A 114,970-nucleotide genomic window follows, 5' to 3' on the forward strand; every position below is an offset into this window, starting at 1 on the left:
GCCCCAGCCCCAGCCCCAGCCCCAGCCTGAGCCGCAGCCGCCCGTCGGCGACTACACCTTTCCGCCGGCGCAGCCCGCACCGGCCCCGGCCCCCGCGCCCGTACCGCAGCAGCACCAGCAGCCGCAGCAACACCAGCAGCCGCAGTACGACCCCGGTACCGGCGGCGCCCAGTGGTCCGCCGGGCCCCAGCCGGGCCCGCAGCCGCACGATCCCCGCTACCAGCCCGGCCCGGCCGGCGGCGGGGCACCCCTCGGCTACACCGCCGCCGTCGAACTGTCCTCCGACCGGCTCCTGCGCGGCAAGCAGAAGCCCAAGCCCCAGCGCTCCGGGTTCCGTTTCGGCGGCAAGGCCGCCGAGGCCGAGCGCCTGCGCAAGCTCGAGCTCATCCGCACCCCGGTCATGTCCTGCTACCGCATCGCCGTCATCAGCCTCAAGGGCGGCGTCGGCAAGACCACGACCACCACCGCCCTCGGCGCGACCCTCGCCACCGAGCGCCAGGACAAGATCCTGGCCATCGACGCGAACCCCGACGCCGGCACCCTCGGCCGCCGTGTCCGCCGCGAGACCGGGGCCACCATCCGGGACCTGGTCCAGGCGATCCCGTACCTGAACTCGTACATGGACATCCGGCGGTTCACCTCCCAGGCCCCCTCCGGCCTGGAGATCATCGCCAACGACGTCGACCCGGCCGTCTCGACGACGTTCAACGACGAGGACTACCGCCGGGTCATCGACACGCTGGGCCGCCAGTACCCGATCATCCTCACCGACTCGGGCACCGGCCTCCTCTACTCCGCCATGCGCGGCGTCCTGGACCTGGCCGATCAGCTGATCATCATCTCGACCCCGTCGGTGGACGGCGCCAGCAGCGCGAGCACGACGCTCGACTGGCTCTCCGCGCACGGGTACGCCGACCTGGTCTCCCGCTCGCTCACCGTCATCTCGGGGGTCCGCGAGACCAGCAAGATGATCAAGATCGAGGACATCGTGCAGCACTTCGAGACCCGCTGCCGCGGCGTCGTCGTCGTGCCGTTCGACGAGCACCTCGCGGCCGGTGCCGAGGTCGACCTCGACCTGATGCGGCCGAAGACCCGGGAGGCGTACTTCAACCTCTCCGCGCTCGTGGCCGAGGACTTCGTCCGTGCCGCCCAGCAAGCCCCCCAGGGCCACTGGGGAGCTCCTCAGCAGGCCCAGCAGCCTCAACCGCAACAGCCCCAGCCGCACCAGTCACCGCACCAGTCACCGCAGCAGCCGCAGCCGCAGCCGCAGCCGCAGGGCCAGCCGCAGGGCCAGCCGTACGGCCAGCCCCAAGGCCCGTCCCCGTACCAGCAGCCGCCGCCGCAGCCGTACGCCCAGCCGTACCCGCAGCCCGGCCAGCCCTGGCAGCCCCAGCAGCAGCCGCCTCAGCAGCCCCAGCACCCGCAGCAGCCCCCGCGCGACCCGCGCCTCGGCTGACGCCGGCGACGGCAGCAGGAAGGGCCCGTACCTCCCCGGGGAGGTACGGGCCCTTCTCGTGCGCGCCGGGGCAGCCGCCCGCGGCTCAGTGCTCCGCGTCGTACGCCTCGGTGAGCGTCCGCGCCCGCTTCACGTCGTCGGCGATGGCCTCGAGCAGGCCGTCCAGCGACTCGAACTTCGCCATGCCGCGCACGTACGCGAGGAAGTCCACGGTCACGTGCAGGCCGTAGAGGTCCAGGCCGATCCGGTCGATCGCGTACGCCTCCACGGTCCGCTCGGTGGCGTCGAACTGCAGGTTCGTGCCGACCGAGATCGCCGCCGGCATCCGCTCGCCGTTGGCCGTGAGCCAGCCCGCGTACACGCCGTCCGCCGGGATGGCGGTGTGCGGGGCGGTCTCGACGTTGGCCGTCGGGTAGCCGAGCTCGCGCCCGCGCTGGGCGCCGCGTACGACGACGCCCTCGACCCGGTGCGGCCGTCCGAGGATCTCGGCCGCACCCGCCATGTCTCCCTCAGCGACCAGCTTTCGAGCCAAGGTCGAGGAGAACGGCACGCCGCCGCCCGCCGCGCCGCGCTCGACGAGGTCCACGACGTCGACCTCGTAGTCGTACGTGCCGCCCAGCTCGCGGAGGAAGTCGACGTTTCCGGCGGCCCGGTGGCCGAAGCGGAAGTTCGGGCCCTCGATGACGGCCCGCGCGTGCAGCTTGTCGACGAGCACCTTGACGATGAAGTCGGCCGGGGAGAGCTGCGAGAACTCCGCTGTGAACGGCAGGATCAGCAGCGCGTCCACTCCCAGCCCGGCCATCAGTTCGGCACGGCGGTCGTACGGGGCCAGGATCGGCGGATGGCTGCCGGGGCGCACGACTTCGCTGGGGTGCGGATCGAAGGTGACGACGACGGACGGGACGCCGAGCGCGCGGGCCTTGGCCACGGCCCGCCCGATGATCAGCTGATGGCCCCGGTGCACACCGTCGTACGAGCCGATGGTGACGACGCTGCGTCCCCAGTCCTGGGGGATGTCCTCCAAGCCACGCCAGCGCTGCACTGTGACCGCTCCTCGCCCGAACCGTGTAGGCCCTGTCCTGGTTGCCGATTGCAGGTCTAAGACTGCCATGCCCGTGCCCGGGGCCCCGCATCGGCATCTGGCTGGGGGCGCTCTGTGTCATCTCGGCAGGGCGGGGCCCCGGCTCGCGGATGTAACGGTGGGGGCGGCTGCGGCCAAGTAAGGGGTAGAGGGGCCGGTACGGGTCCCGGACACCAGGGAGGGGGCCCGGTGGGCAGCACCGAGCAGGAGACCGTGCCGACGGGAATCGGACCGCCGGATCTGAGCACACCCGAAGGATTCGGGGCGTTCTACCAGGAGCACATAGAGGCGGTTCTGGGGTTCGTCACGCGCCGCGTCGCCGACCCGCATCTGGCGGCGGACCTGACGGCCGACATCTTCCTGGCGGCGTTGAAGGCCGCGCCGGGCTACCGGCCCGACCGAGGCGTCCCGGTCGCCTGGCTGTACGGCATCGCGCGGCATGTCCTGGCGGGTCATGCCCGCGGCCGTGCCCGCGAGCGCGGCGCACTGGAGCGGCTCAGCGGCCGTCGGCTGCTCGACGACGAGGACGTCGCCGCGCTGGAGGAGCGGATCGACGCCCAGCGGGCGTTCCGGGCGATGGCGGAGAGACATGCCGCCCTCTCCGAGCCGCTTCGAGCCGTCCTCGACCTCGTCGTCGTGGACGGGCTCAGCCCGGCCGAGGCCGCGCAGGCCCTCGGCGTCACCCAGGCCACCGTCCGGGTCCGCCTGCACCGCGCCCGGCGCCTTCTGCGGAACGCGTCCACACCTTCCGAACACGCCGTCCCTGTACACCTGTTGGAGGCAGCACGATGAACAGCAGGCCCACCCGGTTCGAGGAGCGTCTCAAGGAGGAGCTCCTGGCGATCGCCGCCGACCGGAGCAGGATCGAGGGGCAGACCGACTTCACCGTCCGCTCCCCCGCCCGCCGGTTCAGGATGCCGCTCGCCCTCGGTGTGGCAGCAGCGGCGGCCGCCGGCCTTCTGGTCGCCCTGCCGGTCGTCGGCGACGACGGGGGCAGCGCTCCCGCGTACGCCCTGACGAAGAGCAGCGACGGCACCATCACGGTCAAGCTGTTCAATCCCGGGGGACTGCCCGGCCTGGAGCGCGAGCTCCGCGCGCTGGGGGTCAGCTTCACGAGGATCCCCGTGAAGCCGGCGAACGAGTGCTCCGAATGGCCGCCCGGCGGTTTCGACGAGGCGAACGGGCTCCTCACGAGCGAGGGCGACGGACCTCGGTTGAAGATCAGCTCAACGACGCTCCCGGCGGGACACACCCTCGTCTTCACGATGCACGAGAAGGGCCCCTGGCGAGGTTCCTTCGGCTCACTGCGCACCTCGCTGGTGCCGTCCTGCATCCCCGACATCTTCAGCTGGGGCACCGACGAGCCCCTGGTGAACCCCACGCGAACCTACGCGCCCCCTGGCGGCCCCGGCGCGCCCGAGAGCCTGCCGAGCGAGGCGCTCGTCAAGCTGCGGGAGGCAGCGAAAGGACAGTCGGGGGCACAAGGCCGGCCTCGTGCCCCCGACTAACGGGCGCCGACAGGAGCCTGCGCGACGGAAAGCGCCCCCTTGTGCTCCCCCAGTCACCCCGCGCGCCTGCTCGGACGGGTGAATTCGGGGGCCCGGCTGGATAGACACCTATCCGAGGGGGGTCGTGGAGCGGTGAGCAGCAGGCGATGTGCGCTCACCGCTCCACGTCAAAGCGGATCAGACGAAGACGGCCAGCGACTTCGCCTTGCCGCCCTTGCTCTCCACGAGGCCGAGCAGCTGGCCCTCCGGCCCGTAGACCGCCACCGTCTTCCCGGCGGGGTAGGCGTCCGGCATCTCGATCCGCACGCCGTTGGTGAGCAGCGAGGCCCGCCGGGCGTCCAGGTCCCAGCGCGGGAAGGCGGCGGCCGCCGCCTCGCCGATCGGCATGACGGTCAGCTCCTCCTGGAGCTGGTCCAGGGTCCTCGCCCGGTCGATCTTGTACGGGCCCACCCGGGTGCGCCGCAGCGCGGTGAGGTGCCCGCCGACGCCGAGGTCGGCGCCCAGGTCACGGGCCAGGGCGCGGATGTACGTACCGCTGGAGCAGACCACGGAAACGACGAGGTCGACGACCTTGGTGCCGTCCTCGGCCTCTGCGTCCCGCATGTCGTACACCTGGAACGAGGAGATGGTCACCGGCCGGGCCGGGATCTCGAAGTCCTCGCCGTCCCGCGCGCGCTTGTAGGAGCGCACGCCCTTGATCTTGATGGCGCTGACCTTCGACGGGATCTGCATGATCTCGCCGGACAGCTTGGCGATGCCCTTGTCCACGGCCTCGCGGGTCACCGCGGAGGCGTCCGTCGAGGAGGTGATCTCACCCTCCGCGTCGTCCGTCAGGGTGTTCTGGCCGAGGCGGATCGTCCCGAGGTATTCCTTCTCGGTGAGCGCAAGGTGGCCGAGGAGCTTGGTGGCCTTCTCCACGCCCAGGACGAGGACGCCCGTCGCCATCGGGTCAAGCGTGCCGGCATGGCCGACGCGGCGGGTCCTGGCGATCCCGCGCATCTTGGCGACCACGTCGTGCGAAGTGAAGCCGGACGGCTTGTCGACGATGACAAGGCCGTCCGGAGTCTTCCCTGCGTTGCTGCTCATTCCGCGGCTGCGTCCTCGTCGTCGTCCTCGCCCGGCTTCTTGTACGGGTCGGCGTCGCCGGCGTACTGGGCGCCGGACGAGACCTCGCGTACCTGGGCGTCGGAGGAGCGTGCCTTGTCGAGGAGGTCCTCGATGGTCTTGGCGTTCTCCGGGAGGGCGTCCGCCACGAAGGTCAGGGTGGGCGTGAACTTGGTGCCCGCCGCCCGGCCGACCGCGGAGCGCAGCACGCCCTTGGCGCTCTCCAGGCCCGCTGCCGCGCTGGCCCGGTCCTCGTCGTCGCCGTAGACCGTGTAGAAGACCGTGGCCTCCCGCAGATCGCCGGTGACCCGGGTGTCCGTGATGGTCACGTGCGTACCGAGGCGGGGGTCCTTGACACCGCGCAGCAGCTTCTCGGCCACCACCTCCCGGATGAGGTCCGCCAGCTTCTTCGCCCGCGCATTGTCGGCCACTGGTCCGTCTCCTTCTTTGTCTTGCAATCAGTCTTCATCACCGTGCAGCCGCCGTCTCACCGACAGCAGCTCCACTTCCGGACGTGCCGCGACCAGCCGCTCACAGCGGTCCAGTACATCCGAGAGGAACCCCGCGTCCCCACTGACCAGCGCGACCCCGAGTCGGGCCCTGCGGTGCAGATCCTGGTCCCCCACCTCGGCCGCGCTGACCGAGAACTTGCGTTGGAGCTCGGCCACGATGGGCCGGACGACGGAGCGTTTTTCCTTCAGCGAGTGGACGTCGCCGAGGAGCAGATCGAAGGACAGAGTCCCCACGTACATTCAGTTCCGGATATCCCGCCGGTGCGGGTTCGGTGGCCTGCCGGCCGTCGCGCGGCAGGCTCACCAGAACCGTACACGCAACGGCCGGGGCCGATCGACGGATATTCCGCCGACCGGCCCCGGTGTTACGACACGGTACGAACCGCCTCGCGCTTACGCGCGGGGCTTCTCGCGCATCTCGTACGTCGCGATGACGTCGTCGATCTTGATGTCGTTGAAGGAACCGAGGTTGATACCACCCTCGAAGCCCTCGCGGATCTCGGTGACGTCGTCCTTGAAGCGGCGCAGACCGGAGATGGTGAGGTTCTCGGCGATGACCTTGCCATCGCGCAGGAGCCGCGCCTTGGTGTTGCGCTTGACCTCGCCGGAGCGGATGAGAACACCCGCGATGTTGCCCAGCTTGGACGAGCGGAAGATCTCGCGGACCTCCGCCGTACCGAGCTCGACCTCTTCGTACTCCGGCTTGAGCAGACCCTTGAGGGCCGCCTCGATCTCCTCGATGGCCTGGTAGATCACCGAGTAGTAGCGGACGTCGACACCCTCGCGGTCCGCCATCTGCGCGGCACGGCCGGCCGCACGGACGTTGTAACCGATGACGATGGCGTCGGAGCCCATCGCCAGCGCGATGTCGGACTCGGTGACCGCACCCACACCGCGGTGCAGGACGCGGATGTCGACCTCTTCGCCGACGTCGAGCTGGAGCAGCGAGGACTCGAGGGCCTCGACCGCACCGGACGCGTCGCCCTTGATGATGAGGTTGAGTTCCTGGACCAGACCGGCCTTGAGGACCGAGTCGAGGTCTTCCAGGGACACCCGGCGGACGCGCTTGGCGAAGTTGGCGTTGCGCTCACGCGCAGCACGCTTCTCGGCGATCTGACGGGCGGTGCGGTCCTCGTCGACGACGAGGAAGTTGTCGCCGGCGCCGGGGACGTTGGTGAGACCCAGGACCAGGACGGGGGTCGACGGACCCGCTTCCTCGACGTTGTTGCCCTTGTCGTCGAGCATGGCGCGCACTCGGCCGTAGGCGTCGCCCACGACCATCGTGTCGCCGACGCGGAGGGTACCGCGCTGGACGAGGACGGTGGCGACGGCACCGCGGCCGCGGTCGAGGTGGGACTCGATCGCAATACCCTGAGCGTCCTGCTCCGGGTTGGCGCGCAGGTCGAGCGAGGCGTCGGCGGTGAGGACGACGGCCTCGAGCAGGGAGTCGATGTGCAGACCCTGCTTGGCGGAGATGTCGACGAACATCGTGTCGCCGCCGTACTCCTCGGCGACCAGACCGAACTCGGTGAGCTGACCGCGCACCTTGACCGGGTCGGCACCCTCGACGTCGATCTTGTTGACCGCGACGACGATCGGGACGCCGGCGGCCTTGGCGTGGTTCAGCGCCTCGATCGTCTGCGGCATGACGCCGTCGTTGGCCGCGACCACGAGGATCGCGATGTCGGTCGACTTGGCACCACGGGCACGCATGGCGGTGAACGCCTCGTGACCGGGGGTGTCGATGAAGGTGATCTTGCGGTCTTCACCGTTGACGTTGGTACCCACCTGGTAGGCACCGATGTGCTGGGTGATGCCGCCGGCCTCGCCCGCAACGACGTTCGTCTTGCGGATGGCGTCGAGCAGTCGGGTCTTACCGTGGTCGACGTGACCCATGACGGTGACGACCGGCGGACGCGGCATGAGGTATTCCTCGCCGCCCTCGTCCTCGCCGAACTCGATGTCGAAGGTCTCGAGGAGCTCGCGGTCCTCCTCCTCCGGGCTGACGATCTGAACCTGGTAGTTCATCTCGCCCGCGAGGAGCTGGAGGGTCTCGTCGGAGACGGACTGCGTGGCAGTGACCATCTCGCCGAGGTTCATCATGACCGCGACCAGCGACGCCGGGTTGGCGTTGATCTTCTCCGCGAAGTCGGTGAGGGACGCACCGCGCGACAGGCGAACGGTCTCGCCGTTGCCGCGGGGCAGCATCACGCCGCCGACGGACGGGGCCTGCATGGCCTCGTACTCCTGGCGCCTCTGACGCTTCGACTTGCGACCGCGACGGGCGGGCCCGCCGGGACGGCCGAAGGCACCCTGCGTGCCACCACGGGCACCGGGACCGCCGGGACGGCCACCGAAGCCGGGACGACCGCCGCCACCGGCGCCGGCCGGGCCGCCGCCGAAGCCGCCGCCACCCGGACGCGGGCCACCGAAGCCGCCGCCGCCCGCGGGACGCGAGCCCGGACCGGCCGGACGGCCGGCGAAGCCGCCGCCACCGGGACGACCGGCGCCACCGGGACGCGGGCCACCGGCACCGGGACCACGGCCACCGGGGCCGCCACCGGGACGGGGACCGGGACCACCGGCAGCGGGACGCTGCGGCATCATGCCCGGGTTCGGACGGTTACCACCGGGAGCACCACCGGGACGCGGGGCGCCGCCCTGCGGACGGGGCATGCCGCCCGGGGTCGGACGGCCTGCACCGGGACCCTGCGGACGCGGAGCGCCACCGGGACCGCCCTGCGGGCGGGGAGCACCCTGGCCGCCACCGGCGCCGGGGGCACCGGGACGGGGAGCGCCGGCCGGACGGGGCGCCTGCGGGCGCGCCATGCCGGTGGAGCCACCAGAAGTGAACGGGTTGTTGCCCGGACGGGGACCGGCCGGACGGGCGCCCTGCGGACGCGGGGCCTGGCCACCGGGACCGGCGGGACGCTGTCCCTGGCCGCCGGGGGCGGAGCCGGCCGGACGCGGGGCGCCGGGACGGGCACCGGCCTGGCCACCCTGGGCCGCGGGACGCTGCTGCGCCGGACGCGGGCCGGGGGTCGCACCGGGACCGGCGGGACGCTCGGTGCGCGCCGGGGCGGCCGGGGCCGCCGGAGGCGCGGAGAACTCGGTCGCCACGGGAGCCGCCGGAGCGGGCTTCGGGGCGGCCGGAGCCTTGGGGCCGGGACGCGGGCCGGAAGCGGCCGGAGTCACCGGGGCGGACGCGCTGGGAGCCGGAGCCTCGGCAGCGGCCGGCTTGGGGGCCGGGGCGCCGGGCTTGGGGGCAGCGGGACGTGCAACAGCACCCGGGGTGGGAACCCCGGGCTTGGCGGGCGCAGCCTTGCGGGGCGCACCCGGCTTCGCAGCGGACTTGCCGGCGCTGCCGCCGGGCCCCTGCAGTGCGTCAGTCAACTTGCGTACAACCGGCGCCTCGATCGTCGAGGACGCCGAACGGACGAACTCACCGAGTTCCTGGAGCTTGGCCATGACGACCTTGCTCTCAACTCCGAACTCCTTGGCGAGTTCGTATACCCGGACCTTAGCCACTTCGCTCCTTTTAGGTCCGGGTTACGCCGGACCGTCGCTACTTCATGGGCGTACTCATCGCGTACTCATCGAGTGCTCATCGCAATCTCGACCTACTTCCAACTCGCGAGGTACCTGACCGCACGGGGTATCCGTGCCGTACTACTTCTTACGGTGTCGCCTCGGCCATGACGGCCACGGCTTTGCTCAGTCCGGTCGTGTCGAGTGCTCCCGGGGACCGAAGGGCCCGGGGGAACGCTCTGCGACGGACCGCCTTGTCCAGACAGACCACGGCAGGGTGCACATAGGCGCCCCGGCCGGGCAGCGTACCGCTTGGATCAGGGACGCATTCGTCCCCGACCGCCACGATGCGCAGCAGATCGCTCTTGGCCGCTCGCTCCCGGCACCCCACACAGGTGCGTTCGGGGCATGCGCGGGCTTGCGTCCGGCCAGACACGCCTAAGTCTACCTCCCCGCACCGACCTCACCCCTTCGGGCGAAAAATCGAACGGATGTTGTCGAGATCTGCTGTCTTGATCCTGTCTACCCGCCGGACAGCTCCGGCGGGTACCGGATTTATTCCCCGTCCCGGGCCCGGTCGGCGTCCGGGGACACCTCGGTGTCGGGGCGGATGTCGATGCGCCAGCCGGTGAGCCGCGCGGCGAGGCGGGCGTTCTGGCCCTCCTTGCCGATGGCCAGCGACAGCTGGTAGTCGGGCACGGTCACCCGGGCGGAGCGCGAGTCCCAGTCGACGACCTCGACCTTGCTCACCCGGGCGGGTGACAGCGCGTTCGCGACCATCTCCGCCGGGTCGTCCGACCAGTCGACGATGTCGATCTTCTCGCCGTGCAGTTCGGCCATGACATTGCGCACACGGGCGCCCATCGGGCCGATGCAGGCGCCCTTCGGGTTGAGGCCCGAGCGGGTGGACCGTACGGCGATCTTGGTGCGGTGGCCGGCCTCACGGGCGATCGCCGAGATCTCGACGCTGCCGTCCGCGATCTCCGGGACCTCCAGCGCGAAGAGCTTCTTCACCAGGTTGGGGTGGGTGCGCGACAGGGTCACGGACGGACCGCGGACACCCTTCGCCACCCGTACGACGTACGCCTTGATCCGCAGACCGTGCGTGTACTCCTCGCCGGGGACCTGCTCCTGCACCGGCAGGATGGCCTCGAGCTTGCCGATGTCCACGAGGACGTTCTTGGGGTCCTTGCCCTGCTGGACGACACCGGTGATGACGTCGCCCTCACGGCCGGCGAACTCGCCGAAGGTCAGGTCGTCCTCGGCGTCGCGCAGACGCTGCAGAATCACCTGCTTGGCGGTCGTCGCGGCGATCCGGCCGAAGTCCGACGGGGTGTCGTCGAACTCCTTGGCCTCCTGCCCCTCCTCCAGGTCCCGCGGGTCCTCCGTCGCCCATACGACGACGTGGCCGTTGGTCCGGTCCAGCTCCACGCGCGCGCGCCGGAAGCTGCCCTCGGTGCGGTGGTACGCGATGAGGAGGGCCGACTCGATCGCCTCGACGAGCAGGTCGAAGGAGATCTCCTTCTCCCGGACCAGACCCCGCAGGGCACTCATGTCGATGTCCACGGCTACGCCTCCTCTTCCTTCTTGTCCTTGCGGTTGAACTCGATCTCGACCCGCGCCTTGGCGATGTCGGTGAAAGCAATACGACGGGCGGTCGCCTTGCGGCCCTTCACGCCCGGAACCTCGAGGTCCATTCCCTCGTCGTCCACGTCGAGGATGCGGGCGATCAGTTCCTCGCCCTCCACCTGCTGGAACTTCACGAGGCGGCCGATCGCCCGTACGTAGTGACGGTGCTCGGTCAGCGGGCGGTCGGCGCCCGGCGAGCTCACTTCGAGGACGTACTCGTCCTCACCCATCACATCGGATTCGTCGAGCTTGTCGGAGACCTCGCGGCTCAGCTCGGCACACGCGTCCAGTTCCACGCCCTCGTCGGAGTCCACGATGATGCGCAGCATCCGGCGCTTGCCGGCCTTGGACATCTCGATGTCCTCGAGGTCCAGGCCCTTGGCGGCGACGAGCGGCTCCAGCAATCCGCGCAGCCTGTCGCTCTGGGTGGTGCTCATCCGGGTGACTCCTCGGCCGCGTGTGCTGTTGTGGTTTACGTCGCGTGTCAGGTCAAAGGGTATCCGGTCGCGGAGGGTGTTGCCGTCCTCCGTGGGGACAGGGCCCCGGGTACGGTGATCACACCCTGCCCCGTCACCACCTTCGAGGACGTCGCCGTGCCCTGGACTTCGCCTTTGCGGCTCTCCCGCAGGAGCCTGCTCGCCGGCGCCGCCGGTGTGGCCGGCACCGCGCTGCTCACCGGGTGTTCCGACGGAGACGGCTCGTCGGACACCGCCGCCGGGGTTTCACTCGAACGGCGGATGCGCGAGACGGCCGTTCGGGACAGCGCGCGGCTGCTGGAACGTTACGACGCCACCGCGGCCGCCCATCCGGCCCTGGCCGCGCGCCTCGCACCGCTGCGGGCGTCGGTCGCCGCGCACACCGGGGCACTGGACTCCGCGGGCTCCGCGAGCGGCAAGCCCTCGGGCGCCGCCTCGCCCTCCGGCTCTGCCGGCTCGTCCGCGCCGGCCGGCGCCCCCGTGCCGAGCCGCGAGCCCGTGCCGCCGAAGCCCGAGGAGGCCCTGACCGCCCTCGCGGACGCCGAGCGGAGCCTCGCCGAGGCCCGGACCATCGCCCTGGCCGGGGCGCCCGGGGAACTGGCCCGGCTGCTGGCCTCGGTGGCCGCGTGCGGCGCCGTACACGCCTACCTGCTGACCTCGCCCCAGGGAGACAAGCCGTGAAGACCGACCCCTCCCCCGCGAGCCGCGCCCTCGAGGCCGCGCAGTCGGCGCTCGCCGCCGAGCACGCGGCCGCGTACGGCTACGGGGTCATCGGCGCACGCGCCTCCTCCGCGCGCTCCGCCGAGGCCCGCGAGGCGCACGGCGGCCACCTGTCCCGGAGGGACGCACTCGCCCGGACGGTGCGCGAGATGGGCGGTTCGCCGCGGCCCGCGGAGGCGGCCTACACCCTGCCCTTCGAGGTGCGCACCCCGGCCGATGCCGAGCGGCTGGCCGCCGAGATCGAGGACCGCGTGGCGGGTGCGTACTCCGATCTGGTGCGGGCCGCGGACGGCCGGCTGCGCCGCGAGGCGGCCGACGCGCTGAGCGCCGCGGCCGTGCGCGCGGCACGCTGGCGTGGTGTCGGCGTAGCCTTCCCTGGGCTCACGGAACGTGGAGAACGAGCCCGGACCAGCTGAAAGGGATCACGCACGCATGGCTTTCGAACCGCCGCAGCGGCTTGTACGGGCGCTCGGCGAGACGCCGGATCCGGCGCAGAACGCGGACTGGCTGGGGCAGTTGCCCCAGCTCGCCGAGGAGGCGCTGGCCCGGCGTGGGGTGCGGGCCCAGCGGGTGCAGGCTCCGGGCGGCCGGAGCAGTCTGGTCGTCCTCGTCCACTACGCCGACGGGACTCCCGCCGCGGTGAAGCTGGCTCCCCCGTCCGCGCGGCCCGACCGGGAACTGGCCGCGCTGGCGCACTGGGGCGGGTTCGGCGCCGTACGGGTCCTCGACACCCGGCACCACGCGGAGGACGGGGCGCTGCTGCTGGAGCGGCTCCACCCCGAGGTGTCGCTACGGTCGCTGCCGGAGGCGAAGGCCCTGCTGGAGGCGAGCGGGACGCTGCGCAGGCTGTGGGTGGCCCCACCGGTTGGGCACCCGTTCGAGACGGTGGCCGAGCGCACCGCGCAGCAGGCGGAGGTGCTGCGCAAGACCCCTCCGGAGACCGAGGCGCTGGCGTCCGCCGCGCTCGCGGTCCGCGAGGAGCTGACGGCGTTGCCCGGCGAAGAGCTGCTGCTGCACGGGAACTTCCGGCAGGGCAAGGTATTGGCGGGCGAGCGGGCGCCGTGGCTGGCGGTCGGCCCGGACCCGCTGGTCGGGGACCGTGCGTACGACCTGGCCCGGCTGGTCCGGGACCGGCTGGAGGACCAGGTCGCGTCGTCGGCGGGGGCGTCGGGCGCCCGGCGCCGGGTGAACAAGCTGGCCGACTCCCTGGAGGTGGACCGGGACCGGCTGCGCGGCTGGACTCTGTTCCGCGCGGTGGAGTCCGGGAACCGGGCGCTGGCCGCGGGACGGCGCCGGGACGCGGAGCTGCTGCTGGAGTTCGCGGCCTGGTTGTAGGGCATACCGTAGATACGGGTAGGTGCCCCGCAGGAGGCCGTCATGGTCCAGGAACTGCTGACAGCGGGAATCGCAGCGGCCGTGGGAGTCGCGGCGTACGCGGGCGTGGCCGCGCGGGTGGTGCGGCAGTACGAGCGGGGCCTGGTCTTCCGCTTCGGCCGCCTGAGGGAGGGCGTCCGCGGGCCGGGCTTCACCATGATCCTTCCGTTCGTGGACCGCCTTCACAAGGTGAACATGCAGATCGTGACGCTGCCGGTGCCCGCGCAGGAGGGCATCACACGGGACAACGTCACCGTGCGGGTGGACGCGGTCGTCTACTTCAAGGTCGTGGACCCGGCGAACGCGATCGTCGAGGTGGAGGACTACCGCTTCGCGGTCTTGCAGATGGCGCAGACCTCGCTGCGTTCGATCATCGGCAAGTCGGACCTGGACGATCTGCTGTCCAACCGCGAGAAGCTGAACCAGGGCCTGGAGCTGATGATCGACAGCCCGGCGGTGGGGTGGGGCGTGCAGATCGACCGGGTCGAGATCAAGGACGTCTCGCTGCCGGAGACGATGAAGCGGTCGATGGCACGGCAGGCGGAGGCGGACCGCGAGCGGCGGGCGCGGGTCATCAACGCGGATGCGGAGCTTCAGGCTTCGAAGAAGCTGGCCGAGGCGGCGGCGGTGATGTCGGAGCAGCCGGCGGCGCTTCAGCTGCGGCTGCTGCAGACGGTGGTGGCGGTGGCTGCGGAGAAGAACTCCACGCTGGTCCTCCCGTTCCCGGTGGAACTCCTCCGCTTCCTGGAGCGCGCGGCCCCGCCGGCCCCCGGCGCCGCACCCCCCGGCCCGGCACTCACCACCGCGCCGCCCCCCGCCCCCGAGCTGAACGGCGACGCGGGCCCCGGACCGGCGCTGGACGCCGCGCGGGACACCGGCCCTGCGCTGAACGGCTCGCCGGACACCGGCCCCGCCTTGAACGGCTCTCCGGACCCCGGCCCGTCACTGACCGCCTCCGCGGGTCCCGGCTCCACGGTGGACGGCTCGCGCGGCCGAGTCCCGGGCGCCGTCACCCGGGACTCCGGCGCACCCGGCACGGACGAAGCGCAGGCCGGCTGACTGTCGGCGCAGCCCTCGGCGGGTGGCCGTCAGGCCGTCAGGCCGTCAGGCCGTCAGGCCGTCAGGCCGTCAGGCCGTCAGGCCGTCAGGCCGTCAGGCCGTCAGGCCGTCAGCTGTCGCGCGGTGCTGGAGTTCGACCACCTCGTCCGCCGAGCGGCGGCCCGCGACCAGGATCCACGGGACCCCGATCAGCTCCGCGTCCGTGAGCTTCACGCCCGGTGACAGGCCCGGCCGGTCGTCCAGCAGGACCCGCAGCCCGGACCCCGCCAAGGCCTCGGCCGCCCGCTCCGCCAGCGCCAGCGGAACCGCCTTGCCCGCCGCCACCACGTGGACGTCCGCCGGGGCCACCGCAGCCGGCCAGGCCAGCCCCCGCTCGTCGGCGGTCTGTTCGGCGAGCGCGGCCACCGCCCGCGAGACGCCGATCCCGTACGAGCCCATCGTGACCCGCACCGGCTTGCCCTCCCGGCCCAGCACGTCCAGCCCGAACGCGTCCGCGTACTTGCGGCCCAGCTGGAAGATGTGCCCGATCTCGATCGCGCGGTCCAGCCGGAGCCCGCTACCGCAGCGCGGGCAGGGGTCGCCGGGCTCGACGACGACCACGTCGAGGTACTGGTCCACCTCGAAGTCGCGCCCGCAGACCACGTTCCGGGCGTGCGTGTGCTCGCGGTTGGCCCCCGTCACCCACGAAGTGCCGGGCGCGACACGGGGGTCGGCCAGGTAGCGGACCTTGCCCAGGCCCTGCGGGCCCACGTAGCCGCGTACCAGGTCGGGGCGGTCGACGAAGTCCTCGGCCGTCACCAACTCCACCACCGCCGGGGCCAGATGCTCACCCAGCTTGCCGAGGTCGACCTCCCGGTCACCGGGAACGCCCACGGCGACGATCTCGCCGTCGACCTTCACCAGGAGGTTCTTCAGCGTCGCCGACGCCGGCACGCCCAGGTGCGCCGCGAGCGTCTCGATCGTCGGGGTGTCGGGGGTGTCCACCTCCTCGAGCGCGGGGTGCTCGGCGTCCACCGGGGTCAGCGCGAAGGTCACCGCCTCCGTGTTCGCCGCGTAGTCGCACGACGGGCAGTCCACGAACGTGTCCTCGCCCGCCGGCGCGGGCGCCAGGAACTCCTCCGACGCCGAGCCGCCCATCGCTCCCGACACCGCCGACACGATGCGGTGGTCCAGGCCGAGGCGCTCGAAGATCCGCTGGTACGCGGCCCGGTGCAGGGCGTAGGACTCCGCGAGGCCCTCGTCGCTCACGTCGAAGGAGTACGAGTCCTTCATCTGGAACTCGCGCCCGCGCAGCACGCCGGACCGCGGCCGGGCCTCGTCGCGGTACTTGGTCTGGATCTGGTAGAGCATGACCGGCAGGTCCTTGTAGGACGTGCACTGGTCCTTCACCACGAGGGTGAAGATCTCCTCGTGGGTGGGGCCGAGCAGGTAGTCCGCGCCCTTGCGGTCCTTGAGCCGGAAGAGCAGGTCCCCGTACTCCGACCAGCGCCCGCTGACCTCGTACGGCTCCTTCGGCAGCAGCGCCGGGAGCAGCACCTCCTGGGCCCCGATGGCGTCCATCTCCTCGCGGACGATGCGCGAGACGTTGTCGAGGACCTTCTTGCCGAGCGGCAGCCAGGTCCACACGCCCGCGGAGCTGCGGCGGACGTATCCGGCGCGGACGAGGAGCCGGTGGCTGAGGGTCTCCGCGTCGGCCGGGTCCTCGCGGAGGGTCTTGGCCATGAGGCGGGACATGCGCTGCACGTGTTGCGATGACATGACGGGAGGCTACCCGGGGCACCCGGCCCCCCGGAAACCCGTTTCAGGGGCGGCGCAGCGGCAGCGGGGCCCCCATCACGGCGTACGGGAGGCTAGCGCTCGGGAAGTGCACCTGTCGGGCCAGGTCCGTGTAGCCGAGGGCCCGGTAGAGCCCCCGGGCCGGGCTCTCGGTGTCGATGGCGGAGAGGATGGACCGGGGCTCCTCGGCGGCGTCGGTGAGCCGGGTGATGAGGGTGCGGCCGACGCCGTGGCCCTGGAAGCCGGGGTGGACGTGCAGCTCGGTGATGACGAAGGCACCGTCGAGCCAGCCGTCGTGCCCCTCGGCCCGCAGGTACGGCTCTACGACCGAGGACCACCAGTAGGCCCGGTCGTTCGGCATCCCGTACACGAACCCGGCGAGGGCGCCGTCCTCGGTGAACGCGCCGAGGGCGCGGGCTCCGCGGCAGGTCATGTGGCGCTGCACGATGTAGCGCCGGATGCCGACCTCCTCCTCGCTGAGCCCGAAGGCCACGGCCTGCACGCGCAGCGCCTCGTCCACGCGGTCGGCGAGGTCGAGGGGACCGATGCGGAGTCCGGCGGGCCGGTCGGGGTCGTCGCCCCCGGGGGTAGGCAGCATGCGGCCGACCTTACTGGGCACTCCCCGCCCTCGTCCGTACGGCCCCCAACCCCTGCCCACAAACCGGCCCCGGCGGCGTGTGAGGCGCAAGGCGGCGCGGAGCCCACCCTCGGCCCCGCGGGGCCGACCCGCCCACCCGCCCACCGGCCCGCGGGCCGAGCCGCGCGAGCGGCGCGTTCAGAAGAGCACGCTCATGAACGTGCCCACCTCGCGGAAGCCGACGCGCCGGTAGGCGGCACGTGCCGCGGTGTTGAAGTCGTTGACGTACAGGCTGACCACGGGCGCGACATCGCGCAGCGCGAACTCGACGACGGCCGCCATCCCGGTCTCGGAATGCCCTCGGCCGCGGAACTCGGGGTCCACCCACACGCCCTGGATCTGGCAGGCCCTGGCGGTCGCGGCGCCGATCTCCGCCTTGAAGACGACCTTGCCGTCCTCGATGCGGGCGAAGGATCGGCCGGTGCCGACCAGCTCGGCGACCCGGGCCTGGTAGAGCAGCCCGCCGTCGCCCGCCAGCGGCGAGACGCCGACCTCCTCGGTGAACATGGCCACGCAGGCGGGCATGATCAGGTCCATCTCTTCCTTGCGGATGCGCCGCACCAGCGGGTCGGGACGCACGTCCGCGGACGCCTGCTCGGTGACCATGAGCGGCTGATGGGAGCGGATGTCGCGGGCGGGTCCCCAGCTGGGCTCCAGGAGCCGCCACAGCAGCCGGGTGGCCTCGGCGGGGCCGACGATGGAGGAGCAGCGGCGGCCGGTGCGGCGGGCCCGGTCGGCGAAGGCGCGGACGGCGTCGGAGTCGGCGCAGACGGGGACGAGGTTGGCGCCCGCGTAGCAGAGGGAGCGCAGCTCCCCGTCGGCGTAGTAGCCCCACATCTCGCCGCCCAGGCGCCAGGGGTCGAGGCCGGCGACCTGGACCCGGGAGGTGACGAAGGCGTTCTCGACCGGCTCGCGTCCGAGGACTTCGAGGGCGGCGTCGAGATCACTGGGCTCAAGGACCCGGGTGGTGGTCTGGGTCAACACTGGGGCCTCACCATACAAGTCTGCTGATCTCCGCACTGTACCCGCCGCCACCGGAGGATGCCCGGTCCCACGGGTCACGAAAGAGCCCCGGCCCCGCCCGCGAGCTGCGGGAACGGGGCCGGGGCCGGTGCGTGCGGGGCGCCGCCGGGGCGCCCGGGATGCTCAGACGCCGATGGCGACGGTGGGCTCGCCGGACATCACGCCGTCCTTCTCCATCTGCTCGGCGATCTTCATCGCCTCTTCGATGAGGGTCTCCACGATCTTCGACTCGGGGACGGTCTTGATGACCTCGCCCTTCACGAAGATCTGGCCCTTGCCGTTGCCGGAGGCGACACCGAGGTCGGCCTCGCGGGCCTCGCCCGGGCCGTTGACGACGCAGCCCATGACGGCGACGCGCAGCGGGACCTCCATACCGGTGAGGCCCGCCGTGACCTCCTCGGCCAGCTTGTAGACGTCCACCTGGGCGCGGCCGCAGGACGGGCAGGAGACGATCTCCAGGCGGCGCGGCTTGAGGTTCAGCGACTCCAGGATCTGGATGCCGACCTTGACCTCCTCGACCGGCGGGGCCGAGAGGGAGACGCGGATGGTGTCGCCGATGCCCTCGGAGAGCAGCGCACCGAAGGCGACGGCGGACTTGATGGTGCCCTGGAAGGCGGGGCCGGCCTCGGTGACGCCGAGGTGCAGCGGGTACGTGCACTGGGCGGCGAGCTGGCGGTAGGCGTTGACCATGACGACCGGGTCGTTGTGCTTGACCGAGATCTTGATGTCGCTGAAGCCGTGCTCCTCGAAGAGGGAGGCCTCCCAGAGCGCGGACTCGACCAGCGCCTCGGGGGTGGCCTTGCCGTACTTCTTGAGCAGCCGGGCGTCGAGGGAACCGGCGTTGACGCCGATGCGGATCGGAGTGCGCGCGTCGTTGGCGGCCTTCGCGATCTCCTTGACCTTGTCGTCGAACTGCTTGATGTTGCCCGGGTTCACGCGGACGGCGGCGCAGCCGGCGTCGATCGCGGCGAAGACGTACTTGGGCTGGAAGTGGATGTCGGCGATGACCGGGATCTGCGACTTCTTCGCGATGACGGCGAGGGCGTCGGCGTCGTCCTGGGTCGGGCAGGCCACGCGGACGATCTCGCAGCCGGAGGCGGTCAGCTCGGCGATCTGCTGGAGCGTGGCGCCGATGTCGGAGGTACGGGTGGTGGTCATCGACTGCACCGAAACGGGTGCGTCGCCACCGACGGCCACCGAACCGACCTGGATCTTGCGGCTGACCCTGCGGTCGGCAAGCTTCGTCGGCACGGCCGGCATTCCGAGAGAGATGGCAGTCATCTGCTGTGCAACCCCAAGGTGTGGATCAAGGTCCCGAGATCGGCGGGCTCCAGGCTTCGAGATTACGCCAACCACGGGGCGGCCCCTGCATCCGAGGGCCCGGAACACCCGAACGTAGGGAGCCGGGCACGAAGCGTGCCCGGCTCTCCGTACGGCTGACGCACATGCGGACGTACTAGGTGATCTTGATCGGGTTCACTACGTCGGCCACGAGCACGAGCAGCGTGAAGCAGACGAACACGCCGGCCACCACGTACGCGGCGGGCATCAGCTTCGCCACGTCGAACGGGCCGGGGTCGGGGCGCCGGAAGACCCGGGCCACGGTCCGCCGGACCGACTCCCACAGGGCGCCCGCGATGTGCCCGCCGTCGAGCGGGAGCAGGGGGAGCATGTTGAACAGGAACAGCGAGAGGTTGAAGAACCCGACGAGCTGGAGGAAGAACACCAGCCGCTGCTCGGCCGGGATGTCCAGGGTGGCGATCTCGCCGCTGATCCGGGCCGCGCCGACGATGCCCATCGGGGAGTCGGGCTCGCGCTCGGCTCCGCTGAACGCCGCGTCCCACAGGGCCGGGATCTTGGCGGGCAGCTTGAGCAGCCCCTGGACGCTGTTGTCGACGACCTCGCCCATGTGGTCCACGGACTGGCCGAAGGACAGCGGGGCGATCTCGCTCTTCGGGCTGAAGCCGAGCCAGCCGGCCGTCACGTACTCGCCCTTGACGTACCCGCCGTGGCCGTCCGTCTTGGCGACCTTGTTCTCGATGAGACTGACCGGGAGGGACTGCTGCTTCCCGTCCCGGACGACCGTGACGGTGGCGGGGCCGACGGTGTCGCGGATCTTCTTCTGCAGGGCGGCCCAGTCGGCCACCTTGTGGCCGTTGAACGCCACGATCCGGTCCCCGGCGAGCAGGCCGGCGGCCTTGGCAGGGGCGACCGGGTCGCCGGCCTTGCAGATCTCGCGCTTCTCGCTCTGCTGGATGACGCACGGCGAGACGCTCGCGACCTGCGTGGTCGTCTGGTTGATCCCGAAGCTCATCCAGACGCCGAAGAAGATCGCCAGCGCCAGCACCAGGTTCATGAACGGGCCCGCGAACATCACGATCACGCGCTTCCACGGCCTGCGCGTGTAGAACAGCCGCGTCTCGTCGCCGGGCCGGAGCTCCTCGTACGCCGCCGACCGCGCGTCCTCGATCATCGAGCGGAACGGCGAGGTCGACCGGGCGGTCACCTTGCCGTCCTCGCCGGGCGGGAACATCCCGATCATGCGGATGTAGCCGCCCATCGGGATGGCCTTGATCCCGTACTCGGTCTCGCCCTTGTGGCGCGACCAGATGGTCGGGCCGAAGCCGACCATGTACTGCGGCACGCGGATGCCGAAGAGCTTGGCCGTCGAGAGGTGGCCGAGCTCGTGCCAGGCGATGGAGACGAGCAGCCCGAATACGAAGATGAGTATTCCGAGCACCGTCATGAGTGCTGTCATGCGCGCGCCTCCACGGCGGCCCGGGCCGCCATCTCCTGTGCCCGGGCCCTGGCCCAGGTCTCCGCTTCGAGGACGTCTGCGACGGTGAGAGAAGTTCCCGCGTCCGGCGTCCCGTGCTCATCGACCACGGCAGAGACCGTATCCATGATTGCTGTGAACGGCAGCCGACCGGCCAGGAACGCCTCGACGCACTCCTCGTTCGCCGCATTGAACACCGCGGGGGCGGTGGAGCCCAGGGTGCCCACGTGCCGGGCCAGTCCCACCGACGGGAAGGCCTCGGTGTCCAGCGGGAAGAACTCCCAGGTCGACGCCTTGGTCCAGTCGAAGGCGGGAGCCGCGTCCGGGACGCGCCCGGGCCAGCCGAGGCCGATCGCGATCGGGCCGCGCATGTCCGGCGGGGTGGCCTGGGCGAGCGTGGAGCCGTCGGAGAACTCCACCATCGAGTGGACGTACGACTGCGGATGGACCACGACCTCGATGCGGTCGAAGGGGATGTCGTAGAGCAGGTGCGCCTCGATGACCTCCAGCCCCTTGTTGACCAGGGTCGCCGAGTTGATGGTGATCACCGGGCCCATGGCCCAGGTGGGGTGCGCGAGGGCGTCCTTGACGGTGACGCCCGCCAGCTCGGCGCGGGTGCGGCCACGGAAGGGCCCGCCGGAGGCGGTGACCACGAGCTTGCGGACATCGGCCCGGGTGCCGGCGGCGAGGGCCTGGAACAGAGCCGCGTGCTCGGAGTCGACCGGGATGATCTGGCCGGGCTTCGCGAGGGCCTTGACCAGCGGGCCGCCGACGATCAGCGACTCCTTGTTGGCCAGGGCCAGGGTGCGGCCCGCCCGCAGCGCGGCGAGGGTCGGCGCGAGACCGATGGAACCGGTGATGCCGTTGAGGACGGTGTGGCACTCGGAGGCGGCGAGCTCGGTTGCCGCGTCGGGCCCGGCCAGGATCTCGGGCAGCGGCTCCGAGGCGCCGTACTGGGCGTCCAGCGCCTCCTTCAGGGCCGGTACGGCGTCCTCGCGGGCGACGGCCACGGTGTTCACCCGCAGCTGCCGGGCCTGCTCGGCCAGCAGCCCGACGCGCCCGCCGGCGGCGGACAGCGCGGTCACCCGGAACCGGTCGGGATTGCGCAGGGCGAGGTCGATGGCCTGGGTCCCGATGGACCCGGTGGACCCGAGGATGACGATGTCCCGCCGGCCGGCCGCGGGGTCGAAGAGGAGGTGCGGATCGGCGAGGGGGGCTGGGCGGTCGCTCATGCCCCCATTGTTGCCGCAACTCAGGAGCGGTTGGACACGGAGTCCCCGTGAACGGCGCCGGAGAGCAGTTCGGGCAGCGTCCCGGCGAAGTCCGGTAGCGCGCGGGCGGCCCGCCACCAGGCGTCGGCGTCGCCGCCGAGGGCGGCTTCGAACAGCCGGTCCGCCTCGGCGCGGGCGGCGAGCACCGCCGGGTGGTGGTCGTGGCGGTCGGGGTGGTCCATCTCGCCCAGCCAGTGGCCCTCGTCCAGGGCCCACGCGGCGGGGGCCTTGTGCCGGATCACGTCGGCGCCGGCCAGGATCCCGTCGTCGAGGCAGGCGCGGACCCACCGGATGTCCTCGCGCAGATCGCCCATGGCGTTGGGCACCCCGAGGCTCGCGAGGGCCAGCTCGCGGTTCACGCTGTCGTCCGGCTCCCACGCGGTTCCCGGCGCGAGGGCGTCCACCGCCTCGGCGAGCCCGGGTATCGCGGCCTCCGGCTGCGGCGGCGGTGCGGCCCCGGCGGCGACCGCGGCCGCCAGCTCGGGGAGGGTCCCCGCGAACCCGGGGGCGTTCCGCTGCAGCTCGGCCCACAGCCGGGGGTCGTCGCCGAGCGCCGGGCGCAGCACCCGCAGCAGGGCGGAGCGCATCCCGGCCCACTCGGCCAGGTTCCAGCCGAGGCCTCCGGCGGCGTGGGCCTGCCCGAGGAGCAGCGCCCGGTGGGCCGGGGCGACGGCCGCCGCGAGCTCGTCGAAGGTCAGGGTGCCGGTCCGGACGGCGCGGACCGCCGGCCGGTGCCATCCCGGGCCGTACGAGGCCTGGGCGCGGGTGTCGAGCAGCGCGAGCCGGACCCGCCGGTCCAGATCGGCGACCAGCAGCAGGGCCTCCACGGAGCCGGGCGGCAGCGGGGCGCGGGCGTGCTCGCGCAGCAGGGTCGCGGGGTCGAGCTCGTACGGGAGGGCCAGCACGTCGAGCGGGATCCGCGGGCGGCGGCTGCCGTGCCGGCGCAGCAGCCCGATGAGCTCGGGGCCGGTCAGCGGCGGCCTGCCGGGCTCCCCGTCGGTCGCCGGCGGCCCGATCGGGCGGCCGAGCTCGGCGCCGAGGGTGGCGAGCAGCTCCGGCGAGGGGCCGGGGCGGGCCGCGTACCGCGCGGGGCCGGGCAGGCCGGGCAGGGGGCGGCCGTGCACCTGGGGGCTGCGGGCGATGGTGCGGCGGTCCTCGTCGGTGCCCTCGCGCAGCAGCAGGGTGACGGCGGAGGCCGGCAGATACTCGTCCCGGCACAGGAACCGGCGGGTGGGCGCGTCGAGCCGCCCGAGGAGGTCGGAGGCGACGGCGTCCGGTGCGTGGCGCAGCAGGAGCGCCACGCACCAGGCGAGCCGTCGGCTCTCCCTGTCCACGTTCACATGCATCCGCTTCCCCGGGTTCCCTGTCGCCAGTGTCGTACGCCTGACAGGCACCCGGCGATGATCGCAGGTCAGCGGATGGGGCGGTGGACGTTCTTCTGAGTCGACGGACCGGGGGTGGCGTCGGCGATCCAGGGGCCGTCGCCGGAGGGGTCGAGCACGCCCTCCTCGAGCCAGGTGTAGGTGCCGGAGAGCACCCCGGCGACGACCTTGCGGTCCAGGTCGTCGGTGTTGGACCAGAGCCGGCCGAAGAGCTCCTCGACGCGGATCCGGGACTGCCGGCAGAAGACGTCGGCCAGCTGGTAGGCCTCGCGGCCGTGTTCCCCGGAGGCGCGCAGGTGCTCGGCGCGCACGCAGGCCGCGCTCATCGCGAAGAGTTCGGCGCCGATGTCGACGATCCGGCCGAGGAAGCCCTGCTTGGTCTCCATGCGGCCCTGCCAGCGGGACATCGCGTAGAACGTGGACCGGGCGAGTTTGCGGGCGCTGCGCTCGACGTAGCGCAGGTGGACGGAGAGGTCGGGGTGGCCGCCCGGGTGGAAGGCGCGGTACGCGCCGGGGACGTGGCCGGGGCCGGTGGCGAGCTTGGGCAGCCAGCGGGCGTAGAACCCGGCGGCGCGGGCTCCGGCCCTGGCCTTGTCGCCGAGCGCCTTCTCGGGGTCGATGAGGTCGCCGGCGACCGAGAGGTGGGCGTCGACGGCCTCACGCGCGATCAGCAGGTGCATGATCTCGGTGGAGCCCTCGAAGATCCGGTTGATGCGCAGGTCGCGCAGCATCTGCTCGGCGGGGACGGCGCGCTCGCCGCGGGCGGCCAGCGACTCGGCGGTCTCGAAGCCGCGTCCGCCGCGGATCTGGACGAGCTCGTCGGCCATCAGGCAGGCCATCTCGCTGCCGTAGAGCTTGGCGAGGGCGGCCTCGATGCGGATGTCGTTGCGGTCCTCGTCGGCCATCTGGGAGGCGAGGTCGACGACGGCTTCGAGGGCGAAGGTGGTGGCGGCGATGAAGGAGATCTTGGCGCCCACGGCCTCGTGCTTGGCGACCGGGCGGCCCCACTGCTCGCGGACGGCGGACCATTCGCGGGCGATCTTCAGGCACCACTTCCCGGCGCCGACGCACATGGCGGGCAGGGACAGCCGGCCGGTGTTCAGGGTGGTCAGCGCGATCTTCAGCCCGGCGCCCTCGGCGCCGATGCGCTGCGAGGCGGGCACCCGGACCCGGTGGAAGCGGGTGACGCCGTTCTCCAGGCCGCGCAGGCCCATGAAGGCGTTGCGGTGCTCGACGGTGATCCCCGGGGAATCGGCCTCGACGACGAACGCGGTGATGCCACCGCGGTGGTTCTCCGACTTCGGGACGCGGGCCATCACCACCAGCAGGTCCGCGACGACCCCGTTGGTGGTCCAGAGCTTCACCCCGTCGAGGACGTAGGCGTCCTCGCCCTCGGGGACGGCGGTGGTGGCCAGGCGCGCCGGGTCGGAGCCGACGTCCGGCTCGGTGAGCAGGAAGGCGCTGATGGCGGTGGTCGCGCAGCGCGGCAGGAAGGTTTCCTTCTGCTCCTGCGTGCCGAACATCTTCAGCGGCTGCGGGACGCCGATCGACTGGTGCGCGGAGAGCAGGGCTCCGATGGCAGGGCTGACCGACCCGACGAGGGCCAGCGCCTTGTTGTAGTACACCTGGGTGAGGCCCAGGCCGCCGTATTTGGGATCGATCTTCATGCCGAGGGCGCCGAGCTCCTTGAGCCCGCGCACGGTCTCGTCGGGGATCTTGGCTTCGCGCTCGATGCGCGCACCGTCGATCTCGGTCTCGCAGAACGCCCGCAGCCGGGCCAGGAAGGCCTCGCCGCGCCGGACGTCTTCGTCCGCCGGCATCGGGTGCGGGTGGATCAGGTCGAGCCGGAAATGCCCCAGGAAGAGTTCCTTGGCGAAGCTGGGCTTGCGCCAGTCCTGCTCCCGGGCCGCTTCCGCGACCTGCCGTGCCTCGCGCTCGGTCACCTTGGGCTGTGCGGGCTGTGTTGCGGACATGAGGGGACTCACCTCGCCGCCGGAGTCGGTGGTACCGGCCTACTGGCCGGTGCTACCTGTGAGTCGTACCCGGTCCGGCCCTCCGGGAAAAGCCGGGACGGTCCGAGTGAGGGAAATCCAGCCCGCCCGGGCGGCTACCGCCTCGCGAGTGATCCGAACGGCGCGCGCCGCCCGAGCCGAGGCGAGTGAGCCGAAGGGGCGCGCCGGCGAAGCAGGGCGAGCGCCCGGGGAAACCGCGACGAAAGGAGCGGTTTCGAGGACGCACGCCCTCCTGGAGCCGGCAAGAGCGCCCCGGAGGCAAACCGAGCCCAAAGAACGAAGGGGACGGCCGGAGCCCCCGCACAGTGGGCTCCGGCCGTCGGCTTTCGGGCCGTAGCGAGAATCAGATGTCGAGGCCGGTCAGGACCAGGACCCGCTCGTACGTGTAGTCGTCCATCGCGTAGCGGACGCCCTCGCGGCCGACACCCGACTGCTTGACGCCGCCGTACGGCATCTGGTCGGCGCGGTAGGACGGCGCGTCGCCGACGATCACACCGCCGACCTCGAGCTCGCGGTGGGCGCGGAACGCGGTCTGGATGTTCCGGGTGAAGACGCCGGTCTGCAGGCCGAACTTCGAGTCGTTGACGGCGGCGAAGGCCTCGTCGGTGTTCTCGACCTTCGTCAGCGTCAGCACCGGCCCGAAGACCTCCTCGACGGCGAGGGTGGTGTCGGCGGGCAGGTCGGCGATGACGGTCGGCTCGTACGAGGCGCCCTCGCGCTTGCCACCGGTGAGGAGCTTGGCTCCGGCGGAGATCGCCTCGTCGACCCAGGACTCGACCCGCTTGGCGGCGTCCTCGGAGACGAGGGGGCCGACGTCGGTCGCGGAGTCGGACGGGTCGCCGGTGACCTGGGCCTGGACCTTCGCGACGACCTTCTCGACGAGGCGGTCGTAGACGGCGGCGTCGGCGATCACGCGCTGCACGGAGATGCAGGACTGGCCGGCCTGGTAGTTCGAGAAGGTCGCGATACGGGTCGCGGCCCAGTCGAGGTCGGCCTCGGAGGACCAGTCGTCCAGGACCACGGCGGCGGCGTTGCCGCCGAGCTCCAGGGTGCAGTGCTTGTGGGGCACCGACTGCTGGATGGCGTAGCCGACCTTGTCGGAGCCGGTGAAGGAGATGACGGGCAGGCGCTCGTCCTTCACCAGGGCCGGCATCTTGTCGTTGGCGACCGGCAGGACCGACCAGGAACCGGCCGGGAGGTCGGTCTCGGCGAGCAGCTCGCCCAGGATCAGGCCGGAGAGCGGGGTGGCCGGGGCCGGCTTCAGGATGATCGGTGCGCCGACGGCGATGGCCGGGGCCACCTTGTGGGCGCACAGGTTCAGCGGGAAGTTGAACGGCGCGATGCCGAGGACCGGGCCCTTGACGAAGCGGCGGGTCAGGGCGAGACGGCCGACGCCACCGGCGTCGGTGTCGAGGCGCTGGGCCTCTCCGCCGTTGAAGCGGCGGGCCTCTTCGGCGGCGAAACGGAACACGGACACCGCACGGCCGACCTCACCGCGGGCCCACTTGATGGGCTTGCCGTTCTCGGCGGAGATCAGCTGGGCGATCTCCTCGGTGCGCTCGACGAGCCGCTTGGACACGTGGTCCAGGGCGGCGGCACGGACATGGGCGGGAGTCGCGGAGAACTCGGCCGTCACGGCGTACGCCGCGGCCACGGCCTCTTCGACCTGGGCGTCGGTGGGCACGCTGACCGTGCCGACGAGCCGGTTGTCCCACGGGGAGTGGACGTCGAAGCTGTCCTCGCCGGTGGCCTGGCGGCCGGCGAGCCAGAAGGCGTGGGTGGAAGTCATGCGAATCCCGGCCCTTCGAGTGTGTGCGGGGTCCTTGTCCCCTCCACCGTAGGACTCCGTCCGGGTTTCGGCGTTTAGCCTGGGTGGAGTGTGCGGAGCCTTGCCCGCGCCGCTTTGTCAGTGTCGGCGCACCGGTGATGCTGCACGGGGCCTTCTCCCCGCCCCGCCCTTCCACCGTTCACCGCTCCGCCCGGACCCGGTCCTCAAGCGCCGGACGGCCTGGAAAATCCAGCCCCGCCGGCGTTTGGAGCGCGGGGTCCGCGGCGGAGCCCCAGTCCGGGAAGGGGCGGGGCGGGGCGGAAACCTCCGCGCAGCGGCAGCCCGCAGCGGCAGCCCGCGGCTACGCCGTAGGCGAGGTGGCCTTGAGGGCGAGCCACAGCTCCATGCGGACGTCCGGGTCGTCCAGGGAGCGGCCCAGGATCTCCTCGACCCGCCGCATCCGGTACCGCAGCGTGTGCCGGTGCACGCCCAGGTCAGCGGCAGCCGCATCCCACTGCCCGTGCCGCGAAAGCCACGCCTGCAGTGAAGCCACCAGATCCCCCCGCCCCTTCTCGTCGTGCTCGCGCAGCGCCCGCAGGGTGCCGTCGGCGAACGCCCGTACCGCCTCGTCCGCCAGCAGCGGGAGCACCGACCCCGCCGCCAGGTCCTCGTGTTCCACCATCGGCCGCCCGCGCCGCCGGGCCACGGCCAGCGCCTGGTCGGCCTGCTTGAACGCCGCCGCCACCCCCGCAGGCACCGCGGCGGCGGACAGGCCGACCACCAGCTCGTCCGGCTCCGGACCCGTAGCCTCCCGTCCGCGCCGCGACTCCAGGGCCTCCGCGTGCTCCGCGCATGCCTGCACCGCCGAGCCCCCGTCGGCCGCCAGCACCACCAGCCTTCCCGGCTCCGGCACCACCAGCAGTGCCTCACCCGCACGGGCCGCCGCCGACTCGACGGCATCGGCCAGCAGCGCCAGGCCCTCCGGCTGCGCCGTCCCGGGCAGCGCCGGCTCCGCCACGATCAGCCGGAACGGCGCCTCCAGCAACGCCCCGTACAAGTCCCCGGCCACCGCCCGGGCGTGCTCGGCCTCCCCGTCCAGCAGCATCCGCAGCACCGCCGCCCCCAGCCGGGACTCCGCGTCGTGCAGCGATCTCGAGCGCTCGGTGGTCAGGGTCAGCAGCGCCACCGCCGAGTGCACGGCGTACCGCTCGGCCGTGCCCAGCGGGGCCCCGGTGCCGACGGCGAGCGCGCCGCGGGCCCGCCGGCCCGTCCCCAGCGACTGGAGCTCGACCCGGTCCTCCGAGCCGCCCACCACCGCGCTCGCCGGCGCCGGCCGCTCCCGCAGCCGCTCCACGTCGGGGGTCAGCCGGGCGGCCCGGCGCGCGGCCCATTCCGGGGCGGCCGCGACCACCGCGCCCGAGGTGTCGTACAGGGCGGCCCAGCCGTGCACGTGCGCCGCCAGCTTCGCCAGCAGCTCCGCGGGGCCGTCGGCGGACAGCGCGGCCCGGGTCAGCTCCCGCTGGGCCTCGAAGCCGGCGGTCACGGCGCGGTACTGGTCCGCGGCGAGGGCCGCGGAGACGGCCTTGCTGATCGCGAGGAAAGGGGTCCTGCGCGGCACCTCCAGCAGCGGCAGGTCCTCGGCGCGGGCGGCCTCGACCAAGGCCTCCGGGACCGCCTCGTAGTTCACGCCGACGGCGAAGCCGATGCCGACGACCCCGGCCGCGGCGAGGCGGCGTACGTACCGGCGCATCTCCTGCGGATCCTCCGCGTCCAGCTTCATCGCGGTGATCAGGAGCAGTTCCCCGCCCTCCATATAGGGGACGGGGTCGGCGAGCTCGCTGACGTGGGCCCAGCGGACGGGGGTGTCCAGGCGGCTCTGCCCCGCCCGGACGCTCAGCTTGAGCGCCGAGTGCTGGACGAGCGAGGCGAGGGTGAGCGGCATCGGGTACCAGGGGCCTTAGAGGGAGGAGGGGCGCGGCGCGGAATTTCGCCTTGTCGTATGAACGACTCCCCTCGATTCTGCCACCTCGTACGGGTCGGCTCAGCCCGTCGCGGCCAGCCGGACCAGCAGCGGAGCCGCCCGCTCGCCGCGGACCGAGGTCAGCGAGAGCACCGCGTGCCCGGGCGGTACGGCGTGCGCCAGCTCGGAGGCCGACCACCGCTCCCGCTCCACCTGGCGCACGGTCACCGCGTCCGTGGTCACGGCCTTGCCGGTGACCAGCTTGCGGAAGGCGTGGATGGCCCGGGTCAGCGGCTGGTCGGCGAAGACGGTCCGGTGGGTGACGTCGCGCGTCTCCACCCACTCGGTGCCCCAGGCCTCGGCGAAGCGCTTGCCGTCCCAGGTGGTGACCCCGGAGAAGGCCATCCGGCAGCCGACCGCCCCGAGCAGCGGGGTGCGCAGCGCCTCCGGTACGTCGTCCAGCGTGCGCAGCGTCAGCAGTACGCCCGCGTTCGCCGAGCGCAGCCGCTGCAGGCCCCGCACGGTCTGCGGGGTCAGGGTGTGGGAGGCGTCGTCGAAGGCGAGGAACGCGAACAGGGACCGGTCGGCGCGGGCCTCGGCGGAGGCGGTGAACTGCGCGAGCAGCAGCCGGGCCAGGATCCGGGAGGCGTCGGCGTGCCCGCGCTCGGGCAGGTCGATGCGGACGCGGAGCGGGTGTTCCAGGGCGCGCAGCGAGAAGGGCCGCCCTTGGCCGGTGGTGTCGAAGAAGCCGGCGAAGGCGGGCCGGTCGAGGAGGGCTACCCGGTCCGCGAGGGCGGGGCCCGGGTCGCCCTGAGCCGCGTACTGCCGTTCGCGTGCGTCGAGTTCGCGGAGCATCACCTGCTGTCCGGCGGCTTCGAGGACGGTGCGCAGTCCGCCGAGGGCCTCGGGCACCCGGTCGAGCAGTTCGCGCAGTTCGGGCACGGCGGGGAAGCGGCCGTACGCCGCCCGGAACGGGCCGAGCAGCTGGGCGAGGACCGTCGCGGCCCGGCGTACCTCCAGGCCGGGGACGTCGCCGACGAAGGCCTCGGCGAGCAGGGTGGCCGCCTCGTCGGCGTCGGTGGTGCCGCCGTACAGGTCGAGGTCGTAGACGGAGTCAGGGTCGCCGACGCGGACCACGACGTCGTACGCGGTGTCCGGCCCGAGCTGGGCGCCGGCCGAGGCGACGGCGATGACGGCGGCCTGTCCGGCCAGCGCCTGGAGGGCGAGCGATTCGACGACGGGCCGCACCAGCTGCCGGGTCTTGCCCGCGCCGGACGGGCCGACGGCGAGCAGCGAGGTGCCGAGCACGGCGGGGTCGAGGGCCAGGCGCGTGCCGCGCCGGCCGTACGGGTTGCGCTCGCTGTCGTCGACCGTGCCGAGCAGCACCTGCCGGGCCAGCAGGTCGTGCCGCGCGGCCCGGACGGGCAGGTCCCGGGCCCCTGACGGGTGGACGCAGGCGCCCGCGCCCTTGTCGCGCACGGCGTCGGCGAAGGCGGCGGCCCGCGCGGGCTCGGCCCGTACGGACTCCCAGGCGCGCCGGATCCGCGCGTAGTCGACGTCGTTCATCCGCCCGGCCCCGACCTCGGCCCCGAGCCGGTCGGCGGTCTCCCCCAACCCGGCCCCCCGCACCTGCGGCCACCCCACGGGATCGTCGGGACCGCCCTCCTCGGGCCGGGCCGGGACGGCCGCCTGAACCGCCTGCACGGCACAGCTGCGGAGCATGCGGCGGGCCAGTTCGGGCCAGCGGCCGAGCCGCCCGAAGCCGACGGCCAGGATGGCGATGACAAGGCCGTACCAGATGTACGAGGCCACCACGGAGGGCAGCTTCCCGGCCCAGGAGTCGGGCGTGAACATGTAGAGCGGCCAGAGCCAGAAGCCGCCCAGGTAGCCGTTCCAGAGCAGGGACCACAGCAGCAGCCCGGCGAGCAGGGCGATCAGCGCACCGCTGATCAGCTGCCGGGTCGGGGTCCGCTCGGGCTCCTCGGCGGCGCGCGGCACGTGTCCGTACGTCCACACGCCGGGCCCGTCGGAACTGCGCGGGGTGCGCAGCCAGTCGGCGAGGGACGGGGCGGAATCGGCGGGGGCGTGGGCGGGCTTCGGGGGGAGTGGGGGCGGCGGGCCGGCGGGGCGCGGGACGTGCCCGGCGCGCGGCGGCCGCTTCTCGTCCGTGCCGTACGTGCCGTCGGTGTCCATGAAACCCCTGCCCCCTGCCCGTGCCTGCGCTGCGTCGCTCAATGTAGTTGCCCGGAGGCGGCCGTGGGCCCCGTACGAGACCCCTGTCTCCGCAGCGTCCACAAGACAGGCGGCGGGTCCTTCCTATGGCCGCCACGGACAAGGACACGCGGGCACCACTCCCGAACGGAGCATGCCGTACCCCCTCCCCCGGGCCTAGCCTGCGGACAAAGACACAAGTGCGTCCGAAAACACCCCCCAGGAGCCCTCCATGACCGCTGTCCCGCAGGAGCGCAAGATCGTCACCGCGATCCCCGGCCCCAAGTCGCAGGAGCTGCAGGCCCGCCGTCTCGAGACGGTCGCCGGCGGCGTGGGCTCCGTGCTCCCCGTCTTCACGGCCCGCGCCGGCGGCGGCATCATCGAGGACGTCGACGGCAACCGCCTGATCGACTTCGGTTCCGGCATCGCCGTGACCTCCGTCGGCGCCTCCGCCGAGGCCGTCGTGCGCCGCGCCTCCGCCCAGCTCGCAGACTTCACCCACACCTGCTTCATGGTCACGCCGTACGAGGGCTACGTCGAGGTCTGCGAGGCGCTGGCCGAGCTGACCCCGGGTGACCACGCGAAGAAGTCGGCGCTGTTCAACTCCGGCGCCGAGGCCGTCGAGAACGCCGTCAAGATCGCCCGTGCGTACACCAAGCGCCAGGCCGTCGTCGTCTTCGACCACGGCTACCACGGCCGCACCAACCTCACGATGGCGCTGACGGCGAAGAACATGCCGTACAAGAACGGCTTCGGCCCGTTCGCCCCCGAGGTCTACCGCGTCCCGGTCGCCTACGGCTACCGCTGGCCCACCGGCGCCGAGAACTGCGGCCCCGAGGCCGCCGCCCAGGCGATCGACCAGATCACCAAGCAGATCGGCGCCGACAACGTCGCCGCGATCATCATCGAGCCGGTCCTCGGCGAGGGCGGCTTCATCGAGCCGGCCAAGGGCTTCCTGCCGGCGATCGTGAAGTTCGCCAACGAGAACGGCATCGTCTTCGTCGCCGACGAGATCCAGTCCGGCTTCTGCCGCACCGGCCAGTGGTTCGCGTGCGAGGACGAGGGCATCGTCCCGGACCTGATCACCACCGCCAAGGGCATCGCGGGCGGTCTGCCCCTCGCCGCCGTGACCGGCCGCGCCGAGATCATGGACGCCGCGCACGCGGGCGGCCTGGGCGGCACGTACGGCGGCAACCCGGTGGCCTGCGCCGGTGCGCTGGGCTCCATCGAGACCATGAAGGAGCTCGACCTCAACGCCGCGGCGAAGAAGATCGAGTCCGTCATGAAGACCCGCCTGACGGCCATGCAGGAGAAGTACGACATCATCGGCGACATCCGCGGCCGCGGCGCCATGATCGCGATCGAGCTGGTCAAGGACCCGGTGTCCAAGACCCCGTTCCCGGAGGCGGCCGGCGCGCTCGCCAAGGCCTGCCACGCCGAGGGCCTGCTCGTCCTCACCTGTGGCACCTACGGCAACGTGCTCCGTTTCCTCCCCCCGATCGTCATCGGCGAGGACCTGCTGAACGAGGGCCTGGACCTCATCGAGGCGGCGTTCGCGGCCATCGGCACGGACGTCTGAGCGACCTTCCGAACACGGGAGCCCGCCGGTACCCCCGGTAACGGGCGGACGCTGTGAAGAAGATGTGGGGGGCCGATGGCAGGAGCGCGATCCTGCTGTCGGTCCCCTTTCCGCTGCCGTACGGTTTCTGCAGATGAGTGAGACACCCCGCTCCCGGGAAACCGGGGGCGACACCAGTACCGGGCTTCCCCAGCGCCGCACTGGGCCTGCGTTCGCGCACACTCCTCACCGATCGGACGGCCGTTCGCCCCAAACCCCCCGGGGCGCTCGGCAACCCGATCCGGGCGGCCGTCCCGGAACCATCCCCCCTGTTCCGGGACGGCCGGCCATCCTCCTCCTTCTCTCCCTGCTGGGGCTCGCCCTGACGACCTGGCAGGTCCTGGTCTCGGGTCCGCTGCTCACGCCGGACGAGAGCCTCAGCCGCGCCCTGGTCCGTACGGTCCCCGACTCCGTCACCGAGCGCCTCTCCGACCTCGGCAACGTCCCGGTCGCCGTGCCGGTCCTGCTGCTGGCGATGGCGTACTCCGTCCGGCGCTCCCGCGCCTGGGTCCCGGCGCTGACCGCAGGGCTGGCGATGGCCCTGGTCCCGGCCGTGATCGTGCCGCTGAAGGAGTGGACCGCCCGCCCGGGGCCCCTGGAGCCCTGGGCCGCCGGCTACTACCCCTCGGGCCACACGGCCACCTCCGCCGTCGCGTACGTCGGCGCGGCCCTGCTGATCGGCCCGTATGCGCGCCGCGCGTGGCCGATGGCCGCCTCGCTCGTCCTGACCGCCGCCACGGCCACCGGCCTGATCCTGCGCGGCTGGCACTGGCCCCTGGACGTACTGGCCAGCTGCTTCCTGTGCGCGCCCCTGCTGCTGGCCGTGGCCCACACCGTACGCCGCGCTGTCAGACCCTCCGCCGGCGAGGGGGGCGCGACCACTCATGGGAAGTAGGCGTCGAAGTTCTTCGAGAACTCCCAGCCGCCGAAGCGGTCCCAGTTGATCGACCAGGTCATCAGGCCGCGCAGGGCGGGCCAGGTGCCGTGCGTCCGGTAGGTCCCGCAGTCGGTCTTCTTCGTCAGGCAGTCCAGCGCCTTGTTCACCTCGGCGGGCGAGGTGTGGCCGTTGCCCGCGTTGGTCGTGGCCGGGAGGCCGATCGCCACCTGGTCCGGCCGCAGCGGCGGGAAGACGCGCGCGGTGTCGCCCGCCACCGGGAAGCCGGTGAGCAGCATGTCGGTCATGGCGATGTGGAAGTCCGCGCCGCCCATGGAGTGGTACTGGTTGTCGAGGCCCATGATCGAGCCCGAGTTGTAGTCCTGGACGTGGAGCAGGGTGAGGTCGTCGCGCAGGGCGTGGATGACCGGGAGGTAGGCGCCGGCGCGCGGGTCCTGGCCGCCCCAGGGGCCGGAGCCGTAGTACTGGTGGCCGAGCTGGACGAAGAAGGTCTCCGGGGCCATGGTCAGGACGAAGTCCGGGCCGTACTTGGCCTTCAGCGTCTTGACGGCGGAGATCAGGTTGACGATCACCGGGGTGGTCGGGGCGCGGAAGTCGGTGTCGCCCGTCGCGAGCGAGAGCGAGTGGCCCTCGAAGTCGATGTCGAGCCCGTTGAGCCCGTACTCGTCGATGATCTTGCTGACGGAGGACACGAAGGTGTCGCGGGCGGCCGTGGTGGCGAGCTGGACCTGGCCGTTCTGGCCGCCGATCGAGATCAGGACCTTCTTGCCCGCGGCCTGCTTGGCCTTGATGGCGGCCTTGAACTCGGCGGGGGACTCCACGCCCGGGCATTCGTTCACCGGGCAGAGCGAGAAGCGGATGTCCCCCGAGGTCACCGACGTCGGCTCGCCGAAGGCGAGGTTGATGACGTCCCAGGAGGCGGGGACGTCGGCCATCCTGACGTAGCCGGAGCCGTTGGCGAAGCTCGCGTGCAGGTACCCGACCAGGGCGTGGGCCGGCAGGCCCGGGTCGCCCGGGTTGCCGCCGCCGCTCGTCGTGGAGGCGGAGACGGGGGCGCTCCTCGCGGACTCGCCGGCCGCGTTCACCGCGCTGACCTGGAAGGTGTACGAGGTGGACGTGGCAAGTCCGGTGACGGTCGCCGAGGTCCCGGTGACGCTCACGGGCGCGGCGCCGTCCCGGTGGAGCTTGTACGAGGTGGCGCCGGATGCGGCCGACCAGGAAAGGTTCAGGCTGCTCGGGGTGGCGCCGGAAGCGGTCAGGCCGGTGGGGGCGGCCGGGGGCTGGGGCTGGCCGGGTCCGGAGCCGCCCGGGTAGGGGCCGACGAGCGTGACGTCGTCCGTGAGGTGGGCGGGCTGGCCGTACCAGCCGTGCGTGTAGATCGTCACCGAGGTGGTGGCCGCGCCCGTACGGAACGTCGTGCTCAGCTGCTTCCAGGCGCCCGGGGTCTGCGTCCAGGCGGACACGTCGGTGGTACCGGTCCCTGCCGCGCCGAGGTAGACGTACGCGCCCTGCACCCAGGCGCCGAGCGTGTACGTCGAGTCCGGCTTGACGGCGACGGTCTGGGAGCAGCGGGCGTTGTCCTGGCCGGCCGGGGTGGCCCTGAGGGCGGAACTGCCGCCGTGGACGGGGGCGTTGACGACGGCGCCGCTGCCGGCCGAACAGCTCCAGCCGTCGAGTCCGGCTTCGAAGCCGCCGTTGCGGGCGAGGTCGGCGTCGGCCGCGGCGGCGGGCCGGCCCGCGGCGAGGAACCCGGCCACCGCGAGGGCGGCCGCGGTGAAGAGGGACACAGGTCTGCGCACAACTGCCTCCGGAACATGGGGGGATGGAGCCAGGCCGCCGGTGAAACGGCAGCGGCGCCCAACATGGTCCAGACCAATGCACTTGTCAAGGTTTCCGGCCCTCCTCCCCCACCGCCCGCGCCGCGGCCTCGTGCATCGCGAGTTCCAGCAGCACCGGATCGGTGAGCGTCCCGCGGCCGTCCGGGACCACCAGCCAGCGCACCCCGCCCGTATGCCGGCCGGGGTAGGGGACCACGATCCAGGTCCCGCGCCCGGCTCCCCGTACGCCGGTGCCGATCCAGCGGGACGCCGTACCCGGGGGCACGAAGAAGCCCAGCCGCGAGTCGGCGGGATCGGCGAGCACCGGGCCGGGCCGGTGGAGGAACTGCGTCAGGACGTCGAGGGCGGCCTGCCCCAGCTCCCCGGGCAGGATCAGCACGTCCCAGTGCCGGCCGGCGGGCAGCAGGGCGACCCCGAGGGGGTTGCGCTCCCACTCCCACCGGCAGGTGTCGGGGTCCGGCGCCACCGACACGAGCCATTCCACCGCGGTCCTGATCTCCGAGCCCTGCATCGCCCGGCCTCCGTTCCCTGGGGTGAGGTGTCCTCACCGGGAGAGAGCGGGGCCGGGCCCTGCGATGACGCGGGTTTCAGCCCTCCGTCGGGGTGAAGCGGCTCACGGCATGAACCGCGCGCGCCGGGGGCGTACGGGGAGTCGTGCGGTCGTGGGCTCCGGTCAGCTGTCGAAGCCCAGGCCGAGCCTGTCCAGCGCCTTCAGCCACAGGTTGCGGCGCCCGCCGCGGGCGTCCGCCCGGGCCAGGGACCACTTGGTGAGGGTGATCCCGGTCCAGGCGAAGGGTTCCGGGGGGAACGGCATGGGCCGGGACTTCACCATCTCCAGCTCGGTCCGCTCGGTGCGGGCCCCGTCGAGCAGGTCCAGCATCACGTCGGCGCCGAAGCGGGTGGCACCGACCCCGAGCCCGGTGTAGCCGGCCGCGTAGGCGACCCTGCCGCCGTGCGCCGTACCGAAGAAGGCGGAGAAGCGCGAGCAGGTGTCGATGGCCCCGCCCCAGGCGTGGCTGAACTTGATGCCCTCCAGCTGCGGGAACGCGCTGAAGAAGTGCTGCGCGAGCTTCAGGTACGTCTCGGGGCGGTGGTCGTACTCGGAGTCGAGCTTGCCGCGGTAGGGGTAGATGGCGTCGTAGCCGCCCCACAGGATGCGGTTCTCCGGGGTGATGCGGAAGTAGTGGAACTGGTTGGCGCTGTCGCCCAGGCCCTGGCGGTTCCGCCAGCCGATGGCCCCCAGCTGTTCGGCGGTCAACGGCTCGGTCATGAGCGCGTAGTCGTAGACCGGGACCGTGAACGGGCGGATCCGCTTGACCAGCGACGGGAAGATGTTCGTGCCGAGCGCCACCCGCCGGGCGAAGATCCGCCCGTACGGGGTGCGTACGGCCATCCCGGCGCCCGAGGAGGCCAGGGACAGCCCGCGGGTGTTCTCGTAGATCCGCACGCCCATCGACAGGCAGGCCTCCTTCAGGCCCCAGGCGAGCTTGGCGGGGTTGAGCATGGCGACGCCGTCGGTGTCCCACAGGCCCGCGAGGAACGTCGGCGAGTCGACCTCGGCGCGCAGCTCCTCGCGGTCCAGCCAGCGCGAGCCGCCCCCGAGGCCCAGCTTCTCGGCCTCCTCGTACAGCTCGCGCAGCTCCTCGACCTGGTGGGGCTCGGTGGCCACGTCGATCTCGCCGGTGCGCTCGAAGTCGCAGTCGATGCCGTAGCGGGCGATGGCCGCCTCGATCTCATCGAGGTTGCGCGCGCCCAGCTCCTCCAGCCTGGCGAGCTCGCCCGGCCATCGGGCCATGCCGTTGGCGAGGCCGTGCGTGAGGGAGGCGGCGCAGAAGCCTCCGTTGCGTCCGGAGGCGGCCCAGCCCGCCTCCTTGGACTCGATCAGGACGACGTCCCGGGCGGGGTCGCGCTCCTTGGCGATCAGCGCGGTCCACAGTCCGCTGTACCCGGCGCCGATGACGAGCAGGTCGCAGGCCTCGTCCGAGGTCAGCGCCGGCTGTGCGGCGGGCTTGCCGGGGTCGTCCAGCCAGTACGAGACCGGCAGTGCTTCGGAAAGGGATTGAGCAACACTTCGCATGGCGACTGGGGCCATGGCTTCCAACTCCCTACAGAGCTACTTGGGTTGTGCGTTCTTGCGGCGGTTCCCGACCATCTGGCCGGCGAGCACCACCAGCACCGCGATGACGAACATCGCCGTACCGATGACGTTGATCTGGACAGGCGTACCGCGCTGGGCCGAACCCCACACGAACATGGGGAAGGTGACGGTGTTGCCCGAGTTGAAGTTGGTGATGATGAAGTCGTCGAACGAGAGCGCGAACGAGAGCAGCGCGCCCGCGGCGATACCGGGTGCCGCGATCGGCAGGGTGACCCGTACGAAGGTCTGTACCGGGCCCGCGTAGAGGTCGCGGGCGGCCTCCTCCAGCCGCGGGTCCATCGACAGGACGCGTGCCTTGACGGCGGCGACGACGAAGCTGAGGCAGAACATGACGTGGGCGATCAGGATCGTCCAGAAGCCCAGCTGGATGCCCATGTTGAGGAAGAGGGCGAGCAGCGAGGCCGCCATCACGATCTCGGGCATGGCCATCGGCAGGAAGATCAGCGAGTTGACCGCGCCGCGCGCCCGGAAGCGGTAGCGGACGAGCGCGAAGGCGATGGCCGTGCCGAGGACGGTGGCGCCGATGGTGGCCCACACGGCGATCTGGAGCGACAGGGACAGGGAGCCGCACAGGTCGGCGACCCCGCAGGGGTCCTTCCAGGCGTCGAGCGAGAACTCCTGCCAGGCGTAGTTGAACCGCCCGGTGGGGTTGTTGAAGGAGAAGACCGTCACGACGACGTTCGGCAGGATCAGGTAGGTGAGCGTGCCGAGTCCGAAGATGACGACGAGATTGCGCCGGAGCCAACGCATCAGACCAGGTCCTCCGTCCCCGCTCGGCGGATGTAGATGGTGACCATGATCAGCACGATGGCCATGAGGATGAAGGACAGCGCGGCGGCCGTCGGGTAGTCGAGGATGCGCAGGTACTGCGACTGGATGACGTTGCCGATCATCCGGGTGTCCGTGGAGCCGAGCAGTTCGGCGTTCACGTAGTCGCCGCTCGCCGGGATGAAGGTGAGCAGGGTCCCGGAGACCACGCCCGGCATGGAGAGCGGGAAGGTCACCTTCCGGAAGGTGGTGGAGGGGCGGGCGTACAGGTCCCCGGCCGCCTCGTGGAGGCGGGTGTCGATGCGCTCCAGGGAGGTGTAGAGCGGCAGGATCATGAACGGGAGGAAGTTGTACGTCAGGCCGCAGACGACCGCGAGCGGCGTGGCGAGCACCCGCTCCCCCTCGGTCATCCCGAGCCAGCTGGTCACGTCCAGGACGTGCAGGGTGTTGAGGACCTCCACCACCGGGCCGCCGTCGGCCAGGATCGTCTTCCAGGCCAGTGTGCGGATCAGGAAGCTGGTGAAGAAGGGGGCGATGACCAGTACCAGCAAAAGGTTTCTCCAGCGGCCCGCCTTGAAGGCGATCAGGTAGGCCAGCGGGTACCCGAGCAGCAGGCACAGCACGGTCGCGGTGCCGGCGTACAGCAGGGAGCGCAGGAACTGCGGGTAGTACTCGGTGAGGGCGTCCCAGTACGTCTGGAAGTGCCAGGTGACCTGGAAGCCCTCCTCGAGGGAGCCGGTCTGCACCGAGGTGGAGGCCTGGTAGATCATCGGAAGGACGAAGAAGACCAGCAGCCACAGGATGCCGGGGAGCAGCAGCCAGTACGGGACCAGCCGCTTGCGCAGGGACGGCTTGTGTACCGGGGGTTCGGCCGCGACGGCGACCTCCGGCAGTGTGGCCGGGGCGGTCATGCGCCCTCCTCGACCGTCTCGATGCCCGCGTCGATGTCCTGGGCCGCGTCGAGGCCGAAGGTGTGCTCGGCGTTCCAGTGAAGGACGACGTCGGCGCCGGCGACCAGGCGGGCATCGCGTTCGATGTTCTGGACGTACACCTCCAGCTCCGGGCAGACGGGGCTGTCGATGACGAACTGGGTGGAGACGCCGATGAAGGACGAGGCGGCTATCGTGCCGCGGACCTTGTTGCGGCCGGCCGCAACGGTGTCCTCCTCGTCCGCGTGGACCAGGGAGATCTTCTCGGGACGCACCCCCACCAGCAGCTTTCCGCCGGCCTTGGGGGTCGTCGAACACCGGGCAGCGGGCAGCCGCAGCCTGGAGCCGGCCGAGCTGACCAAGACATCGGCGCCGCCGGCCTCCAGGACCTCGGCCTCGATGAGGTTCGAGGTGCCCAGGAAGTTGGCGACGAAGGTGGTCTTCGGGTTCTCGTACAGCTCGGCGGGGGCGCCCAGCTGCTCGACGCGGCCGCCGTTCATCACGGCGACCGTGTCGGCCATGGTCATGGCCTCCTCCTGGTCGTGCGTGACGTGCACGAAGGTGATGCCGACCTCGGTCTGGATCCTTTTCAGCTCCAGCTGCATCTGGCGGCGCAGCTTGAGGTCGAGGGCGCCGAGGGGCTCGTCGAGGAGCAGCACCTGCGGGTGGTTGATCAGCGCGCGGGCCACGGCCACGCGCTGCTGCTGGCCGCCGGAGAGCTGGTGCGGCTTGCGCTGGGCGAACTGGCCCAGCTCGACCAGCTCGAGCATGTCCTCGACCTGCTTCTTGACGGACTTGATGCCGCGGCGGCGCAGGCCGAAGGCCACGTTCTCGTAGATGTTCAGGTGCGGGAACAGCGCATAGCTCTGGAACACCGTGTTGACGGGGCGCTTGTACGGCGGCAGCTGGGTGACCTCCCGGTCCCCGAGGTGGACCGTACCGGTGGAGGGCTCCTCCAGGCCGGCGATCATGCGCAGGGTGGTGGTCTTCCCGCAGCCCGAGGCGCCGAGCAGGGCGAAGAAGGAGCCCTGGGGGATGGTGAGATCCAGCGGGTGCACGGCGGTGAACGAGCCGTAGTGCTTGCTGATCCCGGCGAGGCGGACGTCGCCGCCCGCGGTCTTGTCAGTCATGGGTCGCGGCCTTCGGTGGTGGTGTCGTCGGAAGGGTGCGGGGCGCGGGTGCCGGCACGGGAGGGGGTTCGTCAGGCTCCGATGAGCTTGGCGAACTTCTCTTCGTACGCGGTCTCTTCCTCACTGGTGAGGGAGCGGAAGGCGTGGGCCTTGGCCGCCATCGCCTTGTCCGGAATGATCAAGGGGTTGTCCGCGAGCTCGGGGTCGATCTTCGCAAGGTCTTCCCTGACGCCTTCGACCGGGCAGACGTAGCTGATGAACGCGGCCAGTTGGGCGGCGATCGGCGGCTCGTAGTAGAAGTCGATGAGCTTCTCGGCGTTGGCCTTGTGCCGGGCGTGGGCGGGGACCAGCAGGTTGTCGCTGGAGGTGATGTAACCGGGCGCCGGGATCGCGTACTTGATGTCCGGGTTGCCCGCCTGGAGCTGGATGATGTCGCCGGCCCAGGCCAGGCAGGCGGCGAGGTCGCCCTTGTCGAGGTCCGACGTGTAGTCGTTGCCCGTGAAGCGGCGGATCTGCTGGGTGTCCACACCCTTCTGGAGCCGGCCGATGGCCGTGTCGAAGTCGGCGGTGGTGAAGTTCGCCGGGTCCTTGCCCTGGTCGAGCAGGGTCATGCCGACGCTGTCGCGCATCTCGGTGAGGAAGCCGACGCGGCCCTTGAGGGAGGGGTCGTCGAGCAGCTGGGTGACGGAGTCGACCTTCTTGCCGCCGGTCGCCTTCGCGTTGTAGGCGATGACGGTGTCGATGCCGGTCCAGGGGTAGCTGTACGAGCGGCCCGGGTCCCAGTCGGGAGTGCGGAACTGCGGGATCAGGTTGGCGTAAGCGTGCGGGAGGTGGGAGGGGTCCAGCTTCTGCGCCCAGCCGAGCCGGATGATGCGGGCGGCGAGCCAGTCGGTGACGACGATCAGGTCGCGGCCGGTGTCCTGGCCGGCCGCCAGCTGCGGGCGGACCTTGCCGAAGAACTCGACGTTGTCGTTGATGTCCTCGGTGTACTTGACCTTGATCCCGGTGCGCTTGGTGAACTCCTCCAGCGTGGGGTGGGTCTTCTCGTCCTCGCTGGTGTCCATGTACTCGGTCCAGTTGGAGAAGTTGATCTCCTTCTCCTGGTCCGAGTGGTCGTCGGAGGCCACGGCCGTGTCGCCCGCGCGCTTGGCGGGCGGGATGCCGCACGCGGACAGGGAGGCCAGACCGCCGAGGGTGAGCGCACCGACCCCGGAGGCGCGCAGCAGTGAGCGGCGGGTGAGGGCGCCCCGCCCACTGGTGAGGCTGCGCCGCATCGCGGCGAGTTGCGCCGCCGAGAGGCGGTCGGGCTCGAACTGCTCCATGAGCTGCCCTTTCGGGAGGGGTGGCGCCGCTGGTCAGGCGGCCGGCTGCCACTCGGCAAAAGCCGTGAACGGTTAGATGCGGTCCCCGAAAATGGTGCGGTGCCAGTCCTTGGCGGCCACCGCGGTGTTGTCGTACATCACGTGTTTGACCTGTGTGTACTCCTCGAAGGAGTAGGCGCTCATGTCCTTTCCGAAGCCACTCGCCTTGTAGCCGCCGTGGGGCATCTCGCTGATGATCGGAATGTGGTCGTTGACCCAGACGCAGCCCGCCTTGATCTCGCGGGTGGCCCGGCCGGCCCGGTAGACGTCGCGGCTCCAGGCGGAGGCCGCGAGGCCGTACGGGGTGTCGTTGGCCAGCTCGATGCCCTCGTCGTCGGTGTCGAAGGGCAGGACGACGAGGACCGGCCCGAAGATCTCGGACTGGACGACCTCACTGTCCTGCGCGGCGCCGGAGACGAGGGTGGGCCGGTAGTACGCGCCCTCGGCGAGCTCGCCGCCCGGGATCTCGCCGCCGGTGACGACGGTGGCGTAGCCACGGGCGCGCTCCACGAAGCCGGCGACCCGGTCGCGCTGGGCGTGCGAGACCAGCGGGCCGAGGTCGGTGGCCGGGTCGAAGGGGTCGCCGAGGCGGACGCTCTCCATCAGCTCGGCCACGCGGGCGACGAAGGCGTCGTGCAGGGGGCGCTGGACGTACGCGCGGGTGGCGGCGGTGCAGTCCTGGCCGGTGTTGATCAGGGACGCGGCGACGGCGCCGTGCGCGGCGGCCTCCAGGTCGGCGTCGTCGAAGACCAGGAAGGGCGCCTTGCCGCCGAGCTCCAGGTGGAGCCGCTTGACGGTGGCGGTGGCGATCTCGGCGACCCGCTTGCCGACGGCGGTGGAGCCGGTGAAGGAGGTCATGACCACGTCCGGGTGGCCGACCAGGTGCTCGCCCGCGTCACGGCCGGCGCCGGTGACGATGTTGACCACGCCGTCGGGCAGGCCCGCGTCCTTGGCCGCCTGGGCGAACATCAGGGAGGTGAGCGGGGTGAGCTCGGCGGGCTTCAGGACGATCGTGTTGCCCGCGGCGATCGCCGGGAGGATCTTCCAGGCGGCCATCTGGAGCGGGTAGTTCCAGGGCGCGATGGAGCCCACGACCCCGATGGCCTCGCGGCGTACGTAGGAGGTGTGGTCCCCTGAGTATTCAGCTGCCGCCTGGCCCTGCAGCTGGCGGGCGGCGCCCGCGAAGAAGGCGGTGTTGTCGATGGTCCCCGGTACGTCGAACCCGGTGGACAGCTTGATCGGCTTGCCGCACTGCAGGGACTCGGCGTACGCGAAGTCCTCCGCCTGCTCGGCCAGCACGGCGGCCAGCCGGTGCAGGGCGTCCGAACGCTCACCGGGAGTGGCCGCGGCCCAGGCCGGGAAGGCCCGCTTGGCGGCGGCCACGGCCGCGTCGACGTCGGCGGGGGAGGCGAGCTCGTACGTGAGCACGTCCTCGCCCGTCGCAGGGTTCACGATGGTCTGCGACCGGCCGGAGGTACCGGACCTGAGCTGCCCGTCGATGTACTGCGCGCCGTCTGCGAAGCGGTCCTTGACCTGGAAGCGATTACCCATGACGCTCTCACGCTCTCCGTAGCTTCAGCTCGAATTGAGTGCCGATCCTGGCAGAGGTGTTCCCCACCGCCAAGTGATTCCGTTGTTGCCTTTTGATTACGCGACGGAATCGGTCGACCATGTGTCGAGGCACGTCCCAAATCCCGTACGAAGTGTCCGTGGCGACTGCCAGACTCGCGTGCATGGAGATGATCGACAAGTTGATCGAGCAGGTCAGCCGCGGTGAGCGGGTGAAGTACCTGCCGTTCTGGGGGCACCGGCCGCGTCCGGACGGGACCCTCGGGCCCAGCTGCATGAGCCAGTGGTGGCCCTCGGAGTTCACCGTGGGTGATGTCCGTTATGCCACGGCCGAGCACTGGATGATGGCCGGCAAGGCCCGGCTGTTCGGGGACGCCGAAGCGGAGCGCGCGGCCCTGGAGGCGAAGACCCCGGCGGAGGCCAAGAAGATCGGCCGGCTGGTGCGCGGCTTCGACGCGGCGATATGGGAGCGGGAGCGGTTCGCGCTCGTGGTGGAGGGCAGCGTGCACAAGTTCGCGTCCACCCCCCAGCTGCGCGCCTACCTGCTGTCCACCGGGAACCGGGTGCTGGTGGAGGCGAGCCCGATGGACCGCATCTGGGGCATCGGGCTGGCGGCGGACGACGAGCGCGCCCTGGACCCGTCGCGCTGGCGCGGCCTGAACCTGCTGGGCTTCGCCCTGATGGAGGCCCGCGACCGGCTGCGCACGAACGCCGTCTGACCTCGGCCGGGCGCGCTCCTAAATGCGTGGCGGGCGGCCGGGCGGGCCGCCTAACGTAGGACTCGTCCAGGTGCGCAGGCGAGACCTACTTCCACTGTTAATGGGGCGGCCGCGGGTTCGAGTCCCGTCACCGGCTTCGTGCCGGTGTAGCTCAGTTGGTAGAGCACCACGTGGTTTCGCCGACCTCGAACTCTGGACACCTGCGTCACGCACCTCCCGGTGCGCCGTGCTGCGGCTCCTTCTTTTGCAGAGAATTCCAGGCCGCCGCCACCTTGATCTCGGGAGGCACGCGTGCGGGACGCCCGGTGCGCAGGCGACGGTTACTTCGGGGACCAGGAGGTCGCGGGTTCGAATCCCGCCCGGCTGCGGCCGGTGGAGCAGCTTGGCAGCTCGCCTGGTAATAAGTCCGTCGCCGACTCCGATCTCGGGCATCCCGCACGTCACGCCCTCCCCCACGTTCCACTGAATTCGGGGGGATTCACCATGGCTCGCTTCAACCTGCGCGCGCCCAAGAGGGCTTCCGCGGCCGCGGGGCCCGCCTCGCCCGTGCGCTCCACCGGCCGCACCGCCAACCACCAGGGCAGCCGCGGCTTCGCCCGCGACCCGCGCTCCGAGCTGTTCCTGCTCGCCGTCGCCAACTTCGTGACGCAGCGGACGTTCTACGAGAGCGGCGGGGCCCGTGACGACCGGTTCTCCGCACTCGTGCGCCGCCTCGCCGTCGAGGACCCCGCGTGGACCGCCGGCCTGCTCGGCTGGCTGCGCACGGACGCGAACATGCGGACCGCCTCGCTGGTCGGAGCGGCCGAGTACGTCAAGGCGCGGCTCGACGCCGGAGCCACGGACGGGCCTTCGAACCGCCGGGTCGTGGACTCCGTACTGCGGCGCGCGGACGAGCCCGGGGAGCTGTTGGCCTACTGGACGGCGACGTACGGGCGGAACGTGCCCAAGCCGGTCAAGCGCGGTGTCGCGGATGCCGTCCGCCGGCTCTACTCCGGCAGCTCGCTGCTGAAGTACGACACCGCTTCCAAGGGCTTCCGCTTCGGCGACGTGCTGAACCTCGTGCACGCCTCCCCGGATCCCGCCAAGGCCTGGCAGGGCGAGCTGTTCCGGTACGCCCTCGACCGCCGGCACCACCCGGAGACGGCGCAGGTGCCGGCCGACAACCGCACCCTGCTCGCCCACCGGGAGCTCATGGAGCTGCCGGTCGAGGAGCGCCGGGCCGTGGTCACCGCGCCGGACGGGGCCGAGCGGCTCGCCGCCGCGGGCATGACCTGGGAGGCGCTGGCCGGCTGGCTCCAGGGGCCGATGGACGCGGCCGCCTGGGAGGCGGTCATCCCGTCCATGGGCGCGATGGCGCTGCTGCGGAACCTGCGCAACTTCGACCAGGCCGGCGTCTCGGACGCGGTGGCCGCGCAGGTCGCGGCGAAGGTCTCCGACCCGGAGGTCGTCGCCCGGTCCCGGCAGTTCCCCTTCCGCTACCTGGCCGCCTATCAGCACGCGCCCTCGCTGCGCTGGGCGTACCCGCTGGAGCAGGCGCTCGGGCACTCGCTGGCCAACGTACCGGCCCTGCCCGGCCGGACGCTGGTCCTCGTGGACCGCTCGGGGTCGATGTGGGCACCGTTGTCGGACCGCTCGCAGCTCAACCGGGCCGACGCGGCGGCCGTGTTCGGCACCGCGCTGGCGCTGCGCGCCGAGGACGCGGACCTGGTGCAGTTCGGGACGGACAGCAAGCAGGTCCCGTACGGCCGGGGCGAGTCCGTGCTGAAGGTGCTGGAGCGGTTCGAGGACCTCGGCGGTACCTACACGGCCGAGGCGGTGCGGCGGTACTACAAGGGGCACGACCGGGTCCTGATCGTCACGGACGAGCAGGCGACGTACCACTACGGCGGTGACCCGACGGCCCTCGTGCCGGACGAAGTCCCGGTGTACACCTGGAATCTGGCCGGGTACCGGGCGGGCCACGCGCCCTCCGGGTCCGGGAACCGGCACACCTTCGGCGGGCTCACCGATGCGGCCTTCCGCATGGTGTCCCTGATCGAAGGGGGCCGGGACGCCGACTGGCCGTGGGTGGCGTAGGCCCGGTAAGGGGGACGGACAGGCAGCCAGACGGAACAGGGCCGGGAGCGGGCGGCGTATGCCCGGTCCCGGCCCTGCGCGTCGTTGCCGTGTGCTGGGCTGCGCAGCCTGCGCGTCAGACGTTCTCGCGGATCCGCGTCCGCGAGGCCGGGCTGTCGAAGTCGGAGTCGCCGTCCGGGTCACCGAGCAGGACCCCGGCGATCACGAGCGCGATCATCAGAATGCTGATCAGGATGCTGACCGAGCCCAGGATGATCCCGGCCAGTGCCATCGGGCCGTTGTCGGCCTCGCCGCGCCTGGCCTTGCCGCGGCCCAGGGCGCCGAAGATGACCGCCGGGACTCCGAACAGGACACCCAGGTAGCAGGTGACCACGCCGATGATGCCGAGGACGAGGGCGGTGACCCCGAAGCCGTTGCTCTTCTGCTGGTAGGCGGGGTACCCGGGGTACCCCTGATAGCCCGGGTAGCCGTACGCCGGCTGCGCCGGCGGGGGGCCGGGATACGCGTAGCCCCCGGGATCCGGCTGCGCCGGGTACCCGTACGCGGGAGGCAGCGTCGGGGCGGGCTCGGGCGTGGGCGCCGTAGCCTGCACCGGCGCCGGCCCCGGTATCTGCGCCGGCGGGAAGTCGGCCCCCGGCATCCCCGCGATCGTGGGCTGGTCGTGCACGGACGGCGAACCCGGCACGCCCGGTGTGGCCTGTGGTTTGCCGAGTTCCACGGCCGGCCGCTCCGGCGGCGCCCACGGGTCCCTCGGCTCGGGGCTCTGATCGGTCATGCGGCGCCCCCCTCTCGTACGGCCATGCTAAGCGCTGCCGCCGACAGTCCCGGAGCTGCCTACGATGAAGCCCGATCTGTCCGCACCCGCGTCCTCCCGGAGGCTCCCTCATGCCCGACCTGAACCCCTTCATCGCAGGGCTGCCCAAGGCGGAACTCCACGTCCACCACGTCGGTTCGGCCTCCCCGCGCATCGTCGCCGAACTCGCCTCCCGCCACCCCGACTCCAAGGTCCCGACCGACCCCGACGCACTCGCCGACTACTTCACGTTCACCGACTTCGCGCACTTCATCGAGGTCTACCTCTCCGTCGTCGACCTGGTCCGCACTCCCGACGACGTACGCACCCTGACCTTCGAAGTCGCCCGCGACATGGCCCGGCAGAACATCCGCTACGCCGAGCTGACCATCACCCCGTACTCCTCCACCCGTCGGGGCATCGACGAGAAGGCCTTCATGGAGGCCATCGAGGACGCCCGCAAGGCCGCCGAGACCGAGCTCGGCGTCATCCTGCGCTGGTGCTTCGACATCCCCGGCGAGGCCGGCCTGGAGGCCGCCGCCGAGACCGCGCGCCTCGCCGTCGAACTGCGCCCGGAGGGCCTGGTCTCCTTCGGCCTCGGCGGCCCCGAGATCGGCGTCCCCCGGCCCCAGTTCAAGCCGTACTTCGACGCCGCCCGGGCCGCGGGCCTGCACAGCGTGCCGCACGCCGGCGAGACCACCGGCCCGGAGACCATCTGGGACTCGATCCGCGACCTCGGCGCCGAGCGCATCGGCCACGGCACCAGCGCCACCCAGGACCCGGAGCTCCTCGCGTACCTCGCCGAGCACCGGATCGCGCTCGAGGTCTGCCCGACCTCCAACATCGCCACGCGCGCCGTCACCGACCTGGACCGGCACCCCGTCAAGGAGATGGTGCAGGCGGGCGTGCTCGTCACCATCAACAGCGACGACCCGCCGATGTTCGGCTCGGACCTCAACAACGAGTACGCGGTCGCCGCGCGGCTGCTCGACCTCGACGAGCACGGGCTCGCACAGCTGGCCAAGAACGCCGTCGAGGCCTCCTTCCTGGACGAGGCCGGCAAGGCGAAGATCAGCGCGGAGATCGACACGTACACCGCCGCCTGGCTGGCGCGCTGACGCCTGCGGAGAATGGGGTCCATGCGCACCCTGACTGTCGTAGGCCACCGCGGCGATCCCTACCGTGTCCGTGAGAACACCCTGCCCTCGATCCGCTCGGCCTTCGCACGCGGAGCGGACGCCGTCGAGATCGACGTACGGCTGACCCGCGACGGGGAGGCGGTGCTGCTCCACGACGAGACGCTCCAGCGGCTGTGGGGCCATGACGTGCGGCTCGACGCCGTCACGGCCCCGCAGCTGAAAGAGTTGACGGGCGGTGGGATCCCGACCCTGCGCCAGGCCCTGATGGCGGCGGGTGCGGGCCGCGTGATGATCGACCTGCCGGGTGCGACACCCGAATCCGTAAGGACGGTCGTCGGCCAGGTCCGGGAGTGCGGGGCGCGCGACCGTACGTACTACAGCGCGGGGCCGCACTCCATGCTGGCCGTACGCGCCGCCGATCCGGGTGCCGAGATCGCGCTGACGTGGACCACGCTGGCGCCGCCGCGCCGGGTGCTCATCGACGCGGTGGCGCCGACCTGGCTCAACTACCGCTTCGGGCTGGTCAGCCGGGAACTGACGGACGCCCTGCACCGGGACGGCCTGCTCGTCTCGGCCTGGACGGCGGACACCAGGCGGACGATGCGCAGACTGGTCGCTGCCGGGGTGGACTCCGTCACCACCAACCGGGTGGACGCGCTGGCCGGCGTACGGGCCGAGTCCGGGCTGCCCGGGCGGTGATACGCGCCTGGGGGGAGCGGATCCGGCGGGCGGATCCGCGGTGGCAGGACCTGGGACTGACGCTGCTCGTGCAGGTGGCGACGACGATTCCGTTCGTCGTGCCCCGCGATCCGCTGGATTCGCCGGCGACCTGGCCGGCGTACTTGCTGACCACGCTGGGCAACGTGCCGCTGGTGTGGCGGCGGCGTGCTCCCGTGTGGGTGATCCTCGGGATGGTCGCCGCCGGCTCGGTGTACACGCTGGCGCTGGACGGCCCCGGGCAGCCTCTGCCGTACGCCCCGCTGATCGGCGTGTACACGATGGCGCTCCTGTGCCCGGCCCGGGTGCGGATCACGATGGGCGTGACCCTGACCGGGCTGATCCTCGCCTCCGTGGCGCTCAACACCGGGACGGCCAGGGAGCTGCTGTTCGCGCTGTTCGTCTTCGCGGCGGCGTACGCGCTGGGGCGGCTCCAGCACACCCGGCAGGCCTACACGGCGGCGGTCGAGGCACGGGCCGCCGAGCTGGAGCGGGCGAACCGGATCGAGGCGGAGCAGGCCGCGGCGCGCGAACGGGCCCGGATCGCACGGGAGATGCACGACATCCTCTCGCACGCCGTCAGCATCATGATCGTGCAGGCGGAGGCCGGTCCGGTGGCGGTGCGGCGGGCTCCGGAGCGGGCGGAGGCCGCCTTCGACGCGATCGCCGAGACGGGGCGGGACGCGATGGCGCAGCTGCGGACGATGCTGGGGGTGCTGCGGGCGGACGGCACGGCGCAGGCCGCGCCGCGCACGCCGCAGCCGGGGATCGAGGAGCTGCCCGGGCTGCTGGAGCGGGTCCGCGGCAGCGGGCCGCAGGTGGCGTACGAGCGGACGGGCGCGGTGCGCACGCTGCCCGCGGCGCTGGAGGCGACGGTGCACCGGGTGGTGCAGGAGGCACTGACGAACGTGGTGAAGCACGCCGGGGCCTCGACGGTGTCCGTACGGCTGGACTACGGGCCGCAGGCGCTCACGGTGACGGTGACGGACGACGGGCGGGGCCCGGATCCGGGAGCCGCTGCGGGCGGGCACGGCGGCGGGCACGGGCTGATCGGGATCCGGGAGCGGGCGGCGGCGCACGGTGGTACGGCGGAGTACGGACCCGGGCCCGATGGCCTGGGGTTCTCGGTCCGTGTCACCCTTGTAACCTCGCCGCTGGAGGTGGGGCGTTGACGATCCGTGTGGTGGTGGCCGACGACCAGGAGCTGGTGCGCAGCGGTTTCGCGATGATCCTGGACGCGCAGGAGGACGTCGAGGTCGTCGCGGAGGCCGGGGACGGCGCGGCGGCGGTGGCGGCGGTGCGGGAGCTGAAGCCGGACGTGGCACTGCTGGACATCCGGATGCCGGTGCTCGACGGGATCGAGGCGTGCCGGGCGATCTCGGCCGGGACCCCGTGCCGGACGGTGATGCTGACGACCTTCGATTCGGACGAGTACGTGTACGAGGCACTGCACGCGGGGGCGAGCGGGTTCCTGCTGAAGGACGTGCGGCGGGACGACCTGGTGCATGCCGTACGGGTTGTGGCGGCGGGCGAGTCGCTGCTGGCGCCTTCGGTGGCGCGGCGGCTGATCGAGGAGTACACGGCGGCGACGGCGCGGCCGGCGGCGGCCGGGGCGCTCCCCGCGCAGCGGCTGGAGGTGCTGACCGCGCGGGAGCGGGAGACGCTGCTGCATCTTGGGCGGGGGCTGTCGAATGCGGAGATCGCTGCCGCGCTGGTGGTGAGTGAGCACACGGTGAAGTCGCATGTGGGTCATGTGCTGGCGAAGCTGGGGCTGCGGGACCGGATCCAGGCGGTGATCTGCGCGTACGAGACGGGTCTGATCTCGGCCGGGAGCGGGGCCGGGAGCGGGGCCGGAGCCGCGGCTGGCTCTGGGGTATCTCCCTCTGGGGAGTGAGAAGGCGGTGGTCGGATCCCTCCCGCCGGTGAGTTGTCGTACCGGTGAAGACCCCTCTCGGTGGTGATCCGCGAACACCCCTCTGACCTGCAGCATTGAGTCATCGGGGCCACTGGGGCCCGGATGGTTCACAGGGGGGTTCCACCATGAAGGTCCGTACGCGCACACTGATCGCCGCTGCTCTGGTCCTGGGCGTTGCAGCCGGACCGGCCGTCGCCCGGGCGGCCCCGGCGCCCGGGCCGGTGACTCCGCCGGTGGCAGCGCAGGCGTCCCCGGGCGTCACGGCGACGCCCGTCTACACGACCCCGCCCGACGCGGCGGCGCTGCGGAAGGCGATCTCCGGCGTCGGGCCGGACAGCAAGGATGCGACGGCCGCCCTGGTCCGGGTGGGCGGTACGAGCGGCCGCTGGGCGGGCAGTTCCGGCGTCGCCGATGTCCGCACCGGACGCAGGGCCGACGACGGCGCCCGGTTCCGGGCGGGCTCCGTGACCAAGACCTTCACCGCGGCGGTGGTGCTCCAACTGGCCGCCGAGGGCAAGGTCGATCTGGACAAGCCGGTGCAGCATTACCTGCCGGGGCTGCTGCCGGCCGGCCCGAAGGGCTTCGAGCCCGTCAGCGTGCGGCAGTTGTTGAACTACACGAGCGGCATCCAGCCCGCCGAGGGCCCCGGGGACTCGTTCGAGGCGCAGTACGCCCACCGGTTCGACGTGGTCGACCCGCATGCGCTGATCGCCGAAGCGGCGGCGAAGGGGCCCGAGTTCCGGCCGGGCGAGAAGCAGCACTACCTCAACATCGACTACACGGTCCTGGGCGTGCTGATCGAGAAGCTGACGGGGACGACGTACGAGCAGGCCGTGTCCGCCCGGATCCTCGAACCGCTGGGTCTGCACCACACTTCGGTTCCCTCGCGTCGGGAGAACCGGATACCGGGCCCGCACCACCATGGCTACCAGGCGGTGCAGAAGGCCGGCGGCGTGACCTCGCTGGTCGACGTGACCGAGTGGAACTCCTCGTCCAACTGGGCCGCCGGGGACCTGATATCGACCACGGCGGACCTGGAGAAGTTCACCGAGGCCCTGTTCGGCGGCCGGGTGGTGCCGACGGCGCACCTGGAGGAGATGTTCACAGTGCCTGCGGTGCCGGACTTCGAGTCCGGGGAGGAGGCCGTGCAGACGGCGGGGATGAAGCGGTTCGTGCTGCCGGACGGCACCGTGGTCTACGGCAAGACGGGCTCCCGGTACGGCTACAGCACCGTGATCGGCGCGGCGCGCGATCTCTCGCGCACCCTCGTCTACTCCGTCAACTCCACCGACGCCAAGGGCCGGGACATGAACGAGGTGGCCTACGGGATCGTCGCGGCGGCCTTCGCCCGGTAGCCGTCGGGCGACAGGCCCTCGAGGCGCTTGATCATGCGGCGGAGCACCAGCAGGGGTACGACCCCGAAAACGCCGAACGACATGTCGATGACGCTCCACCCGAAGGGGATGCCCCGGATCGGGCCGCAGATCAGGGCCAGGGGGATCACGCCGACGCAGGCGATCATGCCGGCTTCGACGATCCAGATGTTGCGGACGGGGTCGCGGTGGACTCCGTAGAAGAAGACCGCGATCACCAGGTGGGCGAAGGCGAGCCAGTCGGTGCCGTAGAGGAGGAAGGGGTGGTCCGCGTCGGCCCGGTCCAGCCCTTCTCCCACCCGCCGCAGCCAGGTGTGGGACACGAGGGAGTTGGCCCAGTGCAATTCGCTGACCAGGGGGAAGGCGGTGAGGCCACTGAGCACGAGGCAGACGATGAACAGGACCAGCCAGGCACGGATCCGCCGCTGAAGGGCGCTTCTCTCGCTCATGGAAGGAAGCGTACGCCCGTTTCTGAACACGTTCAGCCAAATCTCTGAACGTGTTCAGTTCTGTGGCAGGACCGTGATCATTCGGCTCCGCCCGGCCCTCAGAGACCGACGATGGCGTTCCAGCGCTGGGCGAGGGAGCGGCGCTCGGCCGACGAGATGTCCCGGGCCACGACGAGCCGCTTGCGCATCTCCCCGTCCGGGAAGATCAGCGGGTTCTCGGCGAGTGCGGCGGTCTCCTTGTCCTCGGAACCGGCCAGCACCTCTCGGGCGGCCGGGACGGGGCAGACGTAGTTGACGGCGGCGGCGAGCTCGGCGGCCACCTCGGGGGCGTAGTAATAGTCGACCAGCGCCTCGGCGTTGACCTTGTGGCGGGCCAGGTTGGGGACGAGCAGGCTCTCCGCCCAGAGCTCGGCGCCCTCCTCCGGAACCACGAACTCGATGTCGGGGTTGTCCGCTTGGAGCTGGATGGCGTCGCCGGAGTACGCCTGGCAGGCCAGGACGTCGCCCTTGCTCAGATCGGAGGTGTAGTCGTTGCCGGTGAAGCGGCGGACGTGCTTCTTCTTCACCATGCTCTCCACCTGGTCGCACATCCGGTGGAAGTCGGACTCGGTCCACCGGGTGACGTCCACGCCGTCGCCCTGCATCAGCAGGGCGAAGGACTCGTCCAGACCCGAGAAGAGGGTGACCTTGCCCGCCAGGTCCGGGTGCCACAGGTCCTTGACGGACTTGATCTCCCGGCCGAGCGCCTTGCGGTTGTAGGCGATGCCGGTGATTCCCGACTGCCACGGGACGGTGTGCAGGCGGCCCTCGTCGAAGGCGGGGGACCGCAGCTGCGGGTCCAGATGGGCGGCCACGTTGGGCTGCGCCGACCGGTCCATCTTCTGGGCCCAGCCCAGGTGGACGAAGCGGGCGGCCATCCAGTCGCTGACCACCACCAGGTCGTGACCGGTCTCCTGGCGGTTCATCAGGGCCGGGCTGACCTTGCCGAAGAACTCGTCGTTGTCGTTGATCTCCTCGGTGTACCGGACCTCGATGCCGGTCTTCTCCGAGAAGGCGTCCAGCGTGGGACGGCGCTCCTCGTCCTCGTCATCGGTGTCGATGTACAGCGGCCAGTTGGAGAAGGCGACCTTCTTGTCCCGGTCGGAGCGGTCCGTGCCTCCCCGGCGGTCCTCCGGAACGTAGGCGGCGGGCACACCGCAGCCGGCGAGGGCCGCGAACAGGCCGGCGGCACCGAGGCCGCGCAGGGCCGCGCGGCGGGAGAAGGCGAGTTCAGGCATGGGCAAAGCCTCGGGGAACAGAAGGGGGCGGGCAATAGACACATTGTCTACTGCCCGCCCTCTCAAGCTCCTTCGGTGATCGACGCGATCTCCGTGGAGACCGATCAGCCGTCGAGCGAGGTCATCACGTGCTTGATGCGGGTGTAGTCCTCGAAGCCGTAGGCGGAGAGGTCCTTGCCGTAGCCGGACTTCTTGAAGCCGCCGTGGGGCATCTCGGCCACGAGCGGGATGTGGGTGTTGATCCACACACAGCCGAAGTCGAGGTTCTTGGACATCCGCATCGCGCGGCCGTGGTCCTTGGTCCACACGGAGGAGGCGAGGGCGAACTCGACGCCGTTCGCGAACTGCAGGGCCTGGGCCTCGTCCGTGAACGACTGGACGGTGATGACGGGGCCGAAGACCTCGTTCTGGATGATCTCGTCGTCCTGCTTGAGGCCCGAGACCACGGTCGGGGCGTAGAAGTAGCCCTTCTCGCCGACCTGGTGGCCGCCCGCCTCGACCTTGGCGTGCGCCGGGAGACGCTCGATGAAGCCTGCGACCTGCTTGAGCTGGTTCGGGTTGTTCAGCGGGCCGTAGAGCACGTCCTCGTCGTCCGGCTGGCCGGTCTTGGTGTCGGCCGCGGCCTTGGCGAGGGCGCTCACGAACTCGTCGTGGATGGACTCGTGGACGAGCACGCGGGTCGCGGCGGTGCAGTCCTGGCCGGCGTTGAAGTAGCCGGCGACGGCGATGTCCTCGACGGCCTTCGGGATGTCGGCGTCCTCGAAGACCACGACCGGGGCCTTGCCGCCGAGCTCCAGGTGGACGCGCTTGACGTCCTTCGAGGCGCTCTCGGCTACCTGCATGCCCGCGCGCACCGAGCCGGTGATGGAGGCCATCGCCGGGATGGAGTGCTCGACCATGGCCTTCCCGGTCTCACGGTCGCCGCAGACGACGTTGAAGACGCCCTTGGGCAGGATCGAGTCGATGATCTCGGCCATCAGGACGGTGGAGGCCGGGGTGGTGTCCGAGGGCTTGAGGACCACGGTGTTGCCCGCGGCGATGGCGGGGGCGAACTTCCACACGGCCATCATCATCGGGTAGTTCCAGGGCGCGACCTGGGCGCATACGCCGACCGGCTCACGGCGGATGATCGAGGTCATCCCGTCCATGTACTCGCCGGCCGAGCGGCCCTCGAGCAGGCGGGCCGCACCCGCGAAGAAGCGGATCTGGTCCACCATCGGCGGCAGCTCCTCGCTGGCCGTCAGGCCCAGCGGCTTGCCGGTGTTCTGCGACTCGGCGGCCACGAGCTCCTCCGCGCGCGCCTCGAAGGCGTCCGCGATCTTGAGCAGGGCCTTCTGCCGCTCGGAGGGGGTGGTGTCCCGCCAGCCCGGGAAGGCGGCCGCGGCAGCGGCCATGGCGGCGTCGACGTCAGCCTGGCCGGAGAGCGGGGCGGTGGCGTACACCTCGCCGGTGGCGGGGTTGACCACCTCGGTGGTCCGCCCGTCGGCGGCGTCCTTGAACTCTCCGCCGATGTAGTTGCGCAGACGACGCAGTTCGGTGGTCACTCCAGCCACACTCCTGATCACATGTCCAACGATTGAGACGATTCCCAATCTTAGCCCCTAGGCGGACGCTTTCGGCAGGGCCAGACGCCACGACCTACGAAATCAGTGAGATCCAAGTCCCCAGACAACGGATTTCATCGATTCCGTCTTGCGGAACAGACGACTCCTCGTGCACAGTGAGGTCGTGGTCAGTCGAAGCGCAGATTCCAGGAACAGACAACCGTCCCCTTCGGTCGATGCTGTGTCCCTGGCGATCATCGAGCAACTGCAGGAGGACGGGCGCCGTCCCTACGCAGCGATCGGCAAGGCCGTCGGCCTGTCGGAGGCAGCCGTTCGCCAGCGCGTGCAGAAGCTGCTCGACCAGGGCGTCATGCAGATCGTCGCCGTCACCGACCCGCTCACCGTGGGCCTGCGACGCCAGGCCATGGTCGGCATCAACGTCGAGGGCGACCTCGACCCGGTGGCCGACGCACTGACCCAGATGGCCGAGTGCGAGTACGTGGTCATGACCGCGGGCTCGTTCGACCTGATGGTGGAGATCGTCTGCGAGGACGACGACCACCTGCTGGAGACGATCAACAAGAAGATCCGCGCGCTCCCCGGCGTGCGATCAACCGAAAGCTTCGTTTATCTGAAGCTGAAGAAGCAGACCTACATGTGGGGAACTCGATAGCCCGTGAGCCAGGACCTCTCCAAGACCGCGTACGACCACCTGTGGATGCACTTCACCCGCATGTCGTCGTACGAGAACTCCCCCGTCCCCACCATCGTGCGGGGTGAGGGCACCTACATCTTCGACGACAAGGGCAAGCGCTACCTGGACGGTCTCGCCGGACTGTTCGTGGTCAACGCCGGTCACGGCCGCAAGGAACTGGCCGAGGTAGCCTACAAGCAGGCCCAGGAACTCGCCTTCTTCCCCATCTGGTCCTACGCGCACCCGCAGGCCGTCGAGCTGGCCGAGCGCCTCGCCGGCTACGCTCCCGGCGACCTGAACAAGGTCTTCTTCACCACCGGCGGCGGCGAGGCCGTCGAGACCGCGTGGAAGCTCGCCAAGCAGTACTTCAAGCTGCAGGGCAAGCACACCAAGTACAAGGTCATCTCCCGCGCGGTCGCCTACCACGGCACCCCACAGGGCGCGTTGTCCATCACCGGCCTGCCGGCCCTGAAGGCCCCCTTCGAGCCGCTGGTGCCCGGCGCGCACAAGGTCCCGAACACCAACATCTACCGCGCCCCGATCTACGGCGACGACCCCGAGGCCTTCGGCCGCTGGTGCGCCGACCAGATCGAGCAGGAGATCCTGTTCGAAGGCGCCGACACCGTCGCCGCCGTCTTCCTCGAGCCGGTGCAGAACGCCGGCGGCTGCTTCCCGCCGCCGCCCGGGTACTTCCAGCGGGTCCGCGAGATCTGCGACGAGTACGACGTGCTCCTCGTCTCCGACGAGACGATCTGCGCCTTCGGCCGCCTCGGCACGATGTTCGCCTGTGACAAGTTCGACTACGTCCCGGACATGATCACCTGCGCCAAGGGCATGACCTCGGGCTACTCCCCGATCGGTGCCTGCATCGTCTCGGACCGCATCGCCGAACCGTTCTACAAGGGCGGCAACACCTTCCTGCACGGCTACACCTTCGGCGGGCACCCGGTGTCCTCCGCGGTGGCGCTCGCCAACCTCGACATCTTCGACAAGGAAGGCCTCAACCAGCACGTGCTGGACAACGAGGACGCCTTCTTCTCGACGCTGAAGAAGCTGCACGACCTGCCGATCGTCGGCGACGTCCGCGGCAACGGATTCTTCTACGGCATCGAGCTCGTCAAGGACAAGGTCACCAAGGAGTCCTTCACGGACGAGGAGACCGAGCGCGTGCTCTACGGCTTCCTCTCCAAGGCGCTCTTCGAGAACGGCCTGTACTGCCGTGCCGACGACCGTGGCGACCCGGTCATCCAGCTGGCCCCGCCGCTGATCGCGGACCAGGGCACCTTCGACGAGATCGAAGGCATCCTGCGCTCGGTGCTCACCGAGGCGTGGACCAAGCTGTAAAGAGCAGCACGGCGCGAAGAGCAGTAAAGCGCGGCGAAGAGCAGTAAACAGTCCGAAACCACACGGCCCGGATCCCCCGTTCGAGTGAGAACGCGGGGGTCCGGGCCGTGTGCTGTCACCATCCAAGACGTTCATCTCTTTACATCTCAGTACGGCGCCAGTGACCGAACCGGTTCCGCTTCGTTCCCCGGACGGAGGTGTACGCCATGGTGGCTCCACCGGACAACGCCCCACCGGACAATGACGTCCTCTGGGCACGGTCCGTTCACTACTCCCACTGGGGTTCCCCCCGGACGAAGTCCGGGGGAGGTTCACCCGCCCTCATCGGGGTCTCGGTCGGCGTCCGCGCGGGCGAGATCCTGGCGCTGACCGGCCCGCGCGGCAGTGGGAAGACCACGCTGCTGCGCTGCCTGGCCGGACACGTGGTGCCCGAGCAGGGCGAGATCTGGTTCAACAGCGTGCCCGTCCACACCATGGGTGCGCAGGCCCGCGAACGGCTGCGCCGTGACCGGTTCGGCTGGATCGGCCCCGATCCCCTGCTGCTGCCCGAGCTCAAGGTCTGGGAGAACGCCGCCCTGCCCCTGCTGATCGCCGGCGCCTCCCACCGCACGGCCAAGGCCGCCGCCTGCGAATGGCTGGACCGCCTCGACATCGGCGGCTTCGCCCGCAAGCGCCCCCGCGCCCTGACCCGCGCCGAATCCCAGCGGGTCGCCCTCGCCCGGGCCCTGGTCAACGAGCCCGACGTGGTCTTCGCCGACGAACCCACCGCCCCGCTGCACCGCACGGAGCGCGCCCTGCTGCTCCGTACGCTCACCACCGCGGCACGCTCGCACGAGATCACCGTGGTGCTGGCCACGCACGACGAGGAGTCCGCAGCCGTCGCCGACCGCCGGGTCGCGCTGCTCGACGGCCGCCCCGCCGCGGCCGCCGTCGGCGGTCCGTCCGACGAGACCCCGGAGGGCCAGGCCGCGTGCTCGCTCTCCGCCTAGCCCGCGGCTCCGGCCCGCTCGTCCAGCTGCGCCGGCTGCTGGTCGCCGCAGCCTGCGCCGGCACCGGTTTCCTCCTGCTGTACGTGCTGACCGAGGCCACTGCCCGGCCTGCCGGATCGTTCCCGCGCCTGCTGTGGGCCCTGGTCCCGCTCGCGGTCACCGTGCAGCTCGCCATCGCCGTCGCACGGACCGACCCCGCGACCCGGCCCCGCGAGGGGATGGACGCCGTCGGGCTGGGCCCCGTACGGCGCACCCTCGTCGCGGCGGTCTCCACCGCCGTCTCGTGCACCCTGGGCAGCGCCATGGCCCTGGCCGCCTTCCTCCACCTGCGGGGCGACCTCACCGGCCTGCCCTTCGACGGGGCCGGGGCCCGGCTGCTGCACGCCGACCGGCCGCTGCCCGTGGCGGCCGCCCTCACCCTGCTGGCCCTGGTGCCGCTGGCCGCCTCGGCCGCCACGGCCCTCGCCCTGCGCCCGCACCCCCCGCTGGCCCCGCAGACCGGCCTGCCCTGGGGCATCGCGCTCACCGCCTGCGCACTGGCGGTCGAGGCGTACACCGGCCTCGGCGGAGTCGGCATGCCGGCCGGCTGGGCACTCACCGCCATCGGGCTCTCGCTCGCCGGCCCGGGCCTCGCCTACGCCTGCGGAGCCCTAGTACAGGCGGTCCGCCCGGGCGCCGTGCGGCTGCTGGCCGGGCGGACCCTCCAGGAGGAGGCGCCCCGACTGGGCCGCCCGCTCGGCCTGTTGTGCGCGGTCGGCGCGGGCGCCCTCACCACCGCTGCCCTGCGCGACCGGGGCGGCTTCCCCGTCCCGCTGGGTCCCCTGACCGGGCCGGCCTGCGCCCTGGTCGCGCTGTGCGTGACCGCGACCCTGCTCACCTGCGCCGTCGAGGTCCGCCAGAACCGCTCCGACGCCCGCGCGAGCCTGCGCGACCTGGGCACTCCGGGCACGGTCCTGCGTACGGCCGCGACCCTGCGGGCCACCGCGCTGACAGCCGTGTGCGTACCGGTCGTATGGGGTGTGGCGGAGCTGACGTCGCTTGCGTTGACCCGCTGACACGGGCAGCCCTTAGGGTGGGCTGAATGGTCAACGCAGACATCGAGATCGAGACGCTCGCCGAATTCGACCAGGTCGTCGCGCGCGGCTCGCTCAGCGGCTACCGCATCCAGTCGGTCAACCTGCTGGAGCGCACGTTCGCCCTGCTGTCCGCCGACACCTCCGCAGCCGTCTTCCTGGGCTGCGCGATGGAGCCCGACGCGGCGGCCAAGGTGCGCGCGGACGGTGCGCTCGTCTTCCCACCGGTGCCGGACCTGCCCTTCAACCCGTACCGCGGTCTGCTGTACACCGCCGACGAGCTGTTCGCGGGGCTGTCCGACGGTTACGAGGGTACTGCTGACGCCCAGTCGTACGCCTGGTTCCAGGAGTCCAAGGCGGACGGCGACGTCTTCTCCTCGATGCTCCGCTCCCTCCACGACGACGCGATCTCCGACGCCCTCGACGAACACCTCGCCGGCGCCCGGGTGGTCGGCGTCATGGGCGGCCATGCGATGGCCCGCGGCGGTCTGGACTACCAGGGCGCGGCCGAACTCGGCCGGGAGCTGGCCCGGTCCGGGCTGACGGTCGCCACCGGCGGCGGCCCCGGCGCGATGGAGGCGGCCAACCTCGGCGCCTACCTGGCTCCGGTCCCCGACCACGCCCTTGCGGAGGCCCTCGAGATCCTGGCCAAGGCCCCGTCCTTCGCGCCCTCGGTGTCCGACTGGGCGCAGGCGGCGTTCGCCGTACGGGACCGCTGGCCCGCGGGCGGCGACTCGGTGGGGATCCCGACCTGGTTCTACGGGCACGAGCCGCCGAACGCCTTCGCTGGCCACATCGCCAAATACTTCGCGAACTCCACCCGGGAGGACGGGCTGCTCGCCCGCTCCACCGCGGGCGTCGTCTTCCTGCCGGGCGCCGCGGGCACCCTGCAGGAGATATTCGACAACGCCACGCCGAACTACTACGGGTCGCGGGGCGAGCCGACCCCGATGGTGCTGGTCGGGCGTAAGCACTGGACCGAGCACCTGCCGGCGTGGCCGCTGCTCCGGGCGCTGGCGCGCGGCCGTGCGATGGAGTCCCGGATCGCGCTGGTCGACTCGGTGGCCGAGGTCCCCGCCGTACTCGCTTCGATGAAGTGAGTGACGGACCGAGGCAACTTCGCGGCCCGATCGCACGTCTGCCATAGGTAATCAAAGTGCAAAACCCTGCCAGACGTGAACGGAGCCCTCGGTGCTCATAGGCCTGCTGACCGCGATCGCGGCATCCATCTGCTACGGCACGGGATCCGTCCTGCAAGCCGTCGGCTCGCGCCGGGCGGCCCGGATGTCGCCGGCCGCCGCCGGGGTGACCGCGCACGGCGGCCCGAACCTCTCGTCCACCGCGAAGGCAGCGATGACGTGGGAGTTCATCGTCGGCACCATCCTGGACTTCGTCGGCTTCGGGCTGGGCGCGCTCGCCGCCCGGCTGCTGCCCCTGTTCCTCTCCCAGACGGTGATCAGCGCCAACCTGGTGATCACCGCCGTCCTCAGCGTGAAGATGCTGGGCATCCGGCTGACCCGGAAGGAATGGACCTCCATCGGGGTGGTCTGCGCGGCGCTGGTGCTGCTGGCGACGGCGGCGGGCCACGAGGGCGGCCACCACGCCCCGATGTCCACGCACTGGTGGCTGTTCGCCGTGACCCTGCTGATCATCGCGGGCGGCACGGTGGCCGTACGGCTCCTGGGCGCCCGGGCCGCGATCCTGGCGGGCCTGCTGTCGGGCCTCGCCTTCGGCGCGCTCGGCGTCGGCGTCCGGATCCTCGACGGGATCGACCCGTTCGACCTGGGCAAGCTGCTCGCCGACCCGGCCCTCTACGCCATCCTGCTGGCCGGCGTGGGCGGCATGTACCTGCACACGGTCGCCCTCCAGATCGGCTCGGTGAACGGCGCGACGGCCGCGCTCGTCGTCGGCGAAACCGTCCTGCCGGGTGCGATCGGCGTCCTGTGGCTGGGCGACGCATCGCGGCCGGGCCTGGCCTGGCTGGCGGCCCTCGGCTTCGTGCTGGCCGTCGCGGGCGCGGTGGCCGTCGCCTGGTACGGCAACCACGACGGCGCAGAACCCCCCACCGCCCGCGAATCCGAACCCGAATCCAGCCCCGCCGGCGTCTGAGGCGCGGGGGCATGGGGGCATGGCCCCCAACGGTTCGGCCCGTCCGGCGCTTGAGGACCGGGTGCGGAGCCCGGGGAACGGGGGAAGGGCCGGTAGTAGGGGACGAGCCCCGTGCAGCGGCTACGCAGCCGGCAGCACGACCACCTCGGCCGGGGCGAAGGACACCGCAACCCGGTCCCCCACGGCCGGGGCCCCGGCCAGCCCGCACTCCGCCTCCAGCTCCGGCCCGGCCTCCGGCCGCAGCCGCAGCGCCACGTGCGTCCCGCGGAACGTCCGCGCGAGCACCTCACACCGCAGCCCCGCCGCCACGAGCACCACGCCCGCCGGCCGGATCAGGATCCGCCTCTCGCCCTCCGGGGACCCGGCCGGCACCAGGACCTTGCCCCACTCCGTCATCGCGGCCTCTCCCGACACCAGCGCCGGCACCACGTTCTCGAACCCGAGGAACCGCGCCACGAACTCCGAGGCCGGCCGCTGCCACACCTCCAGCGGGGTCCCGGCCTGCGCGATCCGCCCGTCCCGCATCACCACCACCCGGTCGGCCAGGGCGAAGGCCTCCCCCTGGTCGTGGGTGACGGCCAGCACCGTGGTCCCGAGCCGGGAGAACAGCCCGCGCAGCTCCACGACCAGCCGCTCGCGCAGCCCCCGGTCGAGCTGTCCCAGCGGTTCGTCCAGCATCAGCAGCCGCGGCGAGGGGGCCAGCGCCCTCGCGAGGGCGACCCGCTGCTGCTCGCCACCCGACAGGGAGGACACGGACCGGCCCTCGGCCCCGGGCAGCCCGACCAGCTCCAGCAGTTCCGCGACCCGGCCCTCGCAGGCCCCCCGGCCGGAGCCCCGCATGCGCAGCCCGAACGCGACGTTCCCGCCCACGTCCCGGTGCGGGAACAGCTGGTGGTCCTGGAACATCAGGCCCACCCCGCGCCGGTGCACGGGTACCCGCTCCTGGTCCGCACCGCCGAGCAGGACCCGCCCGGCGGAGACCGGCTGGAGCCCGGCGACGACCCGCAGCAGCGTGGACTTGCCGCTCCCGCTCGGCCCGAGCACGCACACGATCTCGTGCTCGGCGACCGCGAGATCCACGCAGTCCAGTGCGTCGACGACGGCGCGCTCGCCGAAGCGGACCGACACCCCGGCCAGTTCGAGCAACGTCATCAGAACTCTCCCGAGGTCTTGTCGGGGCGCAGCCGCTCCAGCACCAGCAGGGAGACCGCGCACACCAGCATCAGAATCGTGCTCAGGGCCATCGCCTGCCCGTAGTTGAGCTCACCGGCGCGCCCCAGCAGCCGCGCCACGGCCACCGGCAGCGTGGGACGGTCGGGCCGCGCGATGAAGACGGTCGCCCCGAACTCCCCCAGCGAGACGGCGAAGGCGAACCCGGCCGCGATCAGCAGCGCCCGCCGCACCAGCGGCAGGTCCACCTCCCGCCAGGCCCTCAGCGGGGACGCCCCGAGCACCGCGGCGGCCTCCCGCAGCCGTGCGTCCACCGCGCGCAGCACCGGCAGCATGGTCCGTACGACGAACGGCACGCCCACCAGCGCCTGGGCCAGCGGCACCAGGATCCACGAGGTCCGCAGATCCAGCGGCGGCTCGTCCAGGGTGATCAGGAAGCCGAAGCCGACCGTCACCGCCGACACCCCCAGCGGAAGCATCAGCAGCGCATCGAACCCGCGCACGAACCGCCCCCCGCGCCGGGTCAGTGCCGCGGCCGCGAGCCCCCCGATCAGCAGGGCGATGGCGGTGGCGGCGAGGGCGTACTGCAGGGAGTTCCCGATCGCCTCCAGCGGTGGCACGAGGAACGTTCCGCCGCCGGCGCCCGCATCCTGGAGCGCCCGGTAGAAGCCGAGCCCGTACCCGCCGGGGGCGTCGAAGGACCGCTCCACCAGCACCAGCAGCGGAGCCACGATCAGCAGCGCCACCGTCAGCAGCACCCCGCCGAGCAGGGCGCGCTGCCCCGGTCCGCTCGGCCGGTGTGCGGTCCGCGCCGGGTCCACCAGCCGCAGGGCGGTCTCCCGCCGGCGCACGGTCCAGGCGTGGACGGCGAGGATCAGGCCGATCGCCACGAACTGCACCATCGTGAGGACGGCGGCCGTCGGCAGGTCCAGCAGCTGTGCGGTCTGCCGGTAGACCTCCACCTCGAGGGTGGCGTACGAGGGCCCGCCCAGGATCTGCACGACGCCGAAGGAGGTGAAGGTGAAGAGGAACACCATCAGCGAGGCGGCGGCCACGGCCGGTCCGAGCGCGGGCAGCGTCACCCGCCGCCAGGCGGCGAACCGCCCGGCGCCGAGCACGCGGGCGGCCTCCTCCTGGCGCGGGTCGAGCTGCGCCCAGAGCCCGCCGACCGTCCGTACGACGACGGCGTAGTTGAAGAAGACGTGGGCGAGCAGGATCGCCCACACGGTGGTGTCCAGCCGGACGCCCCACAGCTCGTCGAGCAGGCCGCCGCGCCCGACCAGCGCCAGGAAGGCCGTGCCGACCACCACGGTCGGCAGCACGAACGGGACCGTGACCACCGCCCGCAGCAGTTGTTTGCCGGGGAACTCGAAGCGCGCGAAGACGTACGCGCCGGGGAGTGCGATCAGGAGCGTGAGCGCCGTGGACGCGCACGCCTGCCAGGTGGTGAACCAGAGCACGTCGGCGATGTCGGGCCGGGTCAGCACCTCACCGATCCGGCCGAACTGCCAGCCGTCCTCGGTCTTGATCCCGCGGCCGACGATCGCGGCGACGGGGTAGGCGAAGAACAGCCCGAAGAAGGCGAGCGGTACGGCCATCAGGGCGAGCCTGACGGCCGTACCGCGTACGCCCTCCTTCGCGGGAGTGCTTTCGCGTGCGCTCTCGCGTCCTACTTCACGACGAGCGAGGACCATGTCTTGACCCACTGCTCACGGTTCTTGGCGATGGTCTCCGGAGCGACGCTCCAAGGCTTCTCGATGACCACGCCGTGCTTCGTGAACAGCTCCGGCAGCTGCGCGTCCTTGACCACCGGGTTCACGAACATCTGCAGCGGCATGTCCTCCTGGAACTTCTTGCTGACGAGGAAGTCCAGGAGCGCCTTGCCGCCCTCCTCGTTCTTCGCGCCCTTGAGCAGGCCCGCGAACTCGACCTGGCGGAAGCAGGTGCCGGTGGAGACGCCCGTGGGGGCCTCGGCCGGCTGCGGCTCGCCGTACAGGACCTCGACCGGCGGGCTGGAGGCGTAGGAGACCACCAGCGGGCGGTCGCCCTTGGCCTTCTTGCCGCCCGCGGAGCCCGAGAAGCGCTCGTTGTAGGCCTGCTCCCAGCCGTCGACGACCTCGACGCCGTTGGCCTTGAGCTTGGTCCAGTAGTCCTTCCACCCTCCCCCAGAGGCTTCGCCCTGGGAGGTACCCCCATCGCCGTACTGGCCGACGGAGGCGAGGAGGAAGCCGAGGCCCGGCGAGGAGGTCGCCGCGTTCTCGGTGACCAGCAGGTTCTTGTACTCCGGCTTGACCAGGTCGTCCAGCGTCTGCGGCGGGGCGAGCTTCTTGTCGGCGAAGTACGCCTTGTCGTAGTTGACGCAGATGTCGCCGGAGTCGATCGGGGTGACCCGGTGCTCCTTGTCGAGCACGTACTCGGGCTTCACGTCGGCCAGGCCCTTGGCCTCGTACGGCTTGAAGATCCCGTTGTCGAGGGCGCGCGAGAGGAGCGTGTTGTCGACACCGAAGAAGACGTCGCCGCGCGGGGAGCCCTTGGTGAGGATCTCCTGGTTGAGTGCGGCGCCCGCGTCCCCGGACTTCAGGACCTTGACGGTGTAGCCGCTCTGCTGCTCGAACTCCTTGAGGACCGTGTCGGTCACGTTGAAGGAGTCGTGGGAGACGAGCGTGACCGTCTTGGGCTTCGGCGACCCGCTCGCGCCGCCCTCGGACGTGTCCTTGGCGTCGCCGCCGCCGCAGGCGCTGAGCGTGGCGACGCCGAGCGCGGCCGCGAGCGCTGCGCCCGCGAACTTCTTGGTGGTGCTCACTGGTGAATTCCTCCTGGGATGACCAGGAGAAGACGCGGCCCTGCCGGGCGCTCAGTGCGAGCGGTCGCCGGGCAGGGCGCAACAGCTTGAGTGATGACCGAACTTCCTACCCCGAATGACCGGGGCGAGGTTCAGAGGGTCTGCGGATGACGGTTACCGCACTCTCAGCGCTGTGGCGCTCCCCTGTCGGAATATGCAATTGGTTCGGCCACAGGGTACCCCGTGGCCGAACCGGGGCGGAGGAAACCGCAGGCTAGCGCTCCGAGGCCGCCAGCTGGCCGCAGGCGCCGTCGATCTCCTGACCGCGGGTGTCGCGGACGGTCACCGGCACGCCGTGGCGGGCGATGGCCTCCACGAAGGCCTTCTCGTCCTCGGGACGCGAGGCCGTCCACTTCGAGCCCGGCGTCGGGTTCAGCGGGATCAGGTTGACGTGGACACGCTTGCCCTTGAGCAGCCGGCCGAGGAGGTCGCCGCGCCAGGCCTGGTCATTGATGTCACGGATCAGCGCGTACTCGATGGAGATCCGGCGGCCGGACTTCTCGGCGTACTCCCAGGCCGCGTCGAGTACCTCGCGGACCTTCCAGCGGGTGTTCACGGGGACCAGGGTGTCGCGCAGCTCGTCGTCCGGCGCGTGCAGCGAGACCGCGAGGCGGCACTTGAAGCCCTCGTCGGCGAACCGCAGCATCGCCGGGACCAAGCCCACGGTGGAGACGGTGATGCCGCGCTGCGACAGGCCCAGGCCGTCGGGCTCGGGGTCGGTGAGGCGGCGGATCGCGCCGACGACCCGCTTGTAGTTCGCCAGCGGCTCGCCCATGCCCATGAAGACGATGTTGGACAGCCGGGCCGGGCCGCCGGGGACCTCGCCGTCGCGCAGCGCGCGCATGCCGTCGACGATCTGGTGGACGATCTCGGCGGTGGACAGGTTGCGGTCCAGGCCCGCCTGGCCGGTGGCGCAGAACGGGCAGTTCATACCGCAGCCGGCCTGCGAGGAGATGCACATGGTGACCCGGTCGGGGTAGCGCATCAGCACGGACTCGACGAGCGTGCCGTCGTGCAGCTTCCACAGGGTCTTGCGGGTGGTGTCGTCGTCGCACGAGATGTGCCGGACGACGTTCATCAGCTCGGGCAGCAGCTCCTGCTGGAGCTTCTCGCGGGAGCCCGCCGGGATGTCGGTCCACTCGGCCGGGTCGTGCGCGTACCGGGCGAAGTAGTGCTGCGAGAGCTGCTTGGCCCGGAAGGGCTTCTCACCGATCGCGGCGACCGCCTCGCGCCGCTCCTCGGGCGTGAGGTCGGCGAGGTGCCGGGGCGGCTTCTTGGCTCCGCGAGGGGCGACGAAGGTGAGCTCTCCCGGGACGGGGCGGGCCATGGCAGGTACTCCTCGTAAGACGAAAGGCGCGCCGCAGAAGCAGCGCGCCTTTCAAGAGTAACCGCCCGGACCCACCCGAAGCCTTCGGACGTACGTCGCCCCGGCTCAGCGGGGTCCCCCTGGTGAACCGCCCGCCGGCCGGAACCCGCGGAACCCGGTTTCAGCCGGTGCCGACGAAGGCCGCCAGCAGCAGCCACACCACCGGGGCGGTCGGCAGCAGGGAGTCGAGCCGGTCCATGATGCCGCCGTGGCCCGGCAGCAGCGTGCCCATGTCCTTGATGCCCAGGTCCCGCTTGATCATCGACTCGCCGAGGTCGCCCAGCGTGGCGCTGACCGCGACGGCGAGACCGAGCAGCAGGCCCTGCCACCAGGCGCCCCCGTCGATCAGGAACTCCATGCACAGCGCGCCGGCCCCCATTGCGAAGGCCACCGCGCCGAACAGCCCCTCGCGGGTCTTGCCGGGGCTGATGCGCGGCGCCAGCTTGTGCTTGCCGAAGCGCCAGCCCACCGCGTAGGCCCCGGTGTCGCTGACCACGGTCAGGACCAGGAACGTGACCACCCGCTGCGGGCCGTCGTCGGCGGTGAGCAGCATCGCGACGAAGGTGGCCAGGAAGGGCACGTAGAACGCCGCGAAGACGCCTGCGGTGACGTCCTTGAGGTAGTCCTCGGGCGGTTCGGTCATCCGCCAGACCAGGACCGCCAGCGCGGTCAGGGCCATGGCCACCCAGGCGCCCTCGGCCCCGCGGACGTATCCGGCGATGACCATGGCGGCGCCGCCGACCGCGAGCGGGACGAGCGGCGCCTTGATGCCCTTCTTCTCCTGGAGCCGGGAGGTGAGCTCCCACAGGCCCACGACGACCGCGACGACGATGACGCCGACGAAGACCGCCTTCACGATGAACAGCGAAGCGAAGATCACCGCACCGAGGCCGACGCCGACCCCTATGGCGGCACGCAGGTCGCGCCCCGCCCGCTTCTTCTGCGGCGGGGGCGAGGCGTCCTGCGGTGCCTGCGAGGGCGGAGGCGGGGGGCTGGGCATGGGCTCCTGCGGCGGCGTCTCGGCGCGGAACGGGGGGCCGCCGCCGTCGGCGGCGGCCCCCCGATCGCGTGCTTCCCGGTCGTCGAAGTCACGGCCGGCGGCATCGGGCACGATGGGCATGGGCCGAGTGTGCGGGCCCACCAGCGCATCGTATGCGGGACCCGCCGGAACCTGCTCCGTGGCCCAGGGAGAGTCGTTCATCAGACCTCGAGGAGCTCGGCTTCCTTGTGCTTGAGCAGCTCGTCGACCTGCGCGACGTACTTCGCGGTGGTGTCGTCGAGCTCCTTCTCCGCGCGGCGCACCTCGTCCTCGCCGGACTCCTTGTCCTTGACGAGCTTGTCGAGGGCGTCCTTCGCCTTACGGCGGATGGAGCGGATCGAGACCTTGGAGTCCTCGGCCTTGGTGCGCGCGACCTTGATGTACTCCTTGCGGCGGTCCTGCGTCAGCTCGGGGAAGGTCACCCGGATGATATTGCCGTCGTTGCTGGGGTTGACGCCCAGGTCGGAGTCGCGGATGGCCTGCTCGATGTTGCGCAGGGCGCTCTTGTCGAACGGGGTCACGATCGCCATGCGCGGCTCGGGCACCGAGAAGGACGCGAGCTGGTTGATGGGCGTGATGGCGCCGTAGTAGTCGGCCACGATCTTGTTGAACATCGCCGGGTGCGCACGACCGGTGCGGATCGCGGCAAAGTCTTCCTTGGCGACGACGACGGCCTTCTCCATCTTCTCCTCGGCCTCGAGGAGGATTTCTTCGATCACCACGTGCTCCTGCATGTCAGATTTGGATGGTTCAGGCGGGCGGGGCGGGCTCGGCCGGGTGGGGCCGGGCCCGGCGTCGGGACGCTCAGGCCCGGGTGCCCTGGTCGCTCACGAGCGTGCCGATCTTCTCACCCTTGACGGCGCGGGCGATATTGCCCTCGGCCAGCAGCTCGAAGACCAGGATCGGCAGCTTGTTGTCGCGGCACAGCGTGATGGCGGTGGCATCGGCGACCTTGAGGTCGCGCGAGAGCACCTCGCTGTACTCCAGCGCGTCGAACTTCACCGCGTCGGGGTTCTTCTTCGGGTCGGAGTCGTAGACCCCGTCGACGCCGTTCTTGCCCATGAGCAGGGCCTCGGCGTCGATCTCCAGGGCACGCTGGGCGGCCGTGGTGTCGGTGGAGAAGTACGGCATGCCCATGCCGGCGCCGAAGATGACGACGCGGCCCTTCTCCAGGTGGCGTACGGCGCGCAGCGGGATGTACGGCTCCGCGACCTGGCCCATGGTGATGGCGGTCTGCACGCGCGAGTCGATGCCTTCCTTCTCCAGGAAGTCCTGGAGGGCGAGGCAGTTCATGACGGTGCCGAGCATGCCCATGTAGTCGGACCGCGCACGGTCCATGCCCCGCTGCTGCAGTTCGGCGCCGCGGAAGAAGTTTCCGCCGCCGATCACGACGGCGATCTCCGCGCCGTCACGGACCACCGCGGCGATTTCGCGCGCGATGGCATGGACGACGTCGGGGTCGACGCCCAGTCCTCCACCACCGGAGAAGGCTTCGCCCGACAGCTTCAGCATGAAGCGGCGGCCCTTCTTGTCGTGGTCGCTCTTGTCGTCGGAAGCGGTGTGGGGGTCCACGCCCTGATTCATGGAGATCTCCTCGTGCACATACGAAGAAGGCCATTGCCGGTGGGTCCTCGCGGTTCCCTCTACGGCAATGGCCTCCTCGTCAGATCTGCGGTCGTTCCGCGCGCGGGCGGACGACTGCTTCAGACCCTACCGGGGTCCGGTGTCCGTCGTGTACGGACGGACTCAGATGCCGACCTTGATGCGCGAGAAGCGCTTCAGGGTGACACCGGCCTCGTCCAGGACCTTCTGGACGGACTTCTTGTTGTCCAGCGCGTACGGCTGGCCGAGGAGGGTGGCCTCCTTGAAGAAGCCGTTGACGCGACCCTCGACGATCTTGGCGATGGCAGCCTCGGGCTTGCCCTCCGCGCGGGTGACCTCTTCGGCGATGCGGCGCTCGGACTCGACCTTGTCGGCCGGGACGTCCTCGGCGGAGAGCCACTGCGGGGCGAACGCGGCGATGTGCTGCGCGACGCCGCGGGCGACCTCGGCGTTCTCCTTGTCGAGCTCGACCAGGACGCCGATCTGGAACGGCAGGTCGGGCATGGTGCGGTGCATGTACGCGGTGACGTAACCGTCGGCGAACTGCGCGAAGCGGTCCAGGACGATCTTCTCGCCGAGGTTCGCGTTCGCCTCGTCCACGAAGGCGGTGACGGTCTTGCCGGGCTCGATCTCGGACGCGAGCAGCGCCTCGATGTCGGCCGGGGAGGTGGCGGCGACGTGCGCGGCCAGCTGATTGGCGACGGCCAGGAACTTCTCGCCCTTGGCGACGAAGTCCGTCTCGCACTTCAGCTCGACGATGACACCGGAGGTGTTGTCGTCGGCGATGAGGGAGACGACGGCACCGTTCTCGGCAGAACGGCCCTCGCGCTTGGCGACGCCCTTCTGACCCTTGATACGGAGGGCCTCCATGGCCTTGTCGACGTCGCCGTCGGCCTCGACCAGCGCGTTCTTGCAGTCCAGCATGCCGGCGCCGGTGAGCTCGCGGAGCTTCTTGACGTCAGCGGCGGTGTAGTTCGCCATGAGTCTGTGATTCTCTCTCGAAGTCGTAGATCTACGGGTGAACGGCGGAGGCGCCGCGCTTTTGGCGCGGCTCCCCCGCCGTCATCGTCCGTGCTGCGAGTGCCCGGCGCATGAACGCCGGGCGCTCTCAGTGGGTCAGGCCTGCTCGGCGTCGGCGGCCGGGGCCTCTGCGGCCGGGGCCTCTGCGGCCGGGGCCTCTGCGGCCGGGGCCTCGACAGCCTCGGCGGCCGGGGCCTCGACAGCGGCCTCGGCCGGAGCGGCCTCGGCGTCGTCGGCCTTCTTCTCGCCCTCGAGCAGGTCGCGCTCCCACTCGGCGAGCGGCTCGGCGGCGGCCTTCTCGCCCGGCTTCGAGTCACCGGTCGCAGCGCCGGAGCGGGCGATGAGGCCCTCGGCGACGGCGTCGGCGATCACGCGGGTGAGCAGGGTGACGGAACGGATCGCGTCGTCGTTGCCCGGGATCTTGTAGTCGACCTCGTCGGGGTCGCAGTTGGTGTCGAGGATCGCGACGACCGGGATGTGGAGCTTGCGCGCCTCACCGACGGCGATGTGCTCCTTCTTGGTGTCGACGATCCAGACGGCGCTGGGAACCTTCGACATCTCGCGGATACCACCGAGGGTCTTCTCCAGCTTGGTCTTCTCGCGGGAGAGGACCAGGAGCTCCTTCTTGGTGAGACCCGAGGCGGCGACGTCCTCGAAGTCGATCGCCTCAAGCTCCTTCAGACGCTGGAGGCGCTTGTAGACGGTGGAGAAGTTGGTGAGCATGCCACCCAGCCAGCGCTGGTTGACGTACGGCATACCAACGCGCGTCGCCTGCTCGGCGATGGCCTCCTGGGCCTGCTTCTTGGTACCGACGAACATGATGGAGCCGCCGTGGGCAACGGTCTCCTTGACGAACTCGTAGGCGCGGTCGATGTACGACAGCGACTGGAGCAGGTCGATGATGTAGATGCCGTTGCGCTCCGTGAAGATGAAGCGCTTCATCTTCGGGTTCCAGCGACGGGTCTGGTGACCGAAGTGGACGCCGCTTTCCAGCAGCTCCCGCATCGTAACGACGGCCATGGCCATCTCCTTGGTTTCTCGGTTTGGTTCCTGACGCCCCACCGCGCCCTGCCCCCGAGAAGGGGACCGAGAGACGCTTCCACCCGGCCTGAGCGGCTGGTGCTGGGGCGTGCGAAGTCGACCCGGTGACCCGGATCGCCGTAAGAAGTGTACGGGACCGGGCGGTATGCCAGGTGACGCCGTTGTCCACACCCGGCCGCTCGTCCACAGGCGCGGTCACGCTGTGCGAGCCGGCGGCAACCTGGACGGCATGACGACACTGCTGCTCACGCTGCTGCTGACCTTGACCCAGGCGCTCGCCCCGGGGATCCGGCCGCTGCCGCCCCCACTGGTGGTGGCCCGCTGGTGGGACCCGCCCCCGACCCCGTACGCGGCGGGGCACCGAGGGGTGGACCTGGCCGCCCCCGTGGGCGCGGAGCTCCGCGCGGTCGGACCGGGCCGGGTGCACTACGCGGGCCTGGTGGCCGGCCGCGGCGTCCTCTCCCTCACGCTCCCGGGCGGCCTGCGCACCACGTACGAACCGGTGCGGCCGCTGGTCGCGGAGGGCGAGGAGGTCACGGCGGGCCAGTTGGTCGCCGTCCTCACGGAAGGCACGCACTGCGGAAAGCCCTGTCTCCACTGGGGCCTCCTCTCAGGCACCACGTACCTGAACCCCCTGGCCCTGCTCCCCCACCCGACCCCGAGACTCCTGCCCCACTCCGGCCTGGCCGGCGCTTGAGGCGAATCCGGCCCCGGGCGGCGCCCGGGGCAATTCCGGCCCCGCCGGCGTGTGAGGCGCGGGGGTCCGGGGAGAGGGGCCCCCGGGGGGGCCTCAGCCCCGTACGCCCCGCAGGGCCATGGCCACGGCCGCCTCCGTCACGACGGTGGGGTCCTCGGCAGCACCGAGCTCGATGCGCCGGACCGCAGCGTCCACCACACCCTGCAGCAGCATCGCGGCAAGCCGGGGCTGCTCATGCCCCAGGGCCCCGAGCGCCTCCACGATCATCGCCACGAGCCCCCCGTGCGCAGCACGGATCTTCTCCCGCGCCCCCGCGTCCAGCTCACTGGCCGAGATCGCCACCACCGCCCGGTGCCGCCGGTCCCCGACTAGCCCCAGCTGGCTCCGCACGTAGGCCTCGACCTTCGCCTCCGGCGACTGCGCCTGCTCCATCGCCGCCTCGATCTCGGCGGCCCAGACGGGGAAGTCCACGGCGCACAGCTCTTCGACCACGGCCGCGCGGGAGCGGAAGTACTCGTACACGGAGGACCGGGCGAGGCCCGTGCGCTCCGCCAGGGCGGGGAAGGTCAGCGCTTCCGTCCCGCCTTCGGACAACAGGGAGCGCGCAGCGTCCAGCAGGGCGCCGCGCTGCATCGACCGGTGCTCGGCCACGGAGGCCGCTCGAATCCTGGGCACGCATCCACTCTACGGAGGTGCCGCAAGCTCACCGGCCGACATCCGCCAGCTTGGCCCGCAGTTGGAGCACCGACTTGGTGTGGATCTGGCTGACCCTGCTCTCCGTGACGCCCAGGACGTTGCCGATCTCGGCCAGCGTGAGGCCCTCGTAGTAGTAGAGCGTCACCACGGTCTTCTCCCGCTCCGGCAGGGTGTTGATGGCCCGGGCAAGGAGCCTGCGCAGCTCGCGGTCCTCGGCCACCTCGACCGGGTTGTCGGCGGCGGTGTCCTCCAGGGTGTCCATCAGCGAGAGGCGGTCGCCGCCCTCGCCGCCGACGTGCAGCAGCTCCTCCAGGGCGACCACGTTGGCGAGCGACAACTGGCTGAACACGGCGTGGAGTTCCTCCACGCCGATGCCCATCTCGCCGGCGACCTCGTGCTCGGTCGGGGTGCGGCGCAGCTGGGCTTCGAGCGTGGCGTAGGCCCGCTCCACGGCCCGCGCCTTCTGCCGGACCGAGCGCGGGATCCAGTCCAGCGCCCGCAGCTCGTCGATCATCGCGCCCCGGATCCGGGTGATCGCGTACGTCTCGAACTTGATGGACCGGTCGATGTCGAACTTCTCGATGGCGTCGATCAGCCCGAAGACCCCGGAGGAGACGAAGTCGGCCTGTTCGACATTGGGCGGCAGGCCCACGCTGACCCGGCCGGCCACGTACTTCACCAGGGGCGAGTAGTGCAGGATCAGCTGCTCCCGCAGCCGCTCGTCACCGCTTTCCTTGTACGAGCGCCACAGCACCTCGAGGGACGAGGGTGCGGTGGTCCGCACGCTGCCGCGGGCAGCGGGGGGCACCGCAGCGCGGTCAGACCCTGAGGTGTGCTGGGGCATGCTTCGCCTTTGCCGGAGCCGGATTCCTTGGGAGCGTAGCGTGACGGAAGTGTCGCGGTGCGCGAAGAGTACGGGATCGCGCGTGGGCACCGGGGCGTCGTGACTCGCGCGGGAGACCCGGGACCGGCGCCTGGCGCTCGGTCCCGGCAGCTGCCACCGGGAAGACCGCGTCTCTCATCGGCTTCACTCTTTCACCGGAACACCCCAGGTCAACGACCGCCTCGCCGGGTACCGCCGGTTTGTGTGCCTCCTTCAGGTGATTGTGTGGTCAACTGCCAGCCCTCGCCCTGCCGTTCGACGAACCCCAGAGAGTGAAGTTCGTACAGTCTGCCGATGACTTCATCGGTGCCGGTGCCTGCTGCGAGGGCGACTTCGCCGGCGTGCACGAGCCGGCCGGCCGGGAGTGCTTCGAGCACGCGGGCGGTGTCCGGGTGCAGAAGGTCGCGGGCGAGCACCGGGCCGCGCCGCTCGGGAGCCAGCTCCCCCATGCCGCCGACCAGCTCGACGACCTCCGCGGCGTCCGTGACGAGCACCGCCTCGCCGCGCAGCAGTTCGTGCACTCCGCCGGAGAGCCCGCTGGTGGCCGGTCCGGGGATGCCCATGGTGAACCGCCCGAGCTGCTGGGCCCGCCGGGCCGTGACCAGGGAGCCGCTTCGGTGGGCCGCCTCGACCACGACGGTGCCCCGGGTGAGGGCGGCGATGACCCGGTTGCGCAGGACGAACCGGCTGGGGGTCGGGTGGCTGCCGGGCGGCAGCTCGCCCAGCACCAGCCCTTGGTCGGCGATCCGCCCGAGCAGCCCGGCATGACCGCGGGGGTAGGCGACGTCCACCCCGCAGGCGAGCACCGCGGCCGTGGCGCCGCCCGAGGCGAGGGCGCCGCGATGGGCGGCGGCATCGACCCCGTACGCCGCCCCGGAGACCACCACCCAGCCCCGCTCGGCGAGCCCGGCGGCCAGGATCTGGGCCATGTGCGCGCCGTACGGGGTGCAGGCCCGGGCGCCGACCACGGCGACGGAACGCAGCGCCCACGTCCGCAGGTCCGGGCTGCCGCGGAGCCAGAGCCCGAGGGGCCGGGCGTCGCCAAGGTCGTCCAGCTGGGTCGGCCACTGCGCCGAGCCGGGGCAGACGAACCGGCCGCCGCTGCGGGCGGCGGTCGCCAGGTCCCGCCGCGGGTCGGCGAGCGCCGCCCGTCTGCGGTATCCGGCGAGCCGCTGCTCCCCCACCCCGGCCAGGGCCGCCGCCTCGGTGTCCGGCCCGGTCAGCAGCCGTATCAGCCCGACGGCGCCGTGCTCGCGCAGCCACCGTCCGCCGTGCTCGTCGCCGGGCTCCAGCACCCGGGTCAGCGCAGCCCGCGCCAACAGCTCCGCATCGAACCCCCCGGGCCCGGCGGATGTGCTCATGAGCCGGCTCCCATCGCCAGGGCTGCGCCGCGGGCGATGCCGGTCCGCAGTTCCAGGGCCACGGCCACGTCGAGTGCCTCCGGGCGGTCCCGGGCCCGCAGGTCGGCCACGGTCCAGGCGACCCGCAGCACCCGGTCCAGCCCGCGGGCGGTGAGCAGCCCGCGCTCCAGATCCCGCTCGGCCTGCGCCAGAGCCCCGGGGGCCGCCTGCCAGCGCGTGCGCAGCTCGTGCCCGGGCACCTCGGCGTTGAGTCGCCAAGGGGTGTCGGCGAGCCGGGCCGCGGCGCGGTCCCGGGCCTCGCGCACCCGGTCGGCGACGGCCACCGTGGCCTCCCCGCGGCCGCCGCGCCCCAGCAGGTCGGAGCGGGTGACCGGCTCGACCTCCACCCGCAGGTCCACCCGGTCCAGCAGCGGCCCGGACAGCCGCGCCTGGTAACGGCGGATCACCGATGCCGGGCATTCGCAGCCGGCGCCGTGCAGGGTGTGCCGCCCGCAGGGGCAGGGGTTCGCCGCGAGCACCATCAGGAATCTGGCCGGGAGCCGCACCACCCCGGCGGCCCGGGCGATGACCACGTGCCCCGATTCGAGCGGCTGGCGCAGCGCGTCCAGCGCCTTGGTGCTGAACTCGGCCGCCTCGTCCAGAAACAGCACACCCCGGTGGGCCAAGGAGACGGCCCCGGGCCGGGGCACCCCCGCTCCGCCGCCGACCAGGGACTGCATGGTCGCGGAATGGTGGGGCGCGCAGTACGGGGGCCGGGCGACGAGCGGTTCGCCGGGCGGCAGGATCCCGGCGACCGAGTGGACGGCGGTGACCTCCAGCGAGTCCTGCCGGGAGAGCGGCGGCAGGATCCAGGGGATCCGCTCTGCCAGCATCGTCTTGCCCGCTCCCGGCGGCCCGCTGAGGAAGAGGTGGTGGCCCCCGGAGGCCGCCACTTCCAGGGCCCGGCGGGCGCCGTGCTGCCCGGCGACATCGGAGAGGTCGGGGAAGTCCGCGGCCTCGCCCTCCCCGGGCCGGCGCTGGGAGATCCCGGTGCCCAGCCCGGCACCGGGGACCACCAGCCCGGCGAGCATCGGGTCCGGCCGCCCCTGTGGGCCCGGTGCTTCCTCCTCGGGGACCTCTCCGTCGGTTAGGACGGCGATCAGCTGGCGCAGGCTGCGGACGCCGAGCACGCAGGCGTCGGGGACGAGCATGGCCTCGGCGGCGCACTGCTGCGGCACCACCACGTTCCGGTACCCGGCATCCGCTGCGGCGAGGACCGCCGGCAAGATGCCCCGCACCGGCCGTACCCGGCCGTCCAGTCCCAGTTCCCCGATGAGCACCAGGTCGGCGATCGCAGCCGGATCGACCACCTCGGCGGCGCCCAGCACGGCCGCCGCGACGGCCAGGTCGAAGCCGGCGCCGGATTTCGGTACGGAGGCCGGGCTGAGCCCGACGGTGAGCTTCTTCTGCGGCCATGCGGCGCCCGAGTTCACCACGGCGGCCCGCACCCGGTCCCGGCTCTCGACCAGGGTCTTGTCGGGCAGCCCCACCAGGGTGAAGGCGGCGAGCCCGGGCTCCAGGTCGGCCTGGACCTCCACCACCACGCCGTCGACGCCCACCAGGGCGACCGAACAGGCTCGTGCGAAGCCCATCACGCCACCCCCCGGACGTGCTCCACCACGGGCGCACCGCGCCGCGGCAGCAGGACTCCCACGAGGTCGATGCGCACCCCGCCCGGGGGCGGTCCGCCGTGGTCGGCGAGCCATCGGCCGGCGAGCCGGCGCAATCCCTCGGCCTTGCCGGGGCGGACGGCGGCCATGGGATGTTCGAACTCACCCGACCGGCGGGTCTTGACCTCGCACACGACGAGGGCGTCCCCGTCCCGCGCGACGATGTCGATCTCCCCGCTGCGGCACCGCCAGTTCCGCGCGATCACGGTCATCCCGGCCTCGGCCAGCCGCCGCGCCGCGAGCTCCTCGCCGTACCGCCCCAATGCCTGCTGTGCCACGCCCTTCGCGTTCATCCGGCACCACCTCCGGCACCGACGGTCCCGCGCCCCCGCCCACCTTGTGGATCTTGGTGGACAACCCGGCCGTTGTGGACAACCCCGTCACCCTCCCGGGTGAGGGGAATCAGCTGCCGGGCAGTTCGAGGTCGCTCTTGTTGAGCTCCTCGATGTTCACGTCCTTGAAGGTCAGCACCCGCACCTGCTTGACGAAACGCGCAGGCCGGTACATGTCCCACACCCAGGCGTCGGCCATCGTGACCTCGAAGAACACCTCCCCCTGGACCGAGTGCACCTGCATCTCGTAGTCGTTCGTGAGGTAGAACCGACGTTCGGTCTCGATCACGTACTTGAACAGCCCGACGACGTCGCGGTACTCGCGATAGAGCTTCAGCTCCATCTCGGTCTCGTACTTCTCGAGGTCCTCGGCGCTCATGGCATGTTCCCCTTCAGCCGTGCGTCCCCCTATTGTGCGCCAGGCCCGTGCGCCCCTAAACGATTTCCGGGGCCAGGGCCACCGGCGCACCCGGAGGACCGTCGTCGAGCAGCGTACGGAGCAGCTCGGCGAGTCTGGTCGGGTACACCGTCTCATGGGCCGCGAGAAGTTCCTCGGAGGTCCACCACCTGGCACCGGCGACGCTGCGCCGCTCCAGCTCGGTGAGCCCGCCCATTTCGGTCCGCGTCTGGGCGGTCCGGGCCAGGTAGTACCACTCGTCCTGCTCCCAGCGCCGCCCGTCGAACGGGAAGGAGCAGTACCGGTGCCACAGCACCGGCCCCAGTTCCACCTCGGTGATGCCGGTCTCCTCGGCGAGCTCCCGCAGCGCGGCCTGCTCCCGGGTCTCGGCGCCCTCGAGCCCGCCGCCCGGGGTGAACCACCACTGGTCGGCCGGGTCGTCCGGCTCGAAGCCGTGCAGCAGCAGGATCCGGTCCGCGGGGTCCAGCAGGATCACCCGTGACACCTTGCGGGGGCCGTGTCCGGCGGCCGCGTCAGCGGGCACCGGCCGGCTCCCGCCGCCGCCCGCGCCCCAGGACCCGTACGACGGGTCCGTACGCGGCCCCCAGCACCACCAGGGCGGCTCCGGCCAGCACCGCGGCCAGCTGGAGGCGCAGCGGCCCCGGCTGCGAGGTTCCGCCGGGCAGCGAGGCGTACGTGCCGGGCCGCTCGAGCATCGTCATCGAGGGCCAGGCGAGGGCGTCGACCCGGGCGTGGACCGCCGAGCGGGCCACGGTGCCCTGGCCGGCCTCCTGGAGGTGGGCGCGGGAGTCGAGCGAGGCGGACCGCCGGTCGCCCAGCAGGAAGAGGTTGCCCTCGGGCACGGTCACCTCGAACGGCGTGTCGGAGGCCACGCCCAAGCCGGTGCCGGTGCCCGTGCCCGCGGCAGCGCCCGCCTCTGGCTTGGTGTGCTCGATGTAGGGCTCGTCGAGCTCCTTGCCGTTCACCGTGAGCCGCCCGCCCTCGCCGCAGCACTTCACGGTGTCGCCGCCGATGCCGACGACCCGCTTGACCATGGGCGAGTCACTCCACATGGAATCAGTGAACACGACCACGTCTCCGCGCCGCACCTCACCGCCGTCGATCCGCTGTGCGAGCACCCGGTCGCCCGGGTTCACCGTCGGCATCATCGAGTCGGTCGGCACCGTGTACGGCTGGTAGACGAGCGCCCCCCACACGAAGGCGCCCAGGAAGAGCACAAAGCCGACGGCCACGGCGACTCCCGACAGCACATGGCCGAGACCGCCGCGGCCGTCCTTGCCACCGCGTATTCCTTCGGTACCGCTTTCCTGCGTTCCGCCCATTGCAGCGCCCCCACACTTCCGGGATCGACGACCTGGGCGGCACCCTACCTGCCGGTAGTCCCGCTGGTCAGCCTCCGCCGGCGCCACATCACGACGGGAACCGCACCGACGAGGCCCAGCGCGGCCGGGCCGAGCCCGACCGGCGCGAGACCGGCGGCCCCGAGACCCAGCGCGGTCGCCTTGGTCTGGTTCCCGATGCCCGGCTGGTCGAACGTGTCCGGGATGGGCAGGGTCGCCCAGCGGGTGATCGGCCACGCCACCACCACGGCCCGCCCGACGACCTTGTCGACCGGTACGAAGCCCTGGGTGGAGTCCTGCATGTGGTAGCGGGAGTCCTGCGAGTTCTGCCGGTGGTCGCCCATCACCCAGATCTTGCCCTTGGGCACGGTGAGCGGGCCGAACGGGGCATCGTCGCACGCGCTGTTGCCGGGGTAGATGTACGGCTCGTCCAGCGCCTTGCCGTTGACGACTACCGGCCCCCCCTTCTTGCACTCGACCGTGTCACCGCCGATGGCGATGGTCCGCTTGATCAGGTCCTTCTCGGCCGCGTCCGGCATCAGGCCGATCTTGCTGAGGACCTGCTGCGCGAAGTTGGGCTCCGGGGTGGGCTCGCCGGCCAGCCAGCTCGCGGGGTCGTGGAAGACCACGACCTCCCCGCGCTCGGGCTCGGAACCGAACCACGGGGTCAGCTTGTCGACGAGCACCCGGTCGCCGCGCTGCAGGGTGTTCTGCATCGAGTCGGACGGGATCGAGAACGCCTGCACCAGGAAGGTCTTGATCAGCAGGGCCAGCAGCAGGGCGATGCCGATGAGGAGCGGGAGCTCCTTCCAGAACGAGCGGTGCGGGCGCGCCTCGGCACCACCGTCCTCGGCCTCGCGCTCGGCTTCGTCCGGCCGCTCCTCGCCTTCGTCGCGTCCGGATCGCGCGCCTACTGCCACATCCCCCACATCCACTCCTCACTCGCAAGTCGCCGCCCGCGCCGAATCGGTGACGGGCCCTCCCCTCCCTTAACGAGCGGGAGTTCCCTAAGGCGCGGGAGACCGAGGACACACTATGCGAACGGCGGCGGACGACGGCGCCCCCGGCGGCCGCGTCGCCCGCTCGGTGCCGGATCGGGCACCGAGCGGAAGGTCGCGGGCTGTTCGAGCTTGCGCCAGTGGTCGAACGGCCACGCGATGACGACGGCCCGCCCCACGACGCCCTCCTCGCCGATGGTGCCGTCGAAGGCCTCGTCGAGGTGGTAGCGGGAGTCGGCGGAATTCGCCCGGTGATCGCCCATGACGAAGAGCCGCCCCGGGGGCACCTGCACCTCGAACCTGATTTCGGACGGGGCGTTGCCCGGGCTCACGTACGGCTCATCGAGCGCCGCGCCGTTGACGGTGACGCGTCCCTTGGCGTCGCAGCACACGACGGTGTCGCCGCCGACGCCGATGACCCGCTTGATCAGGTCCTGTTCGTCGGCGGACGGCAGCAGGCCGATGAAGGTCAGCGTCTCCTTGATCTGCTTGACGCCGACCGGGTCCTCGGGCGGGAGCGCGGCTTCGCCCTTGAGCCACCCGCCGGGGTCCTTGAAGACCACGACGTCGCCGCGCTCGACCTTGGAGCCGAACCACGGGGTCAGCTTGTCGACCAGCACCCGGTCCCCGATCCGGATCGTCTGCTCCATGGACCCGGACGGGATGAAGAAGGCCTGCACGAGGAAGGTCTTGAGGACGAGCGCTATGCACAGCGCCACGATGATCAGCACCGGCACCTCGCCCACCCGGCGGGTCCGTCTGCGCCGCTTGACCCGGCGGGCCAGCCGGCGCCGTTCGGCTCGGCCGCCGCCCCCGGCCGCCGCGGGGACCGGCTCGGGCTCCGGATCCGGCTCCGGCTCGGGGACCCGGCCGCCTCTGGGGCGCCCCCGGCTACCCATGACCGCCGCCGGAGGACGGTGTCGCCGCAGGCGGCGATCCCCAGCGCGAAACCGGCCAGCCGATCCAGTCGGCCCGTCCGATCACCTTCTCCACCGGCACCATCCCCCCGCCCGGCTCCCCCAGGTGGTCCCGGGAGTCCCGGGACTGGGAACGATGATCACCCATGACCCACAGGGTCCCAAGGGGCACGACGATCCGGAAGGGCACCCTCGAGGGCGTCTCGCCGGGATACAGGTACGGCTCCTGCAGCGGGACGCCGTTCACCTTGATCCGCCCGCCTGCGTCGCAGCACACCACGTCGTCGCCGCCGACGCCCACGACCCGCTTCACGAAGTCGGTCTCGGACGGCTCGCCGATCCCGAGTGCGGAGGCCGCGCCGTGCAGGGCCTCGCCGATCGGGTTGCCATCGGCGCGCTCCTGAACGAAAGAACCCGTGCCGTCGAAAACCACCACGTCCCCTCGCTTCGGCCGGTCGCCGAAACGGTACGCCAGCTTGTTGACCAGCACCCGGTCCCCGACCTGGAGCGTCGGCTCCATCGACCGGCTCGGGATCAGGAACGGCTGCACGACGAAGTTGCTGATCAGCAGCAGGAACGTCGTGCAGAGCACGCCGAGCACCCCGGCCCGCGGCCAGGTCAGGAAAGCGCGCCACCCGGGACGCGCACGGCGCCCCCGCCACGCAAAACGCGGCCGCCCCTCCCCCGTTTCGGGGGAGGAGTGGCCGCGCTGTGTGAGCTCTGCTTCGGTGTCCATCGGTGGCGAGCCTATCCGGCCGCCCCGGGGACCCGGAGAGGAGATCAGCGGTCGCGCTTCTCCTTGATCTTCGCGGCCTTGCCGCGGAGCTCACGGAGGAAGTACAGCTTGGCGCGACGCACGTCACCGCGGGTGACGAGCTCGATCTTCTCGAAGATCGGGGAGTTCACCGGGAAGGTGCGCTCCACGCCGACGCTGAAGGAGACCTTGCGAACGGTGAAGGTCTCGGAGACGCCAGAGCCCTGGCGACGGATGACAACGCCCTTGAACTGCTGGATACGGGAGCGGTTGCCCTCGATGACGCGGACGTGCACGTTGATCGTGTCACCCGGGCGGAAGGCCGGGACGTCGGAGCGGATCGAGGCGGCGTTGACGCCATCGAGCAGGTGAGACATGTTCTTCGTCTGCTTTCTTCGCACGACGCCACAGGCCGCCGGTGCGGATTTCCGTAGAGAATTCGGGAGCCGGGTCACTCGGCGGACGACTGTCCCCCTGTGGCAGGGGCGCTCGCGAGCACACAGCAGCCGCCTATTCTTCCACGGCCTGCGGCCTACGCCAAAATCGGCCGTCGGCGTCCGGCCGCCAGCCCAGGATGCTCAGTGTCTCGCGGTCCTTCTTGTCGAAGGCGGAGGCCTCGCAGCGCTCGATCAGGTCGGGGCGGTTCTGCGCGGTCCTGCGGAACGCCTCGTCCCGGCGCCAGCGGGCGATCTTCCCGTGGTGGCCGCTGAGCAGCACGTCGGGGATGCCCCGGCCGCGCCACTGCGGGGGCTTCGTGTAGACCGGCCCCTCCAGCAGGTTCTCCATCTCGCCGGGCGCGAAGGAGTCGTCGCGGTGCGATTCGGCGTTGCCGAGCACCCCGGGGAGCAGTCGGGCCACGGCCTCGGTGACCACCAGGACGGCTGCCTCGCCGCCCGCCAGCACGTAGTCGCCGATGGAGACCTCGTAGACCGGCATCCGCGTGGCGTACTCGTCCATGACCCGGCGGTCGATGCCCTCGTACCGGGCCGGCGTGAAGATCAGCCAGGGCCGCTCGGAGAGCTCGACGGCCAGTTCCTGGGTGAACGGGCGGCCGCTGGGAGTGGGGACGACCATGACCGGCCCGCGCGCACCGGACTCGTACCCGTCGGCCAGCGCCTCGTCGAGGGCCTCGCCCCACGGCTCGGTCTTCATGACCATGCCGGGACCGCCGCCGTACGGGGTGTCGTCGACGGTGTTGTGCCGGTCGTACGTCCAGTCCCGCAGGTCGTGGACGTGTACGTCGAGCTGCCCGCGGGCCCGCGCCTTGCCGACGAGGGAGACGTTCAGCGGCTCCAGGTACTCGGGGAAGATCGTGACGACGTCGAGGCGCATCAGGCTTCTTCCCCGGCCTCGGCCCCGTTGTCGCGCGCGGAGACGATTTCGGCGCGGTCGTCGATCAGTCCGGGCGGCGGGGTGATGACACAGCGCTGCTCCTCGAGGTCGATCTCGGCGACGATCTCCTCGACGAAGGGGATCATCACCTCGGTGCCGTCGGGGCGCTCGACGATGAAGAGGTCCTGCGAGGGCAGGTGGGAGATCTCGGTGATCCGGCCGATCTCGGTACCGTCCTCCAGCACCACGTCCAGGTCCATCAGCTGGTGGTCGTAGTACTCGTCTTCTTCCTCGGGGAGCTCCGCCGGGTCCACCTCGGCGATGAGCAGGATGTTGCGCAGCGCCTCGGCGCCGGTGCGGTCCTTGACACCGGCGAAGCGGAGCAGCAGCCTCCCGCTGTGCACGCGGCCCGTCTCGATGGTCAGCGGACCCGCCGTCGCCGGCTCGGTCCGCAGAACGGCACCGGGCGAGAGCCGCAGCTCCGGCTCGTCGGTCCGCACCTCGACGGTGACCTCACCCTTGATCCCGTGGGCGCGGCCGATCCGCGCAACAACCAGCTCCACTGTCTCTCTCCTGTTCAGACGACGACGGGCCGGGGTGGGCACGAATGCCCTCCCCGGCCCGTGCCGGTGATTCACGTTCTCAATGAACCAAGTCTCAGCGGACCTGGTCCACGTCGACGAGGTCGACGCGGATCCCCCGGCCGCCGATGGCGCCCACGACGGTACGCAGGGCACGCGCGGTGCGGCCGTTGCGGCCGATCACCTTCCCGAGGTCGTCCGGGTGAACCCGGACCTCGAGCACCTGCCCGCGACGCAGGTTGCGCGAGGCGACCTGCACTTCGTCGGGGTTGTCCACAATGCCCTTTACGAGGTGCTCAAGAGCCTCCTCGAGCATGCTCAGGCCTCGGTCGACTCGGCGGCGGCCTCAGCCTCGTCCGCCTTCTTGTCGGCCTTCTTCGCCTTCTGCGTGATGGCCTCGCCCTTGGTCTCGCCGATGCCCTCGAGGGCCTTGGCGAACTCGTCGAAGGAGCGGCGCTTGCTCTCCTTCGTCTCCGGCTGCAGCAGCGGCGCGGGGGCCGGGAGGCCCTTGTGCGCCTGCCAGTCACCGGTCAGCTTCAGGATGGCGAGCACAGCCTCGGTGGGCTGGGCGCCGACGGACAGCCAGTACTGCGCACGCTCGGCGTTGACCTCGATGCGCGACGGGTTGTACGTCGGGTGGTACAGACCGATCTCCTCGATCGCACGACCATCGCGGCGGGTGCGCGAGTCGGCGACGACGATGCGGTAGTGCGGCTGGCGAATCTTGCCGAGGCGCTTGAGCTTGATCTTGACTGCCACTGGAGTGGTGTCTCCTGAACTTGACGTGGTTGGGCACATGAGATGCCACGTGGGGTTGCGGTACTCGGGTGCCCGATGGACGCGTCAGCCGGAGGAGAGAGGGGTCCTATGCGACTGTCGAGTACAGCTAGCCATTGTGCCACATGCCTGCGGCGCTTCTCGCGGGGAGCTGCGATCAGAGGCACGCGGCCGCCCACCAGCTCAGGAGGCGGCGGCCGAGACGGCGACCTCGGGGATGCGGAACGGCTTCATGCAGCCGCCGCACACGATCGGCGCCTGCGCCAGCACGGAGGGGACCACCCGCACGTTGCGCCCGCAGTCGCAGACCGCCTTGACGCGGACACCGCCACCGGAGGAGCCGTGCCGGGCGGCCGGCCCGCGGAAGCTGCGCTTGGTGTCGGCGGCCGTCGCGGCCGTGTGCGCCTTCAGTGCGCGCTGCAGCCGCTCCATGGTGGGCCGGTAGCGCTTCTTCGCCTCGGGATTGAGCGAGACCAGCGAGAAGCCGCTGCTGGCATGCGGCTCGTCGGAGTGGTCCAGCCCCATCTCCTCGGCGATCGCGAGGAATCTGCGGTTGTGGTAGCGGCCCGCCCGCGAGGTGTCGCGCACTCCGCGGGCGGCGGCGATGCCGTGGACTGCCTCGTGCAGCAGTCGCTCGAAGGAGAGCTCGGCGCCGCAGGCGGACGAGGACTCTCCGATCAGGGACTCGGGCGCGGCAAGGTCAGGCAGCTCGGGGTGGTACCGCTGAATGTCGGCCCACGCCTGCGCCAGCTCTGCGGCGAGAACAGGTGGTGTCGTGCTCACGTCGTGACAACGAGCCGGGGTGCCCCGGTGTTCCGATTCCGGGCCATTCCAAATTTTTTGCACGTACCAGTCAGTTCAGTCTCATGCGTCCTGACGAGGACGGGTGCGCCGATCCCAGGAGGAGTCGGTACGTAACGACGACCAGACCGACACGAACCCGCCCCGGCGCGCGGCTCGTGCCGTGCGCCGGGGCGGGTTCGAGGGTCAGACAGGGGTGGTCAGTACGAGCGCGCGACGATCGCGAGCGTACCGGGGGCGTCGTCCGCCTCCGGAACCGACCCGTCCTCGGCGATCAGGCAGCGGACGGACACGGCCTGCTCGCCCAGCTTGGCTTCGCCCTCGGGGCCGAGGTCGGCCCACGGGATCCGCGCCCAGCCGCCCGCGACGGCGGCCTCGGCGGCCTCCTCGATGGTGGAGACGTCGGAGGTGCGGGCCAGGCGGCGCTCGCGCGACTCGCGCAGCAGCTGCGCCTGGTCCTCGTCGAGCACCTTGGGCAGCAGGTCGGCGAGCGCGTCGATCTGCACGGGCTCCTTGCCGCCCGGGATCCGGCGGGCCAGCATCGCGGTGCCGGCCTCCAGGTCGCGGGGGCCGATCTCGATGCGGACAGGTACGCCCTTGAGCTCCCAGTCCACCGCGCGGCGGCCGAACGGGGTGTCGACGCGGTCGTCGACCTGCACGCGCAGGCCCGCGGCCTTCAGCTGCGCACCGAGCTCGCGGACCTTCGCGACGGCCTCGTCGCCCTTGATCGCCATGACGACGACCTGGACGTGCGCGAGGCGCGGCGGGACACGGAGGCCGTTGTCGTCACCGTGGGACATGATCAGACCGCCGACCATGCGGGTCGAGACGCCCCACGAGGTCTGCCAGACGAGCTCCTGCTTGCCTTCCTTCGACAGGTACTGCGTGTTGAAGGCCTTGGCGAAGTTGGTGCCGAGCTCGTGGCTGGTGCCCAGCTGCAGCGCCTTGCCGTCGCCCATCATGCCCTCGAGGGTGAGGGTGTTGATGGCTCCGGCGAAGCGCTCCTTGGCGGTCTTGCGGCCGAGCACGACGTCGATGCCGAGCACGTTCGTCATGAAGTCGCCGTAGACGTCCGTGTGGATGCGGGCGGCGTAGTCGCGGGCGTCCTCGTACGTGGCGTGGGCCGTGTGGCCCTCCTGCCAGAGGAACTCACTCGTACGGAGGAACACGCGCGGGCGCATCTCCCAGCGGACGACGTTGGCCCACTGGTTGATCAGCAGGGGCAGGTCGCGGTAGCTCTGGACCCACTTGGAGAAGTAGTCGTTGATGATCGTCTCGGAGGTGGGCCGGACGACGACCGGCTCGTCCAGCTCCTTGCCGCCGCCGTGCGTGACGACGGCGAGCTCGGGGGCGAAGCCCTCGACGTGCTCGGCCTCGCGCGTCAGGTACGACTGCGGGATGAACAGCGGGAAGTACGCGTTCTGGGCGCCCGCGTCCTTGATGCGCGCGTCCATCTCCTGCTGCATCCGCTCCCACAGGCCGTAGCCGTACGGCCGGATGACCATGGTGCCGCGTACCGGACCGTTGTCGGCCAGCTCGGCCTTGTTGATCAGATCCTGGTACCAGCGGGGGAAATCCTCCGCCTGGGGGGTGAGAACGGGTGCCTTTGCCATGGCGCGAATGGTACGGCGCCGGGCCCGCCGAGCGTGAATCGGGTGGCGCACTCCTCTGGACGCGGGGGCGAATGGGGAGTTCTCTGGCAACGGGGGCAAGGGGGCGACAAGGAATCAGGAGCGCTCTTTCGATGACACCGACGCCGACGGCGACGCTCGTCGCCCGGGACTGGGCGGAGATCCAGGAACGGATGCTGGTACCGCTGTACGAGGCGGTCTACGACCGGCTGGAGGTCGGGCCGGGCGACCGGCTGCTCGGCCTGGACTGCGGGTCCGGGCTGGCCCTGCTGCTGGCTGCGGGGCGGGGAGCCGTCACCACGGGGGTGGAGGCCGATCCGGCGCGCCGTGCCCTGGCGCGCGAGCGGCTGCTGGAGGTGATCGCGGCCCCGCCGGGCGCCGGGCGGCCCTACGACGTGCTGCTGGCCTTCTCGCCGTCCGAGGCGGCCCTGGCCGCGGCCCTGCCGGCGGTCCGGCGGGGCGGGGCGGTGATCCTGGCCGACTGGGGCCCGGCGGAGCGGTGCACGGTGCCCGCGGTGCTGGGCGGCGGACCCGCGCCGCAGGACCTGGACGCGGCGGTGGCGCGGGCAGGGCTCTCGCCCGACGGATCGGGCCGGGTGTTCTGCCCCTTCGGGTACGCGGACGTGGACAGCGCGGTACGGGGGCTGCTGTCGGCGGGACTGTACGAGTCCACGTCGGATCCGGCGCAGGTCGAGAAGGAGCTCACGGAGGCCCTTCACCCGTACGAGCGGCCGGACGGCACCGTCTGGCTGCCGAACATCTTCCGCTACGTGATCGCCCGCGTGCCGTAGCCGCAATCGGAGCCGCGGGCACGGCCGCGGGGGGCCTGCGCCGCTACTTCGCCTCCTTGGAGAGGCGGGGGATGCCCGCGGCCTCGTAGGCGGCCGGTTCGTCGAGGGTCTCGTTCGCCAGCAGTGCCTCGGTCAGGGCGTCGAGTTTCGGACGGTGTTCGCGCAGCAGCCGGCAGGCCTCCACGTAGCACTCGTCGACGATCCGCCGCATCTCGTGGTCCACCGCGTCCAGGGTGGCGGGGGCCGCCAGGAGCCCGTACGGGCTCTGCGCGTCCGCCGGGATGGCGGTGAGGCGGCCGATGCGCTCGCTCATGCCCCAGCGGCCGACCATGCCGCGGGCGAGGTTGGTGACCTGTTCCAGGTCGTTCTCCGCGCCCGTGGTGATGACGTCGAACACGACGTGCTCGGCCGCCATGCCGCCGAGCGCGCCGATGATGCGGCCGCGGAGGTAGTCCTCCGTGTAGGAGTAGCGGTCCGCGTCGGGGGTCGAGAGGGTGACGCCGAGCGCCCGGCCGCGCGGCACGATCGTGATCTTGCGGACGGGGTCGGCGCCCGGCTGGAGCATGCCCAGCAGGGCGTGGCCGCTCTCGTGGTAGGCCGTGCGGCGGCGCTCCTCCTCGGGCATGACCAGCGCACGGGCCGCGCCCAGCTGGACCTTCTCGAGGGCGTCCATGAAGTCCGCCTGGGTGACCTGGCCCTGCTTGCGCTTCACCGCGAGGAGGGCGGCTTCGTTGGCCAGGTTGGCGAGGTCCGCGCCCGTCATGCCGGGGGTGGTGCGGGCCACCTGGTCGAGGTCCACGTCGGCGGCGAGCGGGATGTCCCGGGTGTGGATCCGCAGGATGGCCTCGCGGCCGGCCCGGTCGGGCGGGGAGACCGACACCGTGCGGTCGAAGCGGCCGGGGCGGGTGAGCGCGGGGTCCAGGACATCGGGCCGGTTGGTCGCGGCGATGACGACGACGCCCTCCGAGCCGGAGAACCCGTCCATCTCGGTCAGGATCTGGTTGAGGGTCTGTTCTCGCTCGTCGTGGCCGCCCATGGCGGCGCCGCCGCCGCGGGCCCGGCCGATGGTGTCGATCTCGTCGATGAAGACGATCGAGGGGGCCACCTTGCGCGCCTCGGAGAAGAGTTCGCGGACCCGGGAGGCGCCCACGCCGACGATCATCTCGATGAACTCGGAGGCGGAGGCGGAGAAGAACGGAACCCCCGCCTCGCCCGCCACCGCGCGCGCCAGCAGGGTCTTGCCCGTGCCGGGCGGTCCGGCCAGCAGCACCCCGCCGGGCATCCGGGCGCCCAGGGCCCGGTACTGCTGCGGGTTCTTGAGGAAGTCCACGACGTCGTGGAGCTCGCCCTTGACCTCGTCGATCCCGGCCACGTCGGCGAACGTGGTGCGCCTGCCGCCCTCCAGCTCCACGGGCTTGGGCGGCTGCTTGCGGCCCAGCCCGCCGACGCCGCCCATGGCCGAGCCCATGCGCCGGGCGATGACCACCCACAGGAGGACCAGCAGCAGCATCGGTGCCAGCGAGATCAGCAGATTGGCCAGGAAGCTGCGCTGCACGACGACCGGGGAGGCCGTGACGACGACGTTGTGCTTGGTGAGGTTCGTCCACAGCTGGTCGTCGGCGAAGGCCGGGCGCTGGGTGACGAACTTCTTGTAGTCGCCCTTGCCGCCGTCGGGCAGCGGCCGTTCGTTCTTCAGCTCGCCCTGGATGGCGTCGCCCTTGGAGTAGATCTTCGAGACGTTGCCGTCGGCGACCTGCTTGCTGAACTCCGTGTACGAGACGGTCGGCTCGTCGCCCTCGTTGAAGAACGACAGGACCACGTTGGTGATCAGGAAGACGATCAGGGCGGCGAGGATCAGCCCGCGCCAGCCCCCGGGCATCTTCCTCTTGGGCGGCGGTGCGGGCGGCGCGCCCTCGGAGCGCCAGGGCGTGTCGGCGCGCTCGCGAGGCGGTACGGGGGTGGGGCTGGGCACGTGGCCTCCTTACTGCCGTCCTCGTGGCCGACCATAAGGGATATGACGCACCATTGCGCCCGCGGAGCGTACGCGAACGGGCCCTGGCCGGAAGCTCCGGCCAGGGCCCGTTCGCGCACGGACGCGGTTACTTCATGAACTTCTTGAACTCGTCCGGGAGGTCGAAGTCCTGGCCGGACTGGCCCGCGGCGGGAAGGCCGAACGGGCTGCCGGTGGCGGGCGGGGCGGTCTGCGGGCCCTGCTCGCGGCGGGCAGCTGCCGCTGCCTCCTCTTCCTTGCGCTTCATCGGGTTGCCGCTCTTGCGCTTGCCCTTGGCCTGCTTGACCTGCTTCTTCTGCCGGCCGGGGCCGCCGCCCATGCCCGGGATGCCGGGCATGCCGGGCATCCCGCCGCCCTGGGCCATGCGGGACATCATCTTGCGGGCCTCGAAGAAGCGCTCGACGAGGTTCTTGACGGCGCTGACCTCGACGCCGGAGCCCTTGGCGATACGGGCGCGGCGCGAGCCGTTGATGATGTGCGGGTCGTGGCGCTCGGCCGGGGTCATCGACTTGATGATCGCGGCCGTGCGGTCGACGTCACGCTCGTCGATGTTGTTGATCTGGTCCTTGATCTGGCCCATGCCGGGGAGCATGCCGAGCAGCTTGGAGATGGAGCCCATCTTCCGGACCTGCTCCATCTGGGCCAGGAAGTCGTCGAGCGTGAACTCCTTCGGCCCCTTCTGGAGCTTGGCCGCCATCTTCTCGGCCTCGGCCTGGCTGAAGGTCTTCTCGGCCTGCTCGATGAGGGTGAGCATGTCACCCATGTCGAGGATCCGGCCCGCCATGCGGTCCGGGTGGAACGCGTCGAACTCGTCGAGCTTCTCGCCGTTCGAGGCGAACATGATCTGCTTGCCGGTGACGTGCGCGATGGAGAGCGCGGCACCGCCTCGGGCGTCGCCGTCGAGCTTGGAGAGCACGACGCCGTCGAAGCCGACGCCGTCACGGAAGGCCTCGGCGGTGTTGACCGCGTCCTGGCCGATCATGGCGTCGACGACGAAGAGGATCTCGTCGGGGCTGACGGCGTCGCGGATGTCCGCGGCCTGCTGCATCAGCTCCGAGTCGATGCCCAGGCGGCCGGCGGTGTCGACGATGACGATGTCGTACTGCTTGGTGCGGGCGTACTCGATGGAGTCCTTGGCCACCTGCACCGGGTCGCCGATGCCGTTGCCGGGGGCGGGCGCGTAGACCGCGACGCCGGCGCGCTCGGCGACGACGCTGAGCTGGTTGACGGCGTTGGGGCGCTGGAGGTCGCAGGCCACGAGCAGCGGGGAGTGGCCCTGGCCCTTGAGCCAGAGGCCGAGCTTTCCGGCGAGGGTCGTCTTACCCGCACCCTGGAGACCGGCGAGCATGATCACGGTGGGCGCGGTCTTGGCGAAGCGCAGGCGCCGGGTCTCGCCGCCGAGGATCGAGACGAGCTCGTCGTTGACGATCTTGAGGACCTGCTGGCCCGGGTTCAGGGCCTTGGAGACCTCTTCGCCGCGGGCGCGCTCCTTGACGTTCGCGATGAAGGAGCGGACGACGGGGAGGGCGACGTCGGCCTCGAGGAGGGCGATACGGATTTCCCGCGCCGCAGCGTCGATGTCCTGCTCGGAGAGGCGGCCCTTGCCCCGGAGGGACTTGAAGGTCGCGCTGAGGCGGTCGGAAAGCGTATCGAACACGGTGGTCGCGATTCCTCGGGTCGGGGGCGTGTGGTCGCCCCCCAGGGTATCCGCCCCTCCCCCTGTCCGGGGACCCGCCCGTTTCGGCGCCGTGCTCCGCCCAGCGCCCCGCGCTCCGTCCGGCCGCCGGCCCGCCTCCCGGCCCGGAACCGGGGCCGGGGGTCGCCGCTGCGCGCGGGGCTCTCTCCCCGCCCCGCCCTTCCTCCGTTTCCCCGGCTCCGCCCGGACCCGGTCCTCACACGCCGGCCGGGCTGGATCTGCCCTGCGCGTGCCGGATGGCGCGCAGCGCCATCCGGCCCCGCCCGGCGTGTGGGTCACTGGAGGGCGGCCTCCAGGGTGGTGGCCAGGGACGCGGCCGCGGGCGGCGGCAGCGGTTTGCCGTCGGGGTCGACGACGTACAGGGAATCCACCGCGTTGGCGCCGAGGGTCGAGACGTGGGCGCTGCGGACCCGCACCCCGGAGGATTCCAGCGCGCGCCCGATCCGGTGCAGCAGACCCACCGCGTCCGGGGCCCGGACCTCCAGGACCGTGGCCAGGGACGAGACGTCCGGGACCACCGTCACCCGCGGGGGCGGCGGGACCACCCCGCGACGCCGCGGGTACGCCGCCTCGCGGTCCGCCAGCTTCGCCGGGACGTCCAGCGAGCCGTCCAGCGCCCGGATCAGGTCCGTGCGCAGGCGGGACACCTCCGGTAGCGAGCCGTACTCGGCGGCCACCCGCCAGCGCAGCACCAGTACCTCGCCCGCCAGATCCGGCAGCTCCAGCGAGCGCAGGTCCGCGGCGCGGACCGTGAGCCGGTGCAGGGCCAGTACACCGGCCACCGCCGGGAGGACCCCCGGCTGGTCCGGGACCGCCACCACCAGTTCGACCCCGACCGCGTCGTCCTCCTCCTGGCGCGCGTGCAGCGCCAGCACCGGCTCCCGGGTGCGCAGCGCCTCCACCGCGAGGCGTTCCTGCTCCGTCGTCGGGATGGCCAGGTCCGCCGTGACGGGCGCAGCCCCGCCCAGCACCGAGGCGACCCGCGCCACCAGGTCCGCCACCAGCGAGCCCCGCCACGTGCTCCACGCCGCAGGCCCCGTGGCCAGGGCGTCCGCCTCGGTCAGCGCGTGCAGGACCTCCAGCGTCCCGAGCGACCCCACGGCCTCCGCGACCGACCGGACCGTCGCCGGGTCGTCCAGGTCGCGCCGCGTCGCGGTGTCGATCAGCAGCAGGTGGTGCCGTACGAGCACCCCCAGCACGGCGGCGTCGTCCGCGTCGAAGCCCACCCGGACGGCCACGTCGCGGGCGATCGTCTCGCCCGCCACCGAGTGGTCCCCCGGCCAGCCCTTGCCGATGTCGTGCAGCAGGGCGGCCATGAGCAGCAGGTCCGGACGGCTCACCCGGCGGGTCAGGGCCGAGGCGCGCACCGCCGTCTCGACCAGGTGCCGGTCCACCGTCCAGGTGTGCACGGGATTGCGCTGCGGACGGCACCGCACCCGTTCCCAGTCGGGCAGCAGCCGCGTGATCAGCCCCTCGGCCTCCAGGGCCTCCCAGACCGCCACCGTCGGCTCCCCCGCCCCCAGCAGGGTGAGCAGCTGCTCCCGTGCCTCCGCGGGCCACGGCACGGGCAGCGGCTTCGCCTGGGCCGCGAGCCGGCGTACGGCGTGCAGCGACACCGGGAGTCCCGCCTGCGCGGCCGCGGCCCCGAACCGCAGTGCCAGCACCGGGTCCCGGTCGGGCCGGGCCGCCAGGGCGAGCACGGCCTCGCCGTCGGACTCCACGACCCCCTCGGCGAGCGGCGCCCGCTCGGCTGCCGCGGCCCCCCGCGTCCCCAGCAGCCCGCGCAGCCTCGGCCGGGCCGCCCGGGCCCGCAGGACCCGCCCGACCTCGCGCCAGGTCACGTCCCCCGCGTACGCGACGACCCGAGCGGCCTCGTACACCTCGCGCAGCAGCGCGTCCGCGTCGAGCAGGCCCAGCTGGGCGGCGACCTGGTCCTGCTCCTGGAGCGCGAGCCGGTCGGTCGCCCGGCCCGTCACCAGGTGCAGCGCGTCCCGCGCGTCCAGCAGCCGCCGCCGGGCCTCGGCCAGCCCCTCGCGCGGGGCGTCGGCCAGCCAGGACGCGGCGACCGCCCGCAGTGCGGTGGCGTCGCGGAGCCCGCCGCGGGCCTCCTTGAGGTCGGGTTCCAGCAGGAAGCGGAGCTCCCCGGACCGCTCGGCCCGCTCCCGGCACAGGGAGTGCAGCTGCGGGAGCCGCTTGGCGGCCTGGTTGCGCCAGTCGGCCAGTACGGAGGTGCGCAGGCCCGCGAGCAGGCCGACGTCGCCCGCGACCGGCCGGGCGTCCAGCAGCCCCAGGTGCACCTTGAGGTCCTCGGCGGCGGTCCTGCGCGCCTCGGCCGGGGTCCGCACCGAGTGGTCGAGGGCCACGCCCAGGTCCCACACGGGGTACCAGATCCGGTCGGCCAGCGCGCCGAGCGCCCGCGGCTCGGCCTTGCCGTCGTGGAGCAGCAGCAGGTCGAGGTCGCTGCGGGGGGAGAGTTCGGCGCGGCCGTAGCCGCCGACGGCGACGAGGGTGGCGCCGCGCACTCCGGTCTCCCGCTGGGCCGTGGTGAACAGGGCGTTCAGCCAGTCGTCGGTCAGCCCGGCCAGCGCGGAACGCCGCGAAGGCCCGGACCGCGACTCCTCCTGGAGGAGTCGCAGCCGGGCCGCGGCGTACGCGCTGGGTCCCGAGCCGGACGGATCGCCGGAATCACCCGTCGTGGTCTGCTTGACGCTCGTCACCCAGGAGCTCCCGTCAGTTAGGACCTGTCCGGTCGGTCGTGCCAGGCTCGCGTGCCCTGGTGCGCACGCTCGCCGCGTTGTCGTCGGTCACCGACGCTCCGCGTCGATTCCCTCCTCCGCCTTGCGAGCGCACGCACCAGGCCCCGCTCGCTCATCCGGCCGGACCGGCCGGACAGGTCCTACAGCGCTTCAGCGCCGCGCTCGCCGGTGCGGACCCGGATGACCGAGTCCACGGGGACGCTCCACACCTTGCCGTCACCGATCTTGCCGGTGCGGGCGCTCTTGACGAGGACCTCCATCACCGCTTCGGCGTCGTCGTCCTCGACGACCACCTCGATGCGGATCTTCGGTACGAGGTCCACGGTGTACTCGGCGCCGCGGTAGACCTCGGTGTGGCCGCGCTGGCGGCCGTAGCCGCTGGCCTCGGAGACGGTGAGCCCCTGGACTCCGAAGCGCTGGAGGGCGTCCTTGATCTCATCCAGCCGGTGCGGCTTGACGATCGCGGTGATCAGCTTCATGCGTCAACCTTCTTGCTCGCGGCGGCAACGGGGACGGGGGTGGCGGTGCTCCGGGAGGAGGCGCCGCCGCCGGCTCCGCTGAAGTCGTAGGCGGTCTCGGCGTGCTCGACCTGGTCGATGCCGGAGACCTCGTCGTCCTCGGTGACCCGCATCCCGATCGTCTTGTCGAGGAGGAAGGCGAGGACCGCGGACACGACGAGAGAGTAGGCGAGGACCGAGAAGACCCCGATGGCCTGCTTGCCGAGCTGCTCCAGGCCGCCGCCGTAGAAGAGGCCGGCCGCGTCGGACTGGACCCCGCCGGTGGCGAAGAAGCCGACGAGCAGCGAGCCGATCACACCGCCGACGAGGTGGACGCCGACCACGTCGAGGGAGTCGTCGAAGTTGAACTTGTACTTGAGGCCGACGGCCATGGCGCAGACGACACCGGCGATGGCGCCGATGGCGATCGCGCCGAGCGGGGAGCAGGAACCGCCGGAGGGGGTGATGGCGACCAGGCCCGCGACCGCGCCGGAGGCGGCGCCGAGGGTGGTGAAGGAGCCGTGGCGCAGCTTCTCGTAGCCGAGCCAGGCGAGCATGGCGGCGGCGGTGGCGACCTGGGTGTTGACGAACATGACCGCGCCCACGCCGTCGTCGTTGCCGAGCCAGGATCCGGCGTTGAAGCCGAACCAGCCGAACCAGAGCAGACCGGCGCCGAGCATCACGAGCGGGAGGCTGTGCGGGCGCATGGGGTCCTTCTTGAAGCCGACGCGCTTGCCGATGACCAGGATGACGCCGAGGGCCGCGGCGCCTGCGTTGATGTGGACGGCGGTGCCGCCCGCGAAGTCGATCACGCCGAGCTCGAAGAGCCAGCCGCCGGCGCCCCAGACCCAGTGGGCGACGGGGAAGTAGACGACGGTGACCCACAGGGCGGTGAACAGGGCCCAGGCGCTGAACTTCACGCGGTCGGCCAGGGCGCCGCTGATCAGGGCGGGGGTGATGACGGCGAACATCAGCTGGAAGACGGCGAAGACGTAGACCGGGATGGTGTACCCGTCCCACAGCTCGGTGATGCCGATGCCGCTGAGGCCGACGTAGTCGGAGGACCAGCCGATGAGGCTGCCGGAGTCCGTGCCGAAGGCGAGGCTGAAGCCGTAGAGGACCCAGAGGATCGTGACGATCCCGAGGCTGATGAAGCTCATCATCAGCATGTTGAGGCTGCTCTTGACGCGGACCATGCCTCCGTAGAAGAAGGCGAGTCCCGGGGTCATGAGCATGACCAGGGCGGAGCAGATGAGCATGAACCCGGTGTTCGCAGCAGACAGCGTCGGGGCGTCTGCGGCGAGGGTCGTGATGGCTGATGCCATCGGCGTCTCCTCGTCGTCGGTACGTTCGCGTGCGGGCGATCGTGAAAACCTGAGCGGCGCAAGGCGTAAGGCCGGGGGGTGGGGCCTGGGGGCTGGCCGGTTATTGACCCTGAGATTCGCGCAGGCCGGTTTCCGGCGGCGCCGCTCGGTGTTTCGCGCCGATGACGAAGGCGTCCGGGCTGTTACGGGGTGATGAACTGCGACGGGCGGCCGCAGCCGTCAATCGAGGAACCACGACGGCGAGCAACCACGTCCGCGGGAGCGGCGGCGGTTCAGCCGCAGGGATGCAAACCGGCCGCGGCAGTACCCGGGGGGACCTGGCTGGGGGAGCCTGATCGGGCTTCACGGGGTGACTGCCGCGGCCGGGGCCTTCGGGGGGCGGCCGCTCGGGCCGTCAGACGGCCTCCGCCGCTTCGGGGAGCCGGGAGGCGAGCTGGTCGGTCAGCCGGACCACGTCGGCCACGTCGCCGTACTCACGGGCGGCGGTGTCGACGGTCTTGCGCAGCCGCGTGTTCACCCTTTCGGACCGCACCTTTCCGGCCACGTCAAGGGCCCGGCCGACGAGGACGGTGGCTTGCTCGGGCTCGCGCTGGATCAGGTGCACGGTGGCCATGCCGATGAGGTTGAGGGCGTACGAGCGCTGGTGCTCGTCGTCCTTCTCGAACAGCTCCACGGCCCGCTGCATCACGGGCTCGGCGAGGGAGGCGTACATGGGGCTGCGCCCGGCCACGTAGGCCAGGTCGCGGTACGAGTGGGAGTTCTCGCCGTTGAGCTCGGCCTCGGAGAAGAAGCGGATCCAGTCGGGTTCGGGCTCGCCGCCGAAGGCGACGTCGGAGAAGGTGTCCTCGGCCATCCGGACGGCCCGCTTGCAGCGGCTCGGCTGGCCCATGTTGGCGTAGGCGCGGGCCTCCATCGCATACAGCATGGCCTGGGTGCGCGGGCCCGCGCAGTCGCGGCTGCCGTACTGCGCGAGGTGGATGAGCTCCAGGGCGTCCTCGGGGCGGCCCAGGTGGATCATCTGGCGGCTCATGCTGGAGAGGATGTACGAGCCCAGCGGCTTGTCCCCGCCCTCCTTGGCGGCGTGCAGCGCGAGGACGAAGTACTTCTGCGCGGTGGGGTGCAGGCCGATGTCGTAGCTCATCCAGCCGGCCAGTTCGGCGAGTTCCGCGGCGACCTTGAAGAGCCGCTTCATGACGGGCGCCGGGTGGTTCTCCTGGAGCAGGTCGGTGACCTCGTGCAGCTGGCCCACGACGGCCTTGCGGCGCAGTCCGCCACCGCACTGGGCGTCCCACTGGCGGAACATCACGGTGGTGGCTTCGAGGAGACCGAGTTCCGGTTCGGACAGGCGCGGCGGGCGGTGGCCGCTGAGGGCTCCGGCCGCCCCCGCCTCGCGGGGGCCCGGGTCGGCGGCGGGGACCGGGACGAGCCAGCGCTGCATGGGCTCGATGAGGGCGGGGCCGGCGGAGAGGGCGAGCGAGGTCCCCAGGAAGCCGCGGCGGGCCAGCATCAGGTCGCTGCGGGAGAACTCCCCGAGCAGCTCGACGGTCTGCGGGCCGGCCCAGGGCAGGTCGACGCCGGAGACGGACGGCGTCTGGTGTGCGGTGCGCAGCCCGAGCTGCTCGATGGCGACGACGGAGCCGAACCGCTCGGAGAACAGCTCGGACAGGATCCGCGGGACGGGCTCGCGGGGCTGCTCGCCGTCGAGCCAGCGGCGTACCCGGGAGGTGTCCGTGCTGATGTGGTGGGCGCCCATCTGACGGGCACGCCGGTTCACCTGGCGGGCGAGTTCGCCCTTCGACCAGCCGCTGCGGACGAACCAGGAAGTCAGTTGCTCATTGCGGGCGGCAGAGCCCGGGACCTCCGGCTCCTCGCTCGTTCCGCTTGCGCCGTTGCCGCTCACAGGAACGCCCCCATCCACTCAGCCTCTTCATACGAAACCCTGGCTGGAGCGGCGAGCGCCGCCACGGACCTTCACAGGTCCTCCACAAGTTGCCTCCGGCATAACCACGGACGGCACGCCTTCGGGGTTTAGTGCACTGAAAGTAATCCTACGATCACCCCTGCGGCGAGGTTGATTGCAGAAACGCCACCATTCGCCACCCCTTCGAATGAACTGGCCACTGGCCAGGCGCGATTCACTTGACACCGAGGCGAAAGCGATCGGTTGGACGGGAGCGCACCAGGGGCGCACGCGGCGAGGAGTGCGCCGGGTGGCCCTCGGGACACCGGGCTCGTACCCGGCCCCGCATCCCGTCCCGCCGACGTCGTAACCACCGGCGCATCCGACCCGTTGGAGGGGGCATGGGCATGGGCTTCACGATCGGCGGCAGCCGCAGCACCAAGGAGTTCCGTTCCGGCTCGCGGCGCCGCGGCCGGACGTCGGAGTGCACGGCGGTCGCGGAGTACACCGGGCTGTGGGGCTGGGACGTGGTCCCCGGTGCCCGCGCCGCGGCCCCCGCCCGCGACTGCTCCTGCGGTCATACGAATTGCAGCACGCCCGGGGCGCATCCGCTGCCCCTCGCTCCGACCGTCGCAGCCGGCGCCACCCTCGACGAGGTCACCGAGACCTGGAGCGGCTACCCGGGCGCGGCGGTCCTGCTCCCGCTGGGCCGCGCCTTCGACGTCATCGAGGTCTCGGAGGAGGCCGGGCGCCGCGCGCTGGTCCGCCTCGAGCGGATGGGCCTGCCGCTCGGACCGGTCACCGCGACCCCGGACGGCCGCGCCCAGTTCTTCGTCGCCCCGGGCGCTGCCGCCGAGCTGCCGCAGCTGCTGTACCGGATGGGCTGGGACGACGCCGACCTCGATCTGCGCGCCCTGGGCGTGGGCGCCTTCCTGACCGCCCCGCCCTCCGACCACGCGGGCCTCGGCCCGGTCGGCTGGCTGCGGCCGCCCGCGCTCGACTCCGCGGGCGGCCCGCCGCAGGCCCGGCTGCTGCTCGGCACCCTCGCGTACATCTGCCACCGCCTGCGGCGCTAGTACGCGTGCCTACGGCGGCGCCCCCGCATTCCGGCCGGAATGCGGGGGCGCCGCCGTGCGTACGGTCTGCGTGCGCTGCGTACGGTCCCGCTCAGTCGCCGATCAGGGCGTCCACGAACGCCTCCGGCTCGAAGGGCGCGAGGTCGTCCGGACCCTCGCCGAGGCCGATGAGCTTGACCGGGACGCCGAGCTCGCGCTGGACGGCGACGACGATGCCGCCCTTGGCGGTGCCGTCGAGCTTGGTCAGCACGATGCCGGTGATGTCCACGACCTCGGCGAAGACGCGGGCCTGGGCCAGGCCGTTCTGCCCGGTGGTGGCGTCCAGGACCAGCAGGATCTCGTCGAGCGGGCCGTGCTTCTCCACGACGCGCTTGACCTTGCCGAGCTCGTCCATGAGGCCGGTCTTGGTGTGCAGGCGGCCGGCGGTGTCGATGAGCACCACGTCGGCGCCCTCGGCGATGCCCTCCTTGACCGCGTCGTAGGCGATCGAGGCCGGGTCGCCGCCCTCGGGGCCGCGCACGGTGCGCGCGCCGACCCGCTCGCCCCAGGTCTGGAGCTGGTCCGCGGCAGCGGCGCGGAAGGTGTCGGCGGCGCCGAGCACCACGGAGCGGCCGTCGGCGACCAGCACGCGGGCCAGCTTGCCGGTGGTGGTGGTCTTGCCGGTGCCGTTGACCCCCACGACCATCACGACGCCCGGGGTGTCCACGCCGCTCTCGGTCTTCACCGCGCGGTCGAAGCCGGTGCCGACCAGGGTCAGCAGCTCCTCCTTGAGCAGGGCGCGCAGGTCCGCGGGGGTGCGGGTGCCGAGCACCTTGACCCGCTCGCGGAGCCGGTCCACGAGCTCCTGCGTCGGCACGACACCGACGTCGGCGATCAGGAGGGTCTCCTCGATCTCCTCCCAGGTGTCCTCGTCGAGGTGCTCGCGCGAGAGCAGCGTGAGCAGCCCCTTGCCGAGCGAGTTCTGCGACCGGGCGAGGCGGGCGCGCAGCCGGACCAGGCGGCCGGCGGTGGGCTCGGGCACCTCGATCTCGGGGGCGGCCGGAGCCTCGGGTTCGGCGACGGCGGGCGCCTCGGGAGCCGCAGCCTCCGCTTCGGGGAGGACGACCTCCTCAATGGTGCGGCGGGGCTCTTCCGCCGTCTCTACGGCGTCCTCCCCCACCTGCGGTTCGGCGGGCGGGGCAGTGATGGTCGGTGTGCTGGGCGGCGCCGGGGGCGGCAGCTGCTTCTTCTTGCGGCTGCCGACCACGAGCCCGCTGATCACGCCGACCGCGACCAGGGCGATGACTACAGCAAGGATGAGGATGTCCATAACGGATCCAGTATCGGCCACGGCCGCCCAAGCCCCCGGTTCCCGCAGTTCCGGCCGGGCCGTAAGCCTCCATTTGCGGCGTTAGCGGCATATCCACGATGATGGGCGACTTACCCGCATGCCTGCCGAGCCCGCCGACGGCGCGATACAGCAGCCGGCCGAGATCCCGGCCGACACCTCGGTCGAGACCCGCGGCCTCGAGCCCGTCCCGGACGGCGAGCGCAGGGGCCGGGTCCGCGAGCTCGTGCCCACCTGGGTGGCCGCCAACATCAGCGTGCTGCTGCTGACCATGGGCGCCGGTCTGGTGATCTTCAACAAGCTCAACATCTGGCAGGTGCTCGTCGTCGCCGTCGCCGCGCCCGTCGTCTCGTACGGGCTCGTCGGCCTGATCTCGATCGCCGGGAAGCGCGGCGGCGCCCCCGGGATGGCCCTCTCGCGGGCCGTGTTCGGCCAGCGCGGCAACCTCTTCCCCGGCGCCCTGATCTGGGTCGCCCGCTGGGGCTGGGAGACCATCAACGCGGTCAGCGGCGCGTTCGCCGTGCTCACGGTGCTGGACCTGCTGTTCGGCGTGCAGAAGAACACCGTGCTGATCGTGGTCACGCTGGTGCTCTTCGTCGGCTCCACCTTCCTGGTCTCCGGACTCGGCATCAGCGCGCTGCGCGTCTGCTCGACCTGGTCGACGTACCTCTTCGGCGCCTTCAGCGTGCTCGTGCTCGGCTACCTGGTCGTGGAGAGCGACTGGTCCGCCGTGTTCGACAAGCCGGCCGGCTCGACGGCGATGATGATCGCCGGCATCGGCACGATCGCCGCGGGCGGCATCAGCTGGGTCCCCTCGGGCCCGGACTTCACCCGCTACCTGCCGCGTACGGCCTCCGCCAAGGGCATGGTCGGCGCGACGATCGGCGGCGCGGCCGTCGTGGTGATCCCGATGGTGCTGATGGGCGCGGTCATGGCGGTCGGCACCCCGGACCTGGCCACGGCGCAGGACCCGGTCTCCTTCATCGGCAATCTGCTGCCCGCCTGGATCGCGGTGCCGTACCTGCTGATCGCGCTGGTCGGCATGCTGCTGATCAACTCGATGTCCATGTACTCGGCCGGCTTCACGGCGCAGACCCTCGGCATCAGGGTCCCGCGCGCGGCGGCCGTCAGCGTCAACGCCGTCATCAGCCTGGTCTTCGGCTTCCTGCTGATGGTGGTCGCGACCAGCTTCTTCGGCTCGTTCATCTCCTTCCTGACGCTCCTCGCCGTGGCCTTCTCCGCGTGGATCGGCGTCTTCGGCGTCGACATGCTGCGCCGGACCTCGTACGACGGCGAGGCGCTGCTGGACACCACCCGCAGCAGCGCCTACTGGTACCGGGCCGGGTTCGCCTGGCAGGCCATGACCGCCTGGGGCGCGGCCCTGGTCGTGGGGCTGCTCTTCACCAAGGTCGACTGGTTCGGCGGGCCGCTCGCCGACACCTGGACCGGGCAGAACGGCCTGGGCTGGGCGGCCGGCATCGTCACCTCCGGCGTGCTGTACGCCGTACTGCCGCGCACCCCGGCTCCGGCGGCCGGCGCGGCCGGGGCCGAGGAGCCCGCGCTCGCCGGATCCCTGTCCAACTGACGCCACGTCAGCTAACGTCCCCCTTCGCCCGCCCACCCACCTCCGGCGAAGGGGGACTCCTCCATGCCCATCACCGTGGCCCGGTTCAATCTCGTCGACCCGAACGGGACCCCCGAGACCCTCTCCGCCCGCTACAAGACCGCGCTGGAGATGGCGAAGTACGCGGACGACCGCGGGATCGACACGATCCAGACCGAGGAGCACCACGGCACCACCAACAACTGGCTGCCTTCCCCGTTCGCCTTCGCGGGCGCGGTCTTCGGCGCCACGCGCCGGATCGCGGTCACCGTCTCGGCGATCATCGGCCCGCTGTACGACCCGCTGAAGGTGGCCGAGGACATCGCGGTCCTCGACCTGCTGAGCGGCGGCCGCCTCGTCACGGTCGCGGGCATCGGCTACCGGCCCGAGGAGTACGAGCAGCACGGCGTCGAGTGGGGCCGCCGCGGCAGGCTCCAGGACGAACTGCTCGAAACCCTGCTGCAGGCGTGGACCGGCGAGCCGTTCTCGTTCCGCGGCCGCACGGTACGGGTGACCCCGGCGCCGTTCACGCAGCCGCACCCGCTGCTCCTGGTCGGCGGCAGCTCCCGGGCGGCGGCCCGGCGCGCGGCCCGGCTCGGGCTGCCGTTCTTCCCCAGCGCGCACCTGCCGGAGCTGGAGGCGTACTACCACGCGCAGCTCGCGGAGCACGGGACGGAGGGGTTCTGCATGATGCCGGCGGCCGAGACCCCGCTGCTGCACATCGCGGAGGACCCGGACCGGGTCTGGGCCGAGTACGGCGACCGCTTCCTGCACGAGGCGGGCATGTACGCGTCCTGGCAGTCCAAGGACATCCGCAGCGCCGTACGTTCGGCCGCACGCTCGGTGGCGGAGCTGCGCGCGGAGGGCGTGTACCGGGTCCTGACTCCCGACGAGGCGGTCGCGTACGCGCGGGGCGCGGGCGAGGCGGGGAACCTGGTGCTGCACCCGCTGTGCGGCGGGATGCCGCTGGACGAGGGCTGGCGCAGCCTGCACCTGCTGTGCGAACAGGTGCTGCCCCGGCTCAAGGACTGAGCGGGGGCAGCACCTGCCGTAGAGGAGAGGGAGTGTTGGCGGGGGTGGTTACCCCATCTCCTCCAACGCCTTGCCCTTGGTCTCCGGCACCCATTTGAGGATGAACGGGATCGAGAGCAGGGCGAAGAACGTGTAGATCATGTAGGCGCCCGACAGGTTCCAGTCGGACAGCGTCGGGAACGTGACGGTGATGAGCCAGTTGGCGATCCACTGGGCGGCGGCCGCCACACCGAGGGCGGCGGCGCGGATGCGGCCGGGGAACATCTCGCCGAGCAGCACCCAGACCACCACGCCCCAGGACAGGGCGAAGAAGAGCACGAAGAAGTTGGCGGCGACCAGGGCCACGATGCCCTGCGCATGCGGCAGGGAGATGTCGTCGCCGGTTCCGGACTTGAAGGAGAACGCCCAGGCCGCCGTTCCGAGCGACAGCGCCATGCCGACGGAGCCGATGAGCGCCAGGGGCTTGCGGCCGATCCGGTCCACGAAGACCATCGCGATCACCGTACCGATGATGTTCACGACCGACGTCTCGAAGGAGTACAGGAACGAGGAGCTCGGGTCGATGCCGACCGACTGCCACAGCGAGGAGCTGTAGTAGAAGATCACGTTGATGCCGACGAGCTGCTGGAAGACCGAGAGTCCGATGCCGACCCACACGATGGGCAGGAAACCGAAGCGGCCGCCGAGCAGGTCCCTGAAGGTGGACTTGTGCTCGGACCGCATGGCGTGGTCGATCTCGCGGACGCGGGCGTCGGCGTCGATGCCCTTGCCCTCGACGTCCCGCAGGACCTCCTTGGCCTTCTCCGTGCGGCCGACCGAGACCAGGAAGCGCGGGGACTCGGGAATGGCGAAGGACAGCACCCCGTAGAGCACGGCCGGGACGACCATCACGCCGAGCATCCACTGCCAGGCTTCCAGGCCGCCGATCTCGCCGCGCTGTTCGCCGTCGGCGAGGTTGAGGATGCCCCAGTTGACCAGCTGCGAGACGGCGATGCCGATGACGATGGCCGCCTGCTGGAAGGAAGCCAGCCGGCCGCGGTAGGCGGGCGGGGAGACCTCTGCGATGTAGGCGGGGCCGATGACCGAGGCCATGCCGATGCCGAAGCCGCCGATCACGCGCCAGGTGGCGAGGTCCCAGAGGGCGAACGGGAGGGCCGAGCCGATGGCGCTCGCGGTGAACAGGACGGAGGCGATCTGCATGCAGCGGATACGGCCGATCCGGTCGGCGATGCGCCCGGCGGTGGCCGCGCCGAAGGCACAGCCGATCAGTGCGGCGGCGATCACCTGGGCGAGGGCGCCCGAGCCGACGTCGAAGCGGTCGCGGATGGCCTCCACGGCGCCGTTGATGACGGAGCTGTCGTAGCCGAAGAGGAAGCCACCCATGGCAGCGGCCGCGGTGATGAAGATGACGTGGCCGAGGTGGTCGGGCTGGGCCGCGCTTCCACCGCCCGACGCGGGTGCGTTCGCTGTGCTGGTCAAGGTGCGCTCCTGGGCCCGGCGGCGACGGCGGGCTGTGTGGGGTCTCGTTGTTGCTTGCTCGTGTTCCTCTAGTGGCGCACAGCAAACTGCTTGCCACCACCTGAACGTCAACACGGCACAGCAGAGCCTATGACTTCACTTCCTGAAGTCAATAGGGGGGATGAACCCGATTCCTCACAGAGCTCACTCAAGTGCTCCGACACATGTGTTCATTAAGTGAAGCGAAGGTCAACGAAGTCGCTGGCTGATGACCTTGGAGACACCGTCGCCCTGCATGGAGACGCCGTACAGCGCGTCGGCGACCTCCATCGTCCGCTTCTGGTGGGTGATGACGATCAGCTGGGAGCTCTCCTGGAGCTCCTCCATGATCCGGATCAGCCGCTGCAGATTGGTGTCGTCGAGCGCGGCCTCGACCTCGTCCATCACGTAGAACGGGCTGGGCCGGGCCTTGAAGATGGACACCAGCAGGGCGACGGCCGTCAGCGACCGCTCGCCGCCGGAGAGCAGGGAGAGCCGCTTGACCTTCTTGCCGGGCGGCCGGGCCTCGACGTCCACCCCGGTGGTCAGCATGTTGTCGGGGTCGGTGAGGATCAGCCGGCCCTCGCCGCCGGGGAACAGCCGCGAGAACACGCCTTCGAACTGCCGGGCCGTGTCCCGGTAGGCCTCCGTGAACACCTGCTCGACGCGCTCGTCGACCTCCTTCACGACCTGAAGGAGATCGGCCCGGGTCTTGCGCAGGTCCTCGAGCTGCTCGCTCAGGAACCGGTGGCGCTCCTCCAGCGCCGCGAACTCCTCCAGGGCGAGCGGGTTGACCTTGCCGAGCTGCTGGTACGCCCGCTCGGCCGCCTTGAGCCGCTTCTCCTGCCGGGCGCGTACGAAGGGTCCCGGCTCGGCGTCCTCGTCCGGCTCCTCGCCCTCGGCGGGCGGGCTCGGCGGCACGGGCTGGTCCGGCCCGTACTCGGCGACGAGACCGGCGGCCTCGATCCCGAACTCCTCCAGCGCCCGCGTCTCCACCTGCTCGATGCGCAGCCGCTTCTCGGCGCCGAGCACCTCGCCGCGGTGCACGGAGTCGGTGAGCTTGTCGAGCTCGCCCTTGAGGTCGCGGCCGCGGGTCCGGGCGTCGCCGAGCTCCCGCTCCCGCAGCCCCTTGGCGTGCTCGGCGGCGGCGCGCTCCTGTTCGGCCCGGCGCAGCGAGACCTCCAGGTGTGCGAGCAGCTGCCGGGCTCCGTCGGCGACGGCGCGGGCCACCTCGGACTCGTGGCGCAGCCGGGCGCGGCGCCGCTCGGCGCGGGCCCGGGCTTCCCGCTCGGCGCGTGCGCCGCGATCCAGGGAATCGGCCCGCCCGGCCAGCCCCTTGACCCGTTCCTCATGGGTCCTGAGCTGCAGCCGGGCCTCCATCTCGGTCTGCCGGGCGTTGGCCCCGTCGGCGGCGAGCCGGTCCCGCACGGCGGTGTCGGGCTCCTCCGCACCACCATCCCCGACGGGGTCATCCTCCTCGGCGATCGCCAGTCGTTCGGCGCACTCCTCGACCTCGGCCAGCGCCTGCTCCAGCGCGTCCTGGGCCTTGGCCGCGGCGGCGGCGCTGCGCTCGGCCTCGCCGGCTGCACCCTTCGCCTGCCCGGCGAGCCGCCCCAGCTGCTGCGCCACCCCGGCCCGGGCCTGCTCCCCGGCCCGTCGGCGCTCGCCGATCTCCTCCACCCGCGCGACGAGTTCCCGCCGCAGGGCCTGGGCGGCATCCCGGCGTGCACCGAGCTCCACGCACTGCGTGTCGAGCCGTACGAGCTCTGCCTCCGCCTCGTCGACGGCGGCCTGCACCTCGATCAGACTGGGCACCCCGGCGGAACCCCCGTGCGCGAGGTGCGCGCCGAGCACGTCCCCGTCGAGGGTCACGGCAACGAGGTCGGGCCGCGTCCCGACCACCCCTTCGGCCTCGTCGAGCGTCCGGACGACGACGTACTCCCGCAGCACCCAGCCCACGGCCCGTACGACCTCCGCGTCCCCCTGCACCAACCCCACGGCGGGCAACGCCGCCACGCTCGGCGCGGCTCCCTGCCCGCCCGCGCCAGGCCACCCCGGCCCAGCCGGCGCGGGTTCCGGGGCGGAGCCCCGGTTTCGGGAGGGGGCGGGGTGGGGGAACGCTCCCCCCGGCCCGATGCGGTCGCCGGCAGACTCCCCGGGGACCGGGGACGCAGCCGAGGGGCCGCCCACGCCGACGGCGGCCTGGCCCGGCACGCCGGTGGCCACGGCCCCGGGAAACGGGGGCCCGGCCGAAGAGCCCGCCGGGTACGCGGCATCCGCGCCCGCGGCGGCCTCACCCATCGGGCCGCCCGTGGCCGACGCCCGGCTCGGGAACGGGATCCCGCCCTCCGGAGCCCGGGCACCCGCGCCCGCGGCGGCCTCGCCCACCGGGTACGCGGCATCCGCGCCCGCGAGCGCCTGGCCCGGGATCGGGATACCGGGCGACGGGTCCGGCCGGGGCGCGATGAGGAGGGTGGCTCGGCCCGCGTCCGCGTCCCGCAGGTGGCGGATGGCGTCGGCCGCCGCCCCCGGGGAGGTCACCGCCAGCGCGTCCGCCGCCGCGCCCAGTGCCGCCGCCACCGCGACCTCGTACCCCGGGGTCACCGTCAGCCGTTCCGCGGCCGGCCCCAGCAGCCCGGCCAGCCGCTCCCGCGCCGCGAGCAGCGCCCCCGTGCCGTCCTTCCTCCGCAGCCCCAGCGCCAGCGCATCCCGCCGCGCCGACACCGCCGCCCGCGACTTCTCCGCGGCCGTCACCGCCTCCCGCGCCGCCGTCTGCGCGGCCTCCGCCGCCGCGAGCTCCGCCCGCGCCGCGGCGTACTCCTCGTCCACCGCCGGGTCCTCGAGCCCGCCGACCTCCTCGGCCAGCGCTTCGTACTCCGCCTGCGCGGCCCCGGCCCGGGACTCGGCCGCGTCCCGCGCCGCCACCAGCCGGTCGATCTCCGCCTGTGCGGCCCCCGCCCGGGACCGGGCAGCGCCCAGCCGCCCCGTCAGCCGCGCCAGCGCTTCGCGCCGTTCGGCGATGGCCCGCGCCGCGTCCCGCAGCCGCCGTTCTTCCCCGGCCAGCGACCGCTCCAGTTCCGCCCGGTGCTCGACGGTGTCCTCCAGCGCCCGCGAGGCCGCCTCCAGCGCGGCCGTCAGCTCCGCCTCCTGCTCGCGGATCCGCGCGGCCTCCCGCTCCATGTCCTCCGGATCGCGGCCGCGCCGCTCGTCCTCCGCCGGAGCCGAGGCCGACTTGACCCGCGCGTCGGCCAGGGACGCGGTCCCCCGTACCCGCTCGGCCAGCTGCGACAGCTCGTACCAGGTCTGCTGGGCCCGCTGGAGCCGCGGCGTCAGCTGCCGCACCGTTTCCTCGAGCTGCGCCTCGTGCCGCAACGCCTCAGCGAGCTGGGCCTCGGCCGCCTCCTTGCGCTCCTTCAGCGCCGCCTCGTCCGCGATCTCCGCGTCCAGCGCCCCCCGCAGCGTGACCAGGTCGTCGGCGAGCAGCCGCAGCCGTGCGTCGCGCAGGTCGGCCTGGATGACGGCGGCCCGCCGGGCCACGGCGGCCTGCCGCCCCAGCGGCTTCAGCTGCCGCCGCAGTTCGTCGTTGAGGTCCTGCACGCGCGCGAGATTGGCCTGCATCGCGTCCAGCTTCCGCAGCGCCTTCTCTTTGCGCTTGCGGTGCTTGAGTACGCCGGCCGCCTCCTCGATGAAGGCGCGGCGGCCCATCGGATCGGCGTGCAAGACGGAGTCGAGCTGGCCCTGGCCGACGATGACGTGCATCTCGCGGCCGATGCCGGAGTCGGAGAGCAGTTCCTGGATGTCGAGCAGCCGGCAGGTGTCGCCGTTGATCTGGTACTCGCTGCTGCCGCCGCGGAACATGATCCGCGTGATGGTGACCTCGGCGTACTCGATCGGCAGGGCGCCGTCGGAGTTGTCGATGGTCAGCGAGACCTCGGCGCGCCCGAGCGGCGGCCGCCCGGTGGTCCCGGCGAAGATGACGTCCTCCATCTTGCCGCCGCGCAGGGACTTGGCCCCCTGCTCCCCCATGACCCAGGACAGCGCGTCCACCACGTTGGACTTGCCCGAGCCGTTCGGGCCCACGACGCAGGTGATGCCGGGCTCGAAGCGCAGGGTGGTTGCAGAGGCGAAGGACTTGAAGCCACGCAGGGTCAGGGACTTGAGGTGCACGCCGCCGGACTCTACCTTTCGCGTTCGGTTTCACCCATGAAGGTGCAGGGCACAACTGACGCTAAAGGAATCGGCCGCCCCACCTGGCCCAACGCTCTCGCGCTCGCCTGGCGCGGTGGTCGACCACGCGGTGGTCAAAGAAAGAAGGGACGCCGGAGCGTCCCTTGCAGATCATGCGGGGCTGTAGTCGTGCGACGAGTTGAGCGCGGATCAGGTGAGCGTCAGGTGAGCGCAGGCTCCGCCTGGGGTACGTCGATGTCGATGCGGTCCAGCAGCGAGTCTCCGTGCTGAGCGGCGGCCGCGTTCAGCGCGTCGTTTTCGGACTGAATCCGTACGAGCTCGGACTCGAGGTCCTGGACGCGCTGCTGAAGCCGTCGCATCTCGGCGAGGAGTCGCGGATCGGAACCGCCGACGTAACCGAGAAGCGCCTTTGCCATGATGGATGGTCCTCCACACTGAGTGACCGACCGAAGCGGTGTGGGTCGTGAGGGAATCGCACCCGCGGATGTCCGGCAGCGACTGTGAGTCACTGCGCTTACTAGTACCAGCACTGCCAAACAGCTCAGGTGCGCGGGGCTTCCAGCGTCTCACCAAAAAGTTTGACGGTCAACACGATCACGCCCCGTATCGGCGGGCAGCCCGGCTCTCCCAAGGGTTGTGGAGATCGTCCGCTCCTTCGAGCCTTCCACGGTTCGGGCCGGCCGGCAACGCGTCGACGGCGAACGTGCAGATCCGACCGGGTACGGACCACCGGGAGATGTGATCAGTACATGATCAGTCGATCGGTCACCGCATGGCGAAACCGTCGTAGCCACCGCGCGGTGTGCCCCAGATCTCTGTCACTCCGTCCACCCTCCCGGGCGTGTCGGCGGAGCGCAGCCAGTCGAGCAGCCGGTGGCAATTCTCACGTTGACCTTCGGCCACCACCTGCACTCGTCCGTCGTCGAGGTTGAGCGCGAACCCGACGACTCCGCCGATCTCCAGCGCATTGGCCCTGGTGAACCAGCGGAAGCCCACTCCCTGTACACGGCCGCGCACCCAGGCGGTCAGGCGGACATCTTCGTTCATGCGTGAACGCTAACCGGGCGAAGAGTTTCGGCCCACATCGCCCCCGCGCCCCATGGCGTACAGTCGCGCAGCAATGAACTCACCCATTTGGGTGAGTAAGGGATGATCTTGAGCTGCAAGGAAGGTACGCGCCGATGGGACGCCACCGACTCCCCGCCGCACCGGACCGCGGCGACAGGCGCCGCACCCTCGTACGGGGCGGCCTGCTGGGCGTCTCCGTGGCCGTGGCCCTCGGCACGGCGGCGGTGACCACCGGCATGGTGCCGGTCAGCACCTCCTTCCCCTATGTCGGCGTCAGCGCCGACAGCCCGGCCGCCGCGACGCGGCCCGAGGCAGCGGCCTCGCCGAGCCCCCGCACCGCGCCCGAGCAGCAGAGCGGCCTGGCCAACCTGTCCGGCCGCGCCTCCTCGGGCCCCGACACGAGCAGCCCGTCCCCCTCGGCCTCCCCCTCGCCGTCGACCTCTCCTTCCCCGTCGGCCTCGCCGAGTCCCTCCGCCTCGCCCACCCCGTCCGCCTCCGCCTCCACTTCGGCCCCTGCCAAGCAGGCGCCGAAGCCGGCGCCGAAGCCGGAGAAGAAGCCGGACCCGGTTCCGGTGCCGCCGAAGCCCAAGCCGGCCGCACCCAAGCCGCCGGCCCCGCCCGCCCCGACGCCCGACGACGGCCACTCCGCGGAGGAGTCCGCCGTACTCGCCCTGGTCAACCAGGAGCGCGCGCAGGCAGGCTGCGGTCCGGTCCGGGCGAACCCGCCGCTCGCGGCGCTGGCCGGAGCCTTCAGCAAGGACATGGCCACCCGCGGCTTCTTCGACCACACCGACCCCGACGGGAACACCCCCTGGGACCGCGCCACCCAAGCGGGTCTCTCCGGCCTCGGCGGCGAGAACATCGCCCGCGGCCAGGGCGACGCCCAGGCGGTCATGAACGCGTGGATGAACAGTCCGGGCCACAAGGCGAACATCCTCAACTGCGAGTTCCGCACCCTGGGCGTCGGCGCCCACTTCGCGGCCGGCGGCCCCTGGTGGACCCAGGACTTCGGCTTCTAGCCGCGGCACCGCGGCGAGCACTTACCAACCGAAAGCGCACGCTTCTGGCGAGCGCTGTGCGGAGTTAAGCTGGTCGCCATGGAGACACAGCTTCCGTTCGACGCCTTCGCGCGCGCGTGCCCGTCCCGGGAGACGCTGGAGCACGTCACGGGCCGCTGGGGCAGCCTCACCGTGGGCGCCCTGCGGGACGGCTCGTGCCGCTTCAACGAACTGCGCCGCAAGGTCGACGGCGTGAGCGAGAAGATGCTCTCCCAGACCCTGCAGGCGCTGGAGCGCGACGGCATCGTCCACCGCGAGGCGCAGCCGACGAACCCGCCGCGCGTCGACTACGAGCTGACCCCGCTCGGCATCGAGGTCGCCGACCGGCTGCTCGCCCTCATCCACTTCCTCGAGGGCAGCATGCCCCGGGTACTGACCGCCCGGGAGTCCTACGACGCGACGCGCGGCGGCCGCTGACAGCGCGGGCAGAAGTAGCTGGACCGGTTCATCCACGGGCGGCGCCGCATCGGGGTGCCGCAGCGCCGGCAGGGCTCGTCCTCACGCCCGTAGGCGTCGAGCGAACGGTCGAAGTAGCCGGACTCGCCGTTCACGTTGACGTAGAGACTGTCGAAGCTGGTGCCGCCGACTTCGAGGGCCGCGTTCATCACGTCCCGCACATGCCCGAGGAGTTCCGCGCTCCGGGGGCGCGTCAGCGTGGCGGTGGGGCGCTCGTAGTGCAGCCTGGCCCGCCACAGCGCCTCGTCTGCGTAGATGTTGCCGACCCCGCTGATCAGGGACTGGTCCAGCAGGGCCCGCTTGACGGTGGTCCGCCTGGCGCGCAGGGCCGCGTGGTACGCCGCCTCGTCGAAGAGGGGGTCCAGCGGGTCCCGGGCGATGTGCGCGATGACGTCGGGCAGCCCGTCGGCCGTGTTCTCGTGGAGCGAGAGACCGCCGAAGGTGCGCTGGTCGACGAAGCGGAGCTCGGTCCCGGCGGTGTCCCGGAAGCGCACCCGGATGCGCAGGTGCTTCTCGTCGGCCGCCTCCTCGGGCTGCACGAGGAGCTGTCCGCTCATGCCGAGGTGCCCGAGCACGGAGAGGTCCCGCCCCTCCAGGGGCAGCCACAGGTACTTGCCGCGCCGCTGCGCGACCCCGATCGTCTCGCCCGTCAGCCGCGCCGCGAAATCGGCCCCGCCGGCGGGGTGTCGGCGTACCGCGCGCGGGTGCAGCACCTCGACGGCCTCGACGGTCCGGCCGGCCACCCAACGCTCCAAGCCCCGCCGTACGACTTCGACTTCGGGCAGCTCGGGCACGGCGGTCCTCCGGATGGGGTGCGTTCTGGTCGCTCCCGGCGAGCGTACCGGCCTGCCCCGCCGGGCCCGGAAACGGGTCCGCCCGCCCCTGCGCGGCAGGGACGGGCGGGAGATCCCGAAGGAAGGGCTCAGCCGTTAGGCGTCGGTTTCGGCGGGCGTCGGCGACCCGCCGTCCTCGGCCGGGGCCTCGGTGTCGGCCGGGGCCGCCACCGTGACCTTTGCGGCCGCGGAGGCAGCGGCTTCCGCCGCGATCCGCTCGTCCGCCTTGGCACGGATACCGCGCCAAGCGGATTCCGCAGCCTGCTGTTCCGCTTCCTTCTTGCTGCGGCCGGTGCCGGTGCCGTACGAGACACCACCGACGCGGGCGGCAGCGGTGAAGGTCTTCTCGTGGTCCGGACCGGTCTCGGTGACCAGGTATTCCGGCACGCCGAGGCCTTCGGCCGCCGTGAGCTCCTGGAGACTGGTCTTCCAGTCCAGGCCGGCCCCGAGGTTCGAGGACTTCTCGATGAGCGGGTCGAAGAGCCGGTGGACCAGCTCCGAGGCCGCTTCGAGGCCCTGGTCGAGGTAGACCGCGCCGATCACCGCTTCAAGGGTGTCGGCGAGGATGGAGGCCTTGTCCCGGCCACCCGTGCCCTCTTCACCCCGGCCGAGCCGGATGAAGGAGCCGAGGTCGAGGCCGCGCCCGACCTCCGCCAGTGCGCGCGAGTTGACCACCGCGGCCCGCAGTTTGGCCAGCTGGCCTTCGGGCAGGTCGGGGTGGGTCGTGTACAGCGTGTCCGTGACCACCAGGCCGAGCACGGAGTCCCCGAGGAACTCCAGACGCTCGTTGGTGGGCAGACCGCCGTTCTCGTACGCGTACGAGCGGTGGGTCAGTGCACGCACCAGAAGGGCGGACTCGAGTCGATACCCGAGCCGCCCTTCCAGAAGCGTGTGGGACGAGGCCGCGTTGTTACTGTCTGCCTGCTTCTCAGCGTTGGACAGCTCAGACATTGCGCCTCTCACCAGCCGCTCAGACCTCGAGGACCTGGCGCTTGTTGTAGGTGCCGCAGCTCGGGCACGCGATGTGCTGGAGCTTCGGCTCCTGGCAACGCTCACACGAAACCAGGGTGGGGACCGCAGCCTTCCACTGCGACCGGCGGTGGCGCGTGTTGCTGCGCGACATCTTCCGCTTCGGAACAGCCACGGCTACTTCTCCTGCTTCTCGGCGGCGCTCTGAACGTCGTCAGATGCAGTGCCGCTCATGTTGTCCTTCTCGCCGTCCTGATCGGTCACGACGAGTTCCTGCAATGCCGCCCAACGGATGTCGACGGCGTCATGGTGGTGGTCCGGGTCGTCGTTCAGGCTGAGCCCGCAATCGGGGCACAGTCCGAGACAGTCCTCCCGGCACACCGGCTGCATGGGCAGTGCGAGCACCACCACATCCCGCAGCACGGGTTCGAGGTCGAACAAACCGTCCTCGAGGAAGAGCGTGTCCTCGTCGTCCTCGGCGTCGTCGGCCGGCTCCGCCTTGGTGCGGCTCCGGTCGTCGGCGTCAGGGTACGAGAACATCTCCTGGAAGTCCGCCTTGAGCTCGCGCTCGACGGGCTCCAGACACCTTACGCACTCCCCTACGGCCGATGCACGGGCGGTGCCTGTGACAAGCACCCCCTCCATGACCGACTCGAGGCGGAGACTGAGCTTCAGCGGGGCGCCTTCCGGTACCCCGATGACGCCGACGAGACCGAGGTCCGCCGGTGCCGCGATCTCACGGGACAGCCGCTGCATGGCACCAGGACGCCGACCCAGCTCGTGCGTGTCGAACACGAGAGGGTTGCGGTGGTCGAGGCGGGTATTCAGGGCCGTTCCTGCTTTCACAGATCGCTGAAGATCAAGATTTCCGCCACTTGCGGGCAGCATGGATCGCGGTGCATACGCGCGACCGAAGAGCCAGGATACCCGGCGCTTCGCTCTGAGCCCAATCCGGCCCTAGCGTCCCTGTTCGTACTGGCGCAGCTGGTCCAGGTTGATCATGCTCGTGTCGAAGAAGCTGGTCTCGTCGAGGGCGGGCTGCTGGGGCTGCTGCTGCGGGGCCTGCGGCTGCTGCGGGTAGGCCGCATAGGGGTCCGGCTGCTGCTCGTAGCCCATCGTCGCGTACGGATCCGGCTGCTGGACCTGCTGCTGGTAGCCGTAGGGGTCCTGGTAGCCGTAGGCGTCGTGCTGCTGGGACTGCTGGTGCTGCGGGTAGCCGTACGCGTCGTACGCGGGCTCCTGCTGGGCCTGCGCCGGGATCGCGGGACCCATGGGGGCCGCCGGCTCCGCCAGGCCCGCCAGGAAGTCCGCGTCGCTCGCCGAGCGGGACTGCTGCGCGCCGGCGGCGTCCTGGGCGGCCATGTGCGCGCCGAGGTCGTCCGTGGGCACCCGGCCCAGCAGCTTCTGGCGGCCCCGGCCGACCGCCTCGAGGGTCTTGGAGAGCACCGCCTCGAAGGTCGCCAGCTTGGTGTCCACGTACGCGTCCGCCTGCTGCCGCTGCGTCTGCGGATCGTGGCTGCGCTCGGGCGCGTCCGCGTCGGGGTAACCCTGGTCGTCCAGGCCCGGGCCGCGGCCCAGCAGCTTCTCGCGGCCGCGGTCGACCGAGCCGATGGTCTTGGTGAGCACGACCTCGAAGTTCGCGAGCTTGCTGTCGACGTAGTCGTCGGCCTCGGCCCGGATCTCCTCGGCCTCCCTGCGGGCGTCCGCCAGGATCCGGTCCGCCTCCGCCTGGGAGCGGCGCGCGACCTCGGTGTCGGAGATCAGCGAACCGCGCTGGGCGTGCGCGGACTCGATGATGCGCTCCGCCTCGCGGCGGGCGTCCTCGACCATCTGCTCCCGG

The 114,970-nt window shown here is 71.7% G+C and carries 103 protein-coding genes and 1 riboswitch (1 of these 104 cut by a window edge); of the genes, 29 read left to right on the forward strand and 74 right to left on the reverse strand.

What is annotated here, in order from left to right; genetic code table 11:
• Positions 1–1,456 (forward strand): MinD/ParA family ATP-binding protein (locus IF09_RS0122115; RefSeq protein WP_030298313.1); only part of this gene is annotated, 1,456 nt, incomplete at its 5' end.
• An 85-nt stretch (positions 1,457–1,541) separates the two neighbouring features.
• Here IF09_RS0122115 and IF09_RS0122120 read toward each other — a convergent pair.
• Positions 1,542–2,498: a bifunctional riboflavin kinase/FAD synthetase gene (locus tag IF09_RS0122120; protein WP_030298314.1), complete on the reverse strand. Its 957-nt coding sequence runs from the start codon at positions 2,496–2,498 to the stop codon at positions 1,542–1,544.
• Positions 2,499–2,726: 228 nt separating this feature from the next.
• Here IF09_RS0122120 and IF09_RS0122125 point away from each other — a divergent pair, with 228 nt between their 5' ends.
• Together IF09_RS0122125 and IF09_RS41850 are read left to right on the forward strand one after the other, a co-directional pair.
• Positions 2,727–3,329: an RNA polymerase sigma factor gene (locus IF09_RS0122125; RefSeq protein ID WP_234321109.1), complete on the forward strand. Its 603-nt coding sequence runs from the start codon at positions 2,727–2,729 to the stop codon at positions 3,327–3,329.
• Positions 3,326–4,045, forward strand: a complete 720-nt coding sequence (locus tag IF09_RS41850; protein ID WP_051832737.1) for a hypothetical protein — start codon at positions 3,326–3,328, stop codon at positions 4,043–4,045. The genes IF09_RS0122125 and IF09_RS41850 overlap by 4 nt, the downstream gene beginning before the upstream one ends.
• Before the next feature lie 177 nt (positions 4,046–4,222).
• Here IF09_RS41850 and truB read toward each other — a convergent pair whose 3' ends face one another.
• From truB to rimP, 7 genes are all read right to left on the reverse strand, one after another.
• Positions 4,223–5,131: a tRNA pseudouridine(55) synthase TruB gene (truB, locus tag IF09_RS0122135; protein ID WP_030298317.1), complete on the reverse strand. Its 909-nt coding sequence runs from the start codon at positions 5,129–5,131 to the stop codon at positions 4,223–4,225.
• Complete coding sequence (rbfA, locus tag IF09_RS0122140) at positions 5,128–5,580, reverse strand: 30S ribosome-binding factor RbfA (RefSeq protein ID WP_030298318.1); 453 nt, start codon at positions 5,578–5,580, stop codon at positions 5,128–5,130. Before rbfA ends, truB begins: the two co-directional genes overlap by 4 nt.
• Before the next feature lie 27 nt (positions 5,581–5,607).
• Positions 5,608–5,901: a DUF503 domain-containing protein gene (locus IF09_RS0122145; RefSeq protein WP_030011580.1), complete on the reverse strand. Its 294-nt coding sequence runs from the start codon at positions 5,899–5,901 to the stop codon at positions 5,608–5,610.
• Between the two features lie 153 nt (positions 5,902–6,054).
• On the reverse strand, positions 6,055–9,189 hold the full coding sequence (gene infB / locus IF09_RS43195) for a translation initiation factor IF-2 (protein WP_078613381.1): 3,135 nt from the start codon (positions 9,187–9,189) through the stop codon (positions 6,055–6,057).
• Between the two features lie 148 nt (positions 9,190–9,337).
• Positions 9,338–9,625, reverse strand: a complete 288-nt coding sequence (locus tag IF09_RS43200) for a YlxR family protein (RefSeq protein ID WP_078613382.1) — start codon at positions 9,623–9,625, stop codon at positions 9,338–9,340.
• Between the two features lie 119 nt (positions 9,626–9,744).
• A complete protein-coding gene (gene nusA, locus IF09_RS0122155; RefSeq protein ID WP_030298321.1) occupies positions 9,745–10,755 on the reverse strand; it encodes a transcription termination factor NusA in 1,011 nt (336 codons plus the stop codon).
• Between the two features lie 2 nt (positions 10,756–10,757).
• Positions 10,758–11,255: a ribosome maturation factor RimP gene (gene rimP / locus IF09_RS0122160; RefSeq protein WP_030298322.1), complete on the reverse strand. Its 498-nt coding sequence runs from the start codon at positions 11,253–11,255 to the stop codon at positions 10,758–10,760.
• A 114-nt stretch (positions 11,256–11,369) separates the two neighbouring features.
• Here rimP and IF09_RS0122165 point away from each other — a divergent pair, with 114 nt between their 5' ends.
• The 4 genes from IF09_RS0122165 to IF09_RS0122180 are packed head-to-tail and all read left to right on the forward strand — an operon-like array spanning position 11,370 to position 14,447.
• Positions 11,370–11,975: a hypothetical protein gene (locus IF09_RS0122165; protein ID WP_234321110.1), complete on the forward strand. Its 606-nt coding sequence runs from the start codon at positions 11,370–11,372 to the stop codon at positions 11,973–11,975.
• On the forward strand, positions 11,972–12,430 hold the full coding sequence (locus IF09_RS0122170) for a ferritin-like domain-containing protein (RefSeq protein WP_030298324.1): 459 nt from the start codon (positions 11,972–11,974) through the stop codon (positions 12,428–12,430). The genes IF09_RS0122165 and IF09_RS0122170 overlap by 4 nt, the downstream gene beginning before the upstream one ends.
• A gap of 16 nt (positions 12,431–12,446) precedes the next feature.
• Positions 12,447–13,349, forward strand: coding sequence for an aminoglycoside phosphotransferase family protein (locus IF09_RS0122175; RefSeq protein WP_030298326.1), 903 nt, complete (start codon positions 12,447–12,449; stop codon positions 13,347–13,349).
• Positions 13,350–13,391: 42 nt separating this feature from the next.
• Positions 13,392–14,447, forward strand: a complete 1,056-nt coding sequence (locus IF09_RS0122180; RefSeq protein WP_078613384.1) for a slipin family protein — start codon at positions 13,392–13,394, stop codon at positions 14,445–14,447.
• Between the two features lie 93 nt (positions 14,448–14,540).
• Here the strand turns inward: IF09_RS0122180 and IF09_RS0122185 are convergent, their stop codons facing one another.
• From IF09_RS0122185 to IF09_RS0122235, 11 genes are all read right to left on the reverse strand, one after another.
• Complete coding sequence (locus tag IF09_RS0122185) at positions 14,541–16,205, reverse strand: proline--tRNA ligase (RefSeq protein ID WP_030298330.1); 1,665 nt, start codon at positions 16,203–16,205, stop codon at positions 14,541–14,543.
• Positions 16,206–16,248: 43 nt separating this feature from the next.
• Positions 16,249–16,821, reverse strand: a complete 573-nt coding sequence (locus IF09_RS0122190) for a GNAT family N-acetyltransferase (RefSeq protein ID WP_030298335.1) — start codon at positions 16,819–16,821, stop codon at positions 16,249–16,251.
• A 177-nt stretch (positions 16,822–16,998) separates the two neighbouring features.
• The gene (locus IF09_RS0122195; protein ID WP_030298337.1) at positions 16,999–17,841 is read right to left on the reverse strand and encodes a DUF4081 domain-containing GNAT family N-acetyltransferase; all 843 of its coding nucleotides are present in this window, start codon (positions 17,839–17,841) and stop codon (positions 16,999–17,001) included.
• A 165-nt stretch (positions 17,842–18,006) separates the two neighbouring features.
• A complete protein-coding gene (ispG, locus tag IF09_RS0122200; protein ID WP_030298338.1) occupies positions 18,007–19,164 on the reverse strand; it encodes a flavodoxin-dependent (E)-4-hydroxy-3-methylbut-2-enyl-diphosphate synthase in 1,158 nt (385 codons plus the stop codon).
• Between the two features lie 175 nt (positions 19,165–19,339).
• Positions 19,340–20,641, reverse strand: coding sequence for a M50 family metallopeptidase (locus tag IF09_RS0122205; RefSeq protein WP_030298340.1), 1,302 nt, complete (start codon positions 20,639–20,641; stop codon positions 19,340–19,342).
• On the reverse strand, positions 20,638–21,891 hold the full coding sequence (dxr, locus tag IF09_RS0122210) for a 1-deoxy-D-xylulose-5-phosphate reductoisomerase (RefSeq protein ID WP_030298342.1): 1,254 nt from the start codon (positions 21,889–21,891) through the stop codon (positions 20,638–20,640). Before dxr ends, IF09_RS0122205 begins: the two co-directional genes overlap by 4 nt.
• A 20-nt stretch (positions 21,892–21,911) precedes the next feature.
• Positions 21,912–23,264 (reverse strand): hypothetical protein, encoded by a 1,353-nt coding sequence (locus IF09_RS47990; RefSeq protein WP_158710017.1) that lies wholly within the window; start codon positions 23,262–23,264, stop codon positions 21,912–21,914.
• A 77-nt stretch (positions 23,265–23,341) separates the two neighbouring features.
• Positions 23,342–25,285, reverse strand: coding sequence for an acyl-CoA dehydrogenase family protein (locus IF09_RS0122220; RefSeq protein ID WP_030298346.1), 1,944 nt, complete (start codon positions 25,283–25,285; stop codon positions 23,342–23,344).
• Positions 25,286–25,667: 382 nt separating this feature from the next.
• Entirely contained in the window at positions 25,668–27,113 is a 1,446-nt protein-coding gene (locus IF09_RS0122225) for an aldehyde dehydrogenase family protein (protein WP_030298348.1), read from the reverse strand.
• A gap of 340 nt (positions 27,114–27,453) precedes the next feature.
• A complete protein-coding gene (locus IF09_RS0122230) occupies positions 27,454–29,034 on the reverse strand; it encodes a PucR family transcriptional regulator (protein ID WP_030298350.1) in 1,581 nt (526 codons plus the stop codon).
• A 99-nt stretch (positions 29,035–29,133) separates the two neighbouring features.
• The gene (locus IF09_RS0122235) at positions 29,134–31,245 is read right to left on the reverse strand and encodes a hypothetical protein (RefSeq protein WP_030298355.1); all 2,112 of its coding nucleotides are present in this window, start codon (positions 31,243–31,245) and stop codon (positions 29,134–29,136) included.
• Positions 31,246–31,495: 250 nt separating this feature from the next.
• On the opposite strand from IF09_RS0122235, the gene gabT reads away from it, so the two are divergent.
• Positions 31,496–32,842, forward strand: a complete 1,347-nt coding sequence (gabT, locus tag IF09_RS0122240) for a 4-aminobutyrate--2-oxoglutarate transaminase (protein WP_030298357.1) — start codon at positions 31,496–31,498, stop codon at positions 32,840–32,842.
• Between the two features lie 133 nt (positions 32,843–32,975).
• Complete coding sequence (locus IF09_RS0122245) at positions 32,976–33,776, forward strand: phosphatase PAP2 family protein (protein ID WP_037635683.1); 801 nt, start codon at positions 32,976–32,978, stop codon at positions 33,774–33,776.
• Here the strand turns inward: IF09_RS0122245 and IF09_RS0122250 are convergent.
• The 8 genes from IF09_RS0122250 to IF09_RS0122285 form a co-directional block, all read right to left on the reverse strand.
• Positions 33,764–35,575, reverse strand: a complete 1,812-nt coding sequence (locus IF09_RS0122250; RefSeq protein WP_030298359.1) for a chitinase — start codon at positions 35,573–35,575, stop codon at positions 33,764–33,766. The genes IF09_RS0122245 and IF09_RS0122250 overlap by 13 nt on opposite strands.
• An 85-nt stretch (positions 35,576–35,660) precedes the next feature.
• On the reverse strand, positions 35,661–36,125 hold the full coding sequence (locus IF09_RS0122255; protein ID WP_030298362.1) for a hypothetical protein: 465 nt from the start codon (positions 36,123–36,125) through the stop codon (positions 35,661–35,663).
• A 162-nt stretch (positions 36,126–36,287) separates the two neighbouring features.
• Positions 36,288–37,706: an NAD(P)/FAD-dependent oxidoreductase gene (locus tag IF09_RS0122260; protein WP_030298364.1), complete on the reverse strand. Its 1,419-nt coding sequence runs from the start codon at positions 37,704–37,706 to the stop codon at positions 36,288–36,290.
• A 21-nt stretch (positions 37,707–37,727) separates the two neighbouring features.
• A complete protein-coding gene (locus tag IF09_RS0122265; protein WP_030298366.1) occupies positions 37,728–38,522 on the reverse strand; it encodes an ABC transporter permease in 795 nt (264 codons plus the stop codon).
• Complete coding sequence (locus tag IF09_RS0122270; protein WP_030298368.1) at positions 38,522–39,451, reverse strand: ABC transporter permease; 930 nt, start codon at positions 39,449–39,451, stop codon at positions 38,522–38,524. Before IF09_RS0122270 ends, IF09_RS0122265 begins: the two co-directional genes overlap by 1 nt.
• Positions 39,448–40,599, reverse strand: coding sequence for an ABC transporter ATP-binding protein (locus IF09_RS0122275; protein WP_030298370.1), 1,152 nt, complete (start codon positions 40,597–40,599; stop codon positions 39,448–39,450). The genes IF09_RS0122270 and IF09_RS0122275 overlap by 4 nt, the downstream gene beginning before the upstream one ends.
• 71 nt (positions 40,600–40,670) lie before the next feature.
• On the reverse strand, positions 40,671–41,921 hold the full coding sequence (locus IF09_RS0122280) for a polyamine ABC transporter substrate-binding protein (protein ID WP_030298372.1): 1,251 nt from the start codon (positions 41,919–41,921) through the stop codon (positions 40,671–40,673).
• 72 nt (positions 41,922–41,993) lie between these two features.
• On the reverse strand, positions 41,994–43,511 hold the full coding sequence (locus tag IF09_RS0122285; RefSeq protein ID WP_030298374.1) for a gamma-aminobutyraldehyde dehydrogenase: 1,518 nt from the start codon (positions 43,509–43,511) through the stop codon (positions 41,994–41,996).
• Between the two features lie 182 nt (positions 43,512–43,693).
• Here IF09_RS0122285 and IF09_RS0122290 point away from each other — a divergent pair, with 182 nt between their 5' ends.
• Both IF09_RS0122290 and IF09_RS0122295 read left to right on the forward strand, forming a co-directional pair.
• On the forward strand, positions 43,694–44,248 hold the full coding sequence (locus tag IF09_RS0122290) for an NADAR family protein (RefSeq protein ID WP_037635686.1): 555 nt from the start codon (positions 43,694–43,696) through the stop codon (positions 44,246–44,248).
• A 483-nt stretch (positions 44,249–44,731) separates the two neighbouring features.
• Positions 44,732–46,324, forward strand: coding sequence for a TROVE domain-containing protein (locus IF09_RS0122295; RefSeq protein WP_030298378.1), 1,593 nt, complete (start codon positions 44,732–44,734; stop codon positions 46,322–46,324).
• A gap of 115 nt (positions 46,325–46,439) precedes the next feature.
• Here IF09_RS0122295 and IF09_RS0122300 read toward each other — a convergent pair whose 3' ends face one another.
• The gene (locus IF09_RS0122300; RefSeq protein WP_030298380.1) at positions 46,440–47,099 is read right to left on the reverse strand and encodes a DUF4190 domain-containing protein; all 660 of its coding nucleotides are present in this window, start codon (positions 47,097–47,099) and stop codon (positions 46,440–46,442) included.
• A gap of 110 nt (positions 47,100–47,209) precedes the next feature.
• On the opposite strand from IF09_RS0122300, the gene IF09_RS0122305 reads away from it, so the two are divergent.
• The 5 genes from IF09_RS0122305 (at position 47,210) to IF09_RS0122325 (ending at position 52,243) form a co-directional block, all read left to right on the forward strand.
• Complete coding sequence (locus tag IF09_RS0122305) at positions 47,210–48,235, forward strand: adenosine deaminase (protein WP_030298382.1); 1,026 nt, start codon at positions 47,210–47,212, stop codon at positions 48,233–48,235.
• Positions 48,236–48,247: 12 nt separating this feature from the next.
• Positions 48,248–48,955: a glycerophosphodiester phosphodiesterase gene (locus IF09_RS0122310; protein WP_030298384.1), complete on the forward strand. Its 708-nt coding sequence runs from the start codon at positions 48,248–48,250 to the stop codon at positions 48,953–48,955.
• Positions 48,952–50,145: a sensor histidine kinase gene (locus IF09_RS0122315; protein ID WP_199920465.1), complete on the forward strand. Its 1,194-nt coding sequence runs from the start codon at positions 48,952–48,954 to the stop codon at positions 50,143–50,145. The genes IF09_RS0122310 and IF09_RS0122315 overlap by 4 nt, the downstream gene beginning before the upstream one ends.
• Positions 50,142–50,867, forward strand: coding sequence for a response regulator transcription factor (locus IF09_RS0122320; RefSeq protein WP_030298387.1), 726 nt, complete (start codon positions 50,142–50,144; stop codon positions 50,865–50,867). Before IF09_RS0122315 ends, IF09_RS0122320 begins: the two co-directional genes overlap by 4 nt.
• A 146-nt stretch (positions 50,868–51,013) precedes the next feature.
• The gene (locus IF09_RS0122325; protein WP_030298389.1) at positions 51,014–52,243 is read left to right on the forward strand and encodes a serine hydrolase domain-containing protein; all 1,230 of its coding nucleotides are present in this window, start codon (positions 51,014–51,016) and stop codon (positions 52,241–52,243) included.
• Here IF09_RS0122325 and IF09_RS0122330 read toward each other — a convergent pair.
• The 3 genes from IF09_RS0122330 to IF09_RS0122340 form a co-directional block, all read right to left on the reverse strand.
• Positions 52,210–52,710: a hypothetical protein gene (locus tag IF09_RS0122330; protein WP_030298391.1), complete on the reverse strand. Its 501-nt coding sequence runs from the start codon at positions 52,708–52,710 to the stop codon at positions 52,210–52,212. The two genes, IF09_RS0122325 and IF09_RS0122330, sit on opposite strands and share 34 nt — an antisense overlap.
• Before the next feature lie 98 nt (positions 52,711–52,808).
• Positions 52,809–53,987 carry an ABC transporter substrate-binding protein gene (locus tag IF09_RS0122335; RefSeq protein WP_030298393.1) on the reverse strand — a complete coding sequence of 393 codons (1,179 nt, stop codon included), beginning with the start codon at positions 53,985–53,987 and terminating at the stop codon, positions 52,809–52,811.
• A gap of 104 nt (positions 53,988–54,091) precedes the next feature.
• The gene (locus tag IF09_RS0122340; RefSeq protein WP_030298394.1) at positions 54,092–55,531 is read right to left on the reverse strand and encodes a gamma-aminobutyraldehyde dehydrogenase; all 1,440 of its coding nucleotides are present in this window, start codon (positions 55,529–55,531) and stop codon (positions 54,092–54,094) included.
• Positions 55,532–55,700: 169 nt separating this feature from the next.
• Here IF09_RS0122340 and IF09_RS0122345 point away from each other — a divergent pair, with 169 nt between their 5' ends.
• The 6 genes from IF09_RS0122345 (at position 55,701) to IF09_RS0122370 (ending at position 61,740) form a co-directional block, all read left to right on the forward strand.
• On the forward strand, positions 55,701–56,204 hold the full coding sequence (locus IF09_RS0122345; protein WP_030298396.1) for an Lrp/AsnC family transcriptional regulator: 504 nt from the start codon (positions 55,701–55,703) through the stop codon (positions 56,202–56,204).
• A gap of 3 nt (positions 56,205–56,207) precedes the next feature.
• The gene (locus tag IF09_RS0122350; protein ID WP_030298399.1) at positions 56,208–57,569 is read left to right on the forward strand and encodes an aspartate aminotransferase family protein; all 1,362 of its coding nucleotides are present in this window, start codon (positions 56,208–56,210) and stop codon (positions 57,567–57,569) included.
• 206 nt (positions 57,570–57,775) lie between these two features.
• Positions 57,776–58,558 (forward strand): ABC transporter ATP-binding protein, encoded by a 783-nt coding sequence (locus tag IF09_RS0122355; RefSeq protein ID WP_030298400.1) that lies wholly within the window; start codon positions 57,776–57,778, stop codon positions 58,556–58,558.
• Positions 58,540–59,613: a hypothetical protein gene (locus tag IF09_RS0122360; RefSeq protein ID WP_030298402.1), complete on the forward strand. Its 1,074-nt coding sequence runs from the start codon at positions 58,540–58,542 to the stop codon at positions 59,611–59,613. The genes IF09_RS0122355 and IF09_RS0122360 overlap by 19 nt, the downstream gene beginning before the upstream one ends.
• A 26-nt stretch (positions 59,614–59,639) precedes the next feature.
• The gene (locus IF09_RS0122365) at positions 59,640–60,731 is read left to right on the forward strand and encodes an LOG family protein (protein ID WP_030298404.1); all 1,092 of its coding nucleotides are present in this window, start codon (positions 59,640–59,642) and stop codon (positions 60,729–60,731) included.
• Positions 60,732–60,822: 91 nt separating this feature from the next.
• Positions 60,823–61,740: a hypothetical protein gene (locus tag IF09_RS0122370; RefSeq protein WP_030298406.1), complete on the forward strand. Its 918-nt coding sequence runs from the start codon at positions 60,823–60,825 to the stop codon at positions 61,738–61,740.
• A 120-nt stretch (positions 61,741–61,860) separates the two neighbouring features.
• Here the strand turns inward: IF09_RS0122370 and IF09_RS0122375 are convergent, their stop codons facing one another.
• From IF09_RS0122375 to rpsB, 9 genes are all read right to left on the reverse strand, one after another.
• Positions 61,861–62,892: an ABC transporter ATP-binding protein gene (locus IF09_RS0122375; protein ID WP_030298409.1), complete on the reverse strand. Its 1,032-nt coding sequence runs from the start codon at positions 62,890–62,892 to the stop codon at positions 61,861–61,863.
• Positions 62,892–64,508 carry an ABC transporter permease gene (locus IF09_RS0122380; RefSeq protein WP_030298410.1) on the reverse strand — a complete coding sequence of 539 codons (1,617 nt, stop codon included), beginning with the start codon at positions 64,506–64,508 and terminating at the stop codon, positions 62,892–62,894. The genes IF09_RS0122375 and IF09_RS0122380 overlap by 1 nt, the downstream gene beginning before the upstream one ends.
• Positions 64,509–64,579: 71 nt before the next feature.
• On the reverse strand, positions 64,580–65,713 hold the full coding sequence (locus IF09_RS0122385; RefSeq protein WP_030298412.1) for a thiamine ABC transporter substrate-binding protein: 1,134 nt from the start codon (positions 65,711–65,713) through the stop codon (positions 64,580–64,582).
• A gap of 85 nt (positions 65,714–65,798) precedes the next feature.
• A riboswitch (TPP riboswitch) is annotated at positions 65,799–65,908 on the reverse strand.
• A 58-nt stretch (positions 65,909–65,966) separates the two neighbouring features.
• The gene (rlmN, locus tag IF09_RS0122390) at positions 65,967–67,079 is read right to left on the reverse strand and encodes a 23S rRNA (adenine(2503)-C(2))-methyltransferase RlmN (RefSeq protein WP_030298414.1); all 1,113 of its coding nucleotides are present in this window, start codon (positions 67,077–67,079) and stop codon (positions 65,967–65,969) included.
• A 160-nt stretch (positions 67,080–67,239) separates the two neighbouring features.
• A complete protein-coding gene (locus tag IF09_RS0122395) occupies positions 67,240–68,319 on the reverse strand; it encodes a phosphatidate cytidylyltransferase (protein WP_030298417.1) in 1,080 nt (359 codons plus the stop codon).
• The gene (gene frr / locus IF09_RS0122400; RefSeq protein ID WP_030298420.1) at positions 68,319–68,876 is read right to left on the reverse strand and encodes a ribosome recycling factor; all 558 of its coding nucleotides are present in this window, start codon (positions 68,874–68,876) and stop codon (positions 68,319–68,321) included. The genes IF09_RS0122395 and frr overlap by 1 nt, the downstream gene beginning before the upstream one ends.
• Positions 68,877–68,961: 85 nt before the next feature.
• Positions 68,962–69,741, reverse strand: coding sequence for a UMP kinase (gene pyrH, locus IF09_RS0122405; protein WP_030162523.1), 780 nt, complete (start codon positions 69,739–69,741; stop codon positions 68,962–68,964).
• A 162-nt stretch (positions 69,742–69,903) separates the two neighbouring features.
• Positions 69,904–70,740, reverse strand: a complete 837-nt coding sequence (gene tsf, locus IF09_RS0122410) for a translation elongation factor Ts (RefSeq protein ID WP_030298422.1) — start codon at positions 70,738–70,740, stop codon at positions 69,904–69,906.
• Between the two features lie 135 nt (positions 70,741–70,875).
• Entirely contained in the window at positions 70,876–71,799 is a 924-nt protein-coding gene (gene rpsB / locus IF09_RS0122415) for a 30S ribosomal protein S2 (RefSeq protein ID WP_030298424.1), read from the reverse strand.
• Between the two features lie 250 nt (positions 71,800–72,049).
• On the opposite strand from rpsB, the gene IF09_RS40470 reads away from it, so the two are divergent.
• Entirely contained in the window at positions 72,050–72,517 is a 468-nt protein-coding gene (locus tag IF09_RS40470) for a M23 family metallopeptidase (RefSeq protein WP_030298426.1), read from the forward strand.
• 93 nt (positions 72,518–72,610) lie between these two features.
• On the opposite strand, the gene IF09_RS0122425 is transcribed toward IF09_RS40470, so the two are convergent.
• From IF09_RS0122425 to proS, 18 genes are all read right to left on the reverse strand, one after another.
• Positions 72,611–73,168, reverse strand: a complete 558-nt coding sequence (locus IF09_RS0122425; RefSeq protein WP_030298428.1) for a TetR/AcrR family transcriptional regulator — start codon at positions 73,166–73,168, stop codon at positions 72,611–72,613.
• A 52-nt stretch (positions 73,169–73,220) separates the two neighbouring features.
• Positions 73,221–74,057: an RNA polymerase sigma factor WhiG gene (gene whiG / locus IF09_RS0122430; protein WP_030298430.1), complete on the reverse strand. Its 837-nt coding sequence runs from the start codon at positions 74,055–74,057 to the stop codon at positions 73,221–73,223.
• 209 nt (positions 74,058–74,266) lie between these two features.
• Positions 74,267–75,457 (reverse strand): DNA-processing protein DprA, encoded by a 1,191-nt coding sequence (gene dprA / locus IF09_RS0122435; protein WP_030298432.1) that lies wholly within the window; start codon positions 75,455–75,457, stop codon positions 74,267–74,269.
• The gene (locus IF09_RS0122440) at positions 75,454–77,088 is read right to left on the reverse strand and encodes a YifB family Mg chelatase-like AAA ATPase (RefSeq protein ID WP_030298433.1); all 1,635 of its coding nucleotides are present in this window, start codon (positions 77,086–77,088) and stop codon (positions 75,454–75,456) included. The genes dprA and IF09_RS0122440 overlap by 4 nt, the downstream gene beginning before the upstream one ends.
• Entirely contained in the window at positions 77,088–77,459 is a 372-nt protein-coding gene (locus IF09_RS0122445; RefSeq protein WP_030298435.1) for a YraN family protein, read from the reverse strand. Before IF09_RS0122445 ends, IF09_RS0122440 begins: the two co-directional genes overlap by 1 nt.
• A 109-nt stretch (positions 77,460–77,568) precedes the next feature.
• Entirely contained in the window at positions 77,569–77,877 is a 309-nt protein-coding gene (locus IF09_RS0122450; protein ID WP_006139554.1) for a DUF2469 domain-containing protein, read from the reverse strand.
• Between the two features lie 55 nt (positions 77,878–77,932).
• The gene (locus tag IF09_RS0122455) at positions 77,933–78,439 is read right to left on the reverse strand and encodes an NUDIX hydrolase (protein WP_030298439.1); all 507 of its coding nucleotides are present in this window, start codon (positions 78,437–78,439) and stop codon (positions 77,933–77,935) included.
• Positions 78,429–79,238 (reverse strand): signal peptidase I, encoded by an 810-nt coding sequence (gene lepB / locus IF09_RS0122460; RefSeq protein WP_037635701.1) that lies wholly within the window; start codon positions 79,236–79,238, stop codon positions 78,429–78,431. Before lepB (IF09_RS0122460) ends, IF09_RS0122455 begins: the two co-directional genes overlap by 11 nt.
• Positions 79,239–79,282: 44 nt before the next feature.
• The gene (gene lepB, locus IF09_RS0122465) at positions 79,283–80,176 is read right to left on the reverse strand and encodes a signal peptidase I (protein WP_030298443.1); all 894 of its coding nucleotides are present in this window, start codon (positions 80,174–80,176) and stop codon (positions 79,283–79,285) included.
• 113 nt (positions 80,177–80,289) lie between these two features.
• Positions 80,290–81,153 carry a signal peptidase I gene (lepB, locus tag IF09_RS0122470; protein WP_030298445.1) on the reverse strand — a complete coding sequence of 288 codons (864 nt, stop codon included), beginning with the start codon at positions 81,151–81,153 and terminating at the stop codon, positions 80,290–80,292.
• Complete coding sequence (gene lepB / locus IF09_RS0122475) at positions 81,146–81,907, reverse strand: signal peptidase I (RefSeq protein ID WP_030298447.1); 762 nt, start codon at positions 81,905–81,907, stop codon at positions 81,146–81,148. The genes lepB (IF09_RS0122470) and lepB (IF09_RS0122475) overlap by 8 nt, the downstream gene beginning before the upstream one ends.
• A gap of 44 nt (positions 81,908–81,951) precedes the next feature.
• A complete protein-coding gene (rplS, locus tag IF09_RS0122480) occupies positions 81,952–82,302 on the reverse strand; it encodes a 50S ribosomal protein L19 (protein WP_008737520.1) in 351 nt (116 codons plus the stop codon).
• 133 nt (positions 82,303–82,435) lie between these two features.
• On the reverse strand, positions 82,436–83,257 hold the full coding sequence (trmD, locus tag IF09_RS0122485; RefSeq protein WP_030298450.1) for a tRNA (guanosine(37)-N1)-methyltransferase TrmD: 822 nt from the start codon (positions 83,255–83,257) through the stop codon (positions 82,436–82,438).
• A complete protein-coding gene (gene rimM / locus IF09_RS0122490; protein ID WP_030298451.1) occupies positions 83,257–83,820 on the reverse strand; it encodes a ribosome maturation factor RimM in 564 nt (187 codons plus the stop codon). Before rimM ends, trmD begins: the two co-directional genes overlap by 1 nt.
• Positions 83,821–83,914: 94 nt before the next feature.
• Positions 83,915–84,154 (reverse strand): RNA-binding protein, encoded by a 240-nt coding sequence (locus IF09_RS0122495; RefSeq protein WP_030011889.1) that lies wholly within the window; start codon positions 84,152–84,154, stop codon positions 83,915–83,917.
• Positions 84,155–84,156: 2 nt separating this feature from the next.
• Positions 84,157–84,597, reverse strand: coding sequence for a 30S ribosomal protein S16 (gene rpsP / locus IF09_RS0122500; protein WP_030298453.1), 441 nt, complete (start codon positions 84,595–84,597; stop codon positions 84,157–84,159).
• A gap of 201 nt (positions 84,598–84,798) precedes the next feature.
• Positions 84,799–85,398, reverse strand: a complete 600-nt coding sequence (locus tag IF09_RS0122505) for a hypothetical protein (protein WP_030298455.1) — start codon at positions 85,396–85,398, stop codon at positions 84,799–84,801.
• A 218-nt stretch (positions 85,399–85,616) separates the two neighbouring features.
• The gene (gene proS / locus IF09_RS0122510) at positions 85,617–87,029 is read right to left on the reverse strand and encodes a proline--tRNA ligase (protein ID WP_030298457.1); all 1,413 of its coding nucleotides are present in this window, start codon (positions 87,027–87,029) and stop codon (positions 85,617–85,619) included.
• Positions 87,030–87,160: 131 nt separating this feature from the next.
• Here proS and IF09_RS0122515 point away from each other — a divergent pair, with 131 nt between their 5' ends.
• Complete coding sequence (locus IF09_RS0122515; RefSeq protein ID WP_030298459.1) at positions 87,161–87,838, forward strand: class I SAM-dependent methyltransferase; 678 nt, start codon at positions 87,161–87,163, stop codon at positions 87,836–87,838.
• A 43-nt stretch (positions 87,839–87,881) separates the two neighbouring features.
• On the opposite strand, the gene ftsH is transcribed toward IF09_RS0122515, so the two are convergent.
• The 6 genes from ftsH to IF09_RS0122545 form a co-directional block, all read right to left on the reverse strand.
• Positions 87,882–89,810, reverse strand: coding sequence for an ATP-dependent zinc metalloprotease FtsH (gene ftsH / locus IF09_RS0122520; RefSeq protein ID WP_030298461.1), 1,929 nt, complete (start codon positions 89,808–89,810; stop codon positions 87,882–87,884).
• A gap of 127 nt (positions 89,811–89,937) precedes the next feature.
• Positions 89,938–91,506, reverse strand: a complete 1,569-nt coding sequence (gene ffh / locus IF09_RS0122525; RefSeq protein ID WP_030298463.1) for a signal recognition particle protein — start codon at positions 91,504–91,506, stop codon at positions 89,938–89,940.
• A gap of 314 nt (positions 91,507–91,820) precedes the next feature.
• On the reverse strand, positions 91,821–94,262 hold the full coding sequence (locus IF09_RS0122530) for a [protein-PII] uridylyltransferase (protein WP_030298465.1): 2,442 nt from the start codon (positions 94,260–94,262) through the stop codon (positions 91,821–91,823).
• Between the two features lie 179 nt (positions 94,263–94,441).
• Positions 94,442–94,780, reverse strand: coding sequence for a P-II family nitrogen regulator (locus IF09_RS0122535; protein ID WP_030298467.1), 339 nt, complete (start codon positions 94,778–94,780; stop codon positions 94,442–94,444).
• Positions 94,777–96,123, reverse strand: a complete 1,347-nt coding sequence (locus IF09_RS0122540) for an ammonium transporter (RefSeq protein ID WP_030298468.1) — start codon at positions 96,121–96,123, stop codon at positions 94,777–94,779. Before IF09_RS0122540 ends, IF09_RS0122535 begins: the two co-directional genes overlap by 4 nt.
• Before the next feature lie 394 nt (positions 96,124–96,517).
• The gene (locus tag IF09_RS0122545) at positions 96,518–98,023 is read right to left on the reverse strand and encodes a hypothetical protein (RefSeq protein ID WP_037635708.1); all 1,506 of its coding nucleotides are present in this window, start codon (positions 98,021–98,023) and stop codon (positions 96,518–96,520) included.
• Between the two features lie 407 nt (positions 98,024–98,430).
• Here IF09_RS0122545 and IF09_RS0122550 point away from each other — a divergent pair, with 407 nt between their 5' ends.
• Positions 98,431–99,099 carry a bifunctional DNA primase/polymerase gene (locus tag IF09_RS0122550; protein ID WP_030298473.1) on the forward strand — a complete coding sequence of 223 codons (669 nt, stop codon included), beginning with the start codon at positions 98,431–98,433 and terminating at the stop codon, positions 99,097–99,099.
• Positions 99,100–99,190: 91 nt separating this feature from the next.
• On the opposite strand, the gene ftsY is transcribed toward IF09_RS0122550, so the two are convergent.
• Positions 99,191–100,408: a signal recognition particle-docking protein FtsY gene (gene ftsY / locus IF09_RS0122555; RefSeq protein WP_030298475.1), complete on the reverse strand. Its 1,218-nt coding sequence runs from the start codon at positions 100,406–100,408 to the stop codon at positions 99,191–99,193.
• Between the two features lie 118 nt (positions 100,409–100,526).
• Between ftsY and IF09_RS0122560 the strand changes: the two genes are divergently transcribed.
• Positions 100,527–102,011 carry a cytosine permease gene (locus tag IF09_RS0122560; RefSeq protein WP_051832739.1) on the forward strand — a complete coding sequence of 495 codons (1,485 nt, stop codon included), beginning with the start codon at positions 100,527–100,529 and terminating at the stop codon, positions 102,009–102,011.
• Positions 102,012–102,074: 63 nt separating this feature from the next.
• On the forward strand, positions 102,075–103,061 hold the full coding sequence (locus IF09_RS0122565) for an LLM class flavin-dependent oxidoreductase (protein ID WP_030298478.1): 987 nt from the start codon (positions 102,075–102,077) through the stop codon (positions 103,059–103,061).
• A gap of 48 nt (positions 103,062–103,109) precedes the next feature.
• On the opposite strand, the gene IF09_RS0122570 is transcribed toward IF09_RS0122565, so the two are convergent.
• The 4 genes from IF09_RS0122570 to IF09_RS0122585 form a co-directional block, all read right to left on the reverse strand.
• Positions 103,110–104,540: a sugar porter family MFS transporter gene (locus IF09_RS0122570; protein WP_030298480.1), complete on the reverse strand. Its 1,431-nt coding sequence runs from the start codon at positions 104,538–104,540 to the stop codon at positions 103,110–103,112.
• Between the two features lie 228 nt (positions 104,541–104,768).
• Positions 104,769–108,725, reverse strand: coding sequence for an AAA family ATPase (locus IF09_RS0122575; protein WP_030298482.1), 3,957 nt, complete (start codon positions 108,723–108,725; stop codon positions 104,769–104,771).
• A gap of 221 nt (positions 108,726–108,946) precedes the next feature.
• Entirely contained in the window at positions 108,947–109,162 is a 216-nt protein-coding gene (locus tag IF09_RS0122580; RefSeq protein ID WP_030162422.1) for a hypothetical protein, read from the reverse strand.
• Positions 109,163–109,511: 349 nt separating this feature from the next.
• On the reverse strand, positions 109,512–109,793 hold the full coding sequence (locus tag IF09_RS0122585) for an acylphosphatase (RefSeq protein ID WP_030298484.1): 282 nt from the start codon (positions 109,791–109,793) through the stop codon (positions 109,512–109,514).
• A gap of 134 nt (positions 109,794–109,927) precedes the next feature.
• Here IF09_RS0122585 and IF09_RS0122590 point away from each other — a divergent pair, with 134 nt between their 5' ends.
• Together IF09_RS0122590 and IF09_RS0122595 are read left to right on the forward strand one after the other, a co-directional pair.
• Positions 109,928–110,833 carry a CAP domain-containing protein gene (locus IF09_RS0122590; protein ID WP_030298486.1) on the forward strand — a complete coding sequence of 302 codons (906 nt, stop codon included), beginning with the start codon at positions 109,928–109,930 and terminating at the stop codon, positions 110,831–110,833.
• Between the two features lie 78 nt (positions 110,834–110,911).
• Positions 110,912–111,289, forward strand: coding sequence for a winged helix-turn-helix transcriptional regulator (locus IF09_RS0122595; RefSeq protein ID WP_030298488.1), 378 nt, complete (start codon positions 110,912–110,914; stop codon positions 111,287–111,289).
• Here IF09_RS0122595 and mutM read toward each other — a convergent pair.
• The 5 genes from mutM to IF09_RS0122620 form a co-directional block, all read right to left on the reverse strand.
• On the reverse strand, positions 111,262–112,122 hold the full coding sequence (gene mutM, locus IF09_RS0122600) for a bifunctional DNA-formamidopyrimidine glycosylase/DNA-(apurinic or apyrimidinic site) lyase (protein WP_030298490.1): 861 nt from the start codon (positions 112,120–112,122) through the stop codon (positions 111,262–111,264). The genes IF09_RS0122595 and mutM overlap by 28 nt on opposite strands.
• Positions 112,123–112,257: 135 nt before the next feature.
• Positions 112,258–113,112 (reverse strand): ribonuclease III, encoded by an 855-nt coding sequence (gene rnc, locus IF09_RS0122605; protein ID WP_030298492.1) that lies wholly within the window; start codon positions 113,110–113,112, stop codon positions 112,258–112,260.
• A 19-nt stretch (positions 113,113–113,131) separates the two neighbouring features.
• Positions 113,132–113,305, reverse strand: coding sequence for a 50S ribosomal protein L32 (gene rpmF / locus IF09_RS0122610; RefSeq protein WP_003965982.1), 174 nt, complete (start codon positions 113,303–113,305; stop codon positions 113,132–113,134).
• A 2-nt stretch (positions 113,306–113,307) separates the two neighbouring features.
• Positions 113,308–114,018, reverse strand: a complete 711-nt coding sequence (locus tag IF09_RS0122615) for a YceD family protein (RefSeq protein WP_051832740.1) — start codon at positions 114,016–114,018, stop codon at positions 113,308–113,310.
• Positions 114,019–114,087: 69 nt separating this feature from the next.
• On the reverse strand, positions 114,088–114,970 hold the 3' portion of the coding sequence (locus IF09_RS0122620) for a DivIVA domain-containing protein (RefSeq protein WP_030298497.1). Its footprint extends 170 nt past the window's final position; 883 of the gene's 1,053 nt are visible here — the last part of the coding sequence; its start codon lies beyond the right edge, outside the window; it ends in the stop codon at positions 114,088–114,090.

This window comes from Streptomyces katrae (assembly GCF_000717655.1).
Taxonomy (GTDB): Bacteria; Actinomycetota; Actinomycetes; order Streptomycetales; family Streptomycetaceae; genus Streptomyces; species Streptomyces katrae_B.

Coding starts and splice junctions, on each gene's coding strand:
- IF09_RS41850 (WP_051832737.1), top strand. CDS start 3,326: ATGAACAGCAGGCCCACCCGGTTCGAGGAGCGTCTCAAGGAGGAGCTC.
- truB (WP_030298317.1), bottom strand. CDS start 5,131: ATGAGCAGCAACGCAGGGAAGACTCCGGACGGCCTTGTCATCGTCGAC.
- IF09_RS0122145 (WP_030011580.1), bottom strand. CDS start 5,901: ATGTACGTGGGGACTCTGTCCTTCGATCTGCTCCTCGGCGACGTCCAC.
- rimP (WP_030298322.1), bottom strand. CDS start 11,255: ATGAGCACCACCCAGAGCGACAGGCTGCGCGGATTGCTGGAGCCGCTC.
- IF09_RS0122175 (WP_030298326.1), top strand. CDS start 12,447: ATGGCTTTCGAACCGCCGCAGCGGCTTGTACGGGCGCTCGGCGAGACG.
- IF09_RS0122180 (WP_078613384.1), top strand. CDS start 13,392: ATGGTCCAGGAACTGCTGACAGCGGGAATCGCAGCGGCCGTGGGAGTC.
- IF09_RS0122185 (WP_030298330.1), bottom strand. CDS start 16,205: ATGTCATCGCAACACGTGCAGCGCATGTCCCGCCTCATGGCCAAGACC.
- IF09_RS0122190 (WP_030298335.1), bottom strand. CDS start 16,821: ATGCTGCCTACCCCCGGGGGCGACGACCCCGACCGGCCCGCCGGACTC.
- ispG (WP_030298338.1), bottom strand. CDS start 19,164: ATGACTGCCATCTCTCTCGGAATGCCGGCCGTGCCGACGAAGCTTGCC.
- IF09_RS0122205 (WP_030298340.1), bottom strand. CDS start 20,641: ATGACAGCACTCATGACGGTGCTCGGAATACTCATCTTCGTATTCGGG.
- dxr (WP_030298342.1), bottom strand. CDS start 21,891: ATGAGCGACCGCCCAGCCCCCCTCGCCGATCCGCACCTCCTCTTCGAC.
- IF09_RS0122220 (WP_030298346.1), bottom strand. CDS start 25,285: ATGTCCGCAACACAGCCCGCACAGCCCAAGGTGACCGAGCGCGAGGCA.
- IF09_RS0122225 (WP_030298348.1), bottom strand. CDS start 27,113: ATGACTTCCACCCACGCCTTCTGGCTCGCCGGCCGCCAGGCCACCGGC.
- IF09_RS0122230 (WP_030298350.1), bottom strand. CDS start 29,034: ATGCCGCTCACCCTCGCCTCGCTCGTCCAGCACTCGGCGCTCAAGCTG.
- IF09_RS0122235 (WP_030298355.1), bottom strand. CDS start 31,245: ATGGACACCGACGGCACGTACGGCACGGACGAGAAGCGGCCGCCGCGC.
- gabT (WP_030298357.1), top strand. CDS start 31,496: ATGACCGCTGTCCCGCAGGAGCGCAAGATCGTCACCGCGATCCCCGGC.
- IF09_RS0122245 (WP_037635683.1), top strand. CDS start 32,976: ATGAGTGAGACACCCCGCTCCCGGGAAACCGGGGGCGACACCAGTACC.
- IF09_RS0122255 (WP_030298362.1), bottom strand. CDS start 36,125: ATGCAGGGCTCGGAGATCAGGACCGCGGTGGAATGGCTCGTGTCGGTG.
- IF09_RS0122260 (WP_030298364.1), bottom strand. CDS start 37,706: ATGGCCCCAGTCGCCATGCGAAGTGTTGCTCAATCCCTTTCCGAAGCA.
- IF09_RS0122265 (WP_030298366.1), bottom strand. CDS start 38,522: ATGCGTTGGCTCCGGCGCAATCTCGTCGTCATCTTCGGACTCGGCACG.
- IF09_RS0122270 (WP_030298368.1), bottom strand. CDS start 39,451: ATGACCGCCCCGGCCACACTGCCGGAGGTCGCCGTCGCGGCCGAACCC.
- IF09_RS0122275 (WP_030298370.1), bottom strand. CDS start 40,599: ATGACTGACAAGACCGCGGGCGGCGACGTCCGCCTCGCCGGGATCAGC.
- IF09_RS0122280 (WP_030298372.1), bottom strand. CDS start 41,921: ATGGAGCAGTTCGAGCCCGACCGCCTCTCGGCGGCGCAACTCGCCGCG.
- IF09_RS0122285 (WP_030298374.1), bottom strand. CDS start 43,511: ATGGGTAATCGCTTCCAGGTCAAGGACCGCTTCGCAGACGGCGCGCAG.
- IF09_RS0122290 (WP_037635686.1), top strand. CDS start 43,694: ATGGAGATGATCGACAAGTTGATCGAGCAGGTCAGCCGCGGTGAGCGG.
- IF09_RS0122295 (WP_030298378.1), top strand. CDS start 44,732: ATGGCTCGCTTCAACCTGCGCGCGCCCAAGAGGGCTTCCGCGGCCGCG.
- IF09_RS0122300 (WP_030298380.1), bottom strand. CDS start 47,099: ATGACCGATCAGAGCCCCGAGCCGAGGGACCCGTGGGCGCCGCCGGAG.
- IF09_RS0122305 (WP_030298382.1), top strand. CDS start 47,210: ATGCCCGACCTGAACCCCTTCATCGCAGGGCTGCCCAAGGCGGAACTC.
- IF09_RS0122310 (WP_030298384.1), top strand. CDS start 48,248: ATGGGGTCCATGCGCACCCTGACTGTCGTAGGCCACCGCGGCGATCCC.
- IF09_RS0122325 (WP_030298389.1), top strand. CDS start 51,014: ATGAAGGTCCGTACGCGCACACTGATCGCCGCTGCTCTGGTCCTGGGC.
- IF09_RS0122330 (WP_030298391.1), bottom strand. CDS start 52,710: ATGAGCGAGAGAAGCGCCCTTCAGCGGCGGATCCGTGCCTGGCTGGTC.
- IF09_RS0122335 (WP_030298393.1), bottom strand. CDS start 53,987: ATGCCTGAACTCGCCTTCTCCCGCCGCGCGGCCCTGCGCGGCCTCGGT.
- IF09_RS0122355 (WP_030298400.1), top strand. CDS start 57,776: ATGGTGGCTCCACCGGACAACGCCCCACCGGACAATGACGTCCTCTGG.
- IF09_RS0122365 (WP_030298404.1), top strand. CDS start 59,640: ATGGTCAACGCAGACATCGAGATCGAGACGCTCGCCGAATTCGACCAG.
- IF09_RS0122375 (WP_030298409.1), bottom strand. CDS start 62,892: ATGACGTTGCTCGAACTGGCCGGGGTGTCGGTCCGCTTCGGCGAGCGC.
- IF09_RS0122380 (WP_030298410.1), bottom strand. CDS start 64,508: ATGGCCGTACCGCTCGCCTTCTTCGGGCTGTTCTTCGCCTACCCCGTC.
- rlmN (WP_030298414.1), bottom strand. CDS start 67,079: ATGGCCCGCCCCGTCCCGGGAGAGCTCACCTTCGTCGCCCCTCGCGGA.
- IF09_RS0122395 (WP_030298417.1), bottom strand. CDS start 68,319: ATGAACGACTCTCCCTGGGCCACGGAGCAGGTTCCGGCGGGTCCCGCA.
- pyrH (WP_030162523.1), bottom strand. CDS start 69,741: ATGAATCAGGGCGTGGACCCCCACACCGCTTCCGACGACAAGAGCGAC.
- tsf (WP_030298422.1), bottom strand. CDS start 70,740: ATGGCGAACTACACCGCCGCTGACGTCAAGAAGCTCCGCGAGCTCACC.
- rpsB (WP_030298424.1), bottom strand. CDS start 71,799: ATGGCCGTCGTTACGATGCGGGAGCTGCTGGAAAGCGGCGTCCACTTC.
- IF09_RS40470 (WP_030298426.1), top strand. CDS start 72,050: ATGACGACACTGCTGCTCACGCTGCTGCTGACCTTGACCCAGGCGCTC.
- whiG (WP_030298430.1), bottom strand. CDS start 74,057: ATGCCCCAGCACACCTCAGGGTCTGACCGCGCTGCGGTGCCCCCCGCT.
- dprA (WP_030298432.1), bottom strand. CDS start 75,457: ATGAGCACATCCGCCGGGCCCGGGGGGTTCGATGCGGAGCTGTTGGCG.
- IF09_RS0122440 (WP_030298433.1), bottom strand. CDS start 77,088: ATGGGCTTCGCACGAGCCTGTTCGGTCGCCCTGGTGGGCGTCGACGGC.
- IF09_RS0122445 (WP_030298435.1), bottom strand. CDS start 77,459: ATGAACGCGAAGGGCGTGGCACAGCAGGCATTGGGGCGGTACGGCGAG.
- IF09_RS0122450 (WP_006139554.1), bottom strand. CDS start 77,877: ATGAGCGCCGAGGACCTCGAGAAGTACGAGACCGAGATGGAGCTGAAG.
- lepB (WP_037635701.1), bottom strand. CDS start 79,238: ATGGGCGGAACGCAGGAAAGCGGTACCGAAGGAATACGCGGTGGCAAG.
- lepB (WP_030298445.1), bottom strand. CDS start 81,153: ATGGGTAGCCGGGGGCGCCCCAGAGGCGGCCGGGTCCCCGAGCCGGAG.
- lepB (WP_030298447.1), bottom strand. CDS start 81,907: ATGGACACCGAAGCAGAGCTCACACAGCGCGGCCACTCCTCCCCCGAA.
- rplS (WP_008737520.1), bottom strand. CDS start 82,302: ATGTCTCACCTGCTCGATGGCGTCAACGCCGCCTCGATCCGCTCCGAC.
- trmD (WP_030298450.1), bottom strand. CDS start 83,257: ATGCGCCTCGACGTCGTCACGATCTTCCCCGAGTACCTGGAGCCGCTG.
- IF09_RS0122495 (WP_030011889.1), bottom strand. CDS start 84,154: ATGCTCGAGGAGGCTCTTGAGCACCTCGTAAAGGGCATTGTGGACAAC.
- proS (WP_030298457.1), bottom strand. CDS start 87,029: ATGGCAAAGGCACCCGTTCTCACCCCCCAGGCGGAGGATTTCCCCCGC.
- IF09_RS0122515 (WP_030298459.1), top strand. CDS start 87,161: ATGACACCGACGCCGACGGCGACGCTCGTCGCCCGGGACTGGGCGGAG.
- IF09_RS0122535 (WP_030298467.1), bottom strand. CDS start 94,780: ATGAAGCTGATCACCGCGATCGTCAAGCCGCACCGGCTGGATGAGATC.
- IF09_RS0122540 (WP_030298468.1), bottom strand. CDS start 96,123: ATGGCATCAGCCATCACGACCCTCGCCGCAGACGCCCCGACGCTGTCT.
- IF09_RS0122550 (WP_030298473.1), top strand. CDS start 98,431: ATGGGCTTCACGATCGGCGGCAGCCGCAGCACCAAGGAGTTCCGTTCC.
- ftsY (WP_030298475.1), bottom strand. CDS start 100,408: ATGGACATCCTCATCCTTGCTGTAGTCATCGCCCTGGTCGCGGTCGGC.
- IF09_RS0122560 (WP_051832739.1), top strand. CDS start 100,527: ATGCCTGCCGAGCCCGCCGACGGCGCGATACAGCAGCCGGCCGAGATC.
- IF09_RS0122565 (WP_030298478.1), top strand. CDS start 102,075: ATGCCCATCACCGTGGCCCGGTTCAATCTCGTCGACCCGAACGGGACC.
- IF09_RS0122580 (WP_030162422.1), bottom strand. CDS start 109,162: ATGGCAAAGGCGCTTCTCGGTTACGTCGGCGGTTCCGATCCGCGACTC.
- IF09_RS0122585 (WP_030298484.1), bottom strand. CDS start 109,793: ATGAACGAAGATGTCCGCCTGACCGCCTGGGTGCGCGGCCGTGTACAG.
- IF09_RS0122590 (WP_030298486.1), top strand. CDS start 109,928: ATGGGACGCCACCGACTCCCCGCCGCACCGGACCGCGGCGACAGGCGC.
- IF09_RS0122595 (WP_030298488.1), top strand. CDS start 110,912: ATGGAGACACAGCTTCCGTTCGACGCCTTCGCGCGCGCGTGCCCGTCC.
- rnc (WP_030298492.1), bottom strand. CDS start 113,112: ATGTCTGAGCTGTCCAACGCTGAGAAGCAGGCAGACAGTAACAACGCG.
- IF09_RS0122615 (WP_051832740.1), bottom strand. CDS start 114,018: ATGCTGCCCGCAAGTGGCGGAAATCTTGATCTTCAGCGATCTGTGAAA.